104 protein-coding genes, 1 tRNA gene and 1 pseudogene (1 of these 106 only partly in view) are annotated in these 113,769 nt (G+C 67.7%); 64 read left to right on the top strand and 42 right to left on the bottom strand.

The annotated features are described in order from the left end of the window. From ACH34Q_RS27625 to ACH34Q_RS27610, 4 genes are all read right to left on the bottom strand, one after another. On the bottom strand, positions 1-264 hold the beginning of the coding sequence (locus ACH34Q_RS27625; RefSeq protein WP_395985989.1) for a hypothetical protein. 534 nt of this gene lie to the left of the window's left edge; the window shows 264 of its 798 coding nt (coding positions 1-264); the start codon lies at positions 262-264; its stop codon lies beyond the left edge, outside the window. Positions 265-266: 2 nt separating this feature from the next. Continuing rightward, positions 267-842 (bottom strand): SAF domain-containing protein, encoded by a 576-nt coding sequence (locus ACH34Q_RS27620; RefSeq protein WP_395985988.1) that lies wholly within the window; start codon positions 840-842, stop codon positions 267-269. 902 nt (positions 843-1,744) lie between these two features. Next, on the bottom strand, positions 1,745-2,305 hold the full coding sequence (locus ACH34Q_RS27615; protein WP_395985987.1) for a hypothetical protein: 561 nt from the start codon (positions 2,303-2,305) through the stop codon (positions 1,745-1,747). 359 nt (positions 2,306-2,664) lie between these two features. After that, the gene (locus tag ACH34Q_RS27610) at positions 2,665-3,555 is read right to left on the bottom strand and encodes a hypothetical protein (protein WP_395985986.1); all 891 of its coding nucleotides are present in this window, start codon (positions 3,553-3,555) and stop codon (positions 2,665-2,667) included. 641 nt (positions 3,556-4,196) lie between these two features. Here ACH34Q_RS27610 and ACH34Q_RS27605 point away from each other — a divergent pair. Next, entirely contained in the window at positions 4,197-4,775 is a 579-nt protein-coding gene (locus ACH34Q_RS27605) for a hypothetical protein (RefSeq protein ID WP_395985985.1), read from the top strand. Between the two features lie 188 nt (positions 4,776-4,963). Here the strand turns inward: ACH34Q_RS27605 and ACH34Q_RS27600 are convergent, their stop codons facing one another. Together ACH34Q_RS27600 and ACH34Q_RS27595 are read right to left on the bottom strand one after the other, a co-directional pair. After that, on the bottom strand, positions 4,964-5,764 hold the full coding sequence (locus ACH34Q_RS27600; protein ID WP_395985984.1) for a methylenetetrahydrofolate reductase: 801 nt from the start codon (positions 5,762-5,764) through the stop codon (positions 4,964-4,966). Positions 5,765-6,197: 433 nt separating this feature from the next. Next, positions 6,198-6,653, bottom strand: a complete 456-nt coding sequence (locus ACH34Q_RS27595) for a hypothetical protein (RefSeq protein WP_395985983.1) — start codon at positions 6,651-6,653, stop codon at positions 6,198-6,200. Positions 6,654-6,941: 288 nt separating this feature from the next. Here ACH34Q_RS27595 and ACH34Q_RS27590 point away from each other — a divergent pair, with 288 nt between their 5' ends. Both ACH34Q_RS27590 and ACH34Q_RS27585 read left to right on the top strand, forming a co-directional pair. Next, positions 6,942-7,145, top strand: coding sequence for a hypothetical protein (locus ACH34Q_RS27590; protein WP_395985982.1), 204 nt, complete (start codon positions 6,942-6,944; stop codon positions 7,143-7,145). A 154-nt stretch (positions 7,146-7,299) separates the two neighbouring features. Then, entirely contained in the window at positions 7,300-8,640 is a 1,341-nt protein-coding gene (locus tag ACH34Q_RS27585; RefSeq protein ID WP_395985981.1) for a pentapeptide repeat-containing protein, read from the top strand. Positions 8,641-9,036: 396 nt separating this feature from the next. On the opposite strand, the gene ACH34Q_RS27580 is transcribed toward ACH34Q_RS27585, so the two are convergent. Both ACH34Q_RS27580 and ACH34Q_RS27575 read right to left on the bottom strand, forming a co-directional pair. Further along, entirely contained in the window at positions 9,037-9,852 is an 816-nt protein-coding gene (locus ACH34Q_RS27580; RefSeq protein WP_395985980.1) for an aminoglycoside phosphotransferase family protein, read from the bottom strand. Positions 9,853-9,946: 94 nt separating this feature from the next. Next, positions 9,947-11,416 (bottom strand): helix-turn-helix domain-containing protein, encoded by a 1,470-nt coding sequence (locus tag ACH34Q_RS27575; RefSeq protein ID WP_395985979.1) that lies wholly within the window; start codon positions 11,414-11,416, stop codon positions 9,947-9,949. A 364-nt stretch (positions 11,417-11,780) separates the two neighbouring features. On the opposite strand from ACH34Q_RS27575, the gene ACH34Q_RS27570 reads away from it, so the two are divergent. The 10 genes from ACH34Q_RS27570 to ACH34Q_RS27525 all read left to right on the top strand — a co-directional run bounded on the left by ACH34Q_RS27570 (position 11,781) and on the right by ACH34Q_RS27525 (position 21,502). Further along, positions 11,781-12,479, top strand: a complete 699-nt coding sequence (locus ACH34Q_RS27570) for an ATP-binding protein (RefSeq protein WP_395985978.1) — start codon at positions 11,781-11,783, stop codon at positions 12,477-12,479. A gap of 274 nt (positions 12,480-12,753) precedes the next feature. Beyond that, entirely contained in the window at positions 12,754-13,503 is a 750-nt protein-coding gene (locus ACH34Q_RS27565; RefSeq protein WP_395985977.1) for a hypothetical protein, read from the top strand. A 58-nt stretch (positions 13,504-13,561) separates the two neighbouring features. Continuing rightward, the gene (locus tag ACH34Q_RS27560; RefSeq protein ID WP_395985976.1) at positions 13,562-14,449 is read left to right on the top strand and encodes a phosphotransferase; all 888 of its coding nucleotides are present in this window, start codon (positions 13,562-13,564) and stop codon (positions 14,447-14,449) included. Beyond that, on the top strand, positions 14,434-14,877 hold the full coding sequence (locus ACH34Q_RS27555; RefSeq protein ID WP_395985975.1) for a hypothetical protein: 444 nt from the start codon (positions 14,434-14,436) through the stop codon (positions 14,875-14,877). The genes ACH34Q_RS27560 and ACH34Q_RS27555 overlap by 16 nt, the downstream gene beginning before the upstream one ends. 315 nt (positions 14,878-15,192) lie before the next feature. Then, positions 15,193-15,687 (top strand): ATP-binding protein, encoded by a 495-nt coding sequence (locus ACH34Q_RS27550; RefSeq protein WP_395985974.1) that lies wholly within the window; start codon positions 15,193-15,195, stop codon positions 15,685-15,687. An 835-nt stretch (positions 15,688-16,522) separates the two neighbouring features. After that, positions 16,523-17,482 carry a MarR family transcriptional regulator gene (locus ACH34Q_RS27545; protein WP_395985973.1) on the top strand — a complete coding sequence of 320 codons (960 nt, stop codon included), beginning with the start codon at positions 16,523-16,525 and terminating at the stop codon, positions 17,480-17,482. Between the two features lie 92 nt (positions 17,483-17,574). Then, the gene (locus tag ACH34Q_RS27540; protein WP_395985972.1) at positions 17,575-18,774 is read left to right on the top strand and encodes an AAA family ATPase; all 1,200 of its coding nucleotides are present in this window, start codon (positions 17,575-17,577) and stop codon (positions 18,772-18,774) included. Between the two features lie 67 nt (positions 18,775-18,841). Beyond that, entirely contained in the window at positions 18,842-20,680 is a 1,839-nt protein-coding gene (locus ACH34Q_RS27535) for a hypothetical protein (protein ID WP_395985971.1), read from the top strand. A gap of 52 nt (positions 20,681-20,732) precedes the next feature. Next, on the top strand, positions 20,733-21,062 hold the full coding sequence (locus ACH34Q_RS27530) for a hypothetical protein (RefSeq protein WP_395985970.1): 330 nt from the start codon (positions 20,733-20,735) through the stop codon (positions 21,060-21,062). A gap of 56 nt (positions 21,063-21,118) precedes the next feature. Continuing rightward, the gene (locus ACH34Q_RS27525; RefSeq protein WP_395985969.1) at positions 21,119-21,502 is read left to right on the top strand and encodes a hypothetical protein; all 384 of its coding nucleotides are present in this window, start codon (positions 21,119-21,121) and stop codon (positions 21,500-21,502) included. Between the two features lie 85 nt (positions 21,503-21,587). Here ACH34Q_RS27525 and ACH34Q_RS27520 read toward each other — a convergent pair whose 3' ends face one another. Further along, positions 21,588-22,154, bottom strand: coding sequence for a suppressor of fused domain protein (locus ACH34Q_RS27520; RefSeq protein ID WP_395985968.1), 567 nt, complete (start codon positions 22,152-22,154; stop codon positions 21,588-21,590). 737 nt (positions 22,155-22,891) lie between these two features. On the opposite strand from ACH34Q_RS27520, the gene ACH34Q_RS27515 reads away from it, so the two are divergent. Then, positions 22,892-23,470: a hypothetical protein gene (locus tag ACH34Q_RS27515; protein WP_395985967.1), complete on the top strand. Its 579-nt coding sequence runs from the start codon at positions 22,892-22,894 to the stop codon at positions 23,468-23,470. A gap of 463 nt (positions 23,471-23,933) precedes the next feature. On the opposite strand, the gene ACH34Q_RS27510 is transcribed toward ACH34Q_RS27515, so the two are convergent. The 7 genes from ACH34Q_RS27510 to ACH34Q_RS27480 all read right to left on the bottom strand — a co-directional run bounded on the left by ACH34Q_RS27510 (position 23,934) and on the right by ACH34Q_RS27480 (position 33,106). Continuing rightward, positions 23,934-24,908: an NlpC/P60 family protein gene (locus ACH34Q_RS27510; protein WP_395985966.1), complete on the bottom strand. Its 975-nt coding sequence runs from the start codon at positions 24,906-24,908 to the stop codon at positions 23,934-23,936. After that, positions 24,908-25,825 (bottom strand): replication-relaxation family protein, encoded by a 918-nt coding sequence (locus ACH34Q_RS27505; protein WP_395985965.1) that lies wholly within the window; start codon positions 25,823-25,825, stop codon positions 24,908-24,910. Before ACH34Q_RS27505 ends, ACH34Q_RS27510 begins: the two co-directional genes overlap by 1 nt. Further along, on the bottom strand, positions 25,822-28,362 hold the full coding sequence (locus tag ACH34Q_RS27500) for a helicase HerA domain-containing protein (RefSeq protein WP_395985964.1): 2,541 nt from the start codon (positions 28,360-28,362) through the stop codon (positions 25,822-25,824). Before ACH34Q_RS27500 ends, ACH34Q_RS27505 begins: the two co-directional genes overlap by 4 nt. Beyond that, on the bottom strand, positions 28,359-30,179 hold the full coding sequence (locus ACH34Q_RS27495) for a VirB4 family type IV secretion system protein (RefSeq protein ID WP_395985963.1): 1,821 nt from the start codon (positions 30,177-30,179) through the stop codon (positions 28,359-28,361). The genes ACH34Q_RS27500 and ACH34Q_RS27495 overlap by 4 nt, the downstream gene beginning before the upstream one ends. Continuing rightward, positions 30,176-31,156, bottom strand: coding sequence for a PrgI family protein (locus tag ACH34Q_RS27490; protein ID WP_395985962.1), 981 nt, complete (start codon positions 31,154-31,156; stop codon positions 30,176-30,178). The genes ACH34Q_RS27495 and ACH34Q_RS27490 overlap by 4 nt, the downstream gene beginning before the upstream one ends. Beyond that, positions 31,153-32,466, bottom strand: a complete 1,314-nt coding sequence (locus ACH34Q_RS27485; RefSeq protein WP_395985961.1) for a hypothetical protein — start codon at positions 32,464-32,466, stop codon at positions 31,153-31,155. The genes ACH34Q_RS27490 and ACH34Q_RS27485 overlap by 4 nt, the downstream gene beginning before the upstream one ends. Before the next feature lie 313 nt (positions 32,467-32,779). Next, positions 32,780-33,106, bottom strand: coding sequence for a pilin (locus ACH34Q_RS27480; RefSeq protein ID WP_395985960.1), 327 nt, complete (start codon positions 33,104-33,106; stop codon positions 32,780-32,782). Between the two features lie 566 nt (positions 33,107-33,672). Between ACH34Q_RS27480 and ACH34Q_RS27475 the strand changes: the two genes are divergently transcribed. From ACH34Q_RS27475 to ACH34Q_RS27460, 4 genes are all read left to right on the top strand, one after another. Then, entirely contained in the window at positions 33,673-34,587 is a 915-nt protein-coding gene (locus tag ACH34Q_RS27475) for a hypothetical protein (protein WP_395985959.1), read from the top strand. Continuing rightward, positions 34,584-35,792: a TRM11 family SAM-dependent methyltransferase gene (locus ACH34Q_RS27470; RefSeq protein WP_395985958.1), complete on the top strand. Its 1,209-nt coding sequence runs from the start codon at positions 34,584-34,586 to the stop codon at positions 35,790-35,792. Before ACH34Q_RS27475 ends, ACH34Q_RS27470 begins: the two co-directional genes overlap by 4 nt. Positions 35,793-36,029: 237 nt before the next feature. Continuing rightward, positions 36,030-36,275: a helix-turn-helix domain-containing protein gene (locus ACH34Q_RS27465; RefSeq protein ID WP_395985957.1), complete on the top strand. Its 246-nt coding sequence runs from the start codon at positions 36,030-36,032 to the stop codon at positions 36,273-36,275. Next, on the top strand, positions 36,276-37,916 hold the full coding sequence (locus ACH34Q_RS27460) for a tyrosine-type recombinase/integrase (RefSeq protein ID WP_395985956.1): 1,641 nt from the start codon (positions 36,276-36,278) through the stop codon (positions 37,914-37,916). A 786-nt stretch (positions 37,917-38,702) separates the two neighbouring features. On the opposite strand, the gene rraA is transcribed toward ACH34Q_RS27460, so the two are convergent. Together rraA and ACH34Q_RS27450 are read right to left on the bottom strand one after the other, a co-directional pair. Continuing rightward, positions 38,703-39,167, bottom strand: a complete 465-nt coding sequence (rraA, locus tag ACH34Q_RS27455) for a ribonuclease E activity regulator RraA (protein WP_395985955.1) — start codon at positions 39,165-39,167, stop codon at positions 38,703-38,705. A gap of 12 nt (positions 39,168-39,179) precedes the next feature. Further along, positions 39,180-39,464: a hypothetical protein gene (locus ACH34Q_RS27450; protein WP_395985954.1), complete on the bottom strand. Its 285-nt coding sequence runs from the start codon at positions 39,462-39,464 to the stop codon at positions 39,180-39,182. 11 nt (positions 39,465-39,475) lie between these two features. Between ACH34Q_RS27450 and ACH34Q_RS27445 the strand changes: the two genes are divergently transcribed. Beyond that, a complete protein-coding gene (locus ACH34Q_RS27445) occupies positions 39,476-40,114 on the top strand; it encodes a hypothetical protein (protein ID WP_395986036.1) in 639 nt (212 codons plus the stop codon). Positions 40,115-40,190: 76 nt separating this feature from the next. Here ACH34Q_RS27445 and ACH34Q_RS27440 read toward each other — a convergent pair whose 3' ends face one another. The 3 genes from ACH34Q_RS27440 to ACH34Q_RS27430 all read right to left on the bottom strand — a co-directional run bounded on the left by ACH34Q_RS27440 (position 40,191) and on the right by ACH34Q_RS27430 (position 42,350). After that, positions 40,191-40,499, bottom strand: a complete 309-nt coding sequence (locus tag ACH34Q_RS27440) for a hypothetical protein (RefSeq protein ID WP_395985953.1) — start codon at positions 40,497-40,499, stop codon at positions 40,191-40,193. After that, positions 40,499-40,882, bottom strand: coding sequence for a hypothetical protein (locus tag ACH34Q_RS27435; protein WP_395985952.1), 384 nt, complete (start codon positions 40,880-40,882; stop codon positions 40,499-40,501). Before ACH34Q_RS27435 ends, ACH34Q_RS27440 begins: the two co-directional genes overlap by 1 nt. 523 nt (positions 40,883-41,405) lie before the next feature. Then, the gene (locus ACH34Q_RS27430) at positions 41,406-42,350 is read right to left on the bottom strand and encodes a zinc-binding alcohol dehydrogenase family protein (RefSeq protein WP_395985951.1); all 945 of its coding nucleotides are present in this window, start codon (positions 42,348-42,350) and stop codon (positions 41,406-41,408) included. A gap of 318 nt (positions 42,351-42,668) precedes the next feature. Here ACH34Q_RS27430 and ACH34Q_RS27425 point away from each other — a divergent pair, with 318 nt between their 5' ends. The 4 genes from ACH34Q_RS27425 to ACH34Q_RS27410 all read left to right on the top strand — a co-directional run bounded on the left by ACH34Q_RS27425 (position 42,669) and on the right by ACH34Q_RS27410 (position 48,438). After that, on the top strand, positions 42,669-44,114 hold the full coding sequence (locus ACH34Q_RS27425) for an aldehyde dehydrogenase family protein (protein ID WP_395985950.1): 1,446 nt from the start codon (positions 42,669-42,671) through the stop codon (positions 44,112-44,114). Between the two features lie 94 nt (positions 44,115-44,208). Then, positions 44,209-46,116: a primary-amine oxidase gene (locus tag ACH34Q_RS27420; protein WP_395985949.1), complete on the top strand. Its 1,908-nt coding sequence runs from the start codon at positions 44,209-44,211 to the stop codon at positions 46,114-46,116. A 111-nt stretch (positions 46,117-46,227) separates the two neighbouring features. Beyond that, positions 46,228-46,545 (top strand): cupin domain-containing protein, encoded by a 318-nt coding sequence (locus ACH34Q_RS27415; protein WP_395985948.1) that lies wholly within the window; start codon positions 46,228-46,230, stop codon positions 46,543-46,545. A gap of 708 nt (positions 46,546-47,253) precedes the next feature. Beyond that, entirely contained in the window at positions 47,254-48,438 is a 1,185-nt protein-coding gene (locus ACH34Q_RS27410; protein ID WP_395985947.1) for a flavin reductase family protein, read from the top strand. A 91-nt stretch (positions 48,439-48,529) separates the two neighbouring features. Here ACH34Q_RS27410 and ACH34Q_RS27405 read toward each other — a convergent pair whose 3' ends face one another. Further along, positions 48,530-49,993 (bottom strand): APC family permease, encoded by a 1,464-nt coding sequence (locus tag ACH34Q_RS27405; RefSeq protein ID WP_395985946.1) that lies wholly within the window; start codon positions 49,991-49,993, stop codon positions 48,530-48,532. A gap of 363 nt (positions 49,994-50,356) precedes the next feature. Here ACH34Q_RS27405 and ACH34Q_RS27400 point away from each other — a divergent pair, with 363 nt between their 5' ends. From ACH34Q_RS27400 to ACH34Q_RS27370, 7 genes are all read left to right on the top strand, one after another. Continuing rightward, positions 50,357-51,424 (top strand): Ldh family oxidoreductase, encoded by a 1,068-nt coding sequence (locus tag ACH34Q_RS27400; protein WP_395985945.1) that lies wholly within the window; start codon positions 50,357-50,359, stop codon positions 51,422-51,424. A 16-nt stretch (positions 51,425-51,440) separates the two neighbouring features. After that, positions 51,441-51,641 carry a hypothetical protein gene (locus ACH34Q_RS27395; protein WP_395985944.1) on the top strand — a complete coding sequence of 67 codons (201 nt, stop codon included), beginning with the start codon at positions 51,441-51,443 and terminating at the stop codon, positions 51,639-51,641. After that, positions 51,638-52,099, top strand: a complete 462-nt coding sequence (locus tag ACH34Q_RS27390) for an FAD-dependent monooxygenase (protein ID WP_395985943.1) — start codon at positions 51,638-51,640, stop codon at positions 52,097-52,099. Before ACH34Q_RS27395 ends, ACH34Q_RS27390 begins: the two co-directional genes overlap by 4 nt. Positions 52,100-52,397: 298 nt before the next feature. After that, on the top strand, positions 52,398-53,948 hold the full coding sequence (locus ACH34Q_RS27385) for an AMP-binding protein (RefSeq protein ID WP_395985942.1): 1,551 nt from the start codon (positions 52,398-52,400) through the stop codon (positions 53,946-53,948). Continuing rightward, positions 53,945-54,718, top strand: a complete 774-nt coding sequence (locus ACH34Q_RS27380; protein WP_395985941.1) for an aspartate/glutamate racemase family protein — start codon at positions 53,945-53,947, stop codon at positions 54,716-54,718. The genes ACH34Q_RS27385 and ACH34Q_RS27380 overlap by 4 nt, the downstream gene beginning before the upstream one ends. A gap of 22 nt (positions 54,719-54,740) precedes the next feature. Continuing rightward, positions 54,741-55,187, top strand: a complete 447-nt coding sequence (locus ACH34Q_RS27375) for an OsmC family peroxiredoxin (protein ID WP_395985940.1) — start codon at positions 54,741-54,743, stop codon at positions 55,185-55,187. Between the two features lie 37 nt (positions 55,188-55,224). Then, positions 55,225-56,367 (top strand): thiolase family protein, encoded by a 1,143-nt coding sequence (locus tag ACH34Q_RS27370; RefSeq protein ID WP_395985939.1) that lies wholly within the window; start codon positions 55,225-55,227, stop codon positions 56,365-56,367. 627 nt (positions 56,368-56,994) lie between these two features. Here ACH34Q_RS27370 and ACH34Q_RS27365 read toward each other — a convergent pair. Continuing rightward, positions 56,995-57,816, bottom strand: coding sequence for an IclR family transcriptional regulator (locus ACH34Q_RS27365; protein WP_395985938.1), 822 nt, complete (start codon positions 57,814-57,816; stop codon positions 56,995-56,997). Between the two features lie 1,507 nt (positions 57,817-59,323). On the opposite strand from ACH34Q_RS27365, the gene ACH34Q_RS27360 reads away from it, so the two are divergent. Both ACH34Q_RS27360 and ACH34Q_RS27355 read left to right on the top strand, forming a co-directional pair. Then, positions 59,324-60,157, top strand: coding sequence for a VOC family protein (locus ACH34Q_RS27360; protein WP_395985937.1), 834 nt, complete (start codon positions 59,324-59,326; stop codon positions 60,155-60,157). Between the two features lie 443 nt (positions 60,158-60,600). Further along, positions 60,601-60,855: pseudogene (locus tag ACH34Q_RS27355) on the top strand (DNA-processing protein DprA); the annotation flags it as partial. Positions 60,856-61,079: 224 nt separating this feature from the next. Here ACH34Q_RS27355 and ACH34Q_RS27350 read toward each other — a convergent pair. Then, positions 61,080-62,285: a flavin reductase gene (locus tag ACH34Q_RS27350; RefSeq protein ID WP_395985936.1), complete on the bottom strand. Its 1,206-nt coding sequence runs from the start codon at positions 62,283-62,285 to the stop codon at positions 61,080-61,082. Between the two features lie 28 nt (positions 62,286-62,313). Continuing rightward, positions 62,314-63,273: a PDR/VanB family oxidoreductase gene (locus ACH34Q_RS27345; RefSeq protein ID WP_395985935.1), complete on the bottom strand. Its 960-nt coding sequence runs from the start codon at positions 63,271-63,273 to the stop codon at positions 62,314-62,316. Between the two features lie 212 nt (positions 63,274-63,485). Between ACH34Q_RS27345 and ACH34Q_RS27340 the strand changes: the two genes are divergently transcribed. Continuing rightward, positions 63,486-63,965, top strand: a complete 480-nt coding sequence (locus ACH34Q_RS27340) for a RidA family protein (RefSeq protein WP_395985934.1) — start codon at positions 63,486-63,488, stop codon at positions 63,963-63,965. A gap of 681 nt (positions 63,966-64,646) precedes the next feature. After that, on the top strand, positions 64,647-65,450 hold the full coding sequence (locus tag ACH34Q_RS27335; protein WP_395985933.1) for an alpha/beta fold hydrolase: 804 nt from the start codon (positions 64,647-64,649) through the stop codon (positions 65,448-65,450). A gap of 71 nt (positions 65,451-65,521) precedes the next feature. On the opposite strand, the gene ACH34Q_RS27330 is transcribed toward ACH34Q_RS27335, so the two are convergent. Then, positions 65,522-66,943: an amidase gene (locus tag ACH34Q_RS27330; protein ID WP_395985932.1), complete on the bottom strand. Its 1,422-nt coding sequence runs from the start codon at positions 66,941-66,943 to the stop codon at positions 65,522-65,524. A gap of 233 nt (positions 66,944-67,176) precedes the next feature. Here ACH34Q_RS27330 and ACH34Q_RS27325 point away from each other — a divergent pair, with 233 nt between their 5' ends. The 4 genes from ACH34Q_RS27325 to ACH34Q_RS27310 all read left to right on the top strand — a co-directional run bounded on the left by ACH34Q_RS27325 (position 67,177) and on the right by ACH34Q_RS27310 (position 71,517). Further along, a complete protein-coding gene (locus ACH34Q_RS27325; RefSeq protein ID WP_395985931.1) occupies positions 67,177-68,316 on the top strand; it encodes an LLM class flavin-dependent oxidoreductase in 1,140 nt (379 codons plus the stop codon). A gap of 5 nt (positions 68,317-68,321) precedes the next feature. After that, positions 68,322-69,161 carry an alpha/beta fold hydrolase gene (locus tag ACH34Q_RS27320; RefSeq protein WP_395985930.1) on the top strand — a complete coding sequence of 280 codons (840 nt, stop codon included), beginning with the start codon at positions 68,322-68,324 and terminating at the stop codon, positions 69,159-69,161. Continuing rightward, positions 69,158-70,669 carry an aldehyde dehydrogenase family protein gene (locus tag ACH34Q_RS27315; protein ID WP_395985929.1) on the top strand — a complete coding sequence of 504 codons (1,512 nt, stop codon included), beginning with the start codon at positions 69,158-69,160 and terminating at the stop codon, positions 70,667-70,669. The genes ACH34Q_RS27320 and ACH34Q_RS27315 overlap by 4 nt, the downstream gene beginning before the upstream one ends. 272 nt (positions 70,670-70,941) lie before the next feature. Then, positions 70,942-71,517, top strand: coding sequence for a TetR/AcrR family transcriptional regulator (locus tag ACH34Q_RS27310; RefSeq protein ID WP_395985928.1), 576 nt, complete (start codon positions 70,942-70,944; stop codon positions 71,515-71,517). A gap of 325 nt (positions 71,518-71,842) precedes the next feature. On the opposite strand, the gene ACH34Q_RS27305 is transcribed toward ACH34Q_RS27310, so the two are convergent. From ACH34Q_RS27305 to ACH34Q_RS27295, 3 genes are all read right to left on the bottom strand, one after another. Continuing rightward, positions 71,843-73,564, bottom strand: a complete 1,722-nt coding sequence (locus ACH34Q_RS27305) for an amidohydrolase (RefSeq protein WP_395985927.1) — start codon at positions 73,562-73,564, stop codon at positions 71,843-71,845. Between the two features lie 727 nt (positions 73,565-74,291). Then, a complete protein-coding gene (locus ACH34Q_RS27300) occupies positions 74,292-75,521 on the bottom strand; it encodes a cytochrome P450 (RefSeq protein WP_395985926.1) in 1,230 nt (409 codons plus the stop codon). Between the two features lie 213 nt (positions 75,522-75,734). Continuing rightward, positions 75,735-75,917: a hypothetical protein gene (locus ACH34Q_RS27295; RefSeq protein ID WP_395985925.1), complete on the bottom strand. Its 183-nt coding sequence runs from the start codon at positions 75,915-75,917 to the stop codon at positions 75,735-75,737. Between the two features lie 509 nt (positions 75,918-76,426). Between ACH34Q_RS27295 and acs the strand changes: the two genes are divergently transcribed. Then, positions 76,427-78,406 carry an acetate--CoA ligase gene (gene acs / locus ACH34Q_RS27290; RefSeq protein WP_395985924.1) on the top strand — a complete coding sequence of 660 codons (1,980 nt, stop codon included), beginning with the start codon at positions 76,427-76,429 and terminating at the stop codon, positions 78,404-78,406. Positions 78,407-78,550: 144 nt separating this feature from the next. Here the strand turns inward: acs and ACH34Q_RS27285 are convergent, their stop codons facing one another. Then, on the bottom strand, positions 78,551-78,697 hold the full coding sequence (locus ACH34Q_RS27285; RefSeq protein ID WP_395985923.1) for a hypothetical protein: 147 nt from the start codon (positions 78,695-78,697) through the stop codon (positions 78,551-78,553). A gap of 224 nt (positions 78,698-78,921) precedes the next feature. On the opposite strand from ACH34Q_RS27285, the gene ACH34Q_RS27280 reads away from it, so the two are divergent. The 11 genes from ACH34Q_RS27280 to ACH34Q_RS27230 all read left to right on the top strand — a co-directional run bounded on the left by ACH34Q_RS27280 (position 78,922) and on the right by ACH34Q_RS27230 (position 88,597). Continuing rightward, positions 78,922-79,857: an amidohydrolase family protein gene (locus tag ACH34Q_RS27280; RefSeq protein WP_395985922.1), complete on the top strand. Its 936-nt coding sequence runs from the start codon at positions 78,922-78,924 to the stop codon at positions 79,855-79,857. After that, entirely contained in the window at positions 79,854-80,042 is a 189-nt protein-coding gene (locus ACH34Q_RS27275) for a hypothetical protein (protein WP_395985921.1), read from the top strand. Before ACH34Q_RS27280 ends, ACH34Q_RS27275 begins: the two co-directional genes overlap by 4 nt. Next, complete coding sequence (locus tag ACH34Q_RS27270; protein ID WP_395985920.1) at positions 80,039-80,761, top strand: SDR family NAD(P)-dependent oxidoreductase; 723 nt, start codon at positions 80,039-80,041, stop codon at positions 80,759-80,761. Before ACH34Q_RS27275 ends, ACH34Q_RS27270 begins: the two co-directional genes overlap by 4 nt. A gap of 3 nt (positions 80,762-80,764) precedes the next feature. Further along, complete coding sequence (locus ACH34Q_RS27265) at positions 80,765-82,405, top strand: FAD-dependent monooxygenase (protein ID WP_395985919.1); 1,641 nt, start codon at positions 80,765-80,767, stop codon at positions 82,403-82,405. Continuing rightward, complete coding sequence (locus ACH34Q_RS27260) at positions 82,402-83,097, top strand: hypothetical protein (protein ID WP_395985918.1); 696 nt, start codon at positions 82,402-82,404, stop codon at positions 83,095-83,097. Before ACH34Q_RS27265 ends, ACH34Q_RS27260 begins: the two co-directional genes overlap by 4 nt. Positions 83,098-83,107: 10 nt before the next feature. Further along, positions 83,108-83,656 (top strand): cupin domain-containing protein, encoded by a 549-nt coding sequence (locus ACH34Q_RS27255; RefSeq protein ID WP_395985917.1) that lies wholly within the window; start codon positions 83,108-83,110, stop codon positions 83,654-83,656. A 42-nt stretch (positions 83,657-83,698) separates the two neighbouring features. Beyond that, positions 83,699-84,115, top strand: a complete 417-nt coding sequence (locus ACH34Q_RS27250; protein WP_395985916.1) for a RidA family protein — start codon at positions 83,699-83,701, stop codon at positions 84,113-84,115. Between the two features lie 113 nt (positions 84,116-84,228). Next, positions 84,229-85,017, top strand: a complete 789-nt coding sequence (locus tag ACH34Q_RS27245; RefSeq protein WP_395985915.1) for a fumarylacetoacetate hydrolase family protein — start codon at positions 84,229-84,231, stop codon at positions 85,015-85,017. 341 nt (positions 85,018-85,358) lie between these two features. Then, entirely contained in the window at positions 85,359-86,462 is a 1,104-nt protein-coding gene (locus tag ACH34Q_RS27240; RefSeq protein WP_395986035.1) for an S-(hydroxymethyl)mycothiol dehydrogenase, read from the top strand. After that, positions 86,462-87,142 carry an MBL fold metallo-hydrolase gene (locus ACH34Q_RS27235; protein WP_395985914.1) on the top strand — a complete coding sequence of 227 codons (681 nt, stop codon included), beginning with the start codon at positions 86,462-86,464 and terminating at the stop codon, positions 87,140-87,142. Before ACH34Q_RS27240 ends, ACH34Q_RS27235 begins: the two co-directional genes overlap by 1 nt. Positions 87,143-88,390: 1,248 nt before the next feature. Further along, on the top strand, positions 88,391-88,597 hold the full coding sequence (locus ACH34Q_RS27230) for a hypothetical protein (protein ID WP_395985913.1): 207 nt from the start codon (positions 88,391-88,393) through the stop codon (positions 88,595-88,597). A 228-nt stretch (positions 88,598-88,825) separates the two neighbouring features. On the opposite strand, the gene ACH34Q_RS27225 is transcribed toward ACH34Q_RS27230, so the two are convergent. From ACH34Q_RS27225 to ACH34Q_RS27210, 4 genes are all read right to left on the bottom strand, one after another. Beyond that, positions 88,826-89,071, bottom strand: coding sequence for an aldehyde dehydrogenase family protein (locus ACH34Q_RS27225; RefSeq protein WP_395985912.1), 246 nt, complete (start codon positions 89,069-89,071; stop codon positions 88,826-88,828). Positions 89,072-89,196: 125 nt separating this feature from the next. Next, positions 89,197-90,453, bottom strand: a complete 1,257-nt coding sequence (locus ACH34Q_RS27220) for an MFS transporter (RefSeq protein WP_395985911.1) — start codon at positions 90,451-90,453, stop codon at positions 89,197-89,199. Between the two features lie 4 nt (positions 90,454-90,457). Further along, positions 90,458-91,894, bottom strand: a complete 1,437-nt coding sequence (locus ACH34Q_RS27215; RefSeq protein ID WP_395985910.1) for a GH1 family beta-glucosidase — start codon at positions 91,892-91,894, stop codon at positions 90,458-90,460. Continuing rightward, complete coding sequence (locus ACH34Q_RS27210) at positions 91,891-92,889, bottom strand: LacI family DNA-binding transcriptional regulator (protein ID WP_395985909.1); 999 nt, start codon at positions 92,887-92,889, stop codon at positions 91,891-91,893. Before ACH34Q_RS27210 ends, ACH34Q_RS27215 begins: the two co-directional genes overlap by 4 nt. 114 nt (positions 92,890-93,003) lie before the next feature. On the opposite strand from ACH34Q_RS27210, the gene ACH34Q_RS27205 reads away from it, so the two are divergent. From ACH34Q_RS27205 to ACH34Q_RS27195, 3 genes are all read left to right on the top strand, one after another. Beyond that, complete coding sequence (locus ACH34Q_RS27205; RefSeq protein WP_395985908.1) at positions 93,004-93,408, top strand: transposase; 405 nt, start codon at positions 93,004-93,006, stop codon at positions 93,406-93,408. 178 nt (positions 93,409-93,586) lie between these two features. Beyond that, positions 93,587-93,943: a hypothetical protein gene (locus tag ACH34Q_RS27200; RefSeq protein ID WP_395985907.1), complete on the top strand. Its 357-nt coding sequence runs from the start codon at positions 93,587-93,589 to the stop codon at positions 93,941-93,943. 22 nt (positions 93,944-93,965) lie between these two features. Further along, entirely contained in the window at positions 93,966-94,412 is a 447-nt protein-coding gene (locus tag ACH34Q_RS27195; protein ID WP_395985906.1) for a lamin tail domain-containing protein, read from the top strand. 816 nt (positions 94,413-95,228) lie between these two features. Here the strand turns inward: ACH34Q_RS27195 and ACH34Q_RS27190 are convergent. Together ACH34Q_RS27190 and ACH34Q_RS27185 are read right to left on the bottom strand one after the other, a co-directional pair. Beyond that, positions 95,229-95,304 (bottom strand) — tRNA-Lys (locus tag ACH34Q_RS27190). Between the two features lie 55 nt (positions 95,305-95,359). After that, the gene (locus ACH34Q_RS27185; RefSeq protein WP_395985905.1) at positions 95,360-95,953 is read right to left on the bottom strand and encodes a hypothetical protein; all 594 of its coding nucleotides are present in this window, start codon (positions 95,951-95,953) and stop codon (positions 95,360-95,362) included. A gap of 437 nt (positions 95,954-96,390) precedes the next feature. Here ACH34Q_RS27185 and ACH34Q_RS27180 point away from each other — a divergent pair, with 437 nt between their 5' ends. Next, complete coding sequence (locus ACH34Q_RS27180; protein ID WP_395985904.1) at positions 96,391-97,488, top strand: hypothetical protein; 1,098 nt, start codon at positions 96,391-96,393, stop codon at positions 97,486-97,488. On the opposite strand, the gene ACH34Q_RS27175 is transcribed toward ACH34Q_RS27180, so the two are convergent. Beyond that, positions 97,477-98,754 (bottom strand): cytochrome P450, encoded by a 1,278-nt coding sequence (locus ACH34Q_RS27175; protein WP_395985903.1) that lies wholly within the window; start codon positions 98,752-98,754, stop codon positions 97,477-97,479. The genes ACH34Q_RS27180 and ACH34Q_RS27175 overlap by 12 nt on opposite strands. Positions 98,755-98,778: 24 nt before the next feature. Here ACH34Q_RS27175 and ACH34Q_RS27170 point away from each other — a divergent pair, with 24 nt between their 5' ends. Continuing rightward, on the top strand, positions 98,779-99,192 hold the full coding sequence (locus tag ACH34Q_RS27170; protein ID WP_395985902.1) for a PaaI family thioesterase: 414 nt from the start codon (positions 98,779-98,781) through the stop codon (positions 99,190-99,192). A 7-nt stretch (positions 99,193-99,199) separates the two neighbouring features. Further along, positions 99,200-99,892, top strand: coding sequence for a dienelactone hydrolase family protein (locus ACH34Q_RS27165; RefSeq protein WP_395985901.1), 693 nt, complete (start codon positions 99,200-99,202; stop codon positions 99,890-99,892). Here ACH34Q_RS27165 and ACH34Q_RS27160 read toward each other — a convergent pair. Then, positions 99,874-100,746, bottom strand: coding sequence for an ADP-ribosylglycohydrolase family protein (locus ACH34Q_RS27160; RefSeq protein ID WP_395985900.1), 873 nt, complete (start codon positions 100,744-100,746; stop codon positions 99,874-99,876). The two genes, ACH34Q_RS27165 and ACH34Q_RS27160, sit on opposite strands and share 19 nt — an antisense overlap. Before the next feature lie 20 nt (positions 100,747-100,766). Further along, positions 100,767-103,463, bottom strand: coding sequence for an ATP-binding protein (locus tag ACH34Q_RS27155; protein ID WP_395985899.1), 2,697 nt, complete (start codon positions 103,461-103,463; stop codon positions 100,767-100,769). A gap of 112 nt (positions 103,464-103,575) precedes the next feature. Between ACH34Q_RS27155 and ACH34Q_RS27150 the strand changes: the two genes are divergently transcribed. Beyond that, positions 103,576-104,652: an alkene reductase gene (locus ACH34Q_RS27150; protein WP_395985898.1), complete on the top strand. Its 1,077-nt coding sequence runs from the start codon at positions 103,576-103,578 to the stop codon at positions 104,650-104,652. Positions 104,653-104,820: 168 nt separating this feature from the next. Here the strand turns inward: ACH34Q_RS27150 and ACH34Q_RS27145 are convergent, their stop codons facing one another. Then, on the bottom strand, positions 104,821-105,354 hold the full coding sequence (locus ACH34Q_RS27145; RefSeq protein WP_395985897.1) for a C40 family peptidase: 534 nt from the start codon (positions 105,352-105,354) through the stop codon (positions 104,821-104,823). 859 nt (positions 105,355-106,213) lie between these two features. Between ACH34Q_RS27145 and ACH34Q_RS27140 the strand changes: the two genes are divergently transcribed. From ACH34Q_RS27140 to ACH34Q_RS27120, 5 genes are all read left to right on the top strand, one after another. Further along, positions 106,214-107,635: a glycoside hydrolase family 1 protein gene (locus ACH34Q_RS27140; RefSeq protein WP_395985896.1), complete on the top strand. Its 1,422-nt coding sequence runs from the start codon at positions 106,214-106,216 to the stop codon at positions 107,633-107,635. A 128-nt stretch (positions 107,636-107,763) separates the two neighbouring features. Beyond that, positions 107,764-108,156: an SCO5389 family protein gene (locus ACH34Q_RS27135; protein WP_395985895.1), complete on the top strand. Its 393-nt coding sequence runs from the start codon at positions 107,764-107,766 to the stop codon at positions 108,154-108,156. 154 nt (positions 108,157-108,310) lie between these two features. Next, entirely contained in the window at positions 108,311-108,934 is a 624-nt protein-coding gene (locus tag ACH34Q_RS27130; protein WP_395985894.1) for a hypothetical protein, read from the top strand. After that, positions 108,931-109,287 carry a BON domain-containing protein gene (locus ACH34Q_RS27125; RefSeq protein WP_395985893.1) on the top strand — a complete coding sequence of 119 codons (357 nt, stop codon included), beginning with the start codon at positions 108,931-108,933 and terminating at the stop codon, positions 109,285-109,287. The genes ACH34Q_RS27130 and ACH34Q_RS27125 overlap by 4 nt, the downstream gene beginning before the upstream one ends. Further along, on the top strand, positions 109,284-110,051 hold the full coding sequence (locus ACH34Q_RS27120) for a metallophosphoesterase (RefSeq protein WP_395985892.1): 768 nt from the start codon (positions 109,284-109,286) through the stop codon (positions 110,049-110,051). Before ACH34Q_RS27125 ends, ACH34Q_RS27120 begins: the two co-directional genes overlap by 4 nt. Positions 110,052-110,146: 95 nt before the next feature. On the opposite strand, the gene ACH34Q_RS27115 is transcribed toward ACH34Q_RS27120, so the two are convergent. Together ACH34Q_RS27115 and ACH34Q_RS27110 are read right to left on the bottom strand one after the other, a co-directional pair. After that, the gene (locus ACH34Q_RS27115; protein WP_395985891.1) at positions 110,147-111,169 is read right to left on the bottom strand and encodes a DNA topoisomerase IB; all 1,023 of its coding nucleotides are present in this window, start codon (positions 111,167-111,169) and stop codon (positions 110,147-110,149) included. Between the two features lie 7 nt (positions 111,170-111,176). After that, on the bottom strand, positions 111,177-112,025 hold the full coding sequence (locus ACH34Q_RS27110) for an SDR family oxidoreductase (protein WP_395985890.1): 849 nt from the start codon (positions 112,023-112,025) through the stop codon (positions 111,177-111,179). Positions 112,026-112,158: 133 nt separating this feature from the next. Here ACH34Q_RS27110 and ACH34Q_RS27105 point away from each other — a divergent pair, with 133 nt between their 5' ends. Together ACH34Q_RS27105 and ACH34Q_RS27100 are read left to right on the top strand one after the other, a co-directional pair. Further along, positions 112,159-112,932: an SDR family NAD(P)-dependent oxidoreductase gene (locus ACH34Q_RS27105; protein ID WP_395985889.1), complete on the top strand. Its 774-nt coding sequence runs from the start codon at positions 112,159-112,161 to the stop codon at positions 112,930-112,932. Between the two features lie 8 nt (positions 112,933-112,940). Beyond that, positions 112,941-113,705 carry a crotonase/enoyl-CoA hydratase family protein gene (locus tag ACH34Q_RS27100; RefSeq protein WP_395985888.1) on the top strand — a complete coding sequence of 255 codons (765 nt, stop codon included), beginning with the start codon at positions 112,941-112,943 and terminating at the stop codon, positions 113,703-113,705. Positions 113,706-113,769 lie beyond the last annotated feature (64 nt).

The raw sequence follows: 113,769 nt of genomic DNA, 5'->3' as shown, positions 1-113,769 counted from the left end.
ACCGGCATCGGCCAGCGGCAGCGTGTACTCCTCCAGCGCTGCGACCGCCGCCTGCGGATCCGCCTGCGCCGCCATCGCCCACCCCAGCAACCCCGGGCCAGGAGGCTGCTTCAGCCGGTCGGCCATGAACCCCGGCAGTACGCGCCGCCCCGCCGGATCGCACTCGGCCAGCAGCACCTTCCCCGGCCAGGTCAGCGACAACCCCACCGCCGCCGTTGTCACCCCAGGCGACCCGCCGGCCGAGATCAAGCAGTACACCGCCACGGTCAGCCCCTCCTGGCCGTCACGACCAGCGCGACCAGCCCGGCCGCGGCCTGCCTGGCCACCGCAACGCTGTCGCCCTCGGCCACCAGCAACGACACCGTCACCGTGCCCTCGGTCGTCGGTTCCCCGACCTGATCGACGACCCCCGCAACATCCTGTGGAGCCGCACCCGCGGCCGAGGCGCCAGCCTGACCTGCGCTCTGGCCCTGCGCACCCGGAGTGGATACCACCCGCACCTGCCAGCCCGGCGCCAACCCCGGCGGTACCTCACCCACCTTCAGCGGAACGGTCACCAGCGCCTGACCCGCCGCCGGGCTGACCTCAGCCGTGACCTGCGACGCGGTCAGCAACGTCCCCGTTCGCAGCCCGACCGCCGCTCTACGCCCGACGACCTCACCCAGCTGGCGCCCCGGGACCGTCTGAACGGATCCGTCCACCGCCACCCGGGCCACATCCACATCCGCGCGCGAGATCGGCTGCCCTACCGGTACATCACGCGCCACCCGCACCACCGACACCCGCTCACCAGAACTCTGGAACAGATACACGTTCGTCAGCACCGCCAGCGCCATCAGCATCACCCCAGCCGCGATCCACCCAGGACGCCGCTGCCGCGCCAACCGCCCCGACACCGGCCGAACAGCCCCACTCCCATCCCGCGCCGGCCTGGGCTTGGGCAGCGTCTTCCCGGTCATCGCACTCCTCACCCTCACCTGTACAAGCCCTGCGCCTCAGCTACCCGCACCGGGAAACTCGTTGAACGGCTCAACGGCGGTAGCGAACCTCCCGCCCCACCAGAACCGGTCCAGGTACCGCCCCACACCACCGACACCCGCACCCGATAAGCGCCACCCCGCTGCCCCGCCGACGACCGCGTAAAGGTGTGCGAACACTCCGTCCGCTGCACCGACGCAGGCCGCGACGGGACATAGGCGGTGCCGGGCCCAGAACATCGACTGGCTCTCTGCCCGTTGCCCGGCTTGATGGTCAGGCTCTGCGGCCTCGCGGTGACCTCGACCCACGCACCGCCCGCGTCAGCGCGATCGCTCAAAGGCCGCCAGTTCGTCACCCAGAACCAATGCGGCAATCCCACCAGACCCGCAGCACCACGCGGCGGAGCCGTACGCACCACCGGCGTAGGGATCGGCAACCGTTCCCAAACCGAAGCAGCCACCTGCGCTGGCGAAACCTTCGCCCCACGATTAGGCGCATCCTCTGCCGGACAGACCACCAAGGTCGCCCAGAGATTTCCTGGACTACAAACATCAGCCAGCGCAGGAACTTCAGCCGCACCACCCGCGTTCACAGGACGGCTCGGCTCGCTCTGGATCACCTGAGGCTGTCCCTTCCCTTCAACTCCAAAGGAGTAACCGTCCATGCCACCGGTAGGCGGAATTGGATCTCGTTGAGGATGTGTGGTTCCCTGGAATTGGCTGACGAGTTGGCTGATGAGAACGGTGGCGACAGTAACGTTCACTGCTCAACAGCCTTCGCCGAGCTCGATGAACTTACTTACTCGCCAGTGCCCGTCGGCACCTTTTTCCATGAGTGCCTGGGTGTTTCGTTCTTTGAAGCCCCGATTGATCTTCTTGCGAGTCTCTGTATTCAGGAGCCCCGCCCTGCTGGCATCCTGGCAATCTCGTACCGTTGCTTTGGAACCATCAACCTGAACATCTTTGATTCGAATTACCACCGAGCCGTATGTCGCCAAGTGATCATCCCGATGTTGCTCGATGACTTTTAGTACTCGGGAAAGCTGAGGGTCGACCATATAAGTAGAAAGTTCTCGCTTGCGCGTTGCTTCGGGCAGTGTGTCTGCGCGCTCCAGTGTTTTTACAAACTTAAGGTACGAATCTTTGACTGCCTCGCTATCCGAGGAGGACTTCGAAGGCGACTGTGGTCCGGGCTCGGCTGGAAGATTGGCCTTGGCTGGTTCTCCACTGCAGCCCATGGCGAACAGGGCAACGCATGCGATACCTGCTGTCGCGCTGGCGGGGGTGAGATGCGTGTGCCTGGCCAGTCGCCTGCTGGTTGGACTCAAACCAAGCTCCTCAAGGACTTGATCGTCAGAGGTGGAGAAGTGTGATCGCACCTCGGCGTCACCTGCAGCGGGGATGCGTGCGATGTTAGGCGCGCGCAACCGGCTCCGCTGCGCCTTTGACTGGCTGCAGGGTAAATCCCTGTACATGTGAGGTCAGTCTGTCGCCACAGTCATTCCGCTATGTCCCGTACGGTTATTTCTAGAGCCTGAAGTAGGATATTAATTGCCGCTTCTAGCTGATTTGTGGTGAGTTGGCCGGATCTCGGCTTGCTTCCATTGATCGGGTCAGCCCGCAGGAAGTGGGCCGACCCGGTCCATGGCTGGTTGAGCTGCGGCTCTCGGTGCGTTGGGCCGGTTGGTCAACAGGGCGACGACGCGAAAAGTGTCCCGTTCCGAATCGCGGCGACCAGGCGTGACTCCGCCTCCCTGCGCTGCCTGTAGAGCCGGTCGGATGAGATGCCTTGTTCGCGGGCGATGTCTCGTACGGACGCCGCGTCCAGGCGCGTCGCGATGATCAATGAGGCAGCGGCCGGAGTGATGATCTCCCTGCGTACGGCGTCCAGAAGGAGGAGTACCGGATCGGTGTCCTTGTTGACGTGGGGAGCGGAGCTCAGCTCCCAGGGGTCGCGGGGCAGGTGACGGGCTTCCCACCCGAGAGCCCGGAGTGCGCCCTTTCGCGCCCACAGCATCAGGCGAGCGGAGATGTTCGGCCGCGTGGTGTCGATGCGCGCCAGCTGGGCGACGAACTCGGTGAGCAGCTCCGACACGATGTCGTCGGCGAATCGCGTGGGGCTGGAACGGATCAGCCGGGCAGCGATGTTCTTCAGGCCCGGCATCGCCACCCCGACGCAGCCGATGACCCAAGCCGGGTCGCCTGTACGTGCGCGGGCGATCAGCTCTACCCAGGCGGCGTCCTTGAGGGCATCGGTCGCGGTGCGGTCGAGCAGAAGGCTCAGCAGTTCCCCGAGGTCGATCTGGCGGGGTGGAAGCCCATGGCCCAGCTTCCTGCCATCGACCGCGAGCGGACTCGGCCCAGTGATCAAAAACCTGAAGGATCTCGCGGCAACGTCCAGAGCGTTGCCCGGCTGCGCGCCGGCGCGCCGTGCCTGAGCTGCTTTCGTGCCGGTCTCGTCGGCGACCTGGTTGAACGACATGACGACCCCCGAAGCGTCGTGGCGGGTGGTGCCGCCAGGTATCCGCCACGGCGCAGGCACTTCATGAGCACTACTTAGGCGGGGGAGGCTGCCCACGGTGCGTCGAGAAGCTGTCAGTATTGCCTCTGACCTGCGAAAACGCTGCCCATGACCCTGCTTGAGTGGGCGACGGTAAAGGAGGGGTGGGTGCCCAGATCCGTCCTGGCCTCCTCGTATGAGCGAGCTGGCGGAAGCAGGTAACGATCTCGCAATCCGTACTGGCCATCGCGCTCGCTGTGACTCGCCACGTTGGTTGTCACACGGATGGTGCTCTGACATGCGGTACGGGCTGACCGTTCGCCAGGATGGTTGTCACCGATTGCTCAAGATTCTTGTCACTTGGGCGTTGTTCGCAATCGACTTGTCACTCACGGTCTGGTCCGATTCGTGTACTTCGGACCTGATCGAAGTCTGAGTCTGGAGACAGGTGCAAGTGGCCGCGCTACCTGTCGAGCAGGGCCTGTGCCCACAGCTCTTGCTGATCCTCGATGTACTCAGCATGGTCACGCCAAGTGTCGCCATGTCCTTTGCTGCCAGAGCGTCTCCCAGGGCTGATTGCCGACAACCCGAGTCGTTGGCCCGGTGATCACGCATCCAGAGGTAGACGTCACCGCTCGTAGTCTGCAGCCTCAGGTTGGAATGGGCTCAGTGAGCTGCCCAGCGGATTATCTGCTGGGCAGTACCGGCATGATGGAGGAATGAGAATCTCGTACTACAGCGCTGGAGACCAGATTCCGCCACCTGGACTCGTCGCTGCTTGGTACAAGATCGGAGATGTGGCGACGGAAAGGGCGCCTTTCTGGGCCGCTCATTGGATCGCCGACGGGTTGGACGGAGACGCTCTCGCGATCTTGGCTGGGATGGACGGGTCCGATCCCCATGAAGTCAGAGACGTCATGGCCGCTGCCCTCGCCGATACCCGGACTGCGATCCCACACGAGATCTCCGACGCCGTCACGATCGTCTATCGGGACTTGGCACGGCTTCACCTCGCCGACGAGATCAGTGCCCGAGAGCTGATTTTCAAAATCGCAGAACTCATCGAGACCGGACACCACGCCGGCGACTACCTCGACCAACCGCTGGGCGTCGCCAACGGCCTCGACTACGAATGGACCTGCGATCACTGCCGCACTCCAGAGGAGCTGGCAACCGTCGTCCACGACGCATGCCTCGCCCAGATCGGCCAGCAGCCGGACCCTCACCCGCCAGTTGAGAGCTCGGAGAATCCTCCGGTTCCCACGAGCCCAAGGGTCCAGAACAACCAAGAAAGCTGAACGACCTCCAGTTCACCCTGAGGAACCTTCAGTTCGCGTGAACCCTGGGGCTCCTAATTAGGCCCTCCGCCGCCGAACGTGTCCCCAGCCCCAAAGTAGGAAGTGATCTTGGGTAGCGTCCTCGTGAGGGTGTAGGGATTAGGTCTAATCCCTACACCCCGTCGTGAAGCCCGTCCGGGCCTCGAAGGTCATCGGGGATTCCTGGGAGGCTTGTGGAGGAGGCGTTCGAGGCGGGCGGCGGTCTGGCGGTATCGGCTGACGGGGACGAGGTGGACGCCGTCGAAGGCGCCGCTGTCGCGGATGGCCAGGACGTGGTCGCAGGCGGCGGCGATGCCGACGTCGGGGTCGGCTTCCACGGCTTGGACGAGTGCGTCGGGGATCGTGATGTCGGGGATGGTGGCGGCGAGGTTGCGGGCCATGGTCGCGCTGGCCAGGACCATCACTCCGGCGTAGACGGGTGCGTTGATGGTGATGGTCTCGCGCCAGCGCAGCAGGTCGTCGAGGCTGTAGCTGACCTGGGCGAACACGAAGTCGGCCTGCTGCTTCCAGGCGGGCAGTGGCCGCATGCCGGAGGCGACGCCGATCTGGAACTCCGGATGCCCGGTGAAGACGGGATCGGAGGTCGCGGCGCGGGCTTGGTCGAGCATGGACCGCACGGTGAGTTCGCCGGTGCGATTGCCGGAGGCGGGCTTGTCGCCGTAGACGAACAGGAACCGCTGGACACCGTAGGCGGCGGCGGTCAGCAGATCCCGTTGAAAGCCGAGCAGGTTGCGGTCGCGGGCGTTCAGGCAGGCGATCCCGGTCGCTCCCATCGCCTGCACCTCGTGGGCGACCGCCACGCTCGACACCGTCGCCCGCCCGATGTGGTTGTCGGGGATCAGAAACGCGTCCGCGACGGCGTCCAGTACCCCGATCTGGTGTCGTACCCGCCGAAGATCCGGTCGGGTCGGCGGCTCGATCTCACACACCACCTCGAACCCACGTGTCATGCCCCTCACCCTAGACGGCCGACCACCGGGACCGTAGAGCCATGATCAATCTCAGCGCCATCGGTTGTCCGCAGGTTCCTCAACCCCGTAACTGGCGGCTGGGGACACATTCGGGAGCGGAGGGCCGAGTAGCGTTCGCCGCCGGCGACGAAACCCCGCCCCGGGCTCCCCCGGGCGCGGGGTTTCCTCACGCCCGGCCCCGGCATGGACTGCCTGCTCCCGCATCTCCCTCGCGCGCGCCCGCGCGTGAGAGTGCCGCAGATGTGGCAAAACCCCACTCGGGCGTGCCGGGCCGGTCACCATCCGTGCTGATCCTGCTGTCCCGGCTCAACCAACCCCAGATGTAAGCCCGGAACGCTGAACTACCCGGAATCAGATAGGGCGATCCGGTCAGACGAAGGGGGGCTCGTTGAACCTGATGCGGGTGGACACATCAGAACGGGGGGTCGTCGCTGAAACCGCCGCCGCCGGAACCTGGCCTCGAAGAGGGAGGCGGGGGCGTGGGAGGAAGAGTCCGGGGTGCGTCAGGCTCGGCTTCCAGTGCCTCGTCCCAGAGCCGCTTGATGTAGTCGCGGTGGCTTTCGACCATATGTTCCCACTGGTCCGCGTCCGCCTCTGGGTCGATCTTGCTCAGCTCGCAGAACACCTGCAGGACGGCGTTCACCCGGTTCCAGTCATGGGGAACCACCAGTCCGCGCAGGATTCGGCGGATGGTCTCCTGGCTGGCCGTGATGTTATTCAGGTCTTGGCGGCCTTCGATCAGCTTGCTGATCTCTCGCAAGGCGGGGCGGCCGGCTGACCGGTAGTACAGGCGCAGTGCTACGACGAACGTGCGCGTCGGTCCTTCGGGCAACTCGTCCTTGGACGGCATCTGGATGATCCGCGCCATAAAGCTTCCTCGCCTCGCCTCGTATGACCCGCTTTGTCACACGAAGCCTAGGGATGCCAACCCCTGTCACGTGGCATCTCTTGTAAACGCACCTGTGTCACGCGGGTGTCAACCTTTTGACCAGCCGTTTCACGATTCGACGCCCTATAACGAACGCTCTGAAGGTGCCTCAGGCTGGTGCTTACGGGTCGCACTCACGCGGCTCGTCCTCATCGAGGAAGCCGATGCCGGGCCCTGTACGGATCTGCGGTCACGCAGGGCCCGGCGCCGAACAGGAGGACGAAGTCCATGTCTGAATCCGCCTCCAAGCTCGATCCTGCCCGCCGGCGGTGGCGGTGTCACCTCACCGGCTGGGGACTGGTCGTCCTGGCCGTCACCGCGACCGTGGCTGTGGTCCTGTGGGCGCCGCCGGCGCGCACCACGCCCTTGGTGGCGTTGCTGGGCGTGATCGTGACCGCCGTTGTCGGGTGGCGTGGTTCGAACCGCCGTTAGTGCTTGAGGCCGGGGGCGGGAACCCCGCTGGGAGTTCCCGCCCCCGCGCGAGCTCGACACTCCCGTCGCCAACTTCAACGGGGCGGAAACGAGGTTTGCCTGTTGTGGCCATCGGGGGGCGTACCCGGGCCGGATGGTCGTTGACTGGTCGGCTGTGACAGCACGGGTGAGGCACGGGGCGGAGTCGGTACGGCGGCGCTGGAGGAAAGGCCGCATCCGGGTCCGCCAGCGGGTGCGGCGGCGGGGGTGGTCGCTGGCGGCCTTGTTCTGGATGGCCACCGCGGCCGCAGCGGCCGCGGCGGCGATCTGGTTCACCACCGGCTGGCTGCTGGACACCACCGGGCGGGTGCTCGATCGCGACCCGAAGGCGACCGGCGCCGACCGGGCCCGGGTGAAGGTCGAGGCGGTGCGCACCGGTCTGGCCGCCGGCGCCGGGGCTGGCGCGGCGGTCGGGTTGATGCTGGCCTTCCGCCGCCAGGCCCACGCCGAGCACGACACCGCCCAGACCCGGCTCACCGAGCTGTACAACGCCGCCGCCGAGCAGCTCGGCTCGGACAAGGCGCCGGTGCGGCTGACCGCGCTGTACACCCTGGAACGCCTGGCCAACGACAACCCGCGGCATCAGCAGACCATCGTCAACATCATCTGCGCCTACCTGCGGATGCCCTACACCCCGCCGCCCCGCCCCGACGACGCCGACGACGGCGAGGACGAGCGGGCGCAGCGCGAGCAGGCCCGGCGGCACACCATCCGGTACCGCTCCGCCCGCGCCGGCCAGCCCGCCCCCCTCGAACCGGCCGACCCGCCCGCCCCCGACCCGCACGAGGAACTCCAGGTCCGCCTCACCGCCCAGCGCCTGCTGACCACCCACCTGCACCGCGACGCTTCCCTGCGCTGGCGCGGCATCGCCCTGGACCTGACCGGCGCCACCCTCACCGACCTCGACCTCAACCTCTGCTCCATCGACCGCGCCGACTTCACCGGAGCAACCTTCGCTGGTGACGCCGGATTCAACGGGGTGTCCTTTGCTGGACCCGCCCAGTTCGCCGGAGCGTCCTTCGCGGGGACTCTCGAGTTCGAGGGGGCGTCCTTCGCCGGGGGCGCCGGGTTCGAGGGGGCGTCCTTCGCCGGGCATGCTTGGTTCGGTATGGCGTCCTTTGTCGGGGGCGCCGGGTTCGAGAAGGCATCCTTCGCCGGGGGCGCCGCGTTCGAGGGGGCATCCTTCGCCGGGCATGCTTGGTTCGGTATGGCGTCCTTCGCCGACGGCGCCAGGTTCGAGGGGGCATCCTTCGCCGGGCACGCCGCATTCTATGGGGCGTCCTTCGCCGGGGATGCCAGGTTCGGGGGGGCGTCCTTCGCCGGGCGCGTCGAATTCGCATGGGCCACCGTGGCGGAGGCTGGCGGAGAGCATGTGCTGCCGGCGGGGTGGCGGATCGAGCTGGCCGAGGGCGGCACGGGCCGGGTGGTGCCGGATCAGGCGGAGTCGGAGACCTGACCTCCGGGCGGACCGCTTCTCTGCCGAGGGGAGGTGGCTCCGCACTCTCGTGTTGGCCGCCGCCTCGCCCGCGAGTAGGGACCGTCTCAGTTATCTCGAAGTCCCCAGTGGGTGTGACGGCGCGATCACCGGCGGTGCCGATCCCGAGTGCTCGGGCGGGCTCGTTTCCGGCCTCGCCGGTCTCACATGATGCTGATTATGTGAGCTCATCAAGGGGGCGTGCGGACCCGCCCGTGGCATCAGCCGCACACGAGCCAGGAGGTTGCCGCCCCCATGGACGAACTGTCCCCCACCGCGATCGTCCGGCCCGCCTACCCCGCCTAGCCGCCCGGCCCGGGGTCCCGGGACTGTCGCATGAGGCCGCCCGTTCAACCTCGCTGGTAGTTAGCGGCGGTGTCAGATGTCCTTCATGTGCCAGCGGTCGTGGGTCGTTTCGTTCTTCAGGGAGGTGAGGCGGCGGCCGAGTTCTCGTCGGGAGAACGGGTCGCCGGGGGCGTTTCGGATGTGGATGCCGATGGCGTAGAGGTCGCGGATCTGCATGAGGGATTCGTAGCCTGGCCAGTCGCGGAGGTCGTGGCCGTAGGCGGCGGCGAAGGTGTCGACGTCGGTGGGGGAGAGGCCGAAGCGGCGTTGGCCGTGGTAGCTGTGGATCAGGTCCCATTCGCGGGGGCCGATGGCGACGCTGTCCCAGTCGCTCAGGACGGCATGTCCGTTCTGGTGGCGGAGGAGGTTGTCGATCCAGGCGTCTGCGTGCACGAGGGCGGGGGGCGTGGTGAAGGGCAGTGCGTTCCAGGCGTCGGTGAGGTCGGCGATGCGTTCTCTCAGCCAGGACTGCTCGTTGGTATCGAGTACGCCGGGGTGCTGGTGGACGCTGGTGCGGACGCTGGCCAGTGGATCGGTCAGCGTGCGGACGGGGAACGGTGGCGCGGGGAAGCGGTGGAGGTCGCGGAGTATGCGGCCGAGTTCGCCGGTGCTCACGGGGACGTTTCCGGTCGGGATGTAGCGCCAGAAGGTCGCTGTGATGCCAGCGAGTGTCACGGGCTGGTCGGTGATCTCGTCGGCCGGGTGCACGGTGGGAAAGCCGCGTTCGGCGAGCCAGCGGGTGACCGCTAGTACTGCGGGGAGCCGGTCGGCGGCGTTGGGTGCCGTGGCGATTCGTACGATGATCGGCGCCTGGAGTTTGAAGACGGCGTTGCTGCGCAGCCGGAGCAATGTGGCGCCGGTCGGGTCCAGGCCGACGGTGCGGCATACCTGGTTGAGAACCGTATGGGCGCGTTGCGGGAGGTCGGTGGCACCGGTCAGCTGGTTAGGTATCGCGTTGATCGTGAATCCTTGATTGCCGGGAATGTGATGGCGACGTCTCCAGTGTCAGGGCTTCGTCAAGGCCTCGCAGCGCTCTTCCGCGGCAGCGGTCGGCTGGGATGGCTCTGCGTACGTCCCGGGCGCGTACGAAGACGATTGAGGTCCGCTGCTCGGGGGTCAGGGCCAGGAGGGTCTGTGTGGTGAGGTCGCAGGCGTCGTCTTCTCGGCCTCCGCGGGCCAGGCTGGTCGCTTGATCGAGTTTGATCAGCGTGGGATCGATGTTCGGGCTTCCCGCCGGGCAGAGGGTCAGTGCCCTTCTATGCACGTCGCTGGCTTGCCGGAGATCCGGGAGGTGTGCGTACGCGCCGCTCAGATACAGGTAGAGGCGCTGTTCGGAGAAGTGGAACGCCAGCCTGCCGGTGTTGATGTCCTTGATCTTGGGGAAGAGGCGCTGGGCTTGCGTGAGCGCGATGGTGGCGCCGGCTCGATCTCCCATGCGGGCGAGCGCGCGACCTTCGGCGGCTGCGGCGAGGGCGGTCGCTGAGCATGGGGTGTTGCGGGCGAGTGCCTGGGCTTCCCTGGCCAGGTGCACGACCTCGGCGAGATCCCCGTAGTAGTACGGCAGCATCGCTTCCTGGGCTCGGGCAAGCGCCCGCAGGCGTGGGTCGCCGGTGTCGTCGGCGGCGGTCTTGGCTGTGCTGTACCAGGCGCGCGCCTGCCGGATGTCGCCGAGCTTCATCAGCGCGTCGGCGCTGAGGATGGCGAGCGTGGCGGCCACGTGGGAGAGCCGGCACTGGATCGGCCCGGGTTGCCGCTGGGAGGCAAGGTTGCGGACGTCGCTGAACTCCAGCATGAGGCGGCACAGCATCACCAGAGGCGGGGTGGCGAGGTATTCACGGCGGCAGTGCAGGACCATCTCGTCGAGCCGGTCCATCTGGACCTCGGTGACCGTACCGGAGGCCAGGGTTCTGTCCATCTGCTGCCGGAGTTGTTCGACCTCGGCCAGGAGGAGGCCGCTCGGTATGTCCCTGGAGTCGGCGATCACGTCGTGGAACAGCGCTCGTCGCCTGGTCTCGCCGTCTCCGGGACTGGCGGTGCTGCTGGGCATGTGGAGTGCATCTGGGACGAGCAGTGGGATCTTTGCGGCGCTTGCCTGCGCGGTCAGCTGAGTACGGTCGGGGTGAACGACGACGACGTTGTTCGGGCCGTCGTCCTCGCAGTAGTCGGCGGCCAGTCCGAGCCGGACGGAGTTGGCTTTGTAGAGCCGGGCCAGCCGATCGATCGTTTCCGGCCGGGGACGTGCTCGGCCGTTCTCCCAGGCGTTGAGCAGATCGATGTTGGCTTGCGGTGGGTCCAGCTGCTCCCGTTCGCAGAGATCGATGAGGGCGTCAACGGCGACGCGAGCCGTCCAGCCGCGGGCGAGGCGTTGGGCCTTCAGTAGGCCGGCACCACAGCAGCCATGGATCGTCTGCACAAGCTGCCATGTTCCCCAGCCTTCGGCCTCGGCTCTTTTCCGCCACTTTCGAGCGCAGGCGGGTGGGTGCTCTCCGCGGGCCATCTCGCCCCTCCCTGCGATGTTCAGCGAGGTCAGTCAGCGCTGTCCATCAGCGTAGGTCCCTCTGGTCGGCGAGGAGATGGACGGGACGAATTCGGTTGCTTTTTCCGTTGATCGGCCGCGACTGCCGAAGGCATTTCCGTGCCTATTCCACGGAATCGCGGGTTCAGTGGAATCGCTGCGATTGGCGTTGCGCTGACTGTGCGTCACGCTCATGGCACCCAAACGAAGGCCCTGGCGGGCCCGACACCAGCCATGATCAGTGACACCCGGAGGTGTGGCCGTGACCGAGCCCGGCAGCTTCGCACTGCAACCAGCGGCTGAGCACGTTCACGTAGATCCCAAGACGCCGCTCGACGGGGAGAACATTCGCCTTCGCCCGGCAGCGGATCGTTCGGCGGAGCCACCCCTGGGCGGGAAGAGTGCCAGTGCGGGCACGTCCGGTCTGGACGCGTTCGCGGGGCGGATGGAACGGGAAGACCGGCTGGCCCGTGGAAGCAACGTGCCTTTCTTGTCTCGATCTGAGGCGGAGGGCAGGGCACTGTCCAGCGGGTGCGAGGGTGCATCGACTGACGAACGGCGTGAGTTCCTAGCCTCGCCGACGTCCGTAGCGGAGGCCCGTCGGTTCGTCGCGTCCACGGTCCGGCGGTGGGGTCTTCCGGGCGAGGTCGTCCAGAACGCCGTGCTCCTGGTCTCGGAGATGGTCACGAATTCGGTGGCGGCGGCTCCGTACGAGCGAATCACGGTGCACGTGTTCTGTGTCGTGGGCGGGTTCGCCGTGGAGGTGTGGGACCCGTCGCCGGAGATGCCAGCTCGACGTGAGCCCGAGATCAACTCGGCTGTGGCCTTCGATGCCGATGCCGATGCACCGGACCCGGGCGGATGGGGACTCAGCATCATCGCCGCCCTCGCGGAACGGTCCGGATATCGAAGAGAGCGCGGCGGAAAGACTGTGTTCGCGCTGCTCACGGTCGCCCTGTGAGCCTTCCTGGCTAGGACGCCCGTCCCGCAACGCCGTTATCGCGCTCGCGGGCTACCGACCTTCCTTGACCCTCCGGGACGGCGGTGATTCTCCGTTCGACCCACGTGTCCTGCTTTCCCGGAGGACCCACCACAACGGCGTGTGAGGAGGTGATCGTCACAGCGATTGCGAGCTGGGTGCACGGCGGGCCCCGCCCTCTGGGCGATGAGAGCGCGGGGCCCGCTCTCGCTGAGCACGGCGGCAGGCCGTGCCGATCAGGCTCTAGGAGGAGCCCATGACCATCATGTCCGAAGCTGCTTTGCCGATCGAGGTGGAGTTTCCCGAACCGTTCCACCCGGGGTGGAACAAGATCGACGGCGTCACCGCGGACGATCACAGGGTGCGCATCGACCCGGCGGCGTACTTCTTCCGGTACGAGAACCCGTCCTGGCTGGTGTGTGACTGGGACGGTGTGCGCTCTGGACTCTTGAACGCGACGGAGACCGAGCAGACCACGGTCGAGCAGATGGCGCTCGACCATGTCAGGGCCCATGGCCGCTCCACTCGCGATCCGGCCGAGGTCCTGGCGATCGCATGGAAGGTCACCGCCTACATCTTCCGTGCCGAGCACCTGTCCGAGCCCGGGCTGGCAGCGCTCGGCGTGCGGGCCGAGCATCTGCGGATGCTGCGCGAGGTCGGCACCCTGATGGCGCTCAACCGGGTCGAGCTGAACGGGCGGATCAGCAACGTCGGGCCGGCGTGGATGTTCCCCATCGCCTGCAAGGTCGTCTACGGCCTGGGGCACCAGGAAGCCCAGCTGGTGGACGAGCTCTACCACGGCACCTGGTTCGACGAGGCTCGCCGGGTGGAGGCGGTCAAGGCCAACGCCGCCCTGGGCGGCAAGCTGGTCCACGGCTGCCAGTCCCAGGCGGACATGCGCGGCGGCTGCGTGGTGCCGTTCGGCGTGGACCTCGCCGAGTTCCGCCGCGAGCTGCGAGGCTTCGGCGATGACTGGATCGAGCGAGTGGAAGCCTGTGGCCGCTAACGTCACAGGGCCCGAGGGGGCGGACTCGCTGTCCGCCCCTTACCGGGTTCTCTCCGCCATGCTCTTCTCCGCCGGACTCCGCGGCCAGGTCATCGGACGCGATCCCATCCACGTCTGGGAACTGTCGGCCGTCGAGCGGGTGCGATTGGACGACGGCACATCCGTGATTCTCAAGACCGCAGCGGCACCGTTCACCAAAGAGGCCAACATGATCCGTCATGTGGCCAAGCACGGAGTGCCGGTCCCTGCCCTGCTGATGTCGACCAAGCTCCTGGACGGGCAGCTCGCCATGCTGCTCGAAGACCTGGGCCCGATGCCCGAGCAGGACGCGCCAATGGACGTCGGTGCCCGGACGGCGGTTGCCGTTCACTCCTGCCCTGCACCGACCGGACTTCCGTTGCTCGATGCACGGGCGTTGGCCTCCCTGCCGGTCAAGGCCCTCACCTCGCTCGAATCGTTGCAGGCAAGCGGCCGGTGGACTGGCGCCTGCGACGTTCGGTCCCTGCTGGAGCAACTCGCCGACGTCGCTGATCGCCGCGCGGCCGGAGCCGACACTCCTCCCTACGGGCTCTGCCACAGCGAATTTCACCCCACGTCCCTGCACACCAGTCCTCACGGGATCAAGGTTCTGGACTGGGCGCGGGCCTTCGCCGGCCCTGGCCTGCTGGACCTGGCGTCGTGGGAGGACACCCCCAAGCCGCTGGACGTCGCCGCCATTGCCGAAATGATCGCCGCGTACGTCGCCGCAGGTGGCGCCGAGAGCGCCCAAGCGAAGCGCGGGGGTCTATCGGCCGCGGCCTGGGCCGGTGGGTGGCATCGCCTGTGGATCATCGAGTGGTATCTGCAGCAGTCCGTCAAGTGGATGCCCGATCCGGGACGGGACCAGGCGACACGGCGGGCGGTACGGCGGCACCTGCTGGAGGCGCTGCAATGCCTGCGGCAGTGATCAACGTTCATCCGTACGAGACGCTCACACTCCCCGACGGCGGACAGGCCGACATCGACCTGGACATGGTCCCTCTCGTACGTGCGCTCTGGACGCTCGGCCTGAGGACGGCTGGGTGCTGCCAGGACCTGGGGGAGTCGGTGATCGCCGAGCGGCGGCCGGAGGAGACAGGCCGTCGGCGCCATGCCGACTATCTGCTGGGCCGGGCCTGGCTGAAGATGCCGAGCCCGGACGCAATGTCCATGCTGAGCCTTCTCGCTGAACGTCCGCACTTCGCCGAACGGTTCGGACGTTGGACTCATCCCGATGCCTGGGATAATTACGTGTACCTGCTGCCTGGTGAGAACGGTACACAGCTCTCGCCGTGGGCACAGATCCACTTCCCCAAGCCGCAGCTCGCCGAGGTGATCGAAGCCTTGGCACATTAAAGGCACCTGGCCTCCCTGGGCAGCCCTTGTCCTGTGACAAGGGCTGCCCGATGTTTCCTTGGGTTTCCAAGGGAGCGGCTGCAGTAATGTCAAGAGGCTATGCCCATGGCCGATGCGCTCACCCAGATCACGAAATTCTCACTCGCTTCTTGTCTCCACCATCTCGACCTACTTTTGGTGCGTGGGGCTGGCGGGTCGGGGGCGTGACTTGACCCGGGTACGCGAGGTGGTTCTTGATTGGCTTTCCGGTCGGCCGCATCACCCAGGGGATGTCAGCGATGCCGGGCGGTGAAGACAAGAAAGGAATTCACGGAGATGACAAAAGGAAACTGGGCCATGTGCTCTCCGGCCGAGTGGCTGTGGGAGTCGGCGCCGATGCGGTGGCGGCGCACGTACGCGGGAAGGGCGGACCAGGTGACCGCGGCGCGGGTGTTCGCGGCGTCGCTGTTCGCCGGCACGGGGCGGGAGGACGATGTGGCGCTGGTGGTGGCCGAGCTGGCTAGCAACGCGGTCCTTCATACGCGGTCGGGGGAACCTGGCCGGGGCTGGTTCGGCCTGGAGGTCACACTGGCCGACGTCGCCTACATCGGGGTGACCGACCTGGGTGGGAGGTGCGTGCCGATCTTCCAGACCGACCGGCCCGGTTGCGAGCTGCGTGAGGGCGGGCGGGGCCTGCTGACGGTGTCCAAGCTGTCGATCGCGTGCGGCATGCACGGGTCCGCGCACTTCGGCCACACCGTCTGGGCCGATATGGCTTTGCAGAGCGGCGGGCATCAGGTCGCCGCTGTCGAGGTGGCGCCCGCGATGTAGTGAGGGCCCAGCCTGCTGGTATCAGGCTGGCCCCTCGAAGGCAGGATAGACGCCTTCCCGGCTGAGGTCCCGTCCGCAAGTCCCCGTCGTGGGCAGCGGGCGGGACCTCCCGCATGCCGCGGAAGCGTCGCCAAGGCCCACTCGGTCCTCTCTGGAGGCGCCGCGGCCTGCGGGGGAGCGGTGGATGCGGCCGGTGGGTGTCTTCTCGGTCTTCTGTTCGGTGTTCTCTTCGGGGTTCTTCTCGGTCTTCTGTCTATGACCGGAAGGGGTGGCCCGGCCGGTCTGCGCTGGTGGGCGGCGTTCTGCGTATTCCGTTCGTGGGCCCGACTCGTCACCAGGACGACTCCTGGTAATAGTGCGGGTGTGTGGTGTGTAGCCGGTCCGGTCTCTTTATGGCTGTGTCCCTTGGTGTCTACATCCCCTGTCTAGCAATTCACTCTTCCTGTGCCGGCGGCCGGCTCCCTGTCCCGGCCTTGGTGTGAGGCTCTGGCCCGTCACCGGCGCGCGAGGTGCGAGGTCCTACGTCCACGGGCACCGAAAAGGCGCCACGCACCCTTTTCGACCGGCGCGCGACGCCAGAGGCGAAACGCGAAAGAGGCATTGCCACCCCGTGTGATTGGCCGCCCCCGGCTATCGGTGGCCGTCCGTAGTTTACGGCCGCTTGGGTTTATGGCCGAATGGGTGCGGACGGTTAGGTGGTTCAGCCGTTGAGGTGAATAAAAAAGCGGCCGAAGGTGCTTGCCTAGCGGTGTGTTATCGAGAAATCGTCGAACTGTCGATGAACGGAACGGCACCGAAATAGCGGCCGCCGCAACCAACAAACGGGGAGCAGGAAATGGCATCGAATAGCACCACCGCGAACACCGCCAACGGAAACCGCATCACGGGCGCCGACGGCGCCGCGAACGGCGCGACCACTAATACGGGGACGGGGCGCCCGTCCGGCGCCGCTGCGGACGTTTGGGACGCGCTGACGGCCACCCCCGGTGCCACGGTCGGGGCGATAGCGGAAACGGCCGAGGTCAGCCGCGCTACGGCCGCGCGCATGCTGACCACCCTGGAACACCAGGGCCGCGCCGTACGGACGCGCGGCGGGCGGGACGGCGGCAAGCGCCTACCGGACGTCTGGCACCCGATCACACCCGCCACCGACATCACCGCCACCGCCACCACCGAGCCCGACGCGGTCACCGCGCCCGCCGACACCCCCGCCACCGACCCCACCGATACGCCCGCCACGGACACGCCCGCCACGGACGCCGAGCCGCAGGACGCGCCCCCATCCGCGCCCGTGGGCAACGGCGGGGACGGCGGTACGGACGGCGGGGACGCGGACGGCGACGCGTCGGGGCTGGATCCGGCGGCGGTCGCCGAGGCCCGTGACGCGCTGACGGTGTTGGGTGCGGCGATCGCTGACGCGTTGACGGCGCTGGAGGGCGGGGATGGGGCGGCGGCGCTGGCGGCGGTCGAGGCCGTCTATGGCGGGTCGGGGAAAACGCGGCGGCTGGTGCGTGCGGCGGCGAACGGTCGGCCGCGTAACGCCTCGGGTGACCCGCGTTCGCAGCCGGGGGAGATGCGCGCGAAGGTCGCCGCGCACCTGGCGGCGCATCCCGGCGCCGGGTTCACTCCGCACGAGGTCGCCAAGGTCATCGGGCATTCGGCCGGTGCGGTGTCCAACGCCCTGGACCGCCTAGTGGACAAGGGCCGCGCCGAGTTGGTGTGTGAACGGCCCCGCCGGTTCACCACCGTTCCCGCCGCCGAGGGCGCGCGCCCTATGGCGGACGCCGCGCACTGACCTCCGCCGTCATAGGGGCGGGCCCTGCTATCGGCCCGCCCCGGCGCGACCGCCCCACCCAACCCGCAACGCAACGCGAGGAGAAGATCGTCGTGACCCTTGTCGGATCCAAGCCCGTGACCGTGACCGTGCCCGCTTCGAGCCCGCGTTTGGGGCAGGGTGAGTTGCGCCGCCGGGTCGCCGCGTGGCTGGACGCCCACCCGGGGGATGCGTTCACCCCGGGCGAGATCGCCAAAGTTCTCGGCCGGTCGGCCGGTGCGATCGGTAACGCGCTGGCGGCGTTGACCGGTCAGGGGCAGGCCGAACAGGTGTCGAACGGGCCGCGCCGCTACCGTGCGAACGCCTACACCGCCGAGGCCGCCAAACCCACCGCCGCGCCGACACGGAAGCCGCGCGCAACGCCACCGGCGTCGCGCCCCACGCCCGCACCGGCGCCGACGACGGCGCCTGCCGCGCCGACCGCCGCCCCGGCCCCGGCCCCTGCGCCGGGTGCCGGGGTAGGGGCGGTGGTGCGGCCGAACGGGCAGGTTTACCACCCCCGGCGGTTGGCGGACCTGCCGGACGTGGCCGCGTTGCGGCGGTTGCGGGACGCCTCGATTCCGGCGCTGCTGTACGGGCCGCCCGGGACCGGGAAGACGTCCCTGATCGAGGCCGCGTTCCCCGATCTGATCACCGTTGCCGGGGACGGTGACACCGCCGTCGCCGATTTCATCGGCGAGTACACCCAGGCGCCCGGCGGCGGCTACGAATTCATCTACGGGCCGCTGGTCACCGCGATGACCGAGGGCCGCGCCCTTCTCATCGACGACGCCACGTTGATCTCGCCCAAGGTGCTGGCGGTGGTGTATCCCGCGATGGACGGGCGGCGCCAGATCACGGTGAAGGCCCACAAGGGCGAGACGATCACCGCCGCACCCGGGTTCTATGTGGTCGCCGGTCACAACCCCGGCGTTCATGGGGCGGTGCTGACCGAGGCGCTGGCGTCCCGGTTCGCCGCGCAGATCCGGGTGTCCACCGACTACGACCTCGCGCGCACGCTGAACATCGACCACCGCGCGGTGCGGGTGGCGCGCAACCTGGCCCGCCGCGTGGAGTCGGGCGAGATCGGGTGGGCGCCGCAACTACGCGAACTGATCGCCTTTCAGAAGATCGCCGGTGTCCTGGGCGCCGAGGTCGCGGTGTCCAACCTGCTGGGAATCGCGCCCGAAGAAGACCGCGACGTGGTCGCCGAGGTCGTGTCCGCCGTCTACGGCCGCCCGGTCGCCCCGCTGGCCCTCGGCCGCCAAATCTGACCCGCCCCGCGCCCGCACACCCGTACCGCACCCGCACCCGCACGCGCCCGAACGCCCGGAGGATCCCATGACCGCGCACGTGATCACCGCACCCGATCCCACCACACCCGGCGCCGGTGCCGCGCCGGTGGCCGACCCGCGCAGCCCGTGGCTGCGGCTGTCGGCCGCGTTCACCGATGCCGTGACCGACCTGACCGATCGGGAAGACCTGACGGTGCGGTGCGCGCCCGGCCTCGGGTGCGGCGCCCCGGGCTGTTTCGTGCCGTCGCTGGCCACCGTGGAACTGGACGGCACCCACCTGGGGCAACGCCCCGCCACCTGCGACCCGTCCCGCCCCTCGGACCGGGAACGCTACCCGGCGCTGTGGGGCGTGCTGGTCCACGAGGCCGCGCACGCCACCCACACGCGCTGGACACCGCCCGGCGGCGCGCCCGCCGCCGCCGTGGACGCCGCGCTGGTGCTGGAAGAGTCCCGGATCGAGGTCGCCCAGATCCGCCGCCGCCCCATCGATCGCCCATGGTTGCGGGCCTCGGCGACGCGCCTTGTGCTGGCCGACTTCACCGCCCCGCCCGCGAACGGCCCCGGGACGGCCGCCGCATCGTCCGCCGCGCCGGGGAGCGCGCCCCCGCCCGGTCCGGCCGGTGCGGTGCCTACGGCGGCGATGACGCCATGGGACGCCGCACGGGCCGCCGCGCTGCTGCTGGCCCGCACCGACGCCGGGATCCTGGAGCACGCCGAAACGGCCGCGTTGCGCGCCACCATCACCGACGTTCTCGGGCCGACCCGGTTGAGCGCGCTGGCGGCGCTGTGGCATATCGCGCACGTCACCTCCGACACCGACGCCGAGACGATGATCGACCTCGGCCGCCGCTGGTGCCGGATCGTCGGCGCCGCACCCGACCGCCCCGCCCCCACCCCGCCGCCGGGAACGCCCGGCGCTGCCGGGGAACCGTCGCCGCTGGCCGAGGCGATCGGCGCCGCCCTGACCGCCGTCGAAACCGCCACCGCCACCGCCACCGCCGCCCGTGCCTCGGGCGGCGCCGACCCGGCCGCCGTCCGCGCCGATGAGCGCCAGCAGGAACGGGCCGCGCAGCAGGCCGCCGAGCACGCCGCCCGCCGGGTATTCAGTGCCAGCACGGCCCCGACCGGCCGCCGGGGAGCGACCGCGATCACCGGCACCCGCGTGCCGCGCCCTGAGGAGCAGGCCGCCGCCCGCCGTCTGGCCCGACGCCTGCGGTCGGCCGCGCACCGCGACCGGGTCGCCACCACCAGCACCTCACCCACCCCGCCCGGACGCCTCAGCATGCGCGGCGCGATGGCCGCCGACGCGCAACGCGCCGCCGGGGCCACCCCGACCGCCGAACCGTTCACCCGCACCACCCGCCGCCACGTCCCCGCGCCGCCGCTGCGCATCGGCATCGCCTGCGACGTGTCCGGATCCATGCACGCGCTGGCCGCCCCGGTCGCCTCGGCCGCATGGATCCTGGCCCGCGCCGCCGCCCACGTGCCCGACGCCGTCGCGGCAACGGTCATCTTCGGTGCGATAGTCCGCCCGGTCACCCGCCCCGGACAGACCCCGACCCGGGTCACCGAATTCACCGCACGCGATTCGCGCGAGGACTTCGTCGAGGCGGTCGACGCCCTCGACGCCGCCCTCGATCTGACCCGCCCCGGCGCCGCCCGGCTTCTGGTGATCGTCTCCGACGGCAAGTTCAAGGACCCGCAACCGGTCATCGGCCAGCAGCGCATCGACCGGCTGACCGCCGCCGGATGCGCCGTGCTGTGGCTGGCGCTATCGGACGACGCGGACGCGATGGACGGCACCCACCTGGTCCCCCTGCCCGGCCCCGCCACGGCCGCCGACACCATTGGCGCCGCCGCCACCCGCGCCCTACACAACGCCTGACCGCCCCGCCCCGTCTTCTCAAAGCCCGCACGAACTCGAATCGAGGTAACCGATGGCCGGCGAGATGTTCGTTCTTCTCGGCTGGGCCTGGGACATCGACACCGCCGCCCGGCTGGCCACCCGGCACCCGGTCACGCGCGCCGACATCCGGCCGCTGGCCTGGGCCCGCGCCGTCATCCAGATCGACCGTGACCACGCCGCCACCGCCGATCTGTCCCGCCCGCTCCTTGCCGTACCGGTCCCGAACGCCCAGACGCCGTTGGTGATCGACGGATGGCACCGGATCCACCGCGCACTGACCGCCGGGATCCACACCCTGCCCGTCGTCCTTCTCGACGAAGGCGACGAACGCGCCTGCCGCGTCCGAGGTGGCGGCCTGTAACCACCAACCCACACCCGCACTAGGCCCGCGCCCGAACACAAGGAGAAGAGAAGACCATGGACTGCTTCGAGAGCCACCTCCGCGACCGCCACGAAGAAGCCCTGCACGCGCGAGGCGACGCCGAAGGCCGCCTCGTCGCCCGCATCGACGAAGGCGAGACCATCACCGCCGAGGTACGCACCGTCGCCGAACTCCGCGCCGTGGCCGGATGGTGGGACAGCGTCATCACCAAAATCGACCACGGCGGCAGCGACCCGGCCCGCGCCCTAGCGCTGGTCCGCGAGGCCGCCTGCCGCACCCTGACCGACCGGCCCGCGCCGCGCGCCGCATGCCCGTTCGGCCTGGGCTTCGCCGTGGCATCCGTCGAGGGCGCCCGGCGCTTCTACCGCGACACCGCCCACCTGCAGGCCCTGGCCACGAAGGCCGAATCGCGGACATGACACCGATCGCCGCAGTGGCCTGGCCGCTGGATCATAGACAGGGTCCCGGCGCTCGCCGCACTGCCCGGCGCCCCGTCCCGTCGGCTCAGACGGCTGATCTCCGGTAAAGGTCGAGGATGTCGGTGCGGTTGGTTCGCCAGACCTCCATGAGCCCTTGGAGACCGTCGTTGTCGGCTAGAACGAAACGGAACTCGGGATCGGTCATCGGTATGAGCGTGACGAATCTGAGTACCGGTGCGCCGTCGGCGTCGTTGTAGTGGTTGAACTCTTCCGGCAGTTGAGGGTGCACGGAGTAGGCCAGGCTCGAAATCTGGGTTTCGGGGATCAGCGGCTCGGCGTTGCGGTATCCGCCGCCATGGCCATGCCCCTTGCCGTCCTTCAGCGCGAGCTCGGCGACGACGTGGACGAGGTAGCCCGCCTCCCGTTCCTGGCCCGGACGGGCCGAGCACACGACCTCTTCAGGGAGCTGGAAATCCAGGTCCTGGAACCGCAGGCCCGTGCTGGCCGCCGACACCATGTCGTGCTCGGGGTGCCGATGAAAGCCGATCGCGAAACCGCGGTTGTACCCGCCGACATCTGGAGGCTCACCGTGGGTGACGGCACCAAGGTAGCGCTCGGCATGGTCCAACAGGCCTTCATAGGGGGACGCCATCCCGGCACCCTAAGGCAGCGCGCCTCCTCTGTGAGAGATCTTGGTAACCGCTACGGGGCGAGCGCTGAGGAGGCGAGGCCACGCGACACCAAGGACGTCGCCGATGCCTCTGGCGCCTGCAGGCCCAATGTGCTCATGGAGGCGGCCAGTTCAACCTGGTCGGCTGAGGTCAACCCGGGCTCCGGGCTGGCATCAATCCGGTACTGCCACAGCCACACATGGATCGTCTGCTCGGCATCTGCAGGTCAGTGGCAACCTTGCGCGCCGGTCGCCTGGCCTCACCAGGTCCAGCACCCTTGCAACGGAACTCGGGGGTAGATCCTGGGCACCCTCTGCCTCTTCTCACGATCGAAGACACGAGGCTCCCTATGCGAGCGCGAGACTGAGGTAGTCGACGAAGAAGTCTCCCGGACAGGACAGGCGACGCCGCGAATTCCTTCTACACACTCGGTCGCGCAGTTCGAATATACCAATAACGAACTACAGAAGCCGTTCGAGGACGATCTAACTGGCGGCATCAGAGGTACGGGCGAAGAATTGTACTGGTATGTGATACCAGTGTACTCCGACGCGGATTTGGCTGTGACTCCTCCCCGGCAATTCGGGTGGAGTGGGCTAGGATGGCACCTTTCCCGGCAGGGAATATCCCATGCCTAGCAAGATCCACGTCATGGAAGGTCCCTATGTGGATGCGTGCGTTCCTAACACTCAAGATCGAGGGCTGACGGTGACTTGCAATGATCCCTGCGTTGCTTGAGCAAATCATCGGGCCGCCGGTCGTGACGCCACTGGCACCAGATTGGGAAGCCGTCGCGGCACAATATGGCCTTGTCTTCCCGGCAGACTACCGCGCGCTCACTGAGCGATACTCGGCCCTCGACATCTGTCAATACTTCTCCGTTTACCATCCGACTTCGCGGTCAGGCAACCTGTTTAGTGTACTGGAGGCACAGATCCAGGCCGTCAAAGTCTATCTGCAGCGAACCCAGACGTTTGCGGGTGGCTGGGACCCAAAAAATGCAACAGTCATTCCCTCAGGCGAAGAAGTTGAAGTCGACTATGACTTTTTTCCTGAACCAGGTGGCCTGCTCCCATGGGGAGTAGGGGAGAACGGCGCCAAATGCCTATGGCTCACTCATGAACACCCCGAAAAATGGACAGTAGTCATCGGGGATGACTATTTTGGATGGTGGCACTACAAAGGCTCCATGACTAGCTTCTTGGTCGATGTGATCAGTCAGAGGATTGTATGCCCAGTCATTGACGATACTTTTCCCGAAGACTGGCTGGATGAAGTTACGTATCAGAACCCCTAAGATTATTCACACACCATTGGATTAACTCTTATCGGTAGTGGAGTGGGGCGGCTGATCACAGCATGACCGCGGCCGGTGTGGCGGTCCCAGAACCCAAGAAGCCTTTGGTGGGACTGTTGGTATCTACTGCTCCGCCTGCAGTGGCAGGATCTTCCCGGTCGACCCGGCGAGGTCACCGCGACTCTGCCAAGGATCGCGGCCGAAGAGCCTCGCTAGCGCCCCGCGCCAGGCCTCCGGGAACGAGATCGGGTGGCCGAGTTGCGCCGGAACTGCCAGCAGGCCAGCGGCCCTCTCCCTGCTGAAATTACGCCGCGGACCTCGGGGGTCGCCAAACGATGCATTCGGTCATGCGCTCATCAGCTACGGCAACCACTGAATCGTCGATCACCCGTTCTCCGGCGCTGGTCAGGGCTGATCATGATGGCAGCTCCCAGGGACGTCCCGCGTGCGTCCTGGCGCGCGATCAGTGGTTCGGTGCGGGGCGGGCGAAGCCGAGCAGGGTGCTGCGGTTGTAGGTCTGGATCTGGACGACGGTTCCGGTGTGGGGTGCGGCGATCATCTTTCCCCGGCCGATGACCAGGCCGACGTGGCCGGGGTTGGTGGTGGAGGTGCCGGGGCCGGAGTTGAAGAAGACCAGGTCGCCTGGCTGTTCTCGGCCTCGGGGGATGTGGGGTGTGCGGTTCCATTGGTCGCCGGACACGCGCGGGATAGTGATTCCGGCGGCGCGGTAGGCGGCGTAGGTCAGGCCCGAGCAGTCGAAGGCGCCGGGGCCTTCGGCGCCCCAGCCGTAGGGTTTGCCGAGCTGGGCGCGGGCGAACGCGATCGCCCTTGCCGCCGCCTTCTCCGGAGCCTGAACCGAGAACGAGCCGGCCTCCCTGCAGGCCCCGCTCTCTACCGAAGGAATCTCCGTCTTGGGCCTACCCGCCTTGGCGTACGCGCGAGCCGCGCGTAGGACTGTCTCGACGTAGGTGTTCGAGTGGTTGTAGTGGAACAGGGCGGTGCGGATCTTCTCGGGTGCGCCTTCGTGCTTGAGGTAGCGCGCGGCACCCGGGACGGCGTCAACGGGATCGTAGATGTCCTTATCGCCGTCGCTGTCGCCATCGACGCCGAAGGCCGCCCATGTCCCGGACAGGAACTGCATCGGCCCCGCCGCTCCAGCCTCGTTCGTCCCCGACCTGATCCCTGGTTCGCGGCCCCGCCCGTGGTCGGATTCGACTTTGCCGACGGCGGCGAGTACGTGCCACCCCATGCCGTACCGCTGGCCCGCCTTCACATACAGGGTCAGGTAGGCGGCAGGGATTCCGGTGCCGGACCCGGCCGTGCCGGGTTGGCACGTCGCCCCGCCGGTCCCCGAGCCGGGCAGGACCGCACTCAGGGCCCCGACGAACACCGCGACCAGCATGAGCACGGCGGCTGCCGCGCCGATGAGTACCGGCATCAGGATGTCTCGGGCTCACGAGTTTCGCCGGTTCCCCACGCCTGGGCGAGGGCGGCGAGGCGGTGCCGGGAGTCGCCTGGTCCGGCCGGTTGCCACACCTGGCCCGCAGGCCCGTCGTGCGACGTGGAGGGTGTGTGGACGGCGGTGGCGACGGGGACTTCGGGGGTTCCGAGTCGTTGGCGGAGGTTGGCTTCGCGTTTGGGGCTGGGGAGCCAGAACAGGACGGGTGTGGTGGTGCCGGTGGCTTCGGCGAGGTCGGCGTACCCGCCGAGTTTGGCGGCGACCCGGGCGAGAGTCTCGGTGCCGGTGTCGTGCTCGAGGAAGAAGTCGAGGGTGTTCGGTGTGCCGTCTGCGCCGGGTTCGGTCCATCGGCCGAAGGCGTCGGGGCGGGCGAGGTCGCCCCAGAGTGCCGCGCAGCGCTGCTCGGACCACCACTCTTCTAGGGCGGTGGTCTCGGTGTGGTGGCGGGCGTGGGCGTGCAGGCGGGCGAAGAAGTCGTTGACGCCGATCTGGTGGCCCAGCCGGGGGGACACGGAGATGGCGGTGGCGTCGGTCTGCCGGTAGCCGAACTCGGTCAGGGATTGCCCGCGTGTGATGGCCAGGACGTGGGCGCCGGTGGGGCCGAGTACCCAGTGCCAGGGGCGGGAGCCGATCGGGGCCCAGGGCCGGAACCGCAGCAGCGCGTGAAGGTGGTGGAGCCGGTTGAGGCGTTGCCGGGCGCGTTCGGGGGTGCGGAAGAAGATCGAGGTGAGCTGGTCGGTGGTCAGCACCCGGTGTTCCCAGACCAGACCGAGGAGGGCGCGGTCGCGGTCGGTGAGGCGGTAGGCGACCTCGGCGACCAGTTCCGGTGTCATTCTCGGCGGCCTGGTCGCGCTGTCGCGCAGCCGCTGGGCGGTCTTCTTCTGCGGTTGCGTCACGACGACTCCTCCTCATTGGCTGACGGCGATTCATCGCCCGAGCCCGAGCCCGAGCCCGAGCCCGAGCCCGAGCCCGAGCCCGAGGCGGGGGCGGGGGCGGGGGCTTGTGGTGGGTGGGTGTCGAGGGTGCGGAGGCCGATGGCGGGGATGTCGCGTTTGGGTGTGGCGGTCACGAAGCGTTCGCGGGATGCGCGCCGGACTTGTTTGGCCCGGTCGGGGATGCGGTCGGGTAGGGGGCGGGTGCGGAAGGTGAACGCCGGGGTGGGCGCGGAGCCGTCCATGAGGCGTCCGGCGGCTTGGAAGGCGCCGAGGTGGGAGAGGTCGTGTGGGGACAGGAGCGGTGCTGTGTGGCGGGACAGGTCGGCGGCGTCTTCGGGTGAGGCGGCGAAGTAGATCTTGTTGCGGGCGTCGGCGGAGATCGCTTCGCGCAGGTCCTTGGGGAGTTGGGATAGGTGCTGGTGGGCTAGGACGAGGCTGAAGCGGTAGGCGCGAGCTTCGGCGAGGATGTCGCCGACCGAGCCGGGCAGGTTGAGGAAGTTGTGGGCCTCGTCGATGTAGGCGGCCGCGTCCCGCCGGTCGTGCTCGGGTTGTTGGGCGCGTGGGGTGATGGCCTGCCAGGCGTGGGCCAGCAGCAGCGACCCGAACAGCCGGACGGCGTCCTCCCCCAGAACACCTTTGGGGAGGCGGGCCAGGATGAGGCCGCCGGTGTCGAGGGTGTGGGCGAGGTCGACGGTCGATTGGCTGCCCGACAGGGTGTCGCGGACGAACGGGCGCAGCAGGACGGCGCGGAGCTTGTTCATCACCGGGCTGATCGCCGACGCGCGCGCGGCGGGGGTGAGTTCGTCGTAGGAGGCCCAGAACCCGCGGAGCAGTTCGTCGGTGAGGCGGCCGGTCACGCGGGCCCGGTAGGGGGTGTCGACCAGCAGGCGGGGGATGTCGCCGAGGGTGGCGCGGGCGCCGTTGACGCGGGTGAGGGTCAGGCACGCCGAGCGCAGCAGGTCGTCCAGCCGCGGTCCCCAGGAAGAGGAGAAGCAGCGGCGGAAGGTGGTGACGATCGACTCGGCCGCGAACGCCGCATCCGCCCCCGCCAGGACGTTCAGGCACGGCGGCGGCCCGGGTGCGGCCGGGTCGAACACCACCGTCTGGCCGATCGCGCGTTCGGGGAGGCGGTCCATGACGTCGGCGACCAGGTCGCCTTTGGGGTCGATGACCAGCACGCCGCGTCCGGCTTCGGCGTCGGCCAGGACGAGGTTGGCCAGGAACGTGGACTTGCCGACGCCGGTCTGCCCGAGGACGTGCAGATGCTGGCGGGCACCCGCGACGGTGAGACCCACCGGCCGCGCCGCCCCGGCCTCGGAGTCGCCGAGGACGCGTATCCCCGGGCCGGCGGCGGGGACGGCGGGCGAGGGCGCGATCGGCCGGGCCCCGGCCCGGGTGACGCCCGGCGCGGCCAGGTCGTGCGGAAGGTGGGCGAGGGCGGCCAGTTCGGCGACCGACAGCAGGTAGCCGCGGTCGAGGCGGCGCGCTGCTAGGTGGGTGGCGGGGTGGGGGAGGCGTCGGCGGCGCAGGTGCTGGTGGCCGGAGGTGAACAGGGCGAAGGTGGAGGCGATCTCGTGGCCGTAGCCGCGCAGCCACGCCTTGGCCTCGGCGCCTTCGCACCGTGTGGTGGCGACGGCGTAGCAGATCCGTACGGCGTAGCGGGGTTGTGCGGCTTTGCCGAGGATGGCGCGGATCTGATCGGTGCGTTCGGGGAAATCTCGCGATATCTCGCCCGCCCGCCGCCGTGACGCCATGCCGCCCGGGGTGATGAGGTCGAACAGGGCCCCTCTGGTGCTGGTGGAGCCGCCCGCCCGCAGGGCGGCCGCGGCCTGGGGGGCGCGCTGCAAGCGGCGTCCGGTGACCGGGCGGGCCGACACTTGTACGGCCAGGTGCTCGCCGTCGGCCAGGCCGGAGGCTGCGCCCAGGAGCGCGCGTAGCGGGTCGGTGTGGTGGCTGGTGGTCAGCGGGAACGAGTCCGGCCGTCCCAGCACCAGGCGTCCCCCGGTGGTGGCGGCGTCGAGGGGGACCGGGGGTGTGGCGGGGCGGGTGGTGAGGGTGGCGCCGGGCCACGCCGACCGGGTCGCCTTCTGCACCAGTCCGTCGGGGATGGTGCCGGGGACCCAGATCTGGAACCGGACGCCGTTGTGGTCGGCGATGTACTCGAACGTCAGGTGCGGCTGCCCGAACACCAGGCGCTTCCAGACGGGTGCGGTGAGGCCGACCAGGTGCGACCACCACGCGGCGGCGCTGCTGTCCTCGATCTTGGGCGGGATGGCGATCTCGATCAGCCGCGCGCCGGCGGTGAGGCGGTGGTTCTGCCACCGCCACAGCAGCGACCGCGCCGCCGTCACAGCCGCCGCCCCGGAAAGGACGGCCGCACCCGCCGCCGGACCATAAGCGTCCACCAGATCAACGATCTGCTGCGGGTTGTGGAGCGCCTCGGCCAGCAGATCCAGCCAATGGTCGGCAGCCGTTGATGCCGTGTGATCGAGGTTCATCGCGGGTCCGCCTTCCGGCTGTGGGTGTCGAGTTCGGCGAGTTCGGCCGGGTGCGTGGTTGCCAAGATGTGCTCTTGCGGGCTGGCGACCCCGGCGAATGCGGCGCGGTCGGAGCCGCCGCCCGTCCCGCAGAGGAGGCCCTCGCCTCTGCTGGCCGCGAGCAGGAATGCTTTCTCGCCGTCGGTGAGGTCGAATGCTTCGGTGATCTCTTCGATGACCTGGGGTGCTTGGCGGAGCAGGATCTGGGTGGCGGAGTTGGCGATCACCGCCCGCCCGAGATCACTGGACAGCAGGTCGGCGGCGTCCTGGGTGACCACGGCCAGGCCCGCCCAGTGCTTGCGGGCCGACTTGGCGAGCTTGTAGAGGAAGCGGGCGCCTTCGCTGTCGCGCATCAGGGTCCAGGCCTCGTCGACGACGACCAGCCGGCGGCGCCGATCGGCGGGATCGGTGACCTTGCGCCAGATCGCGTCCAGCGCCAGCAGCATCCCCACCGGCCGCGTCTCCTCGGGCAGGTCACGCAGCGAGAACACGATCAGGTGACCGTCGGCGGGAGTGGTGGTCGGTCCGGCGAACAGGCCCCGATACGACCCGGTGACGTACGGGGCCAGGCGTGCCGCCAGGTCGGCGGCTTCGGCAGCACCGGATTGGGCGGCGACATCGAGTTGGGCGGCCAAGTCGGCCAGCAGCGGCGCGCGGCGTTTCCACGTGCGCGGATCGGAGGTGATCCCGGCGGCGGCGTAAGTGGCCAGCACCGCCCGATCCAGCACCGACCGCGTTCCGGGCGCGAGGGGTTCGCCGAGCATCGCCGCCACCAGGGTCTGCAGGAACAGCGCGCGGCGGATCAGAGTGTCCTCGTCGCCTCCGGTCGGGAGATCGAACGGGTTGAAGAACACCCCCGGCGACCCGAGCCCGATGTGAGTGCCGCCGACCGCCTCGCTGAGGCGGCGGTACTCATCTTCTGGATCCACCACCGCGACCTGCACGCCCTGGTAGAGCAGGCGCAGGGTCTCGAGTTTGGTGAAGTAGGACTTGCCCGCGCCCGAGCGGGCGATGGTGACCGAGTTGTGGTTGTCCTGCGCGAAGCGGTCCCACACCACGACCCCGGAGGAGTAGGCGTTCAGCCCGTACAGCACCGGCGCATCGCCCAGGCGTGGCTGCAGGTCGGGTGAGGAGAACGGGAACGCCGCCGCCAAAGCGGCGGTGTCGAACGCCCGCCGTACGTTCACGGTGTCGACGCCGAGCGGGAGGGTGGTGGTCCACCCCTGCAGGGCGCGGAACGTGGTGGGCTGGGCGTCCAGCAGCAGCGACGCGGTCAGCGCCCGCACCTGCTGCACCTGCAGGTCGAGGTCGGCGTGGGTGGCGGCGTGCACGGTCAGATACAGCCCCACCCGGAACAGCCGCCCGTAACCGCGCGCCAGCGAGGCGGCCAGTTCGGCGGCGTCATCGGCGGCGGCCTCGGCCGCGAAATCAGCCAGCCGGCCCCGGTTCGCATCCACGCGGGACGCCGACTCCAACCGCGCCAGCTGCCGCCGCAGCCGCTGCGCGGCGATCAATGGCGGGATCGGCTCGATGTGCAGCGAGACGTCCAGCCGGCCCGGGTAGGTGAGCAGCGGTTCCAGCCAGCCGGCGCCGACCTCGCGCGGGTACCCGGTCACCGCGAACGAGGCGCACACCTGGCCCGGCAACTCCACCGACCGGGCGTTCACCCGCAACGCCGACGGCCCGACCCCGCCCTCTACCAAGGCCCGGTTCTCGTTCGGCACATCCGGGCGCTGGAGCACCTTGGCGAGGCGGCTGATGGGAGATCGTCGTGTCACGGGTGCTCCTTGGCGGTGATCAGCTCATCGGGCCCGGTGTTATCCACAGGAAGGGCCTCGGCTGGGGATAGAGATTCGGCCAGGACATTCGTGCAGGCGGCGGCGTCCAGGACCTCGGCCACCACACCGAGTGCGGTCAGGGAACGGACGGCTTCGTCGGCGCGCCGCAACGCCACCGCCGCCCCCGCATCCCGAGCCGTCCGCTGCCTTCTGGCTTTGGTCCAGGGGCGCGGGTCGGTCTGCTGGTGGGTGGTGTCGCCGATCACGATGAGGACCTGCCGGACGAGCAGGTCATGTTCGGTGCCCAGCTCGTGCAGGAACGCGGCGTGATCGCGGGCCGCCTGTTCCAGGGCCGGGTCTGGAAGGTCGGCGGCGGTCTCGGCGATCGGTTCGGCGAGGCCGGCCAGGTCGACGGGGCGGGCTTGGACGAGGATCTGGACGGGTGCGTCCAGGGAGTTGAGCCAGCGCCCGAACACCGCGACCAGCCCGGCCTGCTCACCGGCCGTCCGCAGCCCGAACGCGACCGTCCCGGCCCGCACGATCACCGCGGTCCCGCCATCGGCGAGCTCCATCGCCCCGTCCTCGCGCACCGCCCGCACCGGCAACCGAAGCGGAGCGGGCAACCGGCCTCGCATCCGGCACCATGCCGGCGGAGCCTGCACCGGCCCCTGCGCCGACACCCGGGCCTTGGGGAACTGGGCATGGGACAGGGCGGCCAAGGCGAGCCGGTCCAGGCTCATCCCGTCCCGCCGCGCGACCGCCAGCACCGCACCTGCGGCAACGATCGGCAGCACCAGCCCGACCAGCAGCGGGAACGGCAGCCGCCCCTCGGCCGCGATGAAGAGCCCCATGGCGGCGAAGCCGGTTGCGGCGAGGATCGCCAGCTGCCGCGCGGTCAACCCGTAAAGGATCTTGTCGGGCCGGTCCACATCGGCCGGGATCTTCGCCGACAGGGGCGGGTCGTCGTGGCGGTTCACCGGGTCCTCCTGGAGGCGTTGCGGGCCTTGGGTGGCTCGACCCACAGCGGAAGCTGCCGGTGCGGGACCGGGCGTTTGGGCATGCCCGGCAACATCAACTGCCCCGACCGCACCCGCGGACGCCGCGGTACCGGCGGCGCACTGGCGGGGCGCGGGACGCGGGAGACCGGGATCGGCAGCGCCAGCTGCACAGGCCGGTTGGCCGAGGGTTTGGGTGGGAGCGGGATTGGGAGAGCGAGCTGCACCGGTTGCCTGCCTCGTTCGGTATCGGAGTCCGCATCGGCCGCCCCAGGCGAAGGAGGCGGGGTAGGGCCGGGTGGTGGCTGGGGTTGCCGGTGCCTGCCCGGCGGATCACGCGGCGGGGGCCGGTGCGGCTTGGAGCTGCTCCGGCCACGCATCGCCGCTGCGCCGGTCTTGCTGATCAGGGCGTTGATGCCGCGGTAGACCAGGAACGACTTGAGGATCTGGCCGAGCATCCGCGGCTGCGCCGGCTGCCATACCGTGCGTGCGACCCAGGCCGGGATGCGGATCATCACCCACAGCAGCACGGTCGCCAGCAGCAGGTCGATGGTGTCGTTGCGTGAGGGGATCCCGAGGACGTCGGCGGCGTCCTCACCGTCTTTGACCTCGGTGAACAGCAACTGGAACGCGGTGGCCAGCACCAGCGACTGCACCACCTGAATGGCCAGGACGCCGGTGATGCCGCGCCACCACAGCCGGGCCAGTCCGTCGGTCATAGGCAGCGCGTGGAACATCAACGCCAAAGGGGCGGCCGCGATCAGGACCATCGTGATCGCGATCCGGATGATGTAGATGAACGCCACGCACAACGCCAGCGCCACCACCCCCAGCGCGATGAACGCGGTGAACGGCTGGTTGGGGATCAGGCTCGCGGAGATCCATCCGGCGATCAGGTCGGCGACCACCCCCGGATCGATCCGCTTCTCGGCGCCGTCCAGGAACGCTCCGGCCAGGCCGTTGGCGAAGGTGATCCCGTACCCGATCAAGACCAGACTCAGGTTCGATGCCACGAACGCCACCGTCACCCGCCCCAGCAACCGCCCCGGAGTCAGTTCCCCTCCGGGCAGGGACTGCCCGGCCATCAGCAGCACACCGGCCAGCGAGATGACCAGGACGTAACAGGTGTTGGCGATGGTCTGCGAGGTGCCCCACAGGTCCCGGGCCCGCGCCATCCCCGGCGAGTCGATCTCCGGAGTACCCATCACCGTCGCCCGCAGCAGACCGAAGATCGGCTTCGCCGCGGATCGCACCAGGTCCTGGAACCAGCCGTTCACCGCCTGCTTGGCCATACAGCCCACATCGACGAACCCGCAATCCTCACCGCCAGACTCCTGCGACCCAGCCCCCGCGCCCGGCGCCGGCGACGGCGTGGGGGCGGGAGTGGTGGACGAAGTCGTTGACGGCGAGACCGATGGCCGTGCAGGCGGGTCGGATGGAGCGGGAGTCGACGGGGCCGGTGTGAGCGAGGGAACCGGGGACGGCGTGTCCGCCGCACTAGAGGTGGCGCCGATCAGGCAGCTCAGGGCGGCAGCGGCCAGCAGGATCGCCGCGACCAGCGCCCGTCCCGGCCGCCTCGGGACCACGCGGCCGGTCGGGGCCGGGTCACGCTTCACCGACGACCTTCTGCAGGAGCTTGACCAGCACCGGCGCGAGCACCGCGACGCTGTAGCCGATCGCGGCGTACCGCAGGGTCTTCTTGGCGGCCTCGACCTCACCCGGGTCACCGCCGGCCAGGATGTAGCGGACACCGCCGATGGTGGCGAACAGCGTGGCCAGCCCGACCAGCAGACCGACGATCACGTTGCGCAGGTTCGTGATGACCTGGTCCAGCGATTCAGCCTCGGCCAGCAGCGTGCTGGCCGCGGCCACATCGGGGACCACCAGAGCGGTCGCCGCGCATCCGGCGGTCCACACCAGCGAGGCCGCCACCAGCCGCCCCCGGCTCGGGCTCTGACGCTGGGGCCGAAGCTGAGGCTTCTCGTGGCGGTGCCTGCAGGTTCGCCGGGTGCGGCGCGGGTGGTGGTTGGTGTTCATGGCAGCGTCTCCAGAATCTGAGGGCGGGAAGAACGGGCTGCCGAGGGAGACCACGGGGCCGGGACGGCCCAGGCTCTGGGTGTCCTCCTCAAAAGGACTCAGATGACGAGATGGGCACGGTGGGGACCGGGTGAACCGTCCGCCCGAACCGAACCGGCCCGTGATCTCCTCTGGCACCCATGAAGCACCGCCGAAACCGCGAAAATTGGCGGCCACCCCGCAAGACATTGCCGAGACTTGACCCGCACCACCCACCACCCGTAGCCGCCCAGCCCCACGAAACACCAGGTCAGTGGCCTTCTGTAGTCAGGATGGCGACCGGACAGGAGAGGGCGTCAGGTGAAGCGGCGGGCAAGGGAACTTGACCAAGACATGACCAGTGCGCCCCGCCAAAAAGCGGTGGTCCGGCGGTGCTTTATGGGTGCACAGGGGATCGGTGACCGTCTCGGGTCACCCAGCACATGCACCACACACCGTCCAACCCCAACAACCCCAGCCACGGCCATCGCGGCAGCCCCGACACCAGCGGTCAGGCACGGCGAATGCTGCCGCTGACCGTCTGGCTGTGCTCTGACCACACCAGCGCGCCCGTCCACACCCATCGACCGGCCAGCGGCCCGGCCGTCACCCGCAACGCCGACATCTGCGCGCGTCACCGGCAGACCGTCGGCGACCAGCTCGCCCGCCACCTCATCTCGCTGTGCACACGCGAAGGCGATGTGGTCGCCGAGGGATTCACCACCAGCGAATCCACCCTGGTCGCCGCAGCAGAACTGAACCGACGCTGCATGGCCGCGGTCCCGCACTTCCCGCTTGCCCAGCACATCGGCTCCCAGCTCCGCGCCCGCCTGCCCGAACAGCAGCTGAACCGGGTGGCGATGCGCCCCTGCCGCCCCGACCAGATGGCTCGCGGCATGGCCGACCACCTCGGCCAAGTCGACCTGGTCATCGCCGCCCCGCCCCCGTACGAGACCGGCGGGCGCATTCCCAAACGAGCGGCGGAACGCGGCTGCCCGGCCTGCCGGGCCGACCTGTGGATGCTCACCCGCGAGCAACTCGGGCTGTTCCTGGCCGCCTCATGGAAGATGCTCCGCCCCGGCGGAGTCCTGGCGGTCATCACCACCGCCCGGCACGAGAACAACCGGCTCATCGACCCCGCGCCGCGCATCATCGGCCAAGCCCAAGGGCTGGGGTTTCGCTACGCCCAGCACGTCATCGCGCTGCGCGTCCCCATCGACGGCGACTCCCTGATGGTCCAGGCCGGCCCCGCCGACCTCGCGGAACTACGCCAGACCGGCTCCCATTCCCTGCCGCCGGCCGTCTCCGTGCACGCCGATGTGTGCTTTCTGCAGAAGCGAGTTGGTGATGCCCGATGAATCCGGCATATCAGGAGTCCAGGCAAGCATCGGTGCTGGCGACCGGGCAGAAGCCGTCCCGCCTGCAGCGCCAGGGCCGCTACACGCCCGAGTCGATGCGGCACCCGGCCAAGATGCTGCCCGCCATCGCCGCCCAAGTCATCCAAGACCTCACCGAGCCGGGAGACCTGGTGGTGGACCCGATGTGCGGTATCGGCACCACTCTGGTCGAAGCCGTCCACCTCGGCCGGGACGCCGCCGGAATGGAGTACGAGCCGCAGTGGGCGCAGATGGCCGCAGCCAACGTGCTGCTCGCCCAGCGCCAAGGCGCCACCGGCGCCGCGTACCTGGCCATCGGCGACGCTCGCACCATCGCCACCGCCCACGCGCGACTGCGTGGCAGGGCGGCGCTGGCCCTGACCTCACCGCCGTACGGGTCCCACACCCACGGCCACGTCCGCTCCGGAACCCGCGAAGGAGACGGCAGCCCAGTCACCAAATGGAACCACCGCTACTCCACCGACCGCGGCAACCTGGCGCACCGCCGCATGCCCGAACTCATGGACGCCTTCGGGGAAATCCTGGCCGCCGCCAGCGCACTGTTGCGACCAGGCGGTGTCATCGCCGTCACCGTCCGCCCGATCCGCGTCCGCGGTGAGCTGATCGATCTACCCGGCCGCGTCATCGACACCGCACACCAGCACGGGCTGCTCCTGGTCGGCCGCCGCGTCGCGTTGCTGGCCGGGCTCCGCGACGGCGGCCTGGTCACCCGCGCCTCGTTCTTCCAGATGCTCGAAACCGGCCGCGCCCGCGACAAAGGCATCCCCGCCTGCACCACAGCCCACGAAGACCTCCTGCTGTTCCAGCCCGCCACCGACCTGAACGAAGAAGACCCGACAAGCAAGCGAGGAGCCCGCGATGAGCGACCCCAGGAACCAGCGCCGCACCAGCCCGACCAGTCGGACCAGCCAGAACGGCCGGAACCGGATGGAGGAGGTGCTGGGGCGGCTGCAGCTGGGGACCTGCGGACGCTGCGGCAGGGCCCGCTACCTGACCCGACGCCAAGCGCGCCACGCCGCCCGCATCGCGGCACCCGGAACGCGGCTGCGCGCCTACCCCTGCGGACAGAGTTGGCACCTGACCTCGATTCCGGGACACCCCCAGCTCATCGGTCCACCCGTCACCGTCACTCGTCCCCTGGCCGACGCCGCTGGGGTCGGGCTTGACGTGCGGGGGCGAGGCGAGCGTACCTACCGGCGCACCGGCGGAACCGGCCGTCCACGTCCACACCCGTGCCAGCGGACTGCGACCGACGGCCACGACCGCCGGAACGATCACGATCCGCTGGAGGACACCCATGCCACCCCCACACCCGGCACCACCCGGCCACGGCACACGCACCGCTACCGGGCGTGCTGTGCCGAGCGGGCCGGTCGCGGCGGGGGTGCGCGGTGAAGCCCGGGATGTCACCGGCGGAAATCCGTTCGCTGCCCGTCACGGTCGATCTGGTCACCGCTGGACGCGCGTTCGGCATCGGCCGCACCACCGCCTACCAACTGGCCCGCACCGGCCGGTTCCCGTGCCCGGTAATGCAGGTCGGGCGCAGCTACCGGGTGCGCACCGCCGACCTGCTCACCAGCCTCGGCCTCGAGCACTCCATCGGCCGACGATCGGACGGGCAGCCCGCACCACACCAGGGAGAACACTGAATGGCCAGAGGAAGCACCTACAAGACCTGCGGCTGCCGCAACCAGGACGGCAAGCAGCTGGGCAAGCATTGCCCCAAACTCCGCCGCGCCGATGGCCGCTGGAGCAAACACCACGGAACGTGGAAATACCAATTGGAGCTGCCACTCACCGCCGCCGGTAACCGGCGCGCGCCGCTGCGCCGCGGCGGATTCACCGCCCAGGACACCGCCGAGGCCGAACTCAACCAGGCCATCGAACTGCTGGGCATCGCCGGTGACGACGAGACCGCACGCGTCCAGATCGCCGACCTGATCACCGCCACCGTCCGCGACACCAAGACGCTCCCGGCACCTGAGGAGGTGCGCCGGAAGGTCCGGACCGGGCAGGATCTGGCGCGGTCGGTGACGGTGGGGGAGTACCTGGAGTCCTGGCTGGCCGGCCGCAAGAACCTGCGCGAGGGCACCCGCCGCAGCTACGCCAACCACATCCACCTCTACCTGCGACCCCACCTGGGCCGTATCCGGCTGGACCGGCTCCGCGTCCGCGACGTCGACCGCATCTTCGACGCCATCGACGAACTCAACGACACCATCACCCGCGCCCGCCAAACCGGCGATCCCAAACTGCGCGCCAAGGTCAAAGGGCGCCGCGTGGTCGGCCCGGCCACCAAGCAGCGGATCCGGGCGACGCTGCGGTCGGCGCTGAGCAAGGCCGTCCGGGAACGCCTCATCGACGTGAACGTGGCCGCCCTGGTCGAACTCCCGTCCGGGAAGGCACCCAAGGCGCTGGTGTGGACCAGCGAGCGCATCGCTGAGTGGGAGCGGGACTTCGCCGTCCACACCGCGACGATGAACGCGCGCCGCAAACACCAGTCCCGGCTCGAACCGCACAAGCGGATCGGGGAGCGGATCAACCGGTTGGACGCCTACATCGGCGCCCCACGCCCCTCCAAAGTGATGGTGTGGACACCAATCTTGACCAACCGGTTCCTTGATCGGGCCCGCGGGCATCGGCTGTATGCGCAGTACCACCTGATCGCTTTCCGTGGCCTGCGCCGCGGTGAATCCTGCGGCCTGCGCTGGCCCGACGTGGACCTGGATAACGCCACCGCGACGATTCGGTGGCAGATCACCCAGATCGGTGCCGACACCTTCGAAGGCAAACCCAAAACCGACGCCGGCGAAGGAACCGTCAGTCTCGACAGCACCACCATCAAAGTGCTGCGTGCCCACAAGGCCCGCCAGAACGCCGAACGCCTGGAAGCCGGGACGGCATGGGTGGAGACCGGCTACGTGTTCACCACCCCGACCGGGGAGCCGGTGACGCCCAACCAGGTCACCGAACAGTTCGAACAACTCTCGATGGAAGCTGGCCTGCCACCGATCCGCCTGCACGATCTCCGGCACGGCGCTGCCACGTTCCTGCTGGCCGCCGGGTACGACATGAAAGTCGTCCAGGAGACGCTGCGGCTGTCCTCGATCACCATCGCCGCCGACATCTACACCAGCCTGCTCCCACAACTGGCCCACCAGTCTGCTGAAGACGCTGCCGCTATCGTCCTGGGCGGCCACGGTCAACCCGCCAAGGCCCGCTTCGACGGTCGGGCAACCCGGCACCGACGCGCGCAATCGACGGCGGGGACAGGGACGCCGAGCCCTTGACTGTGGGGGACGACGTCCGAGGCAACACCGTTGACCTGTATGCGGCTACCACCCATGTGCTGATAGGCGCGCCACAGCTGAGATCGACACCCATGGAACGTTCATGAACCGGGACGATCCGACTCGGGCCGTTCCGGTCCATGAGCCCGATACGCCCTGCTCCGGCCCCAGTTTCCAGAACAGGAAGCTGGGGCCTTCACAGGAGACGCGGCACTGACGCAGGTTGCTGATCACGGCCTCCGTAGGGCGGTCGGCCGAGAGTTGATTAATCGTCCAATGCCCCAAGGAGATACGAGCAGTGGTCCACGGCTCGGATAGATATGCGACCAACGGATCCCCGCTGAGGGCGAACTCTCCACGCCACCGCGGGCAGGCGAAAGGCGCACGGGTTCTGGGGACGCGACACGCGGCGTGCTGGGATTTTGTCGGGTGTCTCCGTTCGCCTGGTGCACGGGCCGCTTGGTTCTTCGGTGCACCCAAAGGCGCTGGTCCAGTTTGGTCACACCACTGTCGGGTCCTCGACGTCCACTGGGCCCGTCGGAGAGGTCTTGGAACCGGCCGCGCCGGATTCGATGGGTGGCCGCGCACGTGGTCGAGATCGCCGCCCGCCACGTTGACCCGACCGTGGCGTTCATTCCTGTGTTGAATGTCTGATTCTGAACTTCTCGCCCAGGCAGGGGGTTGCTTCGTTGATCGCAGCGCCGAGCCCGATATTTGCGGGCCTTGAGCTACTCGGCTGGGGGGCCAGGAGCACGGCGGGGTGCAGGGAGGTTGGGGACCGCGTTGTCAGGCGATGAGGATGCCGTCGTCATCGCTGAACAGTTCGGATCCGGGGCGGAAGGTGACGTCGCCGAAGGTGAGGGGTACGTCGCGTTGCCCGGTTCCGTTCTTGCTGCTCTTGCGCGGGTTGGAGCCGAGGGCCTTGATGCCGAGGTCGATGGTTCGGAGTACGGCGGTGTCGCGGACGGCTCCGTTGATGATGATGCCGGACCAGTGATGGTCCGCGGCGAGCTTGGCGATCATGTCTCCCATGAGGGCGGCGCGCAGGGAGCCGCCTCCATCGACGACCAGGACGCGGTTCTCGCCCGTTTCGTCGAGTGCGGCTTTGAGTAGGACGTTGTCCTCGTGGCAGCGAACGGTCGTGATCTCGCCTTGAAAGGCGTGGCGGGCGCCGTACTGGTGGAATTGCAGTGCGCAGGACTGGAGCGCGTCGCCGTGCTCGTCGTAGAGGTCGGCGGTGGTGGTGTGCATGGTGCTTCTCCTTCAACTGGTCGGGGAAGGGCCGTGGGGGAGGTGGCGAGCGGCCAGGCCGGCGCAGCCCAGGCCGATCGCGGCGGCGCACAGGACGCCGCCGGCTCCCAGGCCGGCGGCCAGCAGGCCCGCTCCGCTGGGCAGGATGATCTGGCCGGTGCGGTTGCCGACAAGGCGCAGTGACATGGCGCGGCCGCGAAGCCCGGCGGGTGCGGATTCGGCGAGCCAGGACATGGTGATGGGCTGGCCGACGCCGAGCCCGGCGCCGGCCGCGAGCAGGAGGGCGGCCAGTCTCACCCGCCGGCGCCATCACCCCCGCCAGCATCGCCGGAAAGCACCTCAGAGACCTCGGCGTACCACCGGGCGAACTCAACACCTACGCCTCCCGCCGCGGCAACCACACCATCATGATGCGCGGCGCGTTCGCCAATCCCCGGCTCCGCAACCAGCTCGTCCCGGGCACCGAAGGCCCCTGGACACTGGACCTCCTCAACGAGGACGCGATCACGTCGATCTACGACACCGCGGCCGGATACCGTGCGGCCGCCGTACCGGCGATCATCCTGGCCGGCCACGGATACGGCGCCGGCTCCTCCCGCGACTGGGCCGCCAAAGGCCCCGCACTCCTCGGCGTCCGCGCGGTCATCGCCGCCTCCTTCGAACGCATCCACCGCTCCAACCTCATCGGCATGGGCATCCTCCCCCTCCAGTTCCGCGACGGCCAAACAGCCGACACGCTGGGCCTCCACGGCCAGGAGGCCTACACGATCCACGGCCTGGAACCCCTCAACGAAGGACTGATCCCCAACACCGTCACCGTCACCGCCGACGACCGGACCTTCAACGTCACCGCCCGCCTCGACACCCCCCGCGAGGCCGACTACTACCGCCACGGCGGCATCATGCCCTTCGTCCTGCGGGCCCTGCTCGCCGATCGAAAAGAGTGAGCCTGCGCGGCCGTGACCACGGGGAGGTTCTCATCCAGCATCGGTGGCACCTTTGTTCCCCGAGGCGATGCGCGTCTCACAGACCCTTGATGTGCGCAGCAATGTGAGTGCCCGAGGGGTTGAGCCAGCCATTCTTTGCGGCGAATGCGAGCATCCGCTGGAGACCGTCACGACGGACTGTGTTGTCGGCGATACCAAGTTGGACGTGCAAGAAAGCGACGCTAACCCATACATGTCGTTGGTCTTCGTGCGGCTCGACATCATGGCTGGCCTTCAGCAGGGCGGCAAACTCCTGCGAGGTAAGTCCGCCGCACTCGACGTGGAACCTTGTAAAGTCGTCCGGGTCGGTTACGCCGAACTCATGAGGCCGCGCCCAGATGATCATCAGAGCTCGAACTCCCCGACGCCCCGGGTCCACATCCGGACGAAAGAATACTCGAGGATCGCCCCAGCGCCTGCATTGAACTCGGGGTCGCCCGCCATCAGCGGCGGGTTGCTGTCGTTGCGGTAGGGAAGGTCGTCACCGCGCTCGTGGAGGGTGTTGCGCAGCTGCGCCCAGTACTGATATCTGGGCGCATCGGTCCCGGCTAGGCCGTTCTCCAGCTTCTCGACGTCATGCATCAGCCCTAGCATGTTGGTACGGGCCTCCTTGAGTGCCTTCTCGGCGTAGTACGCCGGGAATGTGAAGGTGGTGAAGTTGGGGTTGATTTCATACAGGCCTCCGATGGGCTTGGCTTCTGCCAGACCTTTGCGGTACTCGTCGAGCACCCAATACGGGAAGTCCCAGCCGAGGTAGGCGGGGCCCGAACTGCAGCCGAGGCCTAGTTTGCTGGCGGCGAAGTGGGTCTCTGTGCTGGTAGAGGCCTACGGAACGGTGGGAGCGCGGGGCACATCTCGACGCGACTGGGGGAGGACAGGTCGAGGGTGGCCACTCGCTCAGCCACTCGGATGGGATGGTTGAGTCCGGAGGAGCACGGCCATTTGGCGCAGCTTGATGGGCTGGTGCGTTCGGCAACTCGTGCCCTCTCAAGTCCGGATGCTGAGATTGGCCACTGCCCCGACATGAAGTGCTGCTCGGAGACGCCAATGAAGTCGAACCCCATCTCCTCGGACGAAGGTGAGTTCTTGAGAAGTTCAGGAGCCCCCGCGAGACGTGCCATGGTTTACCTGGGCCTCAGAGAGGATTCCGAACAGGGGCGACGCGCTCTGGCCACATTGTCGAACCATGCATGCGCTGGTCCCAAAGGTGATGGATCGTTGAGCGGACCTTGCGTGGTGATGCTGGATTCGCTCACATGAGGACGACGGCCCGGCCGTTGACGCCCCTGCTGCCGAGCTTTTCCAGCACGTCGGCGATCTCGGTCAGGGCATACTCCTCCACCGGTACCGAGATGGCCCCGGCTGCGATGTCGGGAAGAAGCTTCCGCGCGACCTCCTGAGCGCGTTGTTCACGGCTGAGCAAGTTCACCGGCAGGATCGCAACGTCGGTGTAAAACCACGAAGGCAGGTCGATGCTAAAGGCGGTCCCCGCGGTGTATCCCAGACAGGCGACCTTTCCTCCAGAGCGCATCCACCTGATGCGGTCACCGAGGCCCGCTCCCCCGACCGTGTCGATCATCAGGTGAGCAGGACGTTCCGTGGCCAGTCGTGCCCTTGCCGCTGCGTCGTCCAGCGCCACACCAGTGACCCCCATGGGGAGCTGATCCAGCCGTGAGGCTCGGGACACCAGGGCGATCACCTCTGCACCGGCCGCCTGCGCGAGTTGGACGGCGACTGAGCCGACCGCCCCTGTCGCGCCGCTGACCATCACGGTCTGGCCGGCCTCGATACGGCCGACGTCATGCAGTGCGACGTACGCGGTGGTCACGGGGACGAAGAACGTCGCCGCGATCGCTGCCTCAAGTCGAAAGCCCAGCGACACCAGAGCCCCATCGCGGACTGATGCGAACTCGCGCCAAGAGCCGTCGCCGGTCAGCCCGTGCGCTCGGTCGCGGAAGATCACCTGGGTGCCGGGCTTAAGAGTGTCGGACTCCAGGACGATCCCGCTTCCCTCGACCCCAGGGACGTACGGCAGAGGGGGTTTGAGGGTGAACTCGCCCGTGGCGACGGTGACGTCCAGGTGGCTGACCGTCGCGGCCTCAATCCTGACCAGCGTCTCTCCTGCCCGTCGTACGGGGTCTGGGACCTCTTCGACCACCGGGGGAGTGCCCCAGCCGTGGATCCGCGCAGCGCGCATCGGTGCTTCCTTTCAGCATGTGGACCCGTGTTCCCTCGCCACGTTGCTACGCACCACCTTCTGACGCTGCCTCCGGGTCCGCAGAGCGGACTCGCGAGTGCTGGTGGTGGGCCTCGAACTGCTGAAGTGGGTTCGGGCGAGGGGTCGGCGGCCTTCTCCAGGACGTGCCCGGGTGCTCTGAGCTGCGCCCAGGAATCGGCTGCTGGAGCCTCAACCCGGATGGTCTGACTGGCGGTTCGGTGACCGGACCGTCGTCGTGCCACCGTGCCACCCGACTGGCAGCGTTAGTTCCGACGCGCGTTCCTAGGAGGCTTCCCGATGCAGACCGCCCAACTCCTCATCGGCGACGAGTGGGTCGACTCCTCCACCGGGTCGACTGGAGGAACCGTCAACCCCGCGAACGGCGAGGAGATCGCGACTTTCGCTGAGGCGACCTCATCCGACGTCGACGCGGCGGTAGTGGCGGCGAGGACTGCGTTCGAGGCTAGCGAGTGGCGCTCGATGACGCCGGACGCGCGCGGTCGGTTGCTGTGGCGGATCGGGGACCTCATTGAAGAAAACGCCCGGGAACTGGCCGCCCTGGAGACCCTGGACCAGGGGCAGCCGACCTTCGTCAGCAGTAACATTTCGGTGCCGCTCGCCGCCCAGGTCTTTCGCTACTACGCCGGCTATGCCACCAAGATCGAGGGCAAGGTGTCGCCCGTATCGATCCCCGACCAGTTCACCTATCAGCGCCGTGTGCCGCTAGGGGTCTGCGGCCTGATCACGCCCTGGAACTTTCCGCTTCCGATCGTTGCCTGGAAGCTGGCACCGGCACTTGCCACGGGCAACACCGCGATCCTCAAGCCTGCCGAGCAGACTCCGCTCTCCACGGTGCGCCTCGCCCAAATCTGCCGTGCGGCCGGTGTTCCGTCCGGGGTGGTAAACCTGCTCACCGGTGGTCCGGACGTAGGTAAGGCGTTGGTGGCCCACCGCGGTGTCGACAAGATCTCCTTCACCGGCTCGACGGCCGTCGGTCAGGAGATCGTGCGGGTGTCGGCCGACGATCTTAAGCGGGTCGGGCTGGAACTCGGCGGCAAGGCGCCGAGCATCGTCTGCGACGACGCTGACATCGACGCCGCGGTGCAGGGCAACCTCCAGGGTGGCTTGTTCAACACAGGCCAGGCATGCGGTGCCTATACCCGGTTCTTCGTGCACCGGTCTCGGGTCGACGAGTTCGTCAGCAAGCTGGGCGCAGCAGCCGACGCCCTGCGCATCGGGCCTGGCCAGGACCCAGAGAGCGTGGTTGGCCCTCTCGTCTCCACCGAGCATCTTGAGCGCGTCGCGGGCTACGTCCGCAGTGGCATTGAGGAGGGCGCGCAGCTAGTGACCGGTGGTGAGCGTGTCGGAGGGAACCTGGCGAGCGGCTACTTCTACCGCCCCACCGTTTTCACCGAGGTGACCGACGAGATGACGATCGCCCGGGAGGAGATCTTCGGCCCGGTTCTGTCCATCATGCCGTTCGACGACCTGGACGAGGCCATCACCCGGGCCAACGGGACCGACTACGGCCTGGCCGCCGTGCTGTGGACCAAGGACCTGGTCGCGGCCCATTCCCTGCCACAGCGCATCGAGGCAGGAACCGTCTTCGTCAACCAGATCCCGCTGATCGACCCGGGCGCCCCGTGGGGCGGTTTCGGGTTGAGCGGCTGGGGCCGCGAGCTCGGCTCCTACTCCCTCGACGAGTACACCGAGCCCCAGTCGGTCTTCATCAACCTGGGGTGACCGCCCTGCCCCACTCAGCCGAGACGGTGAACTCAGCCCGCCGGGCATGGTGTCGTAGCCGGATCGGGGCTTACCCGAGTAAGGAGCCATTCCCATGCACAGCTCGCTCTTCGACGCCCTCACCGCAGAGGAGATCCGCACGGTCACGCGTCTCGTGCGCGCAGAAGGGATCGGTGGCCCACGCCCTGGCTTCGGCGCCGTGTTCACCGACGAGCCGGACAAGGCCCTGCTCCGGGCCGGGGTCCAAGTGCCGCGGCGGGCCCGCGCGCTGGTCGTCGACCGAACCGTGGGCCACAGTTACGACGTCCTCGTCGACCTCGCCAGGGGAAAGGTGGTCTCCTCGCTAGTGATCGAGAACGGTGCCGCGCCGATGCTCGCGGAAGAGATCGAGATCCTCACTGAGACACTCAAGGCCGACCCGCGCTTCGTCGAGGCCCTTGCCAAGCGTGGCGTCACCGAACTGACGCAGGTCCAGTGCGACCCCTGGGGCGTTGCCAACCGCGCCGAGCTTGGCATCGATGGCAAGCGCCTGTGGGCCGCGATCTCCTATCTGCGCCACGGCCCGGATGACAACGGCTACGCGCACCCGATCGAGGGCGTCGTCGGCGTGGTCAACATGGTGCATCGCACCGTCGTAGCGGTCCACGACTATGGCGTGCGTCCGATGAACGAGAGCTGCTCAAACTACACGCCCGAGCACCACCAGCCGATGCGCACTGACATTGCGCCTCTCGAGATCCTTCAGCCGGAGGGTGTCGGCTTCCACATCGACGGTCCGGAGCTGACCTGGCAAAAATGGAGGCTCCGGGTCAACATGCACCCGATTGATGGACTGGTGCTGCATGGCGTCGAGTACAAGGACGCCAGCGGGTACCGCTCGATCATGCACCGCGGTTCGCTTGCCGAGATGGTCGTGCCCTACGGCGACCCGCACGACGAGCACTACTGGCGCAGCGCCTTCGATGCTGGCGAGTACGGGCTGGGAAAGATGGCCAACTCGCTGACCCTCGGGTGCGACTGCCTCGGGGAAATCGTCTATCTCGACGCCGTGATGGCCGATGACTTCGGCGAGCCGACCGTCATCAAGAACGCGGTGTGCATTCACGAGGAGGACGCCGGCATCCTGTGGAAGCACACAGATTGGGTTACAGGTAAGGTCGACGTCCGTCGCTCGCGCAAGCTCGTCGTCAGCTTCATCGCGACCGTAGGGAACTACCACTACGGCTTCTACTGGAACCTGTTCCAGGACGGACACCTTGAAGTCGACGTCAAGCTCCTCGGTATCGTTCAGACGCGTGCGGTTGAGGCCGACGAAGTCACCCCGCACGGCACTCGTATTGCGGAGAATCTGGTCGCGACCTACCACCAGCACCTGTTCTCGTTCCGGCTCGACATGGAGGTCGACGGCTGGGAGAACAGCGTCTACCAGAACGACGTCGACGCGATCCCGGTCGGACCGGAGAACCCGCACGGCAATGCCATGGGGCTCACCAGGACCCTGATTGCCCGAGAGAACGACGGTGACTGGCTCACCAACCCGCAGACCGCTCGAAGCTGGTCGGTCGTCAACCCCGGAAAGACCAACCGGTGGGGCGTTCCCGTCGGCTACAAGCTTCTGCCGGGCTGGGCGTCGGACACCCTGATCGCCCAGGCTCCTTCTCTGATCGCCCAACGCGCCGGCTTCGCCACACGCAACCTGTGGGTGACGCCGTACTCGCCTGCGGAGATGCACTCCGGTGGTGACCATCCCAACCAGGACCGATCGGGTGCCGGGCTGTCGACCTGGACGAAAGCGAACCGTGGGGTGGAGCACACTGACGTCGTGCTTTGGCACACCCTCGGCGTCACGCACATCCCGCGCTCGGAAGACTGGCCCGTCATGCCCACGGAGGTCGCCAGCTTCATGCTCGTCCCCACCAACTTCTTCGACCAGAACCCCGCCCTCGATGTGCCTGCCAACAAGCCGAAGCACTGCGGCACGGGCGATGCGGCCTGCCACTGATCGGCTCACCGGGACCGTTGCACGGGCCGGAGTTGGCGCAACGACCCGGACAGCTGCCGAGCCAGTGACGGGAATCACTGAGTCTCACCACACCACTTGGAGGATCGACCCGTGCCCACCTACTACCGTGCCGCAGACGACGAGACCTGGACTCCGTACAGAGCCGGGGCGATGGGATACCTGCGGCAGGACGAGGCGCTCAATGCCGGCGTCTGGGCTGTGACCCCCGCCGAGGCACCTGCCCAGGTCGAGGTGACGCTGCCGGTCGACCGCACCGTGCTAGTTCTCGACGGCATGCTCGAGATCGCCGTGGTGGACGGGGCGACCTACTCGCTCGGCGTGGGCGACTCGGCATCCTTCCCCAAGGGCACCACCATCCGCATCAGTGTGCTGGCGCCGCTGCGCCAATTCTTCGTCGACCGTCTCTGAGGAAGGCCGTTTGCAGACGGGAGAAACCCGATGACCACGGTCGCGTATTCAACGGCACGGTCTACACCTGCGCCCCCGCACGGGAGTGGGCCTTCCACCTCTCGTCGAGGATGGCGTCATCACCGGCGTCGGAGACCGCCGACTTTCATTCAGCGGATCCAGGCTGTCGACGAGGTCGTTGAACTCGATGGCCGAATGGTGATGCCCGGTATTTACCGCGCCCACACGCAGCTGATCGGCGGCCTGATCAGGGCCGAAGTCGCCTGCCTGCCGCGAGCGGACGAGGACGCGATTATGGCAGCCCCCTCGGCTTGGGACGGTCCCAGGCCGTTGGGCGCAGATGGGAACGAATGGCTTATCGGCCGACGTCACTCGCATGGCTCCATCGAAGGCATACTAAGCATTTCTCGACGCGGCGTTCCCTGACATCCCAATCATGTTGCATGATCGCTCGGCTCACAACGAATTGCTCAGCGGCCGGGCCTTGGAGTTGGCCGACATCGACGCCGTCTCCCGTCCGCGGGTGGCTACAGGTCCGAGATGGATGGGCTGCGGAGTCTTGCCGGGGGAGGGCTGGCGGTCACTCAAACCACCCCTGCCATCGTGTAGTCCTTGCAGGGCTCCGGGGACACGATAGCGTCGCCCCGGTCGCTGCGACCCGCTCCGGGTTGGGTGGCGATACTCCTCACCGCACAGGAGGGAATATAGATGGTCACGAGCCTGCCGGCCGCGGAGCTGGCAAAGTCGTGGTGGCGGACCTGTGTCGGTCAGTACCCCACGGGCGTCACGCTGATCACGACGGTCGATGGCCTGGGAGCACCGACGGGCATAGTGGTCGGTACTTTCACCTCGGTGTCCGAGGACCCGCCACTGGTCGGGTTCCTGGCGACGTCCTCGTCGCAGACGCTCCAGCAGATCCGGCGCAGCGGCCGGTTCCGGGTCTCGGTGCTCGGGGCGGGACATGAGGAGCTCTGCCAGAGTTTCGTCTCCGGCTCGACCGACGAATGCTTCGCCGAGGACTGCTGGAACTACGATGAGCACGGCATGCCGCGCCTGCGGGATGCCGTCGCCTGGTTCGATACGACGGTGCACGACGTGCTGTCGGTGGGAGACCGCGAGTTCGTCCTCGGACGGGTTCATGATCTGGGCATCGGCGACGGGTCCGGAGCACTCCCGTTGCTCTTTCTCAAGGGCGGCTATGGTTCCTTCCCCTCGTTGCGGCTGGACTTTGACGCCCGCCAACTCGGTGGCCGTCTCCGGCTCGCCTCGGAGGTGACCGATGCGGTGGCGGCGTTCGCGGACCGAATGGGCGTTGAGTGCCTGCTGGCCACGGTCGCGGGAGACTCGGTGGTGGTCTTGACGGCGGCGAACGCTCGCGCGCAGCTTGTAGGCATGACCTTCCCGTTTGCCGCGCCGATGGCTCCGGGTTTCGCGGCTTGGTCGGATGAGCAGACCCGCGGTCGCTGGATGCGCCGGGCCCGTCGGCTGCTGGGCAACGTGGACGACGAGTTCATGCGTGAGACGATCGACTGGGTGCGTGAATACGGCTACGCCCTGTCGTTTGGGGACACGATGAGCGCCGGGTTCGACGCCGTCATGGGGTCGCCGGAGGTCGGGCCGGACGAGGTCGCGGAGCTGTGGGCACAGGTCGCACACGACTACCGGATGCTCAGCCGCAGCGAGTTCCCTGAGCGGCACGTCAGTATGATCCAAGCTCCCGTTTTCGACCGGCATGGCACGGCCGAACTCGAGGTCGTGGTGGGCGGCTTCGGTCCGGGCTGTGCTCCTGAGCGTTACCAGGAGGTCGTCGTATCGACCCTCGACTTCAGCGCTGAGCTGACCCGGATGGTCGGCGGCACGCCACCGGACGACTACGCCCCCCGAAGGCCGTGAGCGACCCGCGCCGTACCCGCGGATGCGATGACGGACCGGTGGCCCAAAAATATGGGGCAACCGGCCCGTCATGGGCGAGATGATGGTGGCGTCACACGCGTGAGGATCCCATTACGTCATAGCGCTGCCGGTCCCGGCCGCGCAGCCAGAGCGCGACTCCAACACCGACCAACGCGACCGGCAGGAAGATCAGAGGCATACCGTTGATCACCCAGGAATTGGAGCCGCTCAGTGCCGAGTAGTTATGAAGCACGGCCGCTGTGCAGGCCCCCAGCAGCAGGGCGGCCAGCACGGGAATTCCCACGTGAGCGACGGTGATTTGTCCTTGACGGTAGAAGAAGATCGCCACTGACAGCGATGTCAAGGTCAGCATCGCGAGCAGCCCCAGCGCCCCCAGGCCGATGAGCGACGTCGACAGGTCCAGCAGCGGATCGAGTCCGGCGGCGCCGTAGGCCACGCAGGTGAACCCGAAGATCAGGCCGGTGAGGACCAGGCCGGCGGCCGGAGTGCCGGTTCGCCGGTATGTCGTCGTCAGAACCCGCGGCAGTACTCCGTCCCTGGCCAAGGCGAAGAAGTAGCGGGCTGCTGCGTTCTGGAACGCGAGGATCCCGGCGAAGATGCTGACCACGACCATGATGCTGACGAGGTCGGCCCAGGCAGAGCCGACGTACTGCTCGGTGAGCGTGAACATGAAGGCGCCCGGCTCCTGTGCCACAAGACCGACCGCCTTGTCGAATCCGGCGCCCGCGATGAGGCACCAGGCGGTCAGCCCGTCGAAGAGGGCAATGATGGCGATCACGTAGTAGGTGGCTCGTGGAACGGTCCGGCGCGGGTTCGCGGTCTCCTCGGAGTAGATGGCAGTCGCCTCGAAGCCCAGGAAGAACGTGAAGACGTAGACCACGGCGACGCCGGGGGAGCCGCTGAATACATGACTGGGACTGATCGCATCCAGGGAGAACGCGCCCAGCCCGGCTTGGACGACGATCGCGATGTTGACGACGGCGACGATTAGCCCCTCGAGGAGCAGGATGACCACCACGACGCGCGCCGAGAGATCGATACCGAGGACGGCGAGGACAGATGCCAGGAAGGCACCGAGGATCGAGATTACGAGCCAGTGGACGTCGATCCCGATGAGCCGCTCGATCAGATCGGCCCCGAAGTAGCCGAAACCTGCGGCGACCGAGCCCCCCAGCGCCAGATATGCCAGCACCAGGACGTACGCGGAGGCCAGGCCGACCGGTTTCCCGAGCGACTGGGAGATGTAGGCGTAGAAGGCACCTGCGTTCTGGATGTGGGGCACGACCCGGACGAAGCCGATCGAGAAGAGTGCCAGCACGATCGCGACTAGGAAGACCGCTCCGGGGGTTCCCACCCCGTTGCCGAGCAGGATCGCCAGCGGTACGAGAGCCGTTACGACCGAGAGCGGGGCGGCGGCTGCGATCACCAGACCGACGACGTGGACCGTTTTGAGGGTCCCCTTCCTGAGGTGATCCGGCGGAGCGTCTGGTGGTAGGGCGTGGCTCTGGGCGTATGGATCTACACGTTCAGTCATCTGCACTCCTCGGTACACGAGCAGGCCACCATGTGCCCATGCCTGCCGTCCGGCGTGGTTAGCGGGCGGAGAACTCGTCGGCCCTGGTCGAAGCGACGTCGTTGGTGTTTGCGCGAGAACGTCCCAGCACTTGAGCTGGTCGGGAAGATCGCGGTTCGCTCTGTGGACCAGGTGCGGAGATACCTTGGGGCATCTGTCGAAGCCAGGTAGCAGTCCGGGTGCTTGTATCACGTCGATTCCGCACCGTTTCAGCACTGCGGTCCGCCAGGTGATCCGTTCGCTTGGTGGCGTTCTGGGCCTCTCCTAGGTTGCGAGTACAGCGACCGAGGGAGAGGAAGACGAGTGTCGAAGTCCACTGGCGTTGTGGAGTTGGACCCGAGGTGGTTGCGCGAGTCGGCGGCCCGGCTGATCGAGGCGACGGGTGTCCCGGAGTCCGCTGCCCGGACCGTTGCCGCGTCACTCGTCGATGCCGACCTGCGTGGGGTGCCGTCGCACGGTGTGATGCTGCTGCCGATGTACGTCGGTCGGCTTCGCGCCGGGTCGGTCAGCCTGGCCACCGAAGCGGAGGCTGTGGTCGACCTGGGTGCCGTTGCCGTGCTTGACGGTCAGCATGCCCTCGGTCAACTGACCGGAGACCAGGCGATGGGGCTGGCCATTGCCAAGGCCCAGGAGTACGGGGTAGGCGCCGTTGCGGTGCGTCGGGCCTTCCACTTTGGGAGCGCGTTCCGCTACGCGGCACAGGCCGCAGACAAGGATTGCATCGGGCTGGCCGCCGCTAACACCCGGCCGCTCATGCCCGCGTGGGGTGGTGCCGAGGCCGTGGTGGGGAACAACCCGATCGCCTTCGCCGTCCCTCGGTCCGAGGGCGAGCCGTTGATCCTGGACATGGCGCTGTCGGCCGCAGCGCTCGGCAAGATTAGGCTCGCCGCTGCGAGCGGACAGCCGATTCCCGATTCTTGGGCCACTGACGTTCTCGGCCGGCCCACGACCGATGCTGCGCAGGCCCTGGAGGGGCTGCTGCTGCCGATGGCGGGACCGAAAGGGTTCGGGCTGGCGTTGGTCGTCGACGTACTCACCGGCGTGCTGTCAGGAGGGGCTTTCGGCAAGAAAGTGCAAGGGCTGTACGCCGATTTGTCCCGACCGAACGACTCGGCCCAGTTCTTCCTCGCGCTCGACGTCCGCGCCTTCTCCGACGACGCCGAGTTCGGTGAGCGGGTAGAGGAACTGTGCCGCCAGGTGACCGGCTCCGCAAGTGCTCCAGGGGTCGAGCGGATCTACCTTCCCGGCCAAATCGAGGAGGAGCGGGCGGCAGAGGCGGCCAAGTCCGGGCTCAGGGTTCAAAGGTCAACCCTGGCGGACCTGGAACGGCTCTCCACCGAGCTGGGCGTGGAACTGACCTTCCCCGCGCCAACTCAGGAGGTGGGCGCGTGAGGGCGAGCTTCGATGCTTGCGGCAGCGTGGTCGTGGCAGCAGTTGGTGCTGCGGTGAGCGTGAGCACTGGCTGCGCACCACAGGCATCGGCACGCCGGAGGACGTCGTTGGCCCGCTGCTGTTCTTGCTGTCGGACGTCGCGACCATGACCGGCTCAGTGCTCATTCGCGAACGCGCGTTCTCGGGGAGCCATTTCGACAAAGGACCCACCCAGTGACTGCGTGCATCCTGCCGGTGGTGATCGTTGGTGCGGGTCCGATTGGGCTCATCCCCGCTCTCGGCCTGCAGCATTACGGTGTCTCGGCGTTGGTGTTCGAGGAAGACCGGCGCCTGTCGATCGACACCAAAGCGGGCACGATCATCACCAGGACCCTGGAGGTTCTGGACCGGTACGGCGTCGTGGACGATGTCCTGGCACAGTCACTGCGCATCGAAGAGATCGGCGAACCCGCCCGGGCTACCAACCAGCGGACCCTTAGCGTCTGGACCGGTGAGCTCACCGAGGACACCCGGTTCCCCTTCGTCATCAATATTCCCCAGCACGAGCTCGAGCCGATTCTCCAGGTGCTCTCGACGAGCGGTGCGAAGCATCCGACGTTCTTCACCAAGGCACCGGGCACGGTGATCGGCCCGACGGACGACATCAACTACGATCCCGCGATTTCCGGCGAGTGAAACTACGAAGCCGAGCTCGCGCTCGTCATCGGCCGGGCGGCACGCTCGTGGCCGCCGGGCCGAGGCCAACGCCCTCGACCTCCTTGGCGGTCGTGAGGTGTGGCGGAGGGCCGCTAGCAGCACGTGAACCCCGGCGCGGTTGACGGGGCTTGTCCCACCTTTCAGCGTGCGGCGATCCGTACACCGGACCGATTCCTTGGCTGCCCGGCGCGGTCCACACAGGATCAATCAGAACGAGGTCAGGAGAGGTATGGCAGTGAGTGATGCCCGAGGGCTCCACCCGAGGAGCATCCCGGCGTTGCTGCTGCGGGCCGCGGAGGAGCACGGGGAGAAGTCCCTGGTGCGCTTCGACGACGCCGAGCGCAGCTTCACCGGAATGTGCACGGTCGCCAGACAGACCGCAACTGCGCTGGCCGAGGCCGGCATCGGACGCGGCGATCGGGTGGTAGTGATGGCGGACAACCGAGTGGAGATCCTCGACCTGATCGTGGGCTGCGCGTGGCTGGGCGCTGTCGCCGTCCCGGTGAACTCGGCGTTGCGGGGCGAGGCGCTGCGACACCAGGTTCTACGTTGCGAGCCGAGACTCGTGATCGTCGACGTGACAACCGACCGTGTCCTCAAGGACGCGGTGGGAGAAAACCGGCCGGAGACCTGCGTCCTGGGCTCGAGTGGAGGCGAAGGCCTGGCCGAGCGGCTCGGTACCAGCGATCTCCTCGATGGATCCATCGCTGGCGCCTGCGATCCCACAGCGAGCCGCCCGGGCGATATCGCCGCGATCCTGTTCACCTCGGGCACCACCGGACCGGCGAAGGGCGTGGAGTGCCCCCACGCGCAGTTCCTCGCTTGGGGGCGCAACGTCGGCGACCAGTTACGTCTGTCTGCAAGCGAGGTTCTCTACACCTGTCTGCCGCTATTTCATGTCAACGCGATCGGGACGTTCTTCCAGGCACTCCACCACGGTGCGACCATGCTGGTCGGCCCCAAATTCTCCGCGTCGAGGCTGGGGGAGCGGCTCACGGAGGCCGACGCCACCGTGACCTATCTGCTAGGCGCCATGGTCAACATGGTGCTGGCCAAGCCTGAGACCCCGAGCGACAGGACCCACCGGGTCACCCGTGCCCTCGCCCCCGGCACCGGCCCCGAAAGCGCGCGGCAGTTCCGGGAGCGCTTCGGCATCGAACTGATCGACTCCTACGGTTCCACCGAGACCAACGCGGTAATCGGCAGTGAGCCCGGCGGAACGCGGCCGGGATGGATCGGTCCCTGTCGCGCAGGGTTCGAAGCACGGGTGGTCGATGAGGACGACATCCCTGTCCCCGACGGCGAGTCCGGCGAACTGGTATTGCGGGCCACGGAGCCGTTCGCCTTCGCCGCCGGCTACTTCAAGGAGCCCGCAAAGACGGTGGCCGCCCGGCGGAATCTGTGGCTGCACACCGGTGACCAGGTCGTCAGATCCGAGGACGGATGGTTTCGTTTCGTCGACCGGATGGGTGACTCGATCCGCCGCCGTGGCGAGAACATCTCGAGCCACGACGTGGAACAGGCCATCGGATCCCACCCGGGCGTCAGCCAGGTCGCGGCGTACGCCTTGCCTTCCTCGCTCGGAGAGGACGAGGTCGCCGTGGCCGTGGTCGTGGAGCCCGGTCACGAACTCGCTGCTCATGACGTCGTCGCCTGGTGCCGGGAACGGCTCGCGGCGTTCGCCGTTCCCCGCTTCGTGCGAGTGATGGATGCTCTCCCGCTGACCCCGCAGGGCAAGGTCCGCAAGCAGGTGCTACGCGACCAGGGCACCACGGCCGCCTGGGACCGCGAGACCGGGGCCGTGGCCGAGAGGACGGTGCAGGCGTGAAGATCTTGTGGCAGAGCTTTACCACTCCCGGATCGAAGTACCACGCCGCCCTTCATGAGTACTTGACCAGCCTGGCCAAGGCGGGAACGACCGTGGAGGTCGAGGGCCTGTCGCCAGCCGACGACACCGTTCACCGCCTGTCGGAGGCCCGGTGCGGCTACCAGGTCGTGCGGCAGAACCTCGATGCCCCCCAGCGCGGTTACGACGCGGTCGTGATCGGCCACTTTCAGGATGGCGGATTGCACGAGCTGCGCAGCGCCCTCGACATCCCGGTCGCCGGACTCGGCGAGTCCTCCATGCACCAGGCCATGATGCTCGGAGAAGCGTTCGGCCTGGTCACCATCCACCCCGGGTTCTCGTGGTACCACCGCCAGCAGGTCGAGCGGTACGGGATCCAAGCCCGGTTTGCCGGGGTGCGCGCCATGGAGACCACCGCGCAGACCTATTTTCGGGCCTTTGAGGGAGAAGAAGAATCCCTGGCCCTTGTGGTGAAGCAGTTCCGAGAGGAGGCCATGCGCCTGGTCGAGGCCGGTGCGGAAGTGATCATCCCCGCTGGCGGGCTCCCGGCGCTGCTCCTGTGGCGCACGGAACTGCTCCCGGACCTGGATGGTGCGGCAGTGCTGGACCCGATCGGCGCGGCTCTGGGAACCGCGGAGATGTGGGCGCACCTCGGCTCCCACCATATCCAGCCTGGGCGCCGCGGGCCGTTCGCCAGAGCCGACCAGACAGTTCTGGACGACTTCCGGACCCTGCGTCCGGAATCAATCTGAAACCACGTTAAAGAGGAGAGACATGAGCAGCATCCAGCGCACCGCTCACGCCGTCTGGCAGGGAGCGCTCGACACCGGGCACGGCCAGTTGAGCGCCGAGAGCGGCGCCTTCACCGACCTCGTCTACACGTTCGCCAGCCGCACCGCTGAGAAGCCGGAGCACACCGATCCAGAAGAACTGCTCGCGGCCGCCCACGCAGGCTGCTTCGCGATGGCCCTCAACAGTGAGCTGACCCAGGGAAAGGCCGTTCCCGCGCGGATCGAGGTGAGCGCCGAGGTGACCCTTGGCCCCACACCGGACGGGCGCCGCATCACCCACAGCGCACTGACGGTGGAGGCACGCTTCGACCAAGCGGTCGAGGCGGACTGGTTCCAGGGCAAGCTCGACGCGGCGGACCGGCGCTGCCCCTTCTCGGCGCTGGTGCGAGCCAGTGGCGCAGTAGAGGTGTCCGGCATGGTCGTGCGGTGAACGGTCGAAGCTGGGCCGATGACCGAAAGGAGGGAAAATGCGTGCGGTGATCACCGCGGCGTACGAGACGCCGTACGAGCGGCATCCCGACGTGTCGGTCGGTACACAGGGCCTGCTCGCCCAGGCGGTGCTCGGCGTTCTCCGGGAGGCCGGTCTCTCTCTGCATGACGTGGACGGATTGGGGGTCAGCAGTTTCACGATCCACCCTGACCACGTCATTGATGTGGCCTGGAAGCTCGGAATCAGTCCACACTGGTTGATGCAGGATCCCCTCGGCGGCGCGAGTGGGATCAACTTGCTCCAGCACGCCGTCCGTGCGGTCGAGGCCGGCGACGCTTCGGTGATCGTGCTCGTCGCCGGCGACTGCATGAACAAGCAGAATCTGCGCAGCCTCAACGCCAGCTACAACCGGGTCACCCAGGAGCATCTGGCTCCGCTCGGGCTCGGGGGGCCGAACCCGCTGTTCGCCATGCTCACTCGCAGGCACATGGAAAGCACGGGCCTGTCCGAGGCGGACTACGCACAGGTTGCGCTCGCCCAGCGCCGCTGGGCCGCGACCAACCCCGGGGCGGCCTACCGTGCCCCGCTGACCCTTGAGGACTACCTCACCGCCCGCGTGGTGAGCCCCCCGCTGCGCATCTTCGACTGTGTGCCCATCGTCTCTGGCGCCGATGCCATCCTCGTTCAGGCAGACCCAGGTAGGACGCAAGGCCCCAGGGTCGAGGTCACCGCGATTAAGGCGGGCCACAACCCTGATCACCAGGTGGGGAGCGGATTGGTGACGGCACTTGCCGCGGTTCGCGACGAGTTCTGGGAGGCGGCTGGAATTGGCCCTCAAGATGTCGACCTGGTCGGCGTGTACGACGACTACCCCGTGATGGTGATCGAGCAGCTCGTGGATCTGGGGTTCGTCGTGGACGCGGATCTGGAGCGCTTTCTTAACCACCAGCTCAAGGACGCTCTGCTGCCGGTGAACACCTCGGGAGGCCAACTCTCGGCGGGGCAGGCAGGCGCAGCCGGCGGCATGCACTTCCTGGTTGAGGCCGTGAATCAGCTCCTGCACCGACGCGGCGACGGACAGGTGAAGGACGCGCGCACGGCCGTGGTGGCAGGCTACGGAATGGTCCTCTACCGCTATGGGGCCTGCTCGAACGCAGTGTCGCTGCGAAGGGTGGACTGATGACAGACGAACAGCACGGTGTCGACATCCTCCGATGCGCAGGCTGTGCCGCAGCATGGTTCCCCAACCGGGTGCTGTGCCCGGCCTGTGGCTCGGATGGCTGGATCCCTGGCCGAGTGACCGAGTGCGAAGTGGAGGACGTTACGGAGCCGCCAGGACTTCCGCGGGGTGTTGCCACGGTCCACAGCCAGGGAGTAAGGATGGTGGCCTCGGTGCCCCTCGGTTCCCTGCCGGGTGATCGGTTGCCCCTCTGCTCGACCCAGGAGTTGGAGGGTATGGCGTGGGTCCCGGCGCCCGACCCGCTTCCCACCGGCTGACACGGACCGCACATGGCCCTCCGAGAGCCGATCAGGCTAGAGGATACCTCTGCCATGGATCGGTACCTGCCGCTTGAGCAAGTCCATGACGGGCGAGGTCGGCACGAGATCTCGTAGCGTCGAAGCCGACGCTCCGGCTATGCGAGGAAGCCTTGCGGTGCTTCCCGCAGGAGATGATTGGCGGCCTCTGCCCTCCGCAGGGTAGAGGCCGCCAATCCAGGAAGTCGGCTCAAGTCGCACCCTCAGATCAATGACCGGAGGTTGAGTACGGGCGATCTGTCGCCGTCGGTTCGGTGAATAGACCCCTCGGTCAGACCGCTGCTCTGGAATGTTGCGACGTTGCTCCCGCCCGTGAGGTGCCGGTCGCCGCAGGCAGACGACGGCTGATGTCGCTCGCGGTGGCCCAAAGCGCATGGAGAACCTGTTGGTCGTCCTTGCGCTCCATCGGCCTCGTCACCGAGACAGCTGCGACTACGCGATTGCTGCTGCCGTGTGTCACCGGCACCGAGATCGTCTTGAAGCCGGAGAGGCACTGCTGGCGCTCCTCGACATAGCGTTGCTCGCGGAGCTGGGCGAACGGGGCACGCAACTCGGAGTGGTGGCTGACTCCGAGCGCGGTGAGAGCTTCGCGGTTGAGGTGTGTCAGCGCCTGTGGATCGCTGTGGGCGAGGAACAGGCGGCCAGAGGCGGTGAGCCAGCTTGGGACACAAGCGTCCACGGCAGTGACGATGCCCATCTCACGGCGCCCGACGAGCCGTTCGAGGTAGACGCAGTCGAACCCCTGCGGGACGGCGAGATGGATAGCGGCCCTCATGGCTGCGCGCAGATCCATGAGGACAGGACGCGCGACGTTGCGCAGATTAGCGGGACCCGGAACCAGCTGACCGAGCTCGAAGATACGCCAGCCAAGCTGATAACCCTTCGCAGTGCGCGTCAGGTAGCCGAGCTCCACCAGTTCAACCGCCAAGCGGTGGGTTGTCGCCTTCGGGACACCTGACCTCCGACTCAGCTCGGTGAGCCCGAGGGTGGCTGTCTCGTGCGTGAAGGCGGCCAGCAATTGGTGGGTCTTGGCGAGTACCGAGGGACGCGGACCGGTGGCCTCGTCCTCGAACTCGTCGTCTGTGTAGGGCATGACGTCCCCTGCCCGTTCTCGGTTAAGTAACCCCAGTTTTGCACGCCCGTCCCGGAATTGTCATCACTGTCCGTTGATCAAATGTGGCGTGTCCGTAAGGACCCGTCGGTGAGCAAGATCCGGACATGGGTGCGTCGGGGACCGTGGGCGAGCCGGTTCTGACCTCGCACCCGGAGTCCACAGAGGGCAGGCATTAGTCAACTCGCGCTCGTACCGCCGCGAACCGCACTACCCCTGGCCGCCGAAGCATGGCTCACAGCCCCCCAGGTGCTCGCCAGAGCCGAACATTGCGATGAAACCGCTGGTTGGAGGGCAGTGTGGTCCAGTCAAACGAGCCGCGCGATTGTGCCGTCCGCCACAGTCTTTGCAGGCTGGTGACTGCCAGCCACCGCAGTTTCGGCGCAACCGCCAGTTCTCGGACGCTTGGTGTGCCGAGCCAGGTGTCGAACGCGGATTCATGCGCGCCCGCGCAGCGCTGCGAAACGTGCGATCTCAATAGGAGACACTATGTCTGACATCACCGTCTGTTACGGGTACGCCGACGCCCCTCCGGGGCACCTGCACTTCGCGGAGGCGGGGCCGGCGAGCCGATCATCCTTCTGCCCTAGACCCCACTCGCTCGACGATTACCGCGTGTCGACGACGGTCGAATCTGGGGCCGATGCGAGCAAGACCAAGGTGGCGCCCGCGAGGGTGAGTCCTATTCTCGTGGACCCTCGGAGCCTAGGCAGCCAAATGGGGACCGTGCTTCGCATCGCTCGTCAAGACGCGAGCCCGCCTCTTGTCACCGGCTCATAGGATGAGTGTTCTCATCCTGTGCTCCCGAGGTCTCTATCTCAGATCAGGACAGTTTTGTGACCTGCGAACTCGTGTGAGGGCAGTGCGGAGATCCTCGGTCTGCAGCACTGTCCTCTCCAGTCATGGCAAAGTCGAGGATTGAGCATCGCCCGTTCCAGTTGCAGCACAGCTCACCCCTTCGGGGAGCAACCCGAAGGGCCAGATGCGGTGTCCTTCCGGCGGCACACCAGGTGGCCGCGCACCCGGCCGAGCTGCTCGGTTATGTGGTGGGCTGCGTGACCTGCGCGGAGTAGCAGGACGCGGCGCAGACCAGCGCCGTCACGCTGGCCCTGACTTTCGGCATAGGGGCGGCAAGGACGCCGAAACCGGGCGGCGGGCGAGAAGCGCGTCGGTCTCAGAACTCGGGGGAGCCGGCCCACCCGGTCGAGGAGCGCTCGGATGCCGAATCGATTCCAGCGTCGGCACGCACGGTTGGTGACCGACCTAGCCGCTTCGGCTTTGATCGGACGGCGTGCCGCCCCGCGGGCTGGGCCCGGTGCCGGCGTAGCAGGGCAGAACTGGGCTGAGAATACGGTCCAGTAGCCGTCCACGCTTCTGTGGAACCATTTTTTCGGCATGGGAGATTGCTAGTTCTTGCGTATCAAAAATGATCAACGATGCTTTGGTGTTTATTTTGCCTTAACTTGGCGAATTTGATTCCGATTATTTCATGTCGAGTGGCATTGTCGATCGTAGCTTGGAGTATGTCGGGAAAGGGGAAATGATGGCTGATATATCCCCGGAAGCCCCGGGAGAGCCGAACTGGCTCATGCTACACAGCCCGGACATCAGGGCGTCGATGACGTTCTACGGAGGGCTGTTTGGATGGGACCACTACACCATCACATCCGACAAGGTCGGGGACGACATCGTGTGGATGCTGGGCGGGCCGCAGGGAGCCGAGGTAGGTAGCCTGCAGGCGCTGGCCGACGACACCGAGCGGGCGTCGTGGACCTGCTACTTCTTGGTCAGCGATGTGGGGGACGCCGTTACGCGGGCGCGAGCGGCAGGCGGTCTCGTGCTCGCTGAGGAGATCGATCTCGGCAACATGGGCCGCGCAGGATTGGTGGCCGACCCGGAGGGCGTAGATTTCGGCTTCTCCGAGCCTTACACGCTGGCGGGCATCAGTTGGACAGGAGAGCCCGCCACAATGTGCTGGGGCGAACTATCCTGCCGGGACATTAAGCAGGCCAAGCGCTTTTACGGCCAGGTTTTCGGCTGGACCTTCACTGATCGATCCTGTCACAGTGCCGCCTATGCCGACGGCCAGGTCGGCGACCGGCTGATGATCGGCATGCTGGAGATGGACGAACGGTGGCCGTCCGACTACCCGGCACACTGGTCGCCCTTCTTCGCCGTGGCTGATTGCGACGCGTCGGCCAACCGCGCGGCCGAGCTGGGCGGAAAAGTCCGGCTGCCGCCGACCGACATCGCGTCTGGCCGGTTCGCCCGCCTGACGGACCCGACCGGTGCGAGCCTGGCCATCGTGCAGTTGGCTCCCTGACGCAGGTCTGCGCAATGGGGCGCAGATTTACTACTCGCTGCCCTGAATGTAAAGGCAGAACGAGTGTGAACCCCAGGATGCTCGCTGGTAGCAAGCTTGGTGTCCACCCGCATTAGCCCAGCTGGTGGGCCCGCCTTCCCTTACGATCGTGACGAGCAGGTCGACCATGAGGGCGGCCATCAATGGCGCGCCGGGCCAGCCGGCACTGACCTGGCTGTTCTACCGGTAGCCCATCAAGTGAAGGCAGCCTACGCAGTCGGGTGCCCGGAACCGGCGAAGGGCACTTCGGTGCGGGGTGCGAGTATCTGGTCGTTGAGAGCGTGAGCGCGGGCATAGATGACGGCCTGTCAAGCAAAGCCTGGCGCGCGACGCTGGTCGTCTTCTAATCCCTCCCTGCGGCGCCGACCGTACCTACCCGGCCGTGCACGCGCCAACTCCGCGACACCATCGCGCAACGCGGCCTGGCGTCTCCGAAGGGCCACCCGGCATCCTCCACTTGGATCCGCTTCTTCGCCAGGAACCGCATTGCGGCGGCGTTGTCGGACGGGACCGTGCTCGTCGAGGGAGTCGTCCGCAGTGGAGCGATGAACACTGCCCACTGGTCTAGCATCCTCGACCGGCCCGTCATCGGCATGCCCGACTCCATCACCAGCGTGGCCTCCGCCGGCGTGCATTGCTGCTGCGCCTCAGCGAGGTGACCAGGTCACGAATGCGAAGGACATACTTACCGGACATCACCATCTCCGCGGCCGTGCAGGCCCCGCGCCCCAGCGCTCCGCTATCCGGACCGGACGGCGCGCAGTTCGTGCAGTCGGGCGAAGAAGGCGGGAGTGATCAAGGAACCTCCGCGAACGAGCACGGAAGGTCGCCAGGTAGCGACCGTGCCGCCGGGCACGCGATGCGATCGGCACGCAGTTGTCTGTCACGGTAGGGAGGGCGCGTAGTCCTGCGGCGCGCTGCCACCAATCATGGCGGTCAACCGGGCACTGCAGTGGAGGGAGCCGGCGACGATCTCACGGAAGCGGTTACGAGGAGTGCGTGGACCGAACCCGCTCACAACGAGTTCAAGAGCGACACATCGGTCGTCACCGAACACCGGAACCTGGATCAGGGTTGCGTGCTCCGCGGGCTCGGGGTGTCGGCGGTATCCGGCGTACTCGGTTGTAAGCGCCTCCCACAACGGTGCGAGCACGGCGCGGTCATGGTGCGCCGATGAGACAACGGCGTCGAAGTGTTCACTCATCGTGTGGCCAAATGAGATTGAGTATCCGTTCTCCCGGACCAGGGCCAGGGTGTCCTCGATGAGTTCGGTGTCGACACGGCCTATGAGGTGACGCGCATTCTCGACCCACGTGTGGCGAAGGTCAGGGGTGCACCACGCGGCGAACGCCGGTGCCATTGGGGCCGCGAAGGGGAAGCACATGCCGACGTGAGGCGATCGCGCGTCGGCAGCGGTGAGGACGACGACCTCATCGCGGACGACGGTCGACAAAGAACACTCGACGCCGAGATCGGTCGCCAGCTGTTCCACGGCGTCCCCGAGTACGGTGGCATGGCGTAGGCGTCCGCCCAAGTCGTCCAGATTGAACTCCATTCGCGGGATTGTGAAGGAGCCGTAGCCGCCGTTAAGGAACAGCAGTGGCATCCCGCCGGTCCGCGGACCCAGACCGAGGTTGCTCACTTCCCCGAGTGCCATGACATGGTCGCCCGCGGGCAAGATGCTGTGAATGGTGGCGTCGAACCAGGCCACAGCATCCTTGAGCCGAGGGATGCCGTGCTCGTCGTAGTCCCAGATGTCCCCTGTGAAGCGGTCCCTGACTGGCGACGCGAAGAAGTCGCGGCAGAGGCTCTCGTGTCCTGCTCCGAGGACGGATGCGCGGAACCGACCGCTTCTCTCGATGTGGGGGAACGTCGTCGAGGTCCTCTGCGCGAAGAAGCCGACCAGCGGCGGGTCCACCGACACCGAGTTGAAGGTGCCGACGATCATCCCGACCGGGCCCCCGGCCTGATCGATGCTGGTGAGGATCGTGATTCCCGTGGGATACTGTCCCAGAACCGTGCGCCAGTCCGACTTTGGTGAAGAGGCGCTGGTTGACTGGGTGGCGTTCCGCCCGGTCTCAATTGTCATTGGGACTCCTTCCCTCGGTGGGGACCGGTTAGTAGAGCTCGATCTTGAGCTTGTCGGAGAGCGCGCGGGACACGCAGAGTGCGATCTCGTTGCCTGCCGCCTTGTCTGCGGCCGACAGGCAGCTGTCGCGGTGATCTGCTTTGCCCTCGAGGATGCCTGAGACGCAGGATCCGCAGATCCCCTCTTGACACGACTTGAAGACCTCGATTCCGTTCTCCTCGAGCACTGACAGGATCGAGCGGTCTGGCGGGATCTCGAAGATCTCTCCAGACGCGAGCTCGACCGTGAAGGCGCGATCAGCAGTGGTATCGATGTCTTCCGCTACGAAGTGCTCGATGTGGACGTGGTCGGCACCTACGACTGGTGCGAAGACGTTCGTGACCTGGGCCATAAAGCCGTCGGGGCCGCAGGTGTACACATAGCTGTGTGCGGTAAGGGTCGTGGTCAGCGGCGTCAGAACGCTCGTGTGCTCTTCACGAGGCCGACCGATATGCAGAGTGACCTTGTCGCGAAACTCCGCACGCTGCTCAAGCAGGTCAGCGAAGGCGACGTCGTCCCGCGATCGGGCAAAGTAGTGCAGCTCGAAATCGGCCCCGCGGCTGTGGAGTTCGTAGGCCATGCTGAGCAGCGGGGTGACGCCGATGCCCCCGGCGACCAGGAGATGCCTGTCCGCGTCGTCGGCGATACATATCAGGTTGCGAGGTCTCCCGATTCTGAGATGGTCCCCTACAGAGACCTGGTGCAAGGCCTCCGAGCCACCTCGGGACAACGCTTCACGCTTGACAGCTATCACAATGGAGGACTGATCGCTCGGGTCACTTGCAACGGAGTACTGTCGCAGCACGCCCGTCGGTCCTGTCACGTCGATATGAGCACCTGCCGGGAACGGCGAGAACGGCGTCCCATCGAGCTTCTTGAGCCTCAGGGACCGGATCGCGGGAGTCTCGGCAATGACCTCTGCGACTTCCACCAGCAGCGCGTCGCTCACCGCACATACTCCCTGTCCGCGGCGATGCCGCTGTCCGTAGGTAGCGTCAGGGTGCCGTTCATGTCGCTGTCTCCTGATGTGGTGAGCCGGATCACAACATGTTCCGACAGGCACGCCGACGAAGCGAAGGCGCGGACCGCTCACCGGACCGTGGACCCGAACCGTTCCAGTTACTTGTGGTGCCATTCGGGTGTCGTCGCTACGGTTCGGCCATGCCGAACACGCCAGACTTCGTGCCGAGTCGCTCGTCGCCGTCGCGTTCGGCGACCGCCCATGAAAGAGGTCAGCAGTTGTCAGTCTGGAAGTCGTTCCGTCCTCGGAGCACTCCCCATCCGGCCGCGCTCACACTTGCCAATGAGCGAGTCATCTTCGTCTCTGGGATCGGCGGCCACAGGGAGGACGGGACTATCGGTGAGAGCGCGGCGGAGCAAGCGCGCCAGACCATCGCGAACATTGAGAATCTACTCAAGCGCGAGGGGTCGGGGCTGGATGAGGTCGTCTGCATCAGTCCTTATCTGGTCGACATCAACGACATCGATGCACTCACCGCGGCGGTGTCGGATGCCTTCGGCGACGCTCCGCCTGCGGCCGCGGCGCTGGTTGCCGACGTCGTCCTCGCTTCTCCTGACATGAAGGTGGAACTCGAAGCCGTGGCGGTTCGTGGCGCTAGCCGAGAGCTCGTCGAGTCATAGCGACCGTTGCGATGCAAGATGTAGAGCTGCAAGGTCGATGCCGGGGCCTGGAGCTTGATTCAGGGAACTTGTTTGACGAGGGGGCCCAGTCGCGACATCGCTCGGATAAAGCCCGCGAAGGAGGTGATGGCACTGACATCGGCTGGGTGGAGGCGATTAGTGTGGGGTCGTTCGCGGCCGGCTACGAGGCCCCGAATTTTCGGGTCGACCGCCGGACGGTTATCGGAGCAAAACATTGAGGTCATGCTCGGTGCCTCGGCTCGCATGAGAGACTTCCTTGCGATTCGCAAATGCGATGTCAGGGGCACGGACTCGCCGGAGACGGTCCGGATCAGTGGCACCATCGTTGCGCCGCTAGCGGAACCGAGCCATCGGTGGCATCACGAGGCGATGACGTCGACGCGGACCGTGTCGGTGCTTTCGTTCACCACCGAGATGCCGCGACAGTGCCTGGTGAACTGGTCTCCAAGAAGTCCGGGCACCTGATCATCTACTGTCGCACCGGAATGCCGCGTACGACTAACGACATTTGCCATCGCCTGGAGCCAGCCGGCAGCTGCGAACGTCGGTTCACTGACCGGGCCACAGGCTCCGGAGTCGGCTGCCCGCTCAGCAAGACTGGGCGCTCAGCCGCCACTCCTAGTAGGTCGGGGACACAAATTAGCCATGACAGGTGTTGAGATGAAGTACGGGTATGCGGACTCCCCCTTGGGGCAGTTGCACTACGTGGAAGCGGGCCAGGGAGAGCCGATCATCCTCCTGCACCAGACGCCACGGTCCCTTGACGAGTTCGCCGAGTTGGTTCCACTGCTGGCGCCCTCGCGCAGGGTCATCGCCATGGACATGTACGGCTTCGGGATGTCGGCCAAGCCCGATCCGTCCGAGCCGCAGACGATCGAGATGTACGCCACGGGCGTGCTGGCGCTGGTCGACGCTCTCCAGCTGGAGAATTTCGCGGTCCTCGGCCATCACACCGGCTTCTTCGTCGCCTCAGAGGTCGCCTCAAGGGCGCCCGAGCGCGTCACCGCCGCGGTTCTGTCCGCCGGTGAGTACATGGATGCGGCGACCCGCGCGGCTGAGAGCGAGCCGAAGGTGGACACCGCCACTACTCAGGAGGATGGCAGCCACCTGGTCCAGCTCTGGCAGGACCGGTACCCGGCCTACCCGGTGGGCCGTCCGGACATCCTCAATCGGTTCATCCGCGACGCTCTCGCTCCGGGACTCGACCCGAAGAACGGGCACCTGGCATGTAGCCGCTACATGATGGAGGAGCGCGTCGGCCTGGTCACCTGCCCGATCCTGATCGTTGCTGCAACAGAGGACCCGGTGTCCTACCCGCACACCGAGCGGTTGCAGAACGGGTATCCGAACGCAAAGTCCGTCCAGGTGTCGGAGATCGTCGGCGGGCACGTGCCGCTAATAGAGGAACGTGCAGAGGACGTAGCCCAGGCCGTTCTGGCGTTCCTGGCCGGAGTCGTTGCATAGAACCTCTTTGGCAATTCCGGAAGGGCGCCCCGGGATCGGAGCGCCCTTCCGGAATTGTGGTATGCGGTGCCTCAGACAGCCATCTGGGGACGGTGCTGTTGCCATGGGCGAGCGGTCTCGAAGGCCCGAGCGGCCGCCAGGACGGTGGCGTCGGCGAGGTGGCGACCCGCGATCTGGAGGCCGACCGGCCGGCCGTCGGAGGTGAATCCTGCCGGGACACTGATCGCTGGCATCGGCAGCATGTTGAACGGGTAGGTGAGCAGCCAGCCGAGGATCTGCTCGCGGACCGATGGGCCGACCCACGACGGCGCAAACTGGCTGAGCGGGAATGCCGCGCTCGTCAGCGTGGGTGAGAGCAGGAGGTCGAAGTCCTGCATGAAGGTGTCAAAGGTGTCGTATGCCATTCCCCGCCCAACGTCGGCGCGACCGAAGTCCACCTCGGTGAGCTTTTCGGAGGCGAGCACGAGTTCGATGAGGTTGTCGTCGACCTCGCCACGGAGGCTGCGCCAATCGGCGGCGTCGTGCAGACCGGCGTAGCCGGGAACCCAGACTCCCTCCCACATCACCTTCTCGAGGTCGTGCCACGGCGGGGTGGCCTCCACCACCGAGGCACCCAGCTCGGAGAAGGCCTCCGCCGCCGCTCGCGCCACCGAGGCGACCTCGGGGTCGATGTGGTAACCGGTGCCGAGGTCGGGGGAGTAGGCGATCCGCAGCCGCTCGGGGGTCGGTCGGATCGCCGAGGCGATCGGCGCCTCCGCGGGCAGGCTGAGGAAGTCGCTGGAGTCCGGGCCGGTCACGACGTCGTACATCAGCGCGGCGTCGTCGACCGTGCGGGTCAGCGGCCCGTGGAAGAGGTTGGTCGCCGCACGGGAGAGGGTGATCCGCTGAGGGATCCGGCCCAGCGAAGGCTTGAACCCTACGACACCGCACAGGGAGGCCGGGATGCGCACTGACCCGCCTCCGTCGGTGCCCTGCGAGAGCGGTGACAGACCGGCAGCGACCGCAGCCGCGGCACCGCCGCTTGAGCCACCGGCAGTCTGGTCATGTGCCCACGGATTGTGCGTCGGGCCGTACAGGTGGCTGTTTGTTCCGCCGTAGTAGCCGGCCTCGGGGGCGTTGGTCAGTCCGAGGAATAGACCGCCTGCCTCGCGCATGCGGCGCACGACGACCTCGTCGCGTTCTGCCACGCGGTCGGCGAAGGGCTTCAGTGCCAGCGTACCTGGCAAGCCCGCGACATCTGTGAGGCACTTGATCGAATAGGGCACGCCGTGGAGGGGACCCAGGTTCTCACCGCGCTCGCGGCGGGCATCGAGTTCGGCTGCATCCGCGAGGACCGTGGACCGGTCGAAGTACACATAGGCATTGAGCTGGGGGTTCAGGGCCTCGATCCGGTCGGCGAAGACCGTCGCGACCTCGACAACGGAGACGTCGCCGGCAACCAAGAGGTCACGAAGCTCCGTGGCTTGGGCCCAAGCGATGTCGTCTGCATTCATTGGGTGGGTTCTCCTCGTTGGACGCCCGTGGATTGGTTGTGATCTGGTGCACGGCGGGAAGGCTCCGCAGCATCGGGGTCAGACCAGCCCACCGCGTGCATCATCAAGGTCGCACCCGCGGACGCACTGTTCAGACCCATCGGTCCGGCCAGCGAACCAGCGTCTGTGTCCTTCGAAGCCGAGATGGTGTGATCGGGCCCACGGTCAGCCACGGCAACGAAAGTGAGCACGCGATGAAGATCGGCATCATCTCCGAGAGTCAGGTCAACAAGGGGATGTCCTTCGGCGTCCGTCTGCGTGAGGTCCTCAAGGAGCTCACCTTCGCCGAGGAGATGGGATTCGACTTCGCGGGTACCTCCGAGCAGCACTTCATGGACGGCCAGTGGGCCGTCTCGGCGCCCGAGATCGTCCTGACCGCGCTGGCGGAGCGGACGAGCAACATCAAGTTGCGCTACATGGCCTGTGTCGCGTTGGGATTCAACCATCCGGTCCGTGCGGCGGAGCGGTTCGCGACCCAGGACATTCTTGCTCCGGGCCGGCTCGAGGTCGCGACTGCGCGATCGAACAACGCTGTCTACCAGCGCGGCTTCGGTGTCAACCCGGCGACGACCAGCGAGGAACAGCAGGAATGGCTCGAAGTTGTCATCCGCTCGCTCCTGGAGCCCGAGGTCGAGGTCCACGGGAAGTTCTTCGACGTCGGTCCGGTGACGGTGACCCCGCCGCTGGAGCGCAAGACACTCCTGCCGTTCTACATGACCACGACTAGTCCGGCGAGCCACACCGTCGCTGGCAAGCTGGGCCTTGGCTGTATGACAGCTGATACGTTCATGGGCTGGGAGTTTCAGCAGCAGCTCGTCGACGCCTACAAGAAGGGCTTCGCCGAGGCCAAGCCGATCGGTGGTCTGTACGAGCCGACCTACGCGCTGTGCGGGTTCACATTCCCGGCGTACTGCGCCGCCACCCGCCAGGAGGCGTTCGACCACGCCCGGGCGAACTCCCTGGGCCTGATCAACCACGTTATCGAGCTGGCCGAAGGGCTGTCCGGGACAGGCGCCCCGGGCTACCAGTACTGGGGTGAGCTCGCCGAGAACCTGCACAAGCACGGCCACGACCTCGACTACGTGGAGAAGAGCACACCGATGCTCATGCTCGGCACCCCCGACGACTTCATTGAGAAGATCAAGCGGCTGGAGGAGATGGGCATGACTGAGGTCGTGCTGAAGCTCGACGGGTTCGGTCACGCCCGCACCATGCGTGCCATCGAGATGGTCGGCAAGTACGTCATCCCCGAGTTCAAGGCCCGCCAGGGCTCGATTCCGCCGAATTGCCTGGAACGCGTCGGCATCGAGGGCGTCGAAAGCTTCCAGCTCTGATCACCATGGGGAGTTCCAGGAAGCCTGGGTACGTCGAGACCCACCTCGGTTGGACTCACTACGTCGAGGAAGGCGACGGCCCCCCGCTGGTGATGCTTCACCAGACGCCGCGCTCGGCCGACGAGTTCTGTGAGCTTCTCCCCCTCGTTGCCGCCCGCCATCGCGCCATCGCGGTCGACATGCCTGGTTTCGGCTCCAGCCCGCCGCTACCGGCACCACAGACCATCCAGGCCTTCGCCGACGGCGTCGTGGCGTTTCTGGACGCGCTGGGGCTGGAGGCGGTGACTCTCCTCGGGCACCACACCGGCGCGGTAGTCGCTCTCGAGATCGCAGCGGCCTTCCCGGACCGAGTTCGCGCGCTCGTGTTGTCATCCATGGGCTTCGTCGACGCGAAATCGCGGCAGCGGCGACAGGCACATGCCATCCCTGACGATGTGGAGTGGTCTGAGAACGGAGATCGTGTCAAGGCACTGTGGGAAGGACGGGCGCCCCTGTTCCCATCCGGCCGGGGGGACCTGCTCCAGCGTTTCGTCCGAGACGCGATAGCCCCAAGCATCGATCCCGCGGAAGGACACCGGGCGGTCGGCCGGTACCACATGGAAGAGCGCATTCCCCTGGTGAGCGCGCCCACTCTCCTCATCGGCGCGACCTTGGACCCGGCCTTCCCGGAGCTGCCGCAGGTACAGCACGCGCTCACAGCCGTCAGCCAGGTCCGGACGGTTGTCGTCGAGGGGGGCCGGCTGCCTCTCATGGAGCTGAACGCCCCCGAGGTCGCTGCCGCCGTCCAGAACTTCCTGGCTGAGATATTCGGCGAGGACACCGACACAGAGGAAAGCCGGCCATGACCCAAGCCGAGGTAGCGTCCCAGCAGATCGAGCGGTTCCGGCCGCGCGAGCCGTACCAGATGATCATCGGAGGGCGATGGCTTCCCGGTGACGAAGGTACCTTCGACGCGGTTGATCCGAGTACCGGCGAGGTCTGGGCAACGATCCCAGAAGCAAGCCAAGCGCAGGTGCGCCTGGCGGTAGACGAGGCACGACGCGCACTTGTCGACTGGCGCCGATCGAGCCTGGGAACGCGCCAGCGCATCCTGTCCGCCATCGCGGACCGCGTCGAGGCAGATCCCGACCGATGGGCTCGCCTTCTGCCTACCGAGAACGGTCGGCCGATGCGGGAGACCTACATGGCCGACGTACCTGCCTGTACGGACATCTTCCGGTACTTCGCCGGCGTCGTGCGCGGCTGGACGGGAGACCAGATCCCGACTGAGGACGCAGACGCCCTCGTATACACGACACGGGAGCCTCTCGGCGTGATCGCCGCCGTGCTGCCGTGGAACTCCCCGATCATCACCCTGGCAAACAAGATCGCCCCCGCGCTCGCGGCCGGGAACACCGTGGTCGTCAAGCCGAGCGAATTCGCCTCGGCGAGCATCCTCGAGTTCGCCCGGCTGGTAGACGGCCTGCTACCCGCCGGCGTCCTGAACGTCGTCACGGGTGGTGGGGCCGTGGGAGCTGCGTTGGTGTCCCACCCGGACGTGGCCAAGGTGACGCTCACGGGAGGCGGACCGACGGCTCGCAAGATCATGGCCGCCGCGGCGGAGTCGCTCACGCCATGCCTCATGGAGCTGGGAGGCAAGAGCGCCATGATCGTCACTCAGGACGCGGATGTAGAAACCGCAGTCGCGGACGCCGCGAAAGGCATCTTCTTGTCGAACGGAGAGGTGTGCGTTGCCTCGTCACGGCTGCTATTGCACGAAGACATCGCCGATGAGTTCCTTGGTCGGATGGCGTCGGTCGCAGCGTCGATCAAGGTCGGTGACGCGCTGGACCCGGAGACGCAAATGGGGCCGCTAGTGTCTCGCTCGCAGTTCGAGCGCGTGAGCGCCTACATCGAGGGTGCCCGGGCGGAAGGGCTCGTACAGCGTGTCGGCTCGGAATCTCTGGACCTGCCGGCCTTGAACCAGCAGGGCTTCTTCGTGCGCCCCACGATCTTCGAGAACACCAAGGCGAACGCGCGGATCGCCTCGGAGGAGATCTTCGGTCCGGTCGTGGTGGCCGAACGCTACACCGACGACGAGGACGCGGTAGCCCGCGCCAATGGCACCAGATACGGGCTTGCCGCAGGGGTGTGGACACTCAACCTCGCTCGCGCCCACCGCATTGCCAGCCGACTTGAAGCCGGGATCGTGTGGGTCAATAAGTGGTTCGATCTGGCGACAGGTGTTCCCATGGGTGGCATCAAAGACAGCGGCTTCGGCCGTGAGCTGTGCCGTGAGACTCTGCTCGAGTACAGCGCGCCGAAGGTCGTGAACATAGACCTCGGCAGCCCCCGCCGGCAACTGTGGGGATGAGCCGACAGGCGGTCGTCCATCCATGAGTGCGAGGCGTCGGCCTCAACACAGGCGCGCCGGACGGCTCGGCCGCAGGCATCTCGCCGAGGGCGGTCCACCACTCGTTGTCGCGCCCTGTTTCGAGGAAGCTGGACGCGGCTCGACCACGGCCGATAGGGGCTGCAAACTTTCGACACGGCGCTCATCGGAGCTGGAAGCGTCGGCATCTCGGTTCGCGATAGCCATGTGTATTGTGAGACATTATCGTCTCATGTGAAGCAGGATTGTCGCAGGTGACCAAGGAAGACGCGATCCTCTCGGCCGCCACCCGGCGGCTGAACGAGGACCCGACGGTCTCGATGTCCGAGCTTGCGCAGGCGATCGGGATCAGCCGGGCGACGCTGTATCGGCACATCGCCACCCGAGAGGCCCTGCTGCACAAGGTGGATCTGCGGACGATGACCCGCTGGGAGCGGATCCACGAGGAGATCGGCCTGGCGGACGCCACCGCGACGGGCGACTCGGCCGTGCTGGCCGCCACGCTGCGGTCGCTGATGCGCGGCTACCTCGACACGATCGACGAGTACGGCTTCATGCTCACCGAGCACTTCCTGACCGGGCAGCCCGACATGATGGCCTGGGTGGACCGGCTGGAGGAGCGCGAGCTCGCCTTCATCGCCGCTGCCCAGCGGGCCGGGGTGCTGCGTGCCGAGCTGCCGCCGCGCTCGATCAGCGACGCCCTGTACGGGCTGCTGCTCGGGACGCGCGACGGCCTGCGGCGCGGGAACTTCGCCCGCCGCGACGCCGAGGAGCTGCTCGCCACCATGTTCTTGCGGGGTGCCGGTGCCCCGGTCCGGGGGACGAGATGACGATGACCAAGCCGGGCGTCCAGTTCTCCCGGTCCAACCGGGACAACTGCTCCAGCTCCGCCACCGACGGCTTCTGAGGGAACCGCCCATAGCGGGCGACCCTCATCGAACCGAAACGGAGATCGGCTCCCGACCGCTAATTCTGACACTCAGCATCCTCGCGGGCCGATTCAGCCGATTCAACTGACATGTGCGCTCTTTGGGCATTGCTGCAGGCCAGGTACGCCTTGACTGGGAAGTCTGCACGCCTTCGTAGAGCAGCACACGGTCCGGGCCGCTCAGCGAACCGCTGCGGCAGGCAGCGCGGTCGGACCACATGAGATCGTCAAATCTCATGCACGACTTGACCGTCGACCATGGTGAGCACGACGACCCTGCCGAGCAGGTCGTCGATGTGATCGTCATCTGGCCAGGGGCCGTCGAGCACCGCCAGGTCGGCGCGCTGACCGAGCGAAAGCGTGCCCCGCCAGCCATCGTCGCCTTCGCGCTTGGCGGCTTCCCGCGTCATGAGGGCAAGCGCGTCGAGGGAGGTGATCGTTTCAGCGCGGTCGTCGACCGGGACCGGGCCGTCCCAGTAGCACGCGCGAGTGACGACGTGCTTGACCGCCGGCCGCCAGTCGGGCGACACGACCGGCGCATCGGAGGTGATACCGGGGCGGACACCGACACGGAGGGCGGAGCCAAGGGGTTCCATGCGTCGGCGGCGAGCCTCCGGCATCGAGGTAGCGAATGTACTGACGATCACCGGGTTCGCTGTCCAGCCGATGTCGTGCTGCGCCATCTTGCGCAGATCTTCGGGGTACAGCTCGGTACCGTGGATGAGGTAGTGCGTACGATTGCCGCGGGCGGCGAGCTCGATGAGGCAGTCGATCACGACCTCACTGGCCCTGTCTCCTATGCAGTGCACGGCTAGCTGCAAGCCGGCGTCGTCGACGACACGGACGATCTTGCGTAGTTCCTCGACTCGACTCTCGTCGTCGGCGCCGGCGAGAACCAGGTGGCCGCAGCGATGGCCTTCGTGTACGGGCTCCTTGTGCCAGGTGGTGCCATTCTGCGGTGTCCCGTCGGCGAAGATCTTCACGCCCCCGCACTTCAGTCGTCTCTGGTCGATGCCGTGGGCGCTGAACATGTCGGCAAGGCCAGCGTCGAGGTGCCGCTTGACGTCGGCGGCGTTTCCCCCTCCCGTGCCGTTGGGCAGTGCGAGCACCGTGACGCGCATGGTCAGGTCGCCGGAGCTGGCCAGGTGGCGGAGCACGTCGATGGCGGCCTGGGACCCGGACCCGTCGAGGAGGCTGACGTGACCAGGGCCGAGTCCTGGCTCGGTCAAGGCAGTGATCCCGAGGGCATGTAGATCTTGTTGTCCCTTGAGAAAGGTCTCGGCCAACTCCTGTCGGGACAGCGGCGGGATTCGCTCGATGAGAAGAGAGATGGCGGCGTCGGTCAAGAATCCCTCGGGTGCGCCATTTGCGTCTCGGTAGATCACGCCGCCGTCGGGATCTACCGTGTCGGCAGTGATGCCAGCGAACTGGAGGGCTACGGAGTTGGCGGTGAGGGAGTGGCCGCTCCAGTCGAAGAGGACTACCGGGGTATCCGCGATGCCGTTCTGGCCGAGCGCGGCGTCGATGTCCGCGGCCGTGATGTTCCGGCCCAGTACCGAGCCGTCCCAGCCGTGACCGCGAATCCATCCGGTTCCATCGATCTTGTCCCGGGACAGGAACGAAGAGAGGTCGGCCGGGTCGTTGAAGACGTCGGAGGTCATCCGGACATAGGCGTGGTGGGTGGTCGAGTACGCGGTGAAGTGCAGGTGCCCGTCGTTCAGTCCCGGCAGGACTGGTCGGCCGCCTAGGTCGAGTACTCGCGTGGACGCGCCGATCCATCCCCCAACGTCGTTGCCCACCGCGACGATGGCCCCGTCGGCAACTGCGAGCGCGTGCGGGCGGCTCGCGAGCCAGGACTCGGTGACGCGGTCGCCCGGGCTCCAGTCGGACAGGTCGAAGATAGGACCGCCCTGCAGGACGACGTCAGCGGTGGAGCGGAGGCTGCTCATCGTGTTCCCTTCTTGACCGCTGGTGACTCCGGTAGGTATGCACGGCGTGCGCGACCGCGACAAAGCGCAAAGGGGCGAAAACTCATCACTTGGGAGTAGCTGAGGCCGCCATGGATCGGCGTCGCCGAAGACTCCGAGGATTTCGCGACGCGCACCCGGAACGCGTTGCTCGACGCGGTCATCCAGAACGCCTGCACAAAGGGATCGAGAAGGTCACCCTCCGCTCGGTCACCGTTGAAGTGAGGCTGTCACACAGCCTGGTCCGCTTTTATTTCGGCTTGGGGACGCGATGCTTACCTCGACGCCACCGAGGGGCCCTCCGTGCTGAGGATATTGAATCCTTGGCTCTGCCTTCGTTGAGACTATGCCGTATAACAGGATCCGAGAGTTTGTTGCAGTACGACTACCTGTTGGTGCGGTTCGCGGCATTCCCGTCGAGAGGGTGGCTGCCCGCTACGGCTTCTATCAGCAGCAGATTGCCGGGCTGATGGACAATTTGGCATCGATGACGAGGACGATCGCTATGCTGATCTTAGCGAGGTTCGATGAACTAGTTCTGCGGCCGTGATCTATGGCTCCGACGAGCGGCTGCGGAATTGTCCGGGCGCTTCAGGGCCGCAGAGAGCGGCAACTGTAGTCAATGCGATGTTAAACGCTACGCCCGCGGGACCCGGAGCCCGTGTGTCGAGCCCCGCGGGTTCGTCAGCCGACCTGCAGCCCGCTTGTGTCACTCGTCCCAGAGGACCGGGAGCTGGCGGACGCCACGCAGCATGAATCCGTTGATGACGGGCTCGCGGTCGGGGTCCAGTCGTAGGTTCGGCAGTGCTTCGATGACCTCCCGAAGGACGATCGCACCCATGTGCCGTGCCAACGCGTGGCCGGAACAGTGGTGTAGTCCGTAGCCGAAGCTGGCGTTGTCCTTCTTGACTCGGAAGATGTCGAACTGTTCCGGATTTTCGAACCGGGACTCGTCGTAGTTCGCGGACGGGATCAGCAGTACGAACTCTGTGCCGACGGGGAAGGTCATTCCCTGGAGAGTGATCTCCTTCGTAGTGATCTTCTCGGCCTGATTCAGCGGCGGCAGCCAGCGCAGTCCTTCCTGCAAGGCCGACGCCATAAGTTCGTCCGGGTTGGCCCGCACAGCGTCCATTTGATCGGGGTTGAGCAGGAGACCGTAGAGCGTTGCCGCGCACGCATGGCCGGGCTCTTGGAATCCGCCGGTGATCAGCACGCGGAGGGTTCCGATCAGGTCATCGAACGTCCTCGGCCGTTCACCCTTCAAGTCTCCGTGAATCATGTGCGAGAGCAGGCTCTCGTCGGGCTCAGCCGTGAGCTCCTCGATGCGCTGGCGGAAGTACTCATCGCTGTCGGCGACGGTCTGCTGCGCACGACGCTTCCACTCATCGTCGTCGAAGACATCCGCGAGGGAGCCGGCCAATGCATGAAACCAGTCCTGACGTCGGTCGTCGTCGACCCCGGTCAACCCCATGACGTCCCCGACGATGGCGACGCTGACCTTCTCCAGGAGGTCGAGCGAGGCATCGGCCTTGCCGAGCGGCTTCAGCTTGTCGATGTAGCGGCGCACCGCCGGCCGGATGAACTTGTCCGTGTAGTTCGGCACTTTCCGCGGCCGTAGTGGAGGGTCGACAGCCTGGTGTAGGTCGCGGTGGAGGTCCCCATCGGCCGATAGGATGCTAGGCCCGAATGTGTGCTCAGTGATCTTGGACGCAAGCATGCTGCGATCGTTCCCCAGGGCGAAGCAGTCGTCCCACAACGAGACGAACCACTGGTTGTACGGCTCGAAGTACGCGACAGGGCACTCCTCGCGCATGCGCTTGAAACGCGGGTAAGGATCGCGGTCCATCTCCTCGAACGTGAAGTCGGACAGGAAGGTGCGCGGGTCTGCCTTGACTTCGGCGCCGGTGTTAGGGGTCATCTTGTGCTCCTGCGGCATCATCGTGGAAGGCTGCTTCTGAGTTGGAGACGCGTCCTTATAAAGGGGCGACCCGGAGACAGTTGGCCGCCATCGAGGTCGATTCAACCTCTGTGAAGCGCGTCACGGGTGCTGTCGGTCCGCTCAGCGGACCGGCTGCGCGCAGCGCTACCCCACCGGTCTCTTGACCTTTCGCGACACGGGCGGCGTGGGTCCGTGCCATGCATCTCAGGTGTGTCAGATGTGGGTCTTGCCCAGTTCGGCGCAGTGAGTCGGTCGATTTGCCCGCATCCCGCGAGCGTATGCCAGGGTGCCCAACACCACCAGGATAGAGAGCTGCGCCAGGCTGTCGATCCACCACGTCGTCACTCTGGTGAGCGCGGAGTAGTTCTGGATGCCGGTCACGGTGAAGGCGTCCAACAGGACCGCGGATCCAATTGGCGTAAGGACGTGGGCCGAGGCGCTTGCTGCGTTGATAGAGGAACACCACGATCGAGACCGAGGTCGGCATTGCCGCCAGGCCGATCGTCCCGATGCCGATGGGCGAGGTGGACATCTCCAGGATCGGGATCGAATCGGCGACGCGGCGGGTGATCGTCAGCAGCGTTAATATGCCATCCACCGTCACGAGAGCTGCAGGACGCCCGCGAACAGGCTGAGAGATTGATGACCACGATCAGTCGTTCCAACCGTATCCGACGAACTCGCTCGGGATGTTGGAGGTCAACAGCGGAGGCGCTTCGGCGATCCGCAGGATGACGCTGGCAGCGCGGGTCGCCGAGCAGTTCGGTCAGCGGACCACTGGGGTGACCACGTCCGGTCGGCACACTTCGCTGGATCCGGGCGGAAGGGGAACAACGCTCGGCTCTCACATGGCGAGTGCCGATTTGCGACTCCTCGGTCCGCCGTCCCACCGTAACGAGGAGTAGATGTTGAACGAGACCCCCGCCGACGAGTCCCTGGCCAGCCTCCTTGAAGAAGATCGTCGGTTCGAGCCGCCGGCGGACCTGGCCGCCAACGCGAACTTGAAGGCCGAGGCCTACGAGGCGGCGGCGGCCGACCGTGAGGGATTCTGGGCGCAGCAGGCCGAACGGCTCACCTGGGCCACGAAGTGGTATCAGGTCCTCGACTGGAATAACCCGCCGTTCGCGAAGTGGTTCGTCGGTGGCAAGCTCAACGCTGCCTACAACTGCGTCGACCGACACGTCGAGGCCGGTCGCGGCGACAAGGTCGCCATCCACTGGGTGGGCGAGCCCGAGGGCGAGACCCGCGACGTGACCTACGCCGACCTCCAGCGCGAGGTCTCCAGGGCCGCCAACGCGCTGACCACCCTGGGTGTGGCCAAGGGCGACCGGGTCGCGATCTACATGCCGATGATCCCCGAGGCCGTGGTCGCGATGCTGGCCTGCTCCCGGATCGGCGCCCCGCACACCGTGGTGTTCGGCGGGTTCTCCGCTGACGCGCTCGCCTCGCGACTCGACGACTGCCAGGCCAAGGTGGTCGTGACGGCCGACGGCGGCTACCGACGTGGTGCCGCGTCGGCTCTGAAGCCAGCGGTGGACGAGGCCCGCACCAAGACCGGCGTGGTCGAGAAGGTGCTCGTGGTTCGTCGTACCGGGCAGGAAGTCGACTGGGACGACGGCGTCGACGTGTGGTGGCACGACGTCGTGGACACCGCCTCGCAAGAGCACACGCCCGAGGCGTTCGACGCCGAACACCCGCTCTACGTCATGTACACCTCCGGCACTACGGGCAAGCCCAAGGGGATCCTGCACACGACGGGCGGCTACCTGGTCGGGTCGGCGTATACCCACCATGCGGTCTTCGACCTCAAGCCCGAGACCGATGTCTACTGGTGCACGGCCGACATCGGCTGGGTGACCGGCCACAGCTACATCGTCTACGGTCCGCTGGCCAACGGCGTGACCCAGGTGCTCTACGAGGGCACGCCCGACCACCCCGAGCGCGGTCGCTGGTGGAAGATCATCGCCGACTATAAGGTCACCATCTTCTACACCGCGCCCACCGCGATCCGGTCGTTCATGAAGCAGGGCCACGACGTTCCCGACAAGTTCGACATGTCATCCCTGCGGATCCTGGGCTCGGTCGGTGAGCCGATCAACCCCGAGGCCTACGTCTGGTACCGCCACGTCATCGGCGGGGACCGCACCCCGGTGGTTGACACGTGGTGGCAGACCGAGACCGGCTCCATCATGATCAGCCCGCTGCCGGGCGTCACGTCCGGCAAGCCGGGCTCGGCGATGACCGCGATCCCGGGCATCGCCGCCGACGTCGTCGACGACGAGGGCAAACGGGTGCCCAACGGCTCCGGAGGCTACCTCGTCCTCACCTCACCGTGGCCCGCGATGCTGCGCACCATCTGGGGCGACGACGACCGCTACCGCGACACCTACTGGTCGCGGTTCGCCAAGCAGGGCTACTATTTCGCTGGCGATGGCGCCAAGAAAGACTCCGACGGCGACATCTGGGTCCTCGGCCGGGTCGACGACGTGATGAACGTGTCGGGCCACCGGCTCTCCACCACCGAGATCGAGTCCGCCCTGGTCTCCCACCCCAAGGTCGCCGAGGCCGCCGTGGTCGGCGCGTCCGACCCCGACACCGGCCAGGCCATCTGCGCGTTCGTGATCCTCCGCGAGAACGCCGGCGACGGCGGGGACGACCTCGTCGCCGAGCTCCGCACCCACGTGCGCAAAGAGATTGGCCCGATCGCCACCCCGCGCCAGATCATGGTCGTCCCCGAGCTGCCTAAGACCCGCTCAGGCAAGATCATGCGCCGGCTGCTGCGTGACGTGGCCGAGCACCGTGAGGTAGGCGACGTCACGACGCTTGCTGACGCCTCGGTCATCGACCTGATCGTGGCTCATGCCCTGGAAAATGCCGACGGCTGATCGGACACGGACTCGGCCCAAGCACCGGGTCAGGTGATGCCGACGTCCTCGCGCACGGCGACGCGGGTATCCAGCGCCCACGCGCGGACGCGCGGACGTCCCCGTGTCCGCGATCCCCGATGTCCGGCAGGCACGGCTGCAAGCTCAACGTGTCCCGCTGACGATGGTCAGATCGCGATGAGCGGCCGCCGCCTCGATCTCGGCAAGGGTTTCATCGGGCGTCGTTTCCGTGCGGGGTGCCACTGTCCAGATGTGGCGGTAACCCCAGCCGTGACCACGCAGAGCGTTCATGGTCGCAATGGCACTCAATCTCTCTCCTGATGTTGGAACGGATGCCAGCGGTTTCCTTGCCGGACGGTGGGAAGCGGCTACCGGAGTGAGCCGGGCCGCGGTCCGGCCATCGGACCGCGATGAGGAAATTCAGCCGTCCGTGCAGCAGTTTGGTGCTGAGGTTCTCCCGGGCATGGGGCGTTCTCCGCGATCTCCGGGAGCCTATACATCGAGGAAGGATCAGCGTGACCATCACGGACGTGCACACGCACCTTGCGCCGCGCTTCGATCGGCTGCCCGAGGGCATCGTTCGCGACGGCGCTGTCTACGAGCTCGACGGCGAGCGGGTGGGGATGCCTGGGCTCTACCAGCCGGCTTGGCTGCAGAACTGGCTCGATGAGCGTGGCATCGCTCGGGCGTGGGTTTCGGCGCCCCCGCCATTCTACCGGCAGGGACTCGGCGACTCGACCGCTGCGTGGGTACAAGCCCTGAACGACGGCCTTGCCGCCGCTATCGACGGCCAGGAGCGGCTCGGCTTGCTCGTCTATCTGCCGCTCGACGAACCAGAGGCCGCCCTAGCCGAGATCGCCCGCTGGCGCGGACGTGACGCCGTCGGATGGACAGCTGCGGCCGGAGGGGGTTCACGCCCACTCGACGACGAGACGCTAACACCTGTGTGGCAAGCGCTGGCCGCGTCTGGACGGCCGGTACTCCTACATCCGGGGTCCTCGCTCGACCGGCGCCTCGATCGGTACTACCTGTCGAACCTCCTCGGGAACCCGGTGGAGACGACCGTTGCGGCGGCTCAACTGGTGTTCGGCGACGTCCTCGGTCGCCATCGCGAGCTCAAGATCGTGCTCGTTCACTGCGGTGGTGCGGTCGCCGCTCTGAGTGGTCGGTGGCAGCGTGGTGTCGACACCGCACGTCCGGGCGTTGCTCCGCTGACGCTCGAGCCGCGTGCCGCCATCCGTCGACTCTGGGTCGATTCGCTGAGCCACTCGGCGGGCCTTCTCGACCTGGCGATCGAGGCCTTCGGCCCCGATCGTGTGGTGCTGGGTAGCGACTGGCCGTTCCCTATGGGCAGCGACGACCCGTTGCGTGAGCTTCAAAAACTCCCGAAGGACGTCGGCGAGCGGATCGCCTCCGACAACGCGGCCTACCTCGTGGGGGGTGGGAGATGAGCGGCCCGAGTTGGAGCCGCAGCGTTCTCGTTGACGCCGCCGCCCTGTCCGAGCAGGGTGCCACCACGGTGGCCAAGTCACTCGTGGCCGCGGGCGCCAGGGGCATCCCGTCGCACGATTTGATGCGCGTGCCGATGTACGTGAGCGACCTCGTACTGCCCTCTACCCGTCAGGAGCACGCATGAAGGCCCTCTACGACAGCACCGGCGAGGTGCTCGTCGTCACCGGCGGGGCCAACGGGATCGGCGCAGCAGTCGCTCGCGGCTTCGCGGCCAGCGGTGGACAGTCGGTCGTGGTGGACGTGGTCCAGGCCGACTGGGAAGCGGAGCGTGTCCAGCACCTGGTAGCGGACGTCGGCGACCGCGACCAAGTCTGCGAGGTGATCGCCGGGGCGGTGACCGAGCACGGCCGCGTCGACGGCCTGATCGCCAGCGCTGCCGTGCAGCCCCGTAACACCGTGCTTGACACGAGCGAGGAAGAGTGGCGGCGCACCCTGGCGATCAACCTGGACGGCGTCGTCTGGGCGACCCAAGCGGTGCTCCCTTCGATGATCGACCAGCGGCGCGGCAGCATTGTGGTGTTCGCGTCAGGGCTCGCGAACTTCGGCCACGCCGAGGCCGCCGCCTATGCCGCGACGAAGGGCGCACTGATCCCGTGGGCGAAGTCACTCGCTGCCGAGGTTGCCGAGCACCGGGTGCGAGTCAACACCGTGTTCCCTGGCGTCATCGACACCCCGCAGTTCCGCCGGGCCAACCCCACCGGTGGCCAGCGCGAGCACTGGGCACGCACGACAGGGATCGGGCAGCCGGCCGACATCGTCGGGCCGCTGATGTTCCTGCTCTCGGACGACGCCACCATGACCGGCTCGACGCTCACCCGCGACCGAGCCTTCTCCCAGGAGTGATGCATGACGGTGAATAGCGCGTCTGCCGCCAAGAAGCCGGTCGCCATCGTGGGCGCCGGCCCTATCGGGCTCATGACGGCTCTCGGACTCATCCGGTACGGCGTACCGGTCGTGGTGTTCGAGGAGGACGACGCGTTGTCCCTCGACACCAAGGCGGGCACCATCCTCACGCGCACGCTTGAGGTCCTCGACCGCTACGACGCCCTCGCAGACGTACTCACTGCGGCGGTCAGGATCGACGAGATCGGCGAACTCGACCGCGTCACGGGGAAATCGACCGGAAGCGTGCTCACCGGTGCGCTGGTCGAAGACACACGGTTCCCGTTCGTGATCAACATCCCGCAGCATGAGCTCGAGCCGGTTTTGTCGGCCCGGCTCGAGGAACTGGCACCAGGCACGGTCCGGATGCAGCATCGGCTGGACTCCTTCGAGCAGAAACCAGACGGCGTTGTCCTGCACCTCGACGGGCCCGACGGACCGGTCGACTTTGAGGCTTCACGCCTGCTCGCCTGCGACGGGGGGCGTTCGCGAGTGCGTGAGCAGCTCGGAATCCGGGTCGAGGGCAAGACCCTCGAGCAGCGCTACATGCTGATCGATCTCAAGGTCGACCTGGACGTTGCCAACCCCCGCCAATACCCGTACCTGGCGTACTTCGGCGACCCCCAGGAGTGGATGATCCTGGTTCGCCAACCGCACTGTTGGCGGTTCCTGTACCCGCTCGCGCCGGGCGCCGACGAACCCGGCACCGAGGAGCTGGTCGCGAAGGCCCGTCGCTTTATCGGCGATGTCTCTGAACTCGAGGTCCTGGGCACGAACATTTACCCGGTCCATCAGCGCGTCGCTGATTCCTGGCGCAATGGTCGAGTATTCCTTATGGGCGACGCGGCCCACCTCATCACCCCGATGTGGGCACTCGGCCTCAACACTGGTGCCCTGGACGCCTCGAACCTGCCGTGGCGGCTGGCCTGGGTCGAGCGTGGATGGGCCGAGGAGTCGCTTCTCGACGGATACGAGACCGAGCAGTCGCCCGTGGCGGTTCTGGGCTCGGGACAAATGGCGGAGGCGGCCCGGGCGGTGATGGACCGCCGGTCGAACGCCACCGAGGGCATGGGCGCCGGCGGGTGGGGTGATGCGTTCACCCGCACCCTTCTCGGCGTGAGTCTCGATGTCGACGGCACCGGTGACTGGTCGATGGTCCGCCAGGGCAGCGTTCCTTTGCCGGTACGTCCGGGAGACCGTGTGCCCGACCTCCCCGTCGTCACACCGCGCGGCCCGAAACCGCTCCACCGCCTGGCGGCCGACTCCTTCCACGCCCTGCACTTCACCGACGCGCGTCGGCATCCCAAGCTGCCCCTCGCCGCACCAGACGGTCTCCGACATGTCGTCGTGAGCCGATGGGACGCCCCGCACGACTCGGGACTGCGGGACCACGCCTGGTTCGACCCTGGCGACCGTATCCGTCGCCGATTCGGCCTTGAGCAGGACACGGTCGTCCTCCTGCGCCCGGACGGCCATGTCGCCGCGATGGTGCCGTGGCGCGAGGATGTCGCGGCCACCATCGATGGGCTGTACCTCGACCTCGTTGGCCGACCAGTAGTTTCCGCCGCCCCTGAACAGGATCTCGCTGAAGGAGCCCGATCATGACCGCTGGAACCGTTGTCACCGCACCTGACGGCACGCAGGTCACGCTCGCCGAGATCGGGCAGACCGTCCTGCTCGACAACGACGCCGTGCGGATTTGGGAGGTGGTACTCGACGCGCAGGAGATCCAGCCATGGCACCTGCACCACAATCCGTACGTGGTGCTCAACCTAGAGGCGTCGGCGGGGCGCATGGACTGGCTGGACGGCAGCGCACCGCGATTCCTTGAGGAGTACGTCGGCGGAGCGGTCTACCGGCCGACGTCCCCGGTCCATCGCCTGACCAACATCGGTGAATCGCGCTACCGCAACCGGCTCGTCGAGTTCAAGGACCTTGGGGAAAAGCGAGGTGAGACCATCGACATCGGGCCGGGAAAAAGATCAATACCGGGCATGGAGCCCACTACCGCCCTGCCCGACGGCCGTTGCGCTGTCCTCGACCACGAACACGTGCGCGTGTGGACGATCACGGTGCCGAGCGGAGCGAAGGCAAACCTCGAGCTTGCCGACCAGCCCCATGTGTTGGCGGCGATCACGGCACCTGCGCTCGACGACGACCCGTCCGGCGCAACCCGCTACCACGAGGGCGGGCAGCTGACTCTCGAGAACCCGACCGACGCCGCTGCCGCGTGGTACGTCGTCGAGCTGCGCTACCTGCCCGAACTGGCCGTCGTCGGCGCCGCTTACGCCGAGTGAAGGACGAGACATGACTGAGATCTACGATGCTGGTGCCCCGCTGGTTCCGGCGCCGCCGCGCCCGGCTGAGGTCGACGAGCACGAATGGACCGAGAACCTGTCCGAGCCTTCACGCTACGGGGGAGAGGCCGCCGATCGGGCGCGCGAACAGCCAGCTGTTGACGGCGATGGCCAGGCTGCCCACCGCTTTCGGGAGATCCTTGTGCAGACCCAGGATCTGGCTTGGGTGGACAAGACGCTGGCTGGCCTGACTCACAAGGCGCTGTGGCGCAACGAGGACACAGGTGCCTCCATCAGCCTGGTCAAGTTTGAAGGCGGCTCCGGCATCCCGTCGCGGCACTCGCATGCCTCCAACCAGTTCATGTTCTGCCTCAAGGGCCGGTACACCTACGTGCCGACCGGGATCACGCTCACCGAGGGGTCCTTCTACTGGAATCCCAAGGGTAGCCTCCACGGCCCGACGCACGCGGAGGAGGAGTCCATCCTCTTGGAGGTCTACGACGGCCCGCACTACCCGACACAGCCCGACTGGTACTCGTCACCCGACGACGCGCGCTGACCCACGGCGCCTCACTCTTCCACCCTGTCGACAGGAATTCCCATGCCCAAGTCTCAGGTCGTCTCCGAGAAGCTCGCGGAGCCGAACGGCCACTTCGCCCAAGCCACCTCCGCATCCGCCGCCGGACGGATTGTCTTCATCTCCGGTATGACGGCACGCAACGCCGAAGGCGGGGTGACCGGCGTCGGGGACATCAGCGCCCAGACCCACCAGGTGTGCCAGAACCTGCAGGCTGCAGTCGAGGCGGCCGGCGGGACCCTAGACGACATTGCGCGAGTAGACGTCTATGTGCGGAACATGGAGGACTTCGACGCGATCCACGCGGTTCGTCGCGAGTATTTCCGCAACGGCGCGCCCGCGTCGACGATGGTCGAGGTCTCGAAATTTGTGAACAAGGACTACCTGATCGAGATCAACGCCATCGCAGTCCTCATCGGTGATGAGGCGGCACAGGCATGAGACTCGCGGCCGTACGTGCCAACGCCCATCCGCATGAGCGCAGCACTTGGGTGATCGGACTTGTAGATCGGGACGGAGAGACCGTCCGGGTGCTCCCCAGTTCCGTAGGAACCGTGGACGAGGTAGTCCGCGGTGGCCGTGATGCCCTCGCTCGAGTCCAGGAGGAAGGCGACAAGGTCACGCCGATCCCGCTCGACACAGTGAAGCTCGGCTCGCCGGTGCAGCGGCTCAACCGCGACGTGCTGTGCACCGGATGGAACTACCTTGATCACTTCTACGAGTCTGAGGGCAAGCGCGAGGGGCAGGATCCCGACAGCCTCCCCAAGCATCCCACCTTCTTCACCAAGGGCCCGGACACGATCGTCGGCCCCCACGACGACATCGCGTTCGACCCGGCGCTTTCAGGAAAATGGGACTACGAAGCGGAGCTCGCCCTCGTCATCGGCACGGTAGGCCGGTCAATCGACGAAGAGAACGCGCTCGATCACGTCTTCGGATGGTGCGTCGCGAACGACGTGTCACAGCGCGACCTGCAACGAGCCCATGGTGGACAGTGGCTGAAAGGCAAGAGCATCGATGGCACCATGCCGCTCGGCCCGTGGCTCACCACCTCTGAGGAGGTGACGGACCCGCACGACCTGTTGATCGACTGTGAACTCAATGGACGTCTTCTCCAGCGGGCGTCCACGAAAGAGATGGCCTTCACGATCCCGCGGATCATCGCCGAGCTCAGCCGAGGCATGACGCTCCGACCGGGCGACGTGATCCTCACAGGTACGCCGAGCGGCATCGGCAATGCACGCGAACCGCAAATCTTCCTCGGCGACGGCGACCGACTGGTTACCCGGGTCGGGGGCCTCGGAGTGCTCGACAATGTCGTACGCCGCACATCGCTGGTCTGACCCGCGCACCGGACACCGAGCTCGCGGGCGGCGAGCGTCCCCGGTGCCGGTACCCGCCCTCTCCCGGCGCCTTGCGGACAACCCAGGTCGCACAGACCGTCGGTGGCAGCACTCACCTGTTGACGGGCCTTCGTCTGGTGAGGCTGCGAGCCCATCGAGGCCGCCGCTGAAGACGGCGCACATTGCGGCGGCCTGGGCCATAGAGAGTGAGGCCCAGGGGCGCCAGGACCCGCTACTGGCTCACCTCATCGAGGTGACCCTCTGCGGCTGAGAGACGTGAATGAAGGACCAACACCCACATAGCCCGGCGGTCGCCGGCAAGTCATCCGCAACGAGGAGACATCGTGCAGAAGGTGCAGGGCGTCGTCGCCCGTACGCAGGGGCAGCCGGTCGAGATTGTGACGATCAATGTCCCCGACCCGGGCCCGGGCGAGGCCGTGGTGAAAGTGCTGGCGTGCGGGGTGTGCCACACCGACCTGCACTACCGGGAGGGCGGCATCAATGACGACTTCCCGTTCCTGCTGGGCCACGAGGCCTCCGGCATCGTCGAGTCGGTTGGACCGGACGTGACCGGTGTCACGCCGGGCGACTTCGTGGTGCTGAACTGGCGGGCGGTGTGTGGTGAATGCCGGGCCTGCAAGCGTGGTGACCTGCACTACTGCTTCAACACGCACAACGCGACCCAAAAGATGACACTGGAGGACGGCACCGAGCTGAGCTCCGCGCTGGGGATCGGCGCATTCACGGAGAAGACCCTGGTTGCGGCGGGCCAGTGCACGAAGGTGGATCCGGAGGCCCGTCCGGCCGCGGTGGGACTGCTCGGATGTGGTGTGATGGCCGGCATCGGTGCTGCGATCAACACCGGTGCCGTGACCCGCGGCAAGTCGGTGGCCGTGATCGGCTGCGGCGGCGTGGGCGTCGCCGCGATCGCCGGCTCGGCGCTGGCCGGTGCGAGTCCGATCATCGCTGTCGACATCGACCCCAAGAAGCTCGCGAAGGCCAGCGAGATGGGCGCGACCCACACCGTCGACTCCTCAACGGGCGACCCGGTCGAGGAGATCAAGCGGATCTGCGCGGAGACCTACGACGGTGCCGACGGTGCGGATGTGGTGATCGAGGCTGTCGGTCGGCCGGAGACATGGAAGCAGGCGTTCTACGCGCGCGACCTGGCCGGCGTGGTCGTACTGGTCGGTGTGCCGACCCCGGACATGAAGGTCCCGGAGCTCCCGCTGATCGACGTGTTCGGCCGTGGCGGGGCCCTGAAGTCCAGTTGGTACGGCGACTGTCTGCCGAGCCGCGACTTCCCGATGCTCGTCGACCTCTACCGGCAGGGACGGCTGGACCTGGACGCGTTCGTGACCGAGGAGATCGGGATCGACGGCGTGGAGGCGGCATTCGAGCGGATGCACCACGGCGATGTGCTGCGCTCGGTGGTGGTCCTCTGATGGCCGGGCAGGTGCGTGTCGACCACGCAGTCAGCAGCGGCACGTTCAGCCTCGACGGTGAGACGTTCGAGGTCGACAACAACATCTGGGTCGTGGGTGACTACTCTGAGTGCGTCGTGATCGACGCCCCGCATTCGGTCGACGACATCCTCGCCGTCGTGGCAGAGCGGACTGTGAAGGCGATCGTGTGCACCCATGCCCACGACGACCACGTCCGGGTCGCGCCAGCGCTGCGGGACCGGGTGGGTGCCCCGATCCTGCTACACCCCGACGACCGCCCGCTGTGGGACCTCACCCACGGCGGTGCCGACGGTCATCTGTGGGACGCTGACCTCGCCGACGGCCAGACCATCGAGGTCGCGGGCACCACGTTGACCGTGCTGCACACGCCGGGCCACGCACCGGGGGCGGTGTGCCTCCACGCCCCGGACCTCGGCTGTATCTTCACCGGCGACACTCTGTTTCAGGGCGGCCCGGGCGCGACCGGCCGCTCCTACAGTGACCGTCCGACCCTTGAGGAGTCGATCCGCGCGAAGCTATTCGCCCTGCCCGACGACACGGTCGTCCACACCGGCCACGGCGACGACACCACCATCGGCGCGGAACGTATGCTGATGGTCAGCAAAGAGTTCCGCCAGCGTGTGCGGGCCCGCTTGCCCGGTGAGGAAGCAAACCCGTAATCGCTGGCGTCATCGTTCACGGTCGGACGGCTGTGGCCTTTCGTTGGACCTCGTCGACACTTCAAAGCACGCAGAACTGTGAACCTGTCCAGCACCGCTCTCCTTCAGGAGCCAGGACGCCTGGATTGCCGCCTGATCGCGGGTAGCGAACGTGTGGGGCTCGATAATTCGGTTCGGCCACCCTCCTGCGAGTATTCGTTGATCAGACCGCCGAGGAGCGCACGTCCACTCGACCCGTGGTGTAGGCGACGCCGCTACTGATGGCGCCGTCAAGATCAGCCAGACCGTGCCAGGTGCGGCTCGGTATCCTGGCATCGTCGGCTCGCCTTGGATTTCGCCGGTATTCCCGGATCGGATTCTCGGCGGCCGACGAGAGCACGAGCCGGCGGAGCTCGGCCGATACCAGAGGACGCCCACGCTGACATGACGGGTAGGTCTATTGTCGACGAAATCAGGTTCCGCCCGGCGGTCAGGACGAGGATCCGCCCAGATGCAACACTACGTTGCTGATCGTCGCCGGCGAGGGAGCCGGATCCGCCACACGTACACCTCTCAGCGGCCAGTGCACGCGCACTTCGTACAGGGCAACCTGCGGGGTGTGGAGCGTGAACCACCGCTGCGGCGAGGAGACAAGTGGTGGCTCGGCGATCAGTTCCGGGCATGGTCGTCGGCCTGCTCGGTGCGCTCGACTCCGTCGGCGGCCTTGAGCGTGGCCTGCTGCGCCACTTCGTGGTGGCCTTCGTGGCGCAGCACGATGCCCAGCGATCGGGAGGCGGCGGCGCTGGGGCGTGGTGGTGCTTACCGTGGCGGTCATCGTCGGGGTTCTGGTCTGGATGCTGATCTGGTCGGGCGGCGACCTGGACGATCGGCTGGAGCGCACCAGCTGGGTCGGCGCGATCATTGCGACACTGGCGGCGGCGGCACGGTGGCACGGTGGCACGGTGGCACGGTGGGCGTGGCTGTGGCGGGCTGACCGGCCGTTGCGGGAGCTTGTCGGCCCGGAGGGCTTTGTGGGGGCTGCGCCGCGGTTGGAGCCACGGTTTCGTCGAGCGCCCGGAACTGGCCGAGGCCGCGGTGACGGCGCTGCGCGGAATAGTGCAGGCGGCTGCGCTGACGCGGTTCGGCGGGGTGGGCAAGTCGACCTTGGCGGCGGCAGTGTGCCGCGACCGGCGGGTGCGGCGCCGCTACCGCAGCGCGACGCGACCTGGTTGAAGGCCGGGTCGGGCACTGATCCGCTGGCGCTGCTGATTGCTCTGGCCCGCCGCCCTGGCCATCCAGGACCCCGCCTACACCACCGTCGACCAGGCCCGCGAAGCGCTCGCGGCGATGCTGGCCCGGCGGCGGCTGCTGATCGTGTTGGACAACGTGTGGACCCGCGCTCCGCTGGATGCGGAGCTGGGCTGGCGCCCGGCTGCCCGGTGCTGTTCACCACCCGCAGCAGCGATCTGGCCCTGACCGTCGACGCCACCGCAGTGGAGGCCGACGACCTCACTCAGGACCAGGCGCTGGCGGTACTGGCGCGCTGGGGGGTCATGCCAGAGCCCTACTACGCCGGACATCGCCAAGGCAGGCAGCGCCCGGGTACAGCGGTTCTCGCACGAAGCTACGCCAGACGGACCTTGGTCGCCCTTTCGGGACGAGACGGGTGCGCAAGAGATCAAGTCAGGGTACGCAAATGCGCCGTTAGCGCTCAATCCGGTCGAACAAACTACAGGGTAGAAGTGACTTATCCCCCATCAGCCGTAATGAAATGGCCTCTGAGAGCGAGACACTAGCGGGCCCATTTTGCGTCTCCGGGTCCAGCGCATCACCGACCTTGATCGATGCTGCGCCCGACGCTATCCGACCAAGGAACTCGTCGGCGATGTCTTCGTGCAACAGCAGCCGCGTCGAGGCGACGCACACCTCTCCTTTCGACAGGAAGGTCACAACGCCACGCACGGTGAGTCACGTGCGCACCTCCCGACCAGGGCCGACAGATCCGGTTAAAGACCCGAAGGCGGCCAGCCGATGGGTCAGACCCCGGCGGGAGGTGCTCACCTACAGCATCTCTGTCAGTCGATGGCGCGGACTCGTCGCAGTACGAGCGAGCCGATCACCGTGAGCGCCGCTCCAGCGACGAACAGCGTCGGGTATCCGCCGAATGCGAAAGCCAGGGGGGCGAGTGCGGGAATAACCGAGCCGGGGAGTGTGAGAGCGATGTTCATGACCCCTAGATCCTTGGCGGCGTTGGCCGGGTCGGGCAGAACCGCCACGGGGACTGCGTAGTCAACGGCCGCGTACAGGCCTTGGCCGATGCCGACGATCGTCGTGGCGATGAGGAAGTGAGTGACGCTTCCGGCGAGCGCGGCGACGATGAGCCCGACGGCGATGACGCCGGCTGCCACGAGGGCGAAGGGCTTGCGGCGGCGAAGGCGGTCGGAAAGTCGACCGCTGAGCGGGCTGACGATCATGAGGGCGACCGTGCTGGCCAGAATACCGAAGAAGACCCAGCGGGCCTGCTGGTCTTCGGCAACGCCCAGGTGGTCGCTGAGATAGTAGGCCATGAACGCTATGAGGGCGTTCGGGCCCATCCACATCAGGAGCCTGCTCAACCAGGCCCAGCCGAAGTCTGGGTGCTTGACCGGGTTCGTCCACACGCTGCTCAGGAAGCTGCGAATGGTGTACCGGCCGGGCTTGTCGGCCGGATCCAGGTGCCGGTCTTTGAGGACAACGCAGAGCACGACGGCGGGGAGGAAGCCGATCACCGCTCCGGCGATGATCATGAAGGTGGTGGAAAAGGCCAGGAGTGCGGCCAGGCCTGTGGCGATCAGCAGCGCCATGGGGAAGGCGACGCCGAGAATGCCGGAGACGAAACCCTGCTGGTCCGGGGGGACCTGGTCGGAGATCAGTGCGATCTCAGCTGCGTACAAGGCGTTGTAGACGGCTTGGGTGAAGCACCAGGTGAAGATCAGCAGGGGCATCGTGTGAGCGGTCGAAAGTGCGAGGAGCCCCAGGGTTCCGAAGAGCGCGCCACCGAGGATCCAGGGGCGGCGCATGCCGAAGCGTGAGGTGGTGCGGTCACTGAGCTTGCCGAACACGGGGTTGGCGATGACGGCGACCAGCACACCGAGGAACAGCACCATGGAGAGGTTGCCGTTCTTGCCAGACTCGTCAATGTCCTGGATCGCAAGGGGCAGGGCGACCAGGGTCGGGGTGAAGGTGGCGACGTTACAGCCGACGACCGCGAGGGCCAGCGCGGCGATGAAGCCTCCGGACGCCTTGCCGACGTTGGGGATGGACGGGGCGGAGGGGGTGGTCCCTTCCTGCATGGCCTCAACCATGTTGCTTGGCCTCTTCCTGGTCAGGCTCGTGGGGACGAGCTAGGGGTGGGTTAAGGCCGTTGCGGGCGATCACGTCGCGGTACCAGTGGAAGCTGGTTTTGGGTATGCGTCGCTGGGTGCCGAAATCGACGTAGGTGAGGCCGAAGCGGGGGCCGTAGCCCTGGGCCCATTCGAAGTTGTCCATGAGAGACCAGGTCAGGTAGCCCTTGACCTGAACACCTTCGGCGATCGCATTGTGGATGGCGTTCAGGTGCAAGGTCAGGAAGTCGATGCGCTCGGGGTCGTGGACGACGCCTTCGGGGCTAACCTGGTCGTGCAGGGAGACGCCGTTCTCGGTGATATAGACCGGAATGTCAGCGAAATCCGTTTTGAAGCGGCACAGGATCTCGGTGAACACGTTCGGGGTGATGGGCCAGCCCATCACGGTGGTCTCCTGGTCGGTCCGGACGACATCGCGGGCGCCGAGGTCGCGTTCTACCGGCGTGCTCAGGGGCGTCTCGGCCCAGCCGGAGGGAAGATCGCCGTCAGTTCCGGTGACGGTACGGCCGTAGTAGAAGTTCAGGCCGAAGAAGTCGAGGGGGGTAGAGATGACCTCCATGTCACGGTCCTGGACGACGGTGAATCCCGGGCGGAGGTCGGCGTAGCGCTCTTGGACGTCGGTCGGGTAGGTGCCCTTGAAGATCGCATCGAGGAAGAGCCGGTTGTTCACGCCGTCCACGAGCCGGGCGGCGGCCACGTCGGCCGGGGCCTGGGTCATCGGATGAACCGGCGACAGAGAGGTCGCCAGGCCGACTTTGCCAGCGTTGCCCTCGCGGATCGTCTGGGCGGACAGACCGTGCCCGAGCAGAAGGTGGTGGGCGGCGGCAAGCGCCTCGCCGGTGTCCTGGTGGCCGGGGGACAGTTCACCGGTCGCGTAGCCAAGGAAAGATTCGACGTAGGCCTCGTTGATTGTCATCCAGTGGTCGACCGTGTCTTTCAAAGCGCCTGTGACGACCTGGGCGTGCTCAGCGAGCCGATAGGCGGTATCGCGGTTCAGCCAGCCGCCCTTGTCCTCCACGGACTGCGGCAGGTCGAAGTGGTAAAGAGTGGCGAACGGGACGATGCCGCGATCACGAAGCCCTTCGGCGAGCCTTCGGTAGAAGTCCAGGCCTCTTTGGTTGGGGCGGCCGTCCTCGTGAGTCGTGCGGGTCCAGGCGATGGAGAAGCGGTAGGCCTTCAGTCCGAGCTCAGCCATCAGGTCCAGGTCCTGCTCCCAGCGGCGGTAGTGGTCGCACGCGATATCGCCGGTCTGGCCGTGGAAGGTCTTGCCGGGCGTGTGCGCGAACACGTCCCAGACTGACGGCCTGCGCCCGTCCGCGGACGCCGCGCCCTCGATCTGGTAGGCCGAGGTCGCGGCGCCCCACAGGAAGCCCTCGGGAAAGCGGATCATCTGATCTCTCCTTCATTGGTCCGAGTGGAGTCCCGGAGCACGATCTCGACGGGCAGGACAGTCCGTTCCGGTACCGTGCCTCCGTCGATGGCTGTGATGAGCATGCGGACCGCGGTGGCGCCCATCTCGTAGAACGGCGATCGCACGGTGGTCAGGCCGGTCCAGGCGGCGGCGGGCAGGTCGTCGAACCCTGTGACCGCCACATCCCCGGGCACATGCACTCCCACCGCATGCAGCGCGGAAACAAGCGAAACCGCCAACTCGTCGTAGGGGGTGACGACCGCGTCGAACTCCCCGGCCCTGGACACCACGGTGTGCAGGAGCGCGTCGAAGTCCTTGTCCTGCCGGAGGATGCCGAGCTCGGGCAGTCCGGCGGCGGCGACGGCCTGCCGATAGCCGGCCAGGCGCTCGCACACGAGCAGCATGTCCGCCGCCGCGGCAGCGAATGCGATCCGCTCGCGCCCGCTCTCGATCAGGTGCTCGGTGACGCACCTGACCCCGTAGGCGTTGTCGATCTCCACTGATGGGAACTCCGGCCGCGCAATCTGGTCGTCTACAACCACGACGGGCATGCCCTGTCGGTGCAGCTCGCCGACGCGGTCCATTAGGCCGGACGGGATCACCATCACCAGGCCGTCCACGGGCAGCATCGGCAGCACGGACTCGACGAAGCGGTTCTCAGATCCGGAGCTCAGCTGCTGGAGCAGCAGCGAATAGCCGGACCGGTCGGCCTCCTCGGAAACCCCCCGGATCACCTCGGGCATCCAGTCCCAGGCCAGTTGTGGCACGAGCAGCCCGAGGATCGCAAACTTGCCGGTCCGCAGCGACCGGGCGCTCCGGCTCGGTACATAGTCGAGCTCCTCGGCCGCCCGCAACACCCGTTCCCGAGTCTCGGGGATCACCTCCGGACGCCCGTTCAACGCCCGTGACACGGTCGGCACGCTGACCCCGGCCAGCTTCGCGACATCGCTGATCGTTACTCGTCGTCCAGCCATCTTCCGTTCCTCCCATCCTATGAAATCGATTTCATGCGAAGAAGTGTGAGGGTAGCCACACGATGCGGACGTGGTCAAGCGATCAACGACCTGGACGAACTCCTCTAACCGATCGTGGCCGCGATCAATCCCCGCCTGGCCGCCGCTAACGGCGTGGGCACCGACGTCGCCGACCAACTCCTGGTCACCGCAGGTGACAACCACGACCGGCTCACCAGCGAAGCCGCCTTCGCCATGCTCTGCGGCGCCGCCCCGGTCCCGGCCTCGTCCGGGAACACCAACCGGCACTGCCTCAACCGAGGCGGCGACCGGCAGGCCAACAAAGCCCTCTACCGAGTTGTCATCTGCCGCTTGCGGTGGGACCCGCACCCGCGCCTACATGGAACGAAGCACCAAGGAAGGTTTCTCCAAGAGGGAGATCATCCGCTGCCTCAAACGCTACGTCGCCCGCGAGCTCTACCAGATCATCACAGCAACGAACGATTATGTGAGACCAGCGTGCGATCATCGCGGCCCTGAGTGAACGACCGCACCGGCGACCCGCCGCCCTTCCTGACCGGGAGGACCATGAACCCGCCTGCCGAGCACGACGGCTTCGTCGCCCGCTACGGGCCGGCCCCGACCCGGGTGGACCATCACCAGTTCGTGCTGACTGAAGACGGTGGTGCCCCCCGCCTGGCTGGAGCCCGGCCGCCCGATGAACGGCCTGATCTCATCGTCAAACAGACCGACGCCTGCGGCGCTGGCCTGCGTGCATCCGCCGCCCGGCACCCGCGCCCCGATCGCTGGCCCGCCCCGGCCACGGCGCCGCCGGATGGACGAGCTGTCTCCCACCATTCAGAACCACGCCGCCAGCACCAACCCGCCCGTGCACCCGCTGGCGGACCCGGGCGCGCCCTTCCTCATTCCGGTGGAACCGCTTAGAAGCGGCCCAGCCATCGCCGAAGCGAAAGGCGTGGACGTTCGATCATTTCTTCTGGTTGACGCCTGGTCCCGCACTGGCCATCACTATCTGTTACCGGCCGGTCGCTGCTACACCTGGGAATTCACCTAGCACCGACGAAGGGACACGGGGGTTGAGGAAACTCATCGTTACGGGGGCAGTCGCGGCCATCACCGCCGGCGGCATCGGATTGGCCGCCGCGCCCGCGGAGGCGGCCAGTGCGGTTCAGATCTACCGGGTGTACTACAACTCGCCCGGGTCCGACACCGGTTCCAACAGTTCGCTGAACGGTGAATGGGTACAGCTGTTCAACACCTCCACCACCTCCCGGCAGATGCGGGGCTACAAGCTGCGGGACAAGACCGGCTACACCTACACCTTCACGACGTTCACCCTTGGCGGGCGCAAGTCGGTGTACGTGCACACCGGCAAGGGCTCCAACACCTCCACGCACCGGTACTGGGGCAGGTCCTGGTATGTGTGGAACAACACCGGGGACGCGGCGTACCTGCGCTACCCGAACGGAACCGCGGCGGACTCATGCTCATGGGGCAGCAGCGGCTCCAGCAGGTACTGCTGACCTGACCCGGCCGTGAACAGGTGAGGACCCCGCCCTCCATACGGGGCGGGGTCCCTCTCAGGTGCAGTGACGTCCGTGCCAGAACTACTGAAGCGCCCCGGATTCGGTAGAGGCTCTGATCATGCCCTGGATTGGATCGATTCGCTTGGCCGGGTGAGGAAACGACGGCGGAAGCTAGATCGTGTGCACAGGACTACGGACATCTCGTGCAGACGATTTCGAGAACCGACACGCCTGGTCTTCGATGTGTTCGCCGCGCTGGCAGAGTTCATCCGCGAACTGATCGTGCAAGGCGCCGCGTGATGGCCGGGGGCGGGCCCGCGGGACCGCTACCCCTCCCGGATCAAGGCCTTGATGGCGGTGGCCGGCGAGGCCGACCGCGCCTGTGATATTTCGTCCTGCGGCGATGCCAGGTAGAGCTTGAACGACGCTGCTGCCCAGCGTCCTAACCTGGCGCGCTGCCGCGCCACAGGGGCGCGTCGATCTCTGGATGACCGGCTGGCTTCCAGGTGGCGGCGGCCGAGGTTGCCGTGGGTAGGCCGATGGCGCTGGAGCGGTTTCATGGCACTGCTGCCGCCTGGGCGACCTGGGTGCAACACCGCCTGACCGCGCTCGATGCCAGGTCGGCGATCCGGAAGGGCGGTCAGCCAGGTGCTGTTGGACGGGTCCGGTTTGAGTGGATGCAGTTGGCGGCCTGGCGGGGTGATCGTCCCCGGTCCGGCCCCGCGAGCCAACATCGAGCCAACACGGGAACGTACCGGGACGAAACCGGCGGGGGACATACCGGGGTGAACTCGCGTTTGTGCAGGTCAGGCGTGGTGGGTCGCGTGGGACTCGAACCCACAACCTACGGATTAAAAGTCCGGAGCTCTGCCAATTGAGCTAGCGACCCGCAGGGCAAGGGTATCGAGATCGCCGACCGGTTCGCATCGGGGTTATGGGGTGGGTCAGTAGTAGCTGGGTTGGGGGTAGACCTCGATGCGGCTTGCGTCGACGGTGGGCGGTACGCCGCCGGTCTCGATGCGGTGGACGGACCAGCCGGGGGCGAAGCGGGCCCAGGTGTCGGTGTCGGAGGGGTGAGTGCCTCCGACGATCTTGCCGTGCTTGTCGCGGAGGATCGCGTTGGCCTTGCCGTCGTTCAGGGGGAGCGGATGGCGGGAGTGGACCTTGAAGGTGATGTCGAGGTCGTACCGCTGGTCGCGGTGGACCTCCATCCGGGTGGGATCGCCCAGGAGGTAGAGCTGTTCCTTGTCGACGGGATAGAGGTCGGCCTTGACGTCGGACGCGGTGAGTTGGACGACGCGCTGGTCGGTGGGCGGGAGCCATTCGGTGCGGCCGAGTTTGAAGTCGATCTTCTTGGCTCCTGCTCGGCGGACGTAGGTGTTGTCGCCGATGCCGAAGCGGGCGCCGGGCATGAGGCCGCCGATCGTGCGGTGGTGGGCGTACGCGCTGGCCTTGGTGGCCAGGGATTTGCCCTTGCCGTCGCGGATGCCGAGGGTGATCGGGACGGAGACGGCCATCTTCTTGCTGGTGTTCTCCACGATCAAGCCCCAGCTGACCTGATGCTCGCCGGCGGAATCCCGGCTGGTGGTGAAGCCGTGCTCGACGATCCGTACGGTGCCGCCGTCGCCGGAGTCGGGGCTTGGGGAGGCCGGTACGGGGGGCAGGGAGGCGGGGGTGGCGGGGGGGGGGGGGGGGGGGGGGGGGGGGGGGGGGGGGGGGGGGGGGGGGCACGCCGGTGGCTCCGCTGCGGTGGAGGGGCGGACGAAGAGGGTGAGCAGGATGAGGACGGCCAGGGCCACGTGCAGGGACGCCCGGTCGGTCAGGGGCGCGGTTCGCTCCTCAGTCAAGATCGTCACCTCCGCGGAGATAAGTCGCAGGGCGGGGTCGGAAAGTTCCCGGTTTGGCCGGGTCAGGCCAGATGATGGTCGGGTGAGGCTCGGACGGCGTCTCACGTCGTTGACGTGAGGAGTCGTTCATGGCGGAGGTTTTCCGGTATCGGCCGCGCCGGCTGGCCGCGGGCGGGGTGTTCCTGGCCGCGGTCGTGCTGGGTTCCGTCGGGATGGCGCCTGAGGAGGTTGGGGATGTCGGGACGGAGTCGCTGGTCCGCGCCTTCTATGAGGCGATCAAGGAGCGGGACGTCGGGAAGGCGCTTCGCCTTGCGAAGGCCGAACGCCCAGGTGGTGAGGAGGGGCGCTTTCTGGTGCCCGAGGCGATCGATGACGACTGGAAGATCGCCAGCGTGACGGAGCGCTCGAATTATGAGTTCGACGATTATGCGGAGGTCGTCGTTGTGCTTGAGGGGAAGGGCGGCGAGCGATACCGGTCCGAGGTCCGGCTGCTGAAGGAGAAGGGTGGAATGCGGATCGACCAACCGCTGGCAAGGGTGTGGTTCGGGATGACGCCGATGACGTATGTCGAAGTCGGAAAGGTCCGGATCCCGTTCAAGCTGGAAGCGGACCATGAGCGCACGGGGATGTACTGGTTGCTGCCCGGGCTTTACCGGTTCTATCAGGGACGGCAGGGTCTCGTACGCGGCGTGCCGGAGCAGACGATGGTCAATACCGGGGACGGTAGTTCGATATCCTCCTATCCACCCACGCAGGGCGGTTCGAAGTTCGACGTTACACCCGCCGGGGAGCGTGCGGTTTCGCAGGCGTACAATGCGTATATCGATAAATGCGCGAAGGCGCGCGGACAGACCAAGATCGAGTGTCCGTTCGGGTATAGCTTGACCGGTGGGGTCAAGGGTCGGAATGCGAGCCTTTCGGATCTCAAGGACGTGCGTTGGAAGGTACGAAAGTATCCGACCATCGCTGCCATCGGGATGCAGGGCGAGCTGATGATCTTGGATCGGGAACAGGGGATCGTCGAATTGAGTGGGACCGGCCAGGTGGGGGACGGCGGGCCGAGGAAGCGGTTCACTCTCGAGTGTGAGGTGCTGTCCAACAGGTTGCATGCCACGGTAGGTATAGATGGGCGGATCACTGTCATTCCCGCCGGATCGCGAATCAGTGGCGCAAGGTCCCATTTTCGTGTCGAGAGCTGTAGGGACAGACCGATCTCAGTGAAGTGAGAGCCGGACGGGTAGGTGTTTGAGGCCGTTCTGGAAATTTGATGCCAGGCGGGTCGGGCTGCCGGTCTGCTCGATTCTCAGGGGCAGCAGCCGGCGGAAGACGGCGCGCATCTGGACGCGGGCCAGGTGGGCGCCCAGGCAGAAGTGCGGGCCGAAACCGAAGCTGACGTGGTCGTTCGGGGTACGGGCGATGTCGAATTCGTCGGGGGAGTGGAAGACGGTCTCGTCGCGGTTGGCCGAGGCGTGGTAGACGACCACTTTCTCGCCTGCGCGGATGGGTGTGGCGTTGAGTTCCAGGTCCTGGGTGGCGGTACGGCGGAAGTCCATGACCGGGGGCCAGTAGCGGAGCATCTCTTCGATGGCGGTGGGGAGCAGGCCCGGGTTCTCGCGAAGGCGGTCGAATTGGGCAGGGTGCTCCAGGAGGGTGAGAAGGCCTCCCGGGATGCCGTTGCGGAGCGTTTCGTTTCCGGCTACCGCAAAGAGGAAGAACATGTTCTCGAATTCGGGGCCGGTCAGGCCTCCCGAGAGCATGCGGGACATGATGCCGTCGCCCGCGTTCTTGCGCTCGGCCAGGGCATGCGCGTACGCGAACATGTCGCGCAGGGCCGCCTGTGAACGAGGGTTCATCGGGCGGCCGTCGGGGCGCTGGAGGGTTTCCGGGCGCTGGGCGACGGCGGCGCGGCCCATCGGGCTCAGGGAGTCCAGGTCGGCGGTGGACAGGCCCGCGTATTCGGCGTCCTGGTAGCCGATGACGCGGGAGGCCCAGTCGTACAGGAGCCGGCGGTCCTCGTCGGGGACGCCCATGATGTGGGCGAGGGTCCAGACGGGCAGGTCGGCGGCCACGTCGACGAAGTCGATGTCGGCGTCCAGGGCGGCGGTGACCAGGGAACGGGCCCGCTCCTCGATCGTGGATTCGAGGGCCCGGATGGCGCGGGGGGTGAACGCGGCGGCGACGATGCGGCGCAGCCGGGAGTGGCCCGGCGGGTCCTGGTTGAGCATCATCGCCTGGACGAACTCCAGGTCCTGCGGCGTGTCCGGGTCGCGGATCTGGGTGGCGCCCAGGTGCGAGGAGAACAGGTCCGGCGACCGCAGGACGTGCTTGACGTCGGCGTGCCGGAACACCGCCCAGTAGCCGGGTCCGGCGGGCCAGGGACCGACGGCGGGTTCGGGGATCCGGCACACGGGTGCTTCGGAGCGGAGCCGGCGGAACGTCTCGTACGGGACGCCCGTGGCGTAGGTCGCGGGCAGAAAGATCTCCTCACGCATGCCTTCAGCGTGCATCATGGCGGGGTGACGGTGAAGCCCGCGGACGGCGATGCGATCTTGCGCGAGAACTTCGCGCCCTGGGTTCAGGACCTGGGGCTGACGGTCGAGGAGGTGGCCGAGCGCCGGGCGGTGCTGCGGTTGCCCTGGTCGGAACGGCTGGCCAGGGAGGGCGGCGGGATGTCCGGGCAGGCGCTGATGGCGGCGGCGGACACGGCCACGGTGATCGCGGTGTCGGGGGCGAGGGGTGCCTTCGTGCCGATGACGACCGTTCAGCAGAACACCACGTTCCAGCGGCCGGTCATCGGCAAGGACGTGCTGGTCGAGGTGCGGATCACCAAGCTGGGCCGGACGCTGGCGTTCGCCGATGTCACGATGACGGCCGAGGGCGAGGACGAGCCCGCGGCCCGCGCCTCCACCGTTTACGCGATCTTGGGTTGAGGAGAGCATGACGAGCACCGTTTCCGTCCCGGACGGCGACTTCGCCCTGCACGTCTGGACGCCGGAGAGCGGGAGCGGTCCCGGGATCCTGCTGATCCACGAGGTCTACGGGGTGGGCGAGTACATCCGTTCCGTGGCTGAGGACCTGACCGCCTTGGGGTACGTGGTGGCGGCGCCGGATCTGTTCTGGCGGATCCGTCCCGGGTGGGCCGCTTCCCATGACGAGGAGGGGCTGCAGCGGTCGCTTGAGCTCGCGTCCGGATTCGACCCCGTGAAGGGGCTTGAGGACCTGGAGGCCTCGCTTGAACGGTTGCGGGCCGAAAGTAGTGGGACGGTCGGTGTTCTGGGCTTTTGCCTAGGGGGCTCGCTTGCGTACGGGCTAGGCGCGCGTGCCGAGGGGGTCTCCGCTGTGGTGTCGTTCTACGGTTCGGCCGTACATGACCAGCTGGACTTGCTCGACCGGATCGATTGCCCGCTCCAGTTCCACTACGGGGGCTCCGACCCGTACATCCCGCGTGAGCACGTCGCGGAGGTCGAACGGGCCGTCCAGGGTCGTTCCAATGTGGAGATCCACGTGGAAGAGGGCGCGGGGCACGCGTTCCACAACAGGAAGGCCCCGATGTTCCATAACCCGGAGCCTGCGGCAAGAGCGTGGAGGCTGACGGAGGCGTTCCTCGCCCGTCACCTGCCCACGAAGTAGGGCAGCGCCTCGCATTCACTCAGCCAGGAGGCGGGGACTCCCACCCGGGCGGCCACGATGCCCCCGACGATGGCGCACGTGGTGTCGATGTCGCCTCCGGCTGCCGCGGTGGTCCAGAAGGCCTGCTCGTAGTCGTCCAGGTGCTGGGCCGCGGCCCACATCGTGAACGGGACCGTGTCGTGGGCGGCGACCCGGCTGCCGTTGCCCAGGACCGACGCCGCTGTGGAAGGGGAACGTACGGTCAGCAGTCGTCTGGCCTCTTCGATCCCGTCGCGCACCTTGCTTTTCGGTACGTGCCGTAGGACCTCGTCGATGAAGACACCGGGAGCGAGCCGTTCGGTGTGGGAGGCGGCAAGCGCGGTGGCCACGGCCACGGCGATCGTGCCTGCCACGGCTTCGGGGTGCGGATGCGTTACGGCGGCCGACAGTTCGGCTTGGCGGACGGCCTCGGAGAGGTCGTCGGCGTACCAGGCTCCTAGCGGTGCCACACGCATCGCCGCACCGTTCCCCCAGGAGCCTTGGCCGTCGAACGGTTCGCGCGCGAGGACGCGCCAGTCACCGCCCTCCCGTACGAGGCGCAGCAGGCGGTTGGTGGATGGCCCGTACCCGCGGTCGAAGTCGTGGTGCTCGGCGAAGCTCGCCGCTAGGGCGTCCTGGTCGATCGTTCCGTGCCGGGACAGTACGAGCAGAACGGAACAGGCCATCTCCGTGTCGTCGGTCCATTCCCAGGGCGAGGGAGGCAGGGACTGCGACTCGTAGGCGGAACGGTTGGCGGGGACGAAGAACTGCGAGCCGAGTGCGTCCCCTAGCGAGAGCCCTAGCAAGGAGGTTCGGGCACGGTCGTAAGCGGTCATCGGGCGCCATTGTTCCGGATTCAGCTTGCCGCCGCCGGGACGAGGGTCTCGCGCATGCGGGCGAGTTCCCTGCGGGAGGAGACGCCGAGCTTCGGGTAGGCCTTGTAGAGGTGGTACTCGACCGTTCGCGGGCTGAGGAAGAGCTGCGAGGCGATCTCGCGGCTGCTGATGCCGTCCGCCGCGAGCCGTACGACCTGGCGCTCCTGCGGGGTGAGCCGGTCGAGTAGGTCGGGGGCCATGGCCTGTGCCCGCTCGCCACCCCCGGCTGCGCGCAGCTCGGTGCGGGCCCGTTCGGCCCAGGGCGCCGCCCGCAGCCGCTCGAACGTCTCCAGCGCCGAGCCCAGCGGCCCGCGGGCGTCGGAACGGCGGCGCGCCCGGCGCAGCCACTCGCCGTACAGCAGCTCCGTCCGCGCCTTCTCGAACGGCCGGCCGCCGCGTTCGTGCAGGCCGAGGGCCTCCTCGAACGGCCCGGCCGCCGCGTCGTCGGTGTCGGCCAGAAGCGCGCGCGAGCGCAGCGCGACGGCCAGCGCCCACGGCTGGCGGCCGGCTTCCGCCCAGGCCGCGAACTGCTCGGCCGCGGTTCGTGCCCGTTCCGGAACGCCCGCCCGGACCGCCGCCTCGACGAGGTCGGCCGCCGAGATCATGACGTCGGCCGTGCACGGGTGCCCTTGTACGGCCTCGTCCAGGCGCCGTACGGAGGCCTCGTACCGGCCGAGGCCGAGGTCGAGCAGTCCGAGCGCGCCGCCGTCCGCCGCGAGGCCGCGCAGCCGGGTCTCGTCGCCTTCGATCGCCGCGACCCGGCACAGGACGGCGCCGAGCCGCCCGGCGCGCCGCTCGACGCCGGTGTCGCGGGCGAGGCCGGCCGCCTCGGCCACGGTGGCCTCCGCGTCCTGGTGCAGGCCGGCGGCCATCTGGGCCCGGGCGAGCAGTTCCAGGAGGTTCGGGAGCGCGCCGATGAGGCCGTGGCTCCTGCGGTACGCGGCCTCGGCGGTGGCCAGGTCGAGCGCGTGCTCGTCGGCGCCGACGATCAGGCCGGCGAGGATGACCTGGACGGCCTGCACCCGGTCGTCCACGGAGCCCGCGGCGGTACGGTCCGCCCGGGCGCCGCTGACGAGCGAGGTCAGCAGCGGGAGGCCGCGCCCGAAGTCGCCCTCACTGAGCCGGGCCATTCCCTGTACGGCCTTGTCGGTGCCGGGAAGCAGCGTCGCGGCCCGGCGCAGTACGGGCGTCTCGCCGGCCATCCAGGCGTACGCGGCGGCGGTACGCAGCATGGCGTCCCGCTCCCCGGCATCCGCGCGTGCGGCGTGGTCGGCGAGCATCCGCGCCGCCGTACGCGGGTCACCGCGCTCGAACTCGACCGCCGCGCGGAGCCGGGCCAGCCCGGCCCGCTCGGCCGGGTCGTCGGTGATCTGCTCGGCGATACCGGCCAGTTCCTCGGCGCCCTCGACCTCGCCGGCCTGCAGCATCGCGGTCGCCGCCGTGCTCAGCCTGCGGGCCCGGCCGGCGGTCTCGGGGGTGAGGTCGGCGGCCTGCCGGTAGAGCCGTGCGGCGGTGCCGTATCCGGTACGGGCGCGGGCCCGTTCCGCCGCGCGTTCCAGCTCGGCCGCGACCGCCTCGTCGGGTGCGGTCGCGGCGGACGCGAGGTGCCGGACGCGGCAGTTGGCGTCATCGGCGGTCGCCGCCAGCTCGCGGTGCACCTCCAGCCGCTGGGACACGACCGCGCCCTGGTACGCGGCGGCGCGGATCAGCGGATGGCGGAACCGGATCACGGGCGGGTTCACCTCCATCAGCCCGGCTCGTTCGGCCTCCTCCAGATCGGCGAGGCCGACCCCGAGCGCCCGGGCGGCGGCGAGCGCGCTGGGCAGGTAGCCGCGCCCCTCGGCCGCCGCGATCAGCATCATCAGCCGGGTCCGTTCCGGCAGCCGGGCGATCTGGTCGCGGAACGCGGCGGTCACCCGGTCCGCGAGCGGCGGCGGCGCGGTCTGGCCGCCGGGCCGCCACGTCCAGGACGAACCGTGCCAGGACGCGCCCAGCTCGAGCAGCGCGAGCGGGTTGCCCGCCGACTCCTTGACGATCTGCTCCCGGAGCAGGGGCGGGATGCCGTCGTGCGCCGCGAGCAGCCGTTCGGCGTCGGCGTCGCCGAGCCGCCGCAGGGGGAGTTCCTCCAGGCCGCCGCCGTTGAACCCCTCCTCCCGGGCGGCGAACAGCATCACCACGCCCTCGGCCGCGAGCCGCCGCGCGGCGAACAGCAGCGCCTCGCTGGTGGCGGTGTCGATCCACTGCGCGTCGTCGATGAGGCAGAGCACCGGGCCGGACTCGGCGAGGTCGGCCAGCAGGGTGAGGACGGCCAGCCCCGCCATGAACCGGTCCTGCCCGCCGGTCGCGGGGATGTTGAGGCCGAGCGCGCCGCACAACGCGGCCGACTGCGGGCCGGGCAGGGACTCCAGCCGGTCCCGTACGGGCCACAGCAGCTGGTGGAGGCTCGCGAACGCGAGATTGGACTCGGCCTCGAAGCCGGTCGCCCGCAGCAGCCTCGCTTCGGTGCCAGAGCCGTCGGAGTCTTCGGGCGAGAACCGGCCGACGGCCCAGTCCAGCAGCGCGGACTTGCCGATGCCGGTCTCACCGCGCACCACCAGCGCATGGCTCCGCCGTTGCTCGCGCGCCTCGGTGATCAGCCGCGCGATCCGACCCTGTTCCGCTTCCCGCCCGTAGAGCACCTCTCAAAACTACGTGGCCGAGTACCGAAACCTTACGGATTCGGGGGCGATGTCCTCGCTCCTAACGTCGGGAGCGGCACGAACAGATGATGACGATCTAGGGAGCAGCACGATGAACGAGCTCTTCGAGCCGGTGACCGTCGGGAAGCTGGAGCTGGACAACCGGGTCTTCATGTCCCCGATGACCCGCAGCCGCGCGTACGAGGCGGGCCGGGTGACCGAGCTGAACGCCGAGTACTACGCGCAGCGCGCCGGCGCCGGCCTGATCGTCACCGAGGGGATCCAGCCGAGCGTGATCGGGCAGGGGTACGTGTGGACGCCGGGACTGCACTCGGGCGATCAGGTGGACGCGTGGCGCGTGGTGACCGACGCGGTGCACGCCCGCGGCGGCCGGATCTTCGCTCAGCTGATGCACTCGGGACGAGTGGGCCACCCGTCCCTCTACCCGGACGGGGCGCTGCCGCTGGGGCCGTCACCGATCGCCACCGGCGAGCAGATGTTCAGCCCGGACGGCATGCTCGACCACCCGGTGCCCCGCGAGATGACGCTGGACGACATCGCCCGTACGGTCGAGGACTTCGCGACCGCGGCCCGCAACGCGGTCGAGGCCGGTTTCGACGGGGTGGAGATCCACGGCGCGAACGGCTACCTGATCACGCAGTTCCTGGCGGACGGCAGCAACAAGCGGACCGACGCGTACGGCGGTTCCATCCCCAACCGGATCCGGCTCGGCGTGGAGATCGCGCGGGCCGTGAGCGAGGCCATCGGCCCGGAGCGGACCGGCTTCCGCATCTCACCCGGAACCACCGCCAACGGGGTGTCCGAGAGCGACCCGGCGGACCTCTATCCGGCTCTCGTACGGGCGCTCGGGCCGCTGGACCTGGCCTACCTGCACGTGATGGAGCTGGGGGACCGGGAGCTCACCCGGCGGCTGCGGGCGGAATGGCCCGGGACGCTGGTGCTCAACCCGCATCCGGCGGCGGACGCGTTCCCGTCCCGTCCCGAGTACGGTGCCGACGCCCTGCGTGAGGGCCTGGCCGACGCGGTCACGTTCGCGGAACTGTGGCTCGCCAACCCCGACCTGCCCGCCCGCATCAAGGCCGGCGGCCCGTACAACGAGGCCGACCCGAGCACCTTCTTCGGGGGCGACCACCGCGGTTTCACCGACTACCCGGCCCTGGATGGCTGACCCGGGCGGCCACACCCTGAGGAACGCACTCGCCGTGGGCCCCGGTTCAGATGCCGGGACCCACGGCGAGACACGCGGGGGGTTCAGGGGTGTTTCAGGGAGCGTTCAGGCACTCAGCGGCCCAAGGGCCCAGTGGCTCGGGGCCCAGTGGTTCGAGGACTCAGTGGTTCAGAGGCCCGGGCGGACGCCGCCGCTGAAGTTGCTCTTGTAGTACTTCGTCAGCTTGATCTTCTTGACCTTCTTGCCCGAGCTGGGGGCGTGGATCATGTAGCCCTTGCCGACGTAGACGCCCATGTGGCTCTTGCCGGAGTAGAAGAAGAGCAGGTCGCCCTTGACGGCGCCCTTCCAGGACACCTTCTTCTTCACCTTCTTGTAGATCTGCGTGGTCGTGCGCGGCAGCTTGACGCCCGCCTTGCGCCACGACCCGCCGGCCAGACCCGAGCAGTCCCACGAGCCGGGGCCGGTGGCGCCGTAGCGGTACGGGTCACCGATCTGCTTGTAGGCGTACGCCACGGCCTTGGCCGCGCGCTGCTTCTGCTTGCTCGACGCCGTGGCGGCCTTGGCCTGCGCGCTCGCCAGCGTCACCTGCTGGGGAACTGCGGCCGCCTGCGGCGCGGTGGCCGCCTGCACCGGTCCGGCCGCCAGGAGCGTGGCTCCGAGTGCGGCCGTCGCGCTGAGCACGATGCCACCGGTGAACGACATGGAGGGAACTGTGGTCTTCCGGGGGTTACGGGACGTACTCAGGGTGGCTCCTGACCTTGGGGCTGGGGACCTACCGGGCAGCCCGCACCGCAGGCGGGGGAAACCGCTTGGGGATGAAGGGGCTGCGGCGCGTACCGGCACGGCGATGCCCGGGGTCGGGTCTCATCGGGATGTGCCGGCTGCGCTCTCCGGCTCCGTGCTTCGTGTCTGCACGGACGCGGCGGCCGATCGCGCGGGATCCGGGATCTCGAGATCCCGGGATCTTCGGCGGCGGAACGTCAGGGGACCGCGGCCGCGGATCGGCATGAGTGTTCTGTTGTCTGAGCGGCCTCTGTGCCGCGACGGAACGGCTTGAACGTAGCCATGGATCTCAAGTGCAGGCAAATCCCAGGTAGATCGATTAAGGGTGGACAGCTGTCCGGGACGGCGTCCCACCACGCCTCCCACCTGGGTTTTCGCGCCGAGCGGCACAGGAATAGTGAGCTGAGTCACTATTGGGAACGCGCGGCTTTAACGGCCGCCTTATGGGCCTTCCGAGTGTCTAACGAGTGCCTTCGGAAGGCCCTCAGAGCTCTTCCGGCGACCCGTGCGAGACCATGATCGGCGCAATCCGGTCTTGACCGCCTGTCATTGAGTGGACACATATTCGATTTGATCATTTACCGGTTTGTGATGATCGCCACACTGAACGGGTGAACCCTTACCGCTTTTCGCCTTCGCCTCGCCGCCCCTTTCCGGTCGGGAAGGAAGCGCTTCGTTCCGTAGCGTGCGGTAACCGGATCGGGGCCGGGGGTTGACAGGAGGTGATGGGCGTTCTGGTATGCGAATGAGTTTCATATCGCTCCTGGAGGGAGACCCCGTGTTCGGCAGGGTCGGTCGTCCGCGCAGCCCCCACGCACTGTCCGTTCTCCTCCTGTCCGCCGCGACCGCGCTGGCGGTCGTCTCGTTCCCCGCACCGGCCGCCGCCTCGCCGCCGACCGCCTCGCCACCGGCCGCCGCGACGGCGGCAACGCTCGCACCGGCGGCGGCGCCGGGCGTGGCCAAGTTCCCCGCGGACTTCCTGTGGGGCGTCTCCACGAGCGGCTTCCAGTCGGAAGGCTCGTTTCCTGACAGCAACTGGACCCGGTACGTCAAGAACAAGGCGGCCGGGGTCAAGGACCCGTACAACGACTCGGTGGATTTCCGGCACCGCTACCCCGGCGACATCGGGCGGGCCCGCGACCTCGGCGTGAACGTCTTCCGCACCTCGCTCGAATGGTCGCGGATCGAGCCGCGACGCGGCGTACGGGACGAGCGCGAGCTGGCCTACTACGACGACCTCGTCCGCCGGATCAAGGCCGCCGGCATGCGCCCGATGCTCACCCTCGACCACTGGGTCTACCCGGGCTGGGTGGCCGATCAGGGTGCCTGGGACAACGCCCGTACGTCGTCGGACTGGCTGCGGTACGCGCGCTTCATGGTCGAGCGCTACCGCGGGCAGGGCGTCATGTGGATCACGTTCAACGAGGCGAGCCAGTACATCTACCACGAGATGCTGTCCCGGCCGATGCATCTGGGCCAGATGTTCACGATGCGGGACGCGCTGATCAGGACCCATCGCGCCGCGTACGACATGATCCACCGGGTCGATCCGGGCGCGCCGGTGTCGAGCAACGTGGCGTACGGCTCGATCCTCAACGGGGTCTTCGACGCCGCGCTGTTCAACGAGGTCACCGACAAGCTCGACTTCATCGGGGTCGACTACTACTACGGCGCGAGCCTGGACAACCCGTCCGCGATCAACGCGATCGGCGGCGAGTACTGGAAGATCGACCCCTCGCCGGACGGCCTCTACCACGTCCTGAAGAACTACCAGCGGCGGCTGCCCCACCTGCCGCTCTACATCGTCGAGAACGGCATGCCGACCGATGGCGGCAAGGCGCGTCCCGACGGCTACCGGCGTACCGACCACCTGCGCGACCACCTCTACTGGGTGCAGCGGGCCATCGCCGACGGTGTGAAGGTGATCGGCTACAACCACTGGAGCCTCACCGACAACTACGAGTGGGGCAGCTACCGTCCCCGCTTCGGGCTCTACACGGTGGACGTCCTGAACGACCCGTCCCTGACCCGCAAGCCGACCGACGCCGTCGCCGCGTACCGCGCCCTCATCGCCAACCGCGGCGTCCCGTCCGGGTACGTACCGGTGCGCAAGCCCGCGTGGTGCTCCATCGAGGACCCGATCGCCACCTGCTTCGGTACGACCCCCGCTCCGCCCGCCCCGTACAGAGCAGTGCCTTGACCGCAGGGCCCTGAGACGCGCAGAAACTCCCACCTCGCCACCCTGGAATGAAAATCGTTTTCGTGCGAGCCTTGATCCGGATCCGGAGCAGCCCTGATCCGGACCGACGGTGAGAGGGGAGAACGGCCATGTCATTGACGGTCGACGACCGGCTGCTGGAGCGGGCGCGCCAGGGGGAGGTGGACGACGCCGCGTTCGTGGCGTGCGTGCGCGACTCGCTGCCGTACGCCTGGCAGGTCATCGGCGACGTCGTCGGGCGGATGCGCGCGTCCGGCGAGGGCTTCGCCGACAACCAGGTGCCGCCGCCCGACGAGAAGGCCCGCGGCGAGCTGCTGCGCGCCCTGGCCAGCGACGCGATGCGGGGTGCACTGGAGCGCCACTTCGGTGTGCGGCTGGCGTTCCAGAACTGTCACCGCGTCGCGGCGTTCGCGCCGGGGGCCGGTACCGCCGGCCGGTACGCCACGTTCGTGTCGCCACGCGCGCAGCTCCTCAACCAGTCCCCGGAGTTCCTGGACTGCTAGCCCGTCCGACAACGTCGACTCGTGGCGTGTTCGCCCTCTGACGAGCACCGATGGGCGAACACGCCACGAGTCGACCGAGACCCGGCCTTCGGGGCGGGCATGACCTCTGGATCTGCGGGTACCGCCACGGGACACCAACGAACCAGGGGAACGTGTGGAGGAAGTGCACGCTGAGGCGGCCCGGACCTCCGGATCGGGCTCGGGCTCGGGTTCCGGTACGGGCCAGGCCGAAGAGGGGCTGCTGTCGAGCCTGAAGCGGACCGCCGCCGCCCTGGAGCAGGCCGGCATCGAGTTCGCGCTGGCGGGCGGGTTCGCCGCGTACGTGCACGGGGCGGCGGTCTCCACGCACGACGTGGACTTCGTCCTGCGCGAGCGCGATGTCGAACCGGCGCTGGAGGCGCTGGGCCTGGCGGGCATGCGGCGGCACGAGGCACCGGAGAACTGGCTGGCCAAGGTCTACGACGGCGAGCAGCTGATCGACCTGATCTACGAGCCCTCCGGCCGCCCGGTGGACGGCGCGCTGCTGGGCCGGGCCGAGAAGCTGTCGGTCGCGGCGGTGCTGATGCCGGTGCTGACCGCCACCGATCTGGTGATCATGCGGACCCTGGCGTTCAGCGAGACCTCCTGCGACTTCGGCGGCTTCCTGCACGTGTGCCGCGCGCTGCGCGAGCAGGTCGACTGGCCGCACGTCGCCAAGGAGACCGAGCACTCCCCGTACGCCTACGCGTTCCTCGTCCTGCTGGACAGGCTCGGCGTCATCGAAGGGAGTTTCCTGTGACCGACCAACCTGGAACAGGCCGCGCCCCCGGCTCCGGGGCCGGCGGATCCGGGCACGACCCCGCCTCCGGGCACGACCCCGCCTCCGGCCACGACCCCGCGGCCGGCGGATCCGGGCAGTCCGAATATCTGGCCGCGCACATCCAGGAGAAGCTCGCGGGCAGCGTCCACGAGCTGGGCATCCGGGTGGACGTCCGGGGCGACACGGTCTACCTGCGCGGCCAGGTGATGACCGAGGAGCGGCGCCGCGAGCTCGAGGCGGCCGCGCACGGCGCCGCCGAGGGCCGCCGGATCCGCAACGAGGTGTCCGTGGTCCCGGTACGGGAGCCGGACGGGGAGGAGACGCTGTCATGATCCGTGTGGCCGCGGTCGGTGATCTGCATGTGGGCCCCGAAGTCGCCGGTACGTACCGCGAACGGCTCGGACACCTGGCGGGGAACGCCGACGTGTTCCTGGTCGCCGGGGACCTGACCCGGCACGGGACGGTCGAGGAGGGCCGGGTCGCGGCGGGCGAGCTGCGGGATCTCGGCGTCCCGGTGATCACGGTGCTGGGCAACCACGACTACCACTCGGACGCGCAGGACGAGATCACCGCCGTGCTCCAGGACGCGGGGATCACCGTTCTGGAGGGCGACGGGACCGTCATCGACTGCCACGGGGTCCGGCTCGGGGTGGCGGGCGGCAAGGGTTTCGGCGGCGGCTTTCCCGGTAAGTGCGCCAGCGACTTCGGCGAGCCGGAGATGAAGGCGTTCGTCGAGACCACCAAGGACTTCGCGGGGAAGCTCGGCTGCGCGCTGCTCGGCCTGGACGCCGACGTACGGATCGCGCTGACGCACTACGCGCCGGTGGAGGACACGCTCGAGGGGGAGCCGCCGGAGATCTTCCCGTTCCTGGGCAGCTACCTGATCGCCGAGGCGATCGACGCCGCGGACGTCACGCTGGCGATCCACGGCCACGCGCACAAGGGCACCGAGAAGGGCGAGACACCGGGCGGTGTACGGGTCCGCAACGTCGCGCTGCCGGTGATCCGGCAGGCGTACGCCATGTACCGCGTCGACGTCCACGGCTTCGAGGAGCGGACGGCCTCCCCGCTGGCCTCGGGAGCGGCGGCGCGCTGAGGCGGGGATCCGGACGGCGCGCTCGGGGAGGCGCGCGGTGGGGGGTGAACGGCCACGGGATCGCGGCGATAGGAGGGGCGTGATCCCGTGGCCGCTCACCCGGAGCGGCGGAGCAGGCCGAGAACGGCCTGCTCCGCCGGTCCCTGGGTCGCCAGCTCGCCGGTCCCGGTGTCCACTCCGAGCTCGGTCAGCGCCGGCACGATCGTCTCGCCCCGCTCGTACAGGTCGATGATCCGCGGGTCGATATAGGAGGCGCGCGCCACGGCGGGGGTGTTACCGAGGTACCCGGCCACTTCCTGGACGACCCGCGTGACCGCCTTGGCGCGCCGCCGCTCGCCGTCGCCGGCCCGGGGCACCGACACCGCCAGCCCGACGGCGGCCAGCACGGTGGCGTGCCAGGTACGGAAGTCCTTGGCGGTGAAGTCGCCGCCGGTGACCTCGCGGATGTAGTCGTTGATGTCGGACGTCGTCACGTCGTGCCAGCCGTCCGGTGTCCGGTACGCCAGCAGTTCGGGGCCGTCGTCCCGGCGGCGCTTGAGGCCGTTGACGACCCGGCGGACCTCCTCCTCGGCCACCGCCTGGTGCCGTTCCTTGGCGCCCTTGGCCGGGTAGTCGAAGATCACCTCGTCGCGGCGGCAGCGGACATGCTCGCGCAGCACGGTGGCCAGCCCGAACGTCCCGTTGCCCGCCGCGTACTCCTCGCCGCCGACCCGGAAGAAGCCCAGGTCGATGAGCCGTACGGCGGCGGCCAGGACCCGTTCCCGGGTGTAGCCGCGCCCGGCCAGATCGGCGGTGAGGCGGTCCCGTACGTCCGGCAGCCGCTCGGCCAGCTCCAGGACCCGGTCGTGCTTCTCGCGGTCGCGCTGCTCGCGCCACTCCTCGTGGTAGAGGTACTGGCGTCGGCCCGCCGCGTCGGTGCCCATCGCCTGGATGTGGCCGTCATGGTCCGGGCAGATCCACACGTCCTTCCAGGCGGGCGGGATGACGAGCGCCTTGATCCTGGCCAGCTGCGCCGCGTCGTCCAGCGCGCCCCCGTCCAGGCCGAGGTAGCGGAACCCGCGGCCGCAGCGGCGCCGGCCGAGGCCCGGTTCCTCGGGATCGCTGCGCCGCAACGTCATCACCGGTTCAGCCCGGATGGATCTCCCCGCCCGCCGGGACGAGGGTCTGGCCGCTGTAGTAGGAGGACATCCGGTCGGAGGCGAAGAAGACGTACGACGGCGCGATCTCGTCGGGCTGCCCGGCGCGTCCCATCGGGGACTGCTTCCCGAAGCCCTCCACCTTGTCCTCGCCGAGCGTGGCCGGGATCAGCGGCGTCCAGACCGGGCCGGGCGCCACGCAGTTGACCCGGATCTCCTCGTCCATCAGGTTCTGTGCCAGCGACTGCGCGAGCACCATGGCGGCGCCCTTGCTGGCCGAGTAGTCGATCAGGGTCTTGTTGCCGCGCAGCCCGTTGATCGATCCGGTGATCACGATGGACGAGCCCTGGCCCAGATGGTCCAGGGCCTCCTGGACGATCCAGAACAGCGCCAGCACGTTCACGTCGAAGGTGCGCCGCAGCTGCGCGCCGTCGATCTCGCGGAGGTCCTTGACGGGCTCCTGCGTGCCGTGGTGCAGCACCAGCACGTCCAGCCCGCCGAGATCGCGGGCCGCGTGCTGGACGACCTCGCGCGCGTGCCGTTCCTCGGCCAGGTCGCCGCCCAGGGTGACGCAGCGGCGCCCCTCCCGTTCGACCAGGCCCGCCGTGTGCCGCGCGTCGTCGTCCTCGCTGAGGTAGGTGAGCGCGACGTCGGCGCCCTCCTTGGCGAACGCCACCGACACCGCCCGGCCGATCCCCGAGTCGCCGCCGGTGACGAGCGCGCGCTTGCCGGCCAGCAGCCCGCGGCCCTCGTACCCGCGCATCTCGTCCTGCGGCTCGGGAGCCATATCGGCCGTACGCCCTGGGTAGGGCTGGCTCTGTGCGGGTGGTTCGGTCATCTCTTCCCCCCAGTGCCTGCGCGTTCTCCGAACGCGCATGCCCGGGAGGCGAGGGGGCAAACGCGACCCGTATCGTAACCACTGGGTAACATCATCCCGAACCACATTCGGTCCCTCACGTAAGGTGCTGCTTATGGACCTGAACGGAGTATCCGCCGTCGTTTCCGGTGGAGCCAGCGGTCTCGGTGAGGCCACCGTCCGCGCCCTGGCCGCCGATGGCGCCAAGGTCGTGGTCGCCGACCTCAACGAGGACAAGGGCAAGGCCCTGGCCGACGAGATCGGCGGCGTCTTCATCAAGACCGACGTCAGCGACGAGGCCCAGGTGCAGGCCGCGGTCCAGGCCGCCGTCGACACCGGCGCGCCGCTGCGCGTCATCGTCAACAGCGCCGGCATCGGCTGGGCGTCCCGTACCGTCGGCCGCGACGGCACCCCGCACGATCTCGGCGCGTTCGAGACCGTGATCCGGGTCAACCTCATCGGCACCTTCAACCTGATGCGGATCGGCGCCTCGGCCATCTCCAAGACCGAGCCCGCCGACGCCGACGGGCTGCGCGGAGTGGTGATCAACACCGCTTCCGTCGCGGCGCTCGAAGGCCAGACCGGCCAGATCGCCTACTCCGCCTCCAAGGGCGGCATCGTGGGCATGACGCTGCCGGCCGCCCGCGACCTCGCCGCCATCGGCGTGCGGGTCAACACCATCTGCCCGGGCATCATCGACACCCCCATCTACGGCGAGGGCGAGGCCGCCGACGCGTTCAAGGCCAAGCTGGCCGCGCCGGTGCCGTTCCCCAAGCGGATGGGGACCGCCGCGGAGTTCGCCCACCTGGCGAAGGCCCTGATCGAGAACGACTACATGAACGGCGAGACCGTCCGGTTCGACGGCGGCATCCGTTTCCAGCCGAAGTGAGGCGCTGAATGTCCGAAGCTGTTCTCACTGAAGAAGACGGTGCCGTCCTCGTCATCACCATCAACCGTCCTGAGGCCAAGAACGCCGTCAACGGCGCCGTGGCCCAGGGCATCGCGGCGGCGCTGGACGAGCTCGACTCCCGCAAGGACCTGTCGATCGGCGTCCTGACCGGCGCCGGCGGCACGTTCTGTGCCGGCATGGACCTCAAGGGCTTCCTCACGGGCGACAACCCGACCGTGGAAGGCCGCGGGTTCGCCGGCATCACCGAGCGTCCGGCGGACAAGCCGCTCATCGCCGCGGTCGAGGGCTACGCCCTCGCCGGCGGCTGCGAGGTGGCGCTGAGCTGCGACATGGTGGTGGCCTCGCGGGACGCCCAGTTCGGGCTGCCCGAGCCCAAGCGCGGGCTGGTCGCCGGGGCCGGCGGCCTGTTCCGCCTGCCGCAGCGGATCCCGTTCCACATCGCCATGGAGATGGCTCTCACCGGCGACAAGTACCCGGCGGAGCGGATGGCGGAGCTCGGCTTCGTCAACCGTCTCACCGAGCCCGGCCAGTCGCTGGCCGGGGCCAAGGAGCTGGCCCTCAAGGTCGCCGAGAACGCCCCGCTGGCGCTCGCGGCCACCAAGAAGGTCATCGTCGAGGCCCCGGACTGGAGCTACGCCGAGCGCTGGTCGAAGCAGGGCGAGATCATCATCCCCGTCTTCGGCTCCAAGGACGCCCAGGAGGGCCCGGCCGCCTTCGCCGAGAAGCGCAAGCCGGTCTGGAAGGGCGAGTAGCACCGCCCTTTCTCACGTTGACTCGTGGCGTGTTCGCCCGGTTTCCCCCGCGGGGGGGCGTACA

The organism is Actinomadura sp. 9N407 (assembly GCF_044326315.1).
GTDB lineage: Bacteria > Actinomycetota > Actinomycetes > Streptosporangiales > Streptosporangiaceae > Spirillospora.
The sequence above is the reverse complement of the archived record's forward strand: the minus strand, read 5'-3'. Positions and strand labels throughout refer to the sequence as shown.

What these genes read in the sequence shown, in the direction of transcription:
- ACH34Q_RS27510 (WP_395985966.1), bottom strand. Translation starts at nt 24,908, where the DNA reads ATGCCGGTACTCATCGGCGCGGCAGCCGCCGTGCTCATGCTGGTCGCG.
- ACH34Q_RS27520 (WP_395985968.1), bottom strand. Translation starts at nt 22,154, where the DNA reads ATGGCGTCCCCCTATGAAGGCCTGTTGGACCATGCCGAGCGCTACCTT.
- ACH34Q_RS27485 (WP_395985961.1), bottom strand. Translation starts at nt 32,466, where the DNA reads ATGGCCAAGCAGGCGGTGAACGGCTGGTTCCAGGACCTGGTGCGATCC.
- ACH34Q_RS27600 (WP_395985984.1), bottom strand. Translation starts at nt 5,764, where the DNA reads ATGACACGTGGGTTCGAGGTGGTGTGTGAGATCGAGCCGCCGACCCGA.
- ACH34Q_RS27430 (WP_395985951.1), bottom strand. Translation starts at nt 42,350, where the DNA reads ATGCGCGCTGCGCGGATCCACGGCTGGGGCACTCCCCCGGTGGTCGAA.
- ACH34Q_RS27440 (WP_395985953.1), bottom strand. Translation starts at nt 40,499, where the DNA reads ATGATCATCTGGGCGCGGCCTCATGAGTTCGGCGTAACCGACCCGGAC.
- ACH34Q_RS27150 (WP_395985898.1), top strand. Translation starts at nt 103,576, where the DNA reads ATGAACGAGCTCTTCGAGCCGGTGACCGTCGGGAAGCTGGAGCTGGAC.
- ACH34Q_RS27405 (WP_395985946.1), bottom strand. Translation starts at nt 49,993, where the DNA reads ATGACTGAACGTGTAGATCCATACGCCCAGAGCCACGCCCTACCACCA.
- ACH34Q_RS27115 (WP_395985891.1), bottom strand. Translation starts at nt 111,169, where the DNA reads ATGACGTTGCGGCGCAGCGATCCCGAGGAACCGGGCCTCGGCCGGCGC.
- ACH34Q_RS27340 (WP_395985934.1), top strand. Translation starts at nt 63,486, where the DNA reads ATGCCGAACACGCCAGACTTCGTGCCGAGTCGCTCGTCGCCGTCGCGT.
- ACH34Q_RS27250 (WP_395985916.1), top strand. Translation starts at nt 83,699, where the DNA reads ATGCCCAAGTCTCAGGTCGTCTCCGAGAAGCTCGCGGAGCCGAACGGC.
- ACH34Q_RS27350 (WP_395985936.1), bottom strand. Translation starts at nt 62,285, where the DNA reads ATGACAATTGAGACCGGGCGGAACGCCACCCAGTCAACCAGCGCCTCT.
- ACH34Q_RS27605 (WP_395985985.1), top strand. Translation starts at nt 4,197, where the DNA reads ATGAGAATCTCGTACTACAGCGCTGGAGACCAGATTCCGCCACCTGGA.
- ACH34Q_RS27255 (WP_395985917.1), top strand. Translation starts at nt 83,108, where the DNA reads ATGACTGAGATCTACGATGCTGGTGCCCCGCTGGTTCCGGCGCCGCCG.
- ACH34Q_RS27265 (WP_395985919.1), top strand. Translation starts at nt 80,765, where the DNA reads ATGACGGTGAATAGCGCGTCTGCCGCCAAGAAGCCGGTCGCCATCGTG.
- ACH34Q_RS27475 (WP_395985959.1), top strand. Translation starts at nt 33,673, where the DNA reads ATGCACCACACACCGTCCAACCCCAACAACCCCAGCCACGGCCATCGC.
- ACH34Q_RS27550 (WP_395985974.1), top strand. Translation starts at nt 15,193, where the DNA reads ATGACAAAAGGAAACTGGGCCATGTGCTCTCCGGCCGAGTGGCTGTGG.
- rraA (WP_395985955.1), bottom strand. Translation starts at nt 39,167, where the DNA reads ATGCACACCACCACCGCCGACCTCTACGACGAGCACGGCGACGCGCTC.
- ACH34Q_RS27135 (WP_395985895.1), top strand. Translation starts at nt 107,764, where the DNA reads ATGTCATTGACGGTCGACGACCGGCTGCTGGAGCGGGCGCGCCAGGGG.
- ACH34Q_RS27565 (WP_395985977.1), top strand. Translation starts at nt 12,754, where the DNA reads ATGACCATCATGTCCGAAGCTGCTTTGCCGATCGAGGTGGAGTTTCCC.
- ACH34Q_RS27470 (WP_395985958.1), top strand. Translation starts at nt 34,584, where the DNA reads ATGAATCCGGCATATCAGGAGTCCAGGCAAGCATCGGTGCTGGCGACC.
- ACH34Q_RS27300 (WP_395985926.1), bottom strand. Translation starts at nt 75,521, where the DNA reads ATGATGCCGCAGGAGCACAAGATGACCCCTAACACCGGCGCCGAAGTC.
- ACH34Q_RS27305 (WP_395985927.1), bottom strand. Translation starts at nt 73,564, where the DNA reads ATGAGCAGCCTCCGCTCCACCGCTGACGTCGTCCTGCAGGGCGGTCCT.
- ACH34Q_RS27560 (WP_395985976.1), top strand. Translation starts at nt 13,562, where the DNA reads ATGCTCTTCTCCGCCGGACTCCGCGGCCAGGTCATCGGACGCGATCCC.
- ACH34Q_RS27235 (WP_395985914.1), top strand. Translation starts at nt 86,462, where the DNA reads ATGGCCGGGCAGGTGCGTGTCGACCACGCAGTCAGCAGCGGCACGTTC.
- ACH34Q_RS27260 (WP_395985918.1), top strand. Translation starts at nt 82,402, where the DNA reads ATGACCGCTGGAACCGTTGTCACCGCACCTGACGGCACGCAGGTCACG.
- ACH34Q_RS27370 (WP_395985939.1), top strand. Translation starts at nt 55,225, where the DNA reads ATGCGTGCGGTGATCACCGCGGCGTACGAGACGCCGTACGAGCGGCAT.
- ACH34Q_RS27375 (WP_395985940.1), top strand. Translation starts at nt 54,741, where the DNA reads ATGAGCAGCATCCAGCGCACCGCTCACGCCGTCTGGCAGGGAGCGCTC.
- ACH34Q_RS27315 (WP_395985929.1), top strand. Translation starts at nt 69,158, where the DNA reads ATGACCCAAGCCGAGGTAGCGTCCCAGCAGATCGAGCGGTTCCGGCCG.
- ACH34Q_RS27460 (WP_395985956.1), top strand. Translation starts at nt 36,276, where the DNA reads ATGGCCAGAGGAAGCACCTACAAGACCTGCGGCTGCCGCAACCAGGAC.
- ACH34Q_RS27220 (WP_395985911.1), bottom strand. Translation starts at nt 90,453, where the DNA reads ATGCAGGAAGGGACCACCCCCTCCGCCCCGTCCATCCCCAACGTCGGC.
- ACH34Q_RS27360 (WP_395985937.1), top strand. Translation starts at nt 59,324, where the DNA reads ATGTCGAGTGGCATTGTCGATCGTAGCTTGGAGTATGTCGGGAAAGGG.
- ACH34Q_RS27285 (WP_395985923.1), bottom strand. Translation starts at nt 78,697, where the DNA reads ATGAACGCTCTGCGTGGTCACGGCTGGGGTTACCGCCACATCTGGACA.
- acs (WP_395985924.1), top strand. Translation starts at nt 76,427, where the DNA reads ATGTTGAACGAGACCCCCGCCGACGAGTCCCTGGCCAGCCTCCTTGAA.
- ACH34Q_RS27215 (WP_395985910.1), bottom strand. Translation starts at nt 91,894, where the DNA reads ATGATCCGCTTTCCCGAGGGCTTCCTGTGGGGCGCCGCGACCTCGGCC.
- ACH34Q_RS27530 (WP_395985970.1), top strand. Translation starts at nt 20,733, where the DNA reads ATGGCCGGCGAGATGTTCGTTCTTCTCGGCTGGGCCTGGGACATCGAC.
- ACH34Q_RS27620 (WP_395985988.1), bottom strand. Translation starts at nt 842, where the DNA reads ATGCTGATGGCGCTGGCGGTGCTGACGAACGTGTATCTGTTCCAGAGT.
- ACH34Q_RS27100 (WP_395985888.1), top strand. Translation starts at nt 112,941, where the DNA reads ATGTCCGAAGCTGTTCTCACTGAAGAAGACGGTGCCGTCCTCGTCATC.
- ACH34Q_RS27160 (WP_395985900.1), bottom strand. Translation starts at nt 100,746, where the DNA reads ATGACCGCTTACGACCGTGCCCGAACCTCCTTGCTAGGGCTCTCGCTA.
- ACH34Q_RS27175 (WP_395985903.1), bottom strand. Translation starts at nt 98,754, where the DNA reads ATGCGTGAGGAGATCTTTCTGCCCGCGACCTACGCCACGGGCGTCCCG.
- ACH34Q_RS27105 (WP_395985889.1), top strand. Translation starts at nt 112,159, where the DNA reads ATGGACCTGAACGGAGTATCCGCCGTCGTTTCCGGTGGAGCCAGCGGT.
- ACH34Q_RS27515 (WP_395985967.1), top strand. Translation starts at nt 22,892, where the DNA reads ATGATCCCTGCGTTGCTTGAGCAAATCATCGGGCCGCCGGTCGTGACG.
- ACH34Q_RS27165 (WP_395985901.1), top strand. Translation starts at nt 99,200, where the DNA reads ATGACGAGCACCGTTTCCGTCCCGGACGGCGACTTCGCCCTGCACGTC.
- ACH34Q_RS27110 (WP_395985890.1), bottom strand. Translation starts at nt 112,025, where the DNA reads ATGACCGAACCACCCGCACAGAGCCAGCCCTACCCAGGGCGTACGGCC.
- ACH34Q_RS27365 (WP_395985938.1), bottom strand. Translation starts at nt 57,816, where the DNA reads ATGCCCTACACAGACGACGAGTTCGAGGACGAGGCCACCGGTCCGCGT.
- ACH34Q_RS27180 (WP_395985904.1), top strand. Translation starts at nt 96,391, where the DNA reads ATGGCGGAGGTTTTCCGGTATCGGCCGCGCCGGCTGGCCGCGGGCGGG.
- ACH34Q_RS27325 (WP_395985931.1), top strand. Translation starts at nt 67,177, where the DNA reads ATGAAGATCGGCATCATCTCCGAGAGTCAGGTCAACAAGGGGATGTCC.
- ACH34Q_RS27200 (WP_395985907.1), top strand. Translation starts at nt 93,587, where the DNA reads ATGAACGGCCTGATCTCATCGTCAAACAGACCGACGCCTGCGGCGCTG.
- ACH34Q_RS27590 (WP_395985982.1), top strand. Translation starts at nt 6,942, where the DNA reads ATGTCTGAATCCGCCTCCAAGCTCGATCCTGCCCGCCGGCGGTGGCGG.
- ACH34Q_RS27535 (WP_395985971.1), top strand. Translation starts at nt 18,842, where the DNA reads ATGACCGCGCACGTGATCACCGCACCCGATCCCACCACACCCGGCGCC.
- ACH34Q_RS27335 (WP_395985933.1), top strand. Translation starts at nt 64,647, where the DNA reads ATGAAGTACGGGTATGCGGACTCCCCCTTGGGGCAGTTGCACTACGTG.
- ACH34Q_RS27595 (WP_395985983.1), bottom strand. Translation starts at nt 6,653, where the DNA reads ATGGCGCGGATCATCCAGATGCCGTCCAAGGACGAGTTGCCCGAAGGA.
- ACH34Q_RS27320 (WP_395985930.1), top strand. Translation starts at nt 68,322, where the DNA reads ATGGGGAGTTCCAGGAAGCCTGGGTACGTCGAGACCCACCTCGGTTGG.
- ACH34Q_RS27270 (WP_395985920.1), top strand. Translation starts at nt 80,039, where the DNA reads ATGAAGGCCCTCTACGACAGCACCGGCGAGGTGCTCGTCGTCACCGGC.
- ACH34Q_RS27500 (WP_395985964.1), bottom strand. Translation starts at nt 28,362, where the DNA reads ATGAACCTCGATCACACGGCATCAACGGCTGCCGACCATTGGCTGGAT.
- ACH34Q_RS27545 (WP_395985973.1), top strand. Translation starts at nt 16,523, where the DNA reads ATGGCATCGAATAGCACCACCGCGAACACCGCCAACGGAAACCGCATC.
- ACH34Q_RS27145 (WP_395985897.1), bottom strand. Translation starts at nt 105,354, where the DNA reads ATGTCGTTCACCGGTGGCATCGTGCTCAGCGCGACGGCCGCACTCGGA.
- ACH34Q_RS27525 (WP_395985969.1), top strand. Translation starts at nt 21,119, where the DNA reads ATGGACTGCTTCGAGAGCCACCTCCGCGACCGCCACGAAGAAGCCCTG.
- ACH34Q_RS27330 (WP_395985932.1), bottom strand. Translation starts at nt 66,943, where the DNA reads ATGAATGCAGACGACATCGCTTGGGCCCAAGCCACGGAGCTTCGTGAC.
- ACH34Q_RS27425 (WP_395985950.1), top strand. Translation starts at nt 42,669, where the DNA reads ATGCAGACCGCCCAACTCCTCATCGGCGACGAGTGGGTCGACTCCTCC.
- ACH34Q_RS27275 (WP_395985921.1), top strand. Translation starts at nt 79,854, where the DNA reads ATGAGCGGCCCGAGTTGGAGCCGCAGCGTTCTCGTTGACGCCGCCGCC.
- ACH34Q_RS27420 (WP_395985949.1), top strand. Translation starts at nt 44,209, where the DNA reads ATGCACAGCTCGCTCTTCGACGCCCTCACCGCAGAGGAGATCCGCACG.
- ACH34Q_RS27410 (WP_395985947.1), top strand. Translation starts at nt 47,254, where the DNA reads ATGGTCACGAGCCTGCCGGCCGCGGAGCTGGCAAAGTCGTGGTGGCGG.
- ACH34Q_RS27465 (WP_395985957.1), top strand. Translation starts at nt 36,030, where the DNA reads ATGTCACCGGCGGAAATCCGTTCGCTGCCCGTCACGGTCGATCTGGTC.
- ACH34Q_RS27120 (WP_395985892.1), top strand. Translation starts at nt 109,284, where the DNA reads ATGATCCGTGTGGCCGCGGTCGGTGATCTGCATGTGGGCCCCGAAGTC.
- ACH34Q_RS27555 (WP_395985975.1), top strand. Translation starts at nt 14,434, where the DNA reads ATGCCTGCGGCAGTGATCAACGTTCATCCGTACGAGACGCTCACACTC.
- ACH34Q_RS27210 (WP_395985909.1), bottom strand. Translation starts at nt 92,889, where the DNA reads ATGGCTGGACGACGAGTAACGATCAGCGATGTCGCGAAGCTGGCCGGG.